Here is a 111,293-nt window from a genome sequence, read left to right as displayed (position 1 = left end):
TTCAAACCACGACATACTATTGTCCTTTTTGGCTATAAATCCATCAAGGCTCGAAACCATATGAATTGTTAGTTTAAAGTTTGAAGTCATTCTTTAAAGTTTAGTTTTTTCAACATTGCCTGTAACGGTTTGCCGCCACGCGACGTTGCGGAAAAGCGAACCGAGTATTCTCCGCTAAGATAGAATTTCTACGTGAAAAATAGAGTAGAGGCTGAGAAAAAACCAGCAATGATCGCGTGGCGGCTGTTATGAGCTGGGCTTTTTAATTTCGATTGTGCAGTACAGGAATAAATTGCAAACCTTTTAATTTATTCTTTTCTACAAGATTTTTAATTTTTTTGGAAACTATTTGCAGTCTATTTGCGCTTGATCCAGAACCAAAGTATTCGCCAGTTAAAGCAATATCAATCTCAGGATTAAACACATCTTTATTGAAAACATAACCACCAACTAATGGATGATGATATTTTATTCTTCCGCAGCATATCACATTCTTATCTTTATTACAATCTTCTTCATTGTTAATTTTGCAAGTAATTGTTTTCGCATTGTGATTGTCAAAGCCATTTTCTAGAATTGTATTTATATGCATTTGATGCAACGATTCAACCTCGATATTTTTTCTATGTAGAAATGGTTTAGAAAAACTGATTTCTTTAATATTCTCTTTTTCAAAAATATTTTTTGCTGCTTGCCTAACAAAAATTGGTTCATATTCCCAATACAAACCCCAAAACTGATTATTTAATTGTTTCGGTTCAGTTTTTAATCGATACGGAGCGTCTTGTACTTTACCTATGCCACAATGCTTGCAATAATTGTTTGTGTTAAAAGTTGTTTCTAAATATCCATCTTCTGGTTGTGGATATTGATATGAGCCAGTATTTACAATAAACCATTCTGCATTTTCAAAATCTCTTTTTTCATAAATTGAGCCTACAACTTGCTCCTTTAATCCTATATTATTTAATGCTTCTTTTACGAAAAGAAAATTTTTGTCATCTTCATATAAATAAAACTCAAGTTGATAGTTAAATGTTGAAATTGCAGAACCAATATTCTCTTTATAATTATATTTTATCTCGAATTTTTCGAGAATATTTTTGATGATTTTAATAATTTCAGAATTACTTCCCCAATTTAAATATCGATGTACATTTCTCATCTATTGTGGTTTTTTGTAGCCTTGCTCATAACGGTCCGCGGCCTCGCGCAGTGGCGGTTTCGCGAACCGAGTTATATCCGCTAAGATAGAATTTCTTCGTGAAAAATAGAGTAGAGGCTAAGAAATTCTAGACATTGCGACGAGACCGCTGTTACCAGCAGTACTTTAAAAGTCTACGCCACAATTGCATTCAACTATATATTCCGGCTGATAGAAATTAATAAAACTTGCCACTGCTTCCATTGTCTTATCATAATCGAATTTCAATAGCCGTTTCATCAGAACTTCTTGAGAAGCTAAGTTTTTTTCTGCTTTCGGATGAATAATTTCATCTCTTAGTTCTTTTAGGTTATAAATGTGTTGCGTATTTGCTGTAGGTTTCTTGAAATAATCTTTTTCGAAAAAATATGGAAGGACTTTTCTAGTTTTTTCTTCAAAAGTTAGACCTTTCTGAACTTGAGATTTTGTATAAATTTCAGTTTTGTGACCACAATCTTTTTCATAATTTCTATCTTCAGGTAAAATATGATTAATAAAACTTTCAATTGCTGTGAAAAGTGAAATTAGACAACTACTCGAATAACCATAGTATCTGTATATTTCATTGATTGCATTTTCGCTAAGTTCTTTTTTGCCAACACTTTTAATTTTTTCGTTGAGCTTTTTCTGTTGTTCTAGTCTTAGTCTGTTGAGATTATATGCACTGTCGAAATAAACTAAAGAAAGATCGGGTATCGGAATAACTATGTTTTCTCCGTTATTCTGATAAAGAAAACACTTAATTACATATCCTTTATCTGTCGTTGCATAAATATCACTTTTCTTAGCAGCTCTAAGAGATTTTTTATCCGTAATTTCAAATTTTGTACTTACTGCAGATACTTTATCAGCAGCATCTGCTAATTGAAATCCGTATTTTTTTTGAATATGTTTCATTATTTATTAATGAGTGGCTTAGTATTGCTGGTAACGGTTTGCGGCCTTGTATAGTGGCGGATTTGCGAACCGAGTATTCTCCGCTAAGATAGAATTTCTACGTGAAAACCAAGCGTGATGTCAAGAAAAACCAGCCATTATACAAGACCGCGGTTACCAGCCGTTTTTTTCTTAGGCGTTGCATCGCTTTCTCTATTATTGTTTGTTTTATGTTGTCAAAATTTTGCTTTGAGTTTTTCAGCTTTGTAATTAATATAGACTTGTTTATTATCTAAAACACTTTTTATGTTGTAGAATAGATTTGGTATAACAAATTAAAATAAAGTTTTTTTTTTACAACTCTCTACTTAACACATGTAATCGTTTTACAGATTTATCAATCTTTATTTCGATTTCTAAATTCCCGGATTAAAAAAAATATTGAAGCTAAAAATGCAACTAGATAAATAGTATCAATTGCCGGCTTTTGGAAACTAAAATTTTGGAAGTCAAAATGGTGAACTAGTTTACTACCAGTAATAATTGCTATAATTAAGAAGAAAAAGTTTAATCCTTTTTTATTTTCCATTTTTATTTATTTTGGTTTTAGTATTATTTTAAATTTTAATCATTTGTTGCATTAGGTTATTGAATTTGCGCCGTCACTTCTAAAATGGCTGGTAACGGTTTGCGGCCTTGCGTCAGTGGCGGATTCGCGAACCGAGATTTCTCCACTAAGGTAAAAAGTTCTTCGTGAAAACCAAGCTTCCGGCTAGGAAATTCGAGACATTTCGCAAGACCGCGGTTAGAGGCTGGCATTATTTATTCCTTTGTATTTTCTTTGGATTTTGCCTTGTATCAAATACGTCGAAAATTTCAATTATGTTTTTCGCGGTATTTATCCAGTAGATAATTTTGTAGCTTTTGTAAACCAAATAACGAAAATCTCTAGAATCACTTTCCAATAATTCTTCCTCTTGTCCAATCGTTGGTTGCTTTTTAAGTTTGACTGCTTCTTTGGTAATTCCAAGAACAAGATTTTTTGCAACGTTCAAACTCGCTTTCTCTTTATAATAATTGAAAATTTTCTTTAGTTCTTTTTTAGAAAAATCGGTCCAGTAAATTTTTAACTCCATTTTTCTATTTCCGAAATTAATTCATCATTTTCTGTTAATCTATTGTTTTTTGAATCTTCAGTAGATTGGTCAATTCTTTTTTGAAACTCTTTCATAGTCATTGGCTTCAATTCAGAAACTGATTTTGTTTCTTTAATCAATAACTTTTCTAAATGAGAAATGGCTTTCTCACTTTCAAGTTTAAGAAAGTCTTGGATGAAGTTTAATTTTCGAGTTTGCAAATCCATTTTTTTATCTTTTTTCAAAATTAAAAATTAACTTGAGACAACAATCTTAAATTATCATAATTTTTGGTCGCTTGCCTCTAACGGTTTGCGGCCTTGCGATAGTGGCGGATTCGCGAACCGAGTTTTCTCCACTAAGGTAAAAAGTTCTACGTGAAAACCAAGCTTGAGGCTAAGAAATTCGAGACATTTCGCAAGACCGCGGTTAGCAGCTGTAATTGTTATTTAATTTGACTTGGATTTTATTTTTTCTTCTAAATAATCATGGAAATATATTATTAATCCAATTCCAACATGATAAGCAAAAAGAATTTTGGTCAACACACTTGAATTTATATAAGCTAAATTTACTAAGCCGCTAAAAATATGATAACCAGCTAAACCCAAAAGTGCTGAATTAGATTTTTTTGTAAAAATAAATGCAATCAAAATAAGCTGAATAGTTAGTCGTGTAATTTGTGCCGGTAATCTTAAAGCACCAACCGAAGTATAAACTACGATTATTAAAAGGAATTCGACTAGTATACTTAGAATTATTGCGTAAAATAATATTGGTCTATCTTTCATTATTTCTATTTTATTTCAGTGTTCAGTATTATTGCTGCTAACGGTTTCTTGCTACGCGACTACGCGGAAAAAGCGAACCGAGTTTTCTCCACTAAGATAGAAAGTTCAACGTGAAAACCAAGCGTGTTGTTAAGATAAACCAGCGTTGCTCGCGTAGCAAGTGTTAGCCGTTCGGTTTTTTAATAAGTACTGATTTTCACAATTCCTTTTTTTCCTGCACTTCCAAATAATGGAACGCTTTTTTCAATTGTCATTATTTCTATTTTTATTATCTGTTCTTTTTTCAATTTCATAGTTTGTTTATTTTCTCTGTCACAAAAAATAATAAAGCTTCCATCTATCATTACGGCTGGCAATTTCCCCAATTTATCCTGATTGTCATTAATATAGTTTAGTAGATAATATTTTTCTTTATCATTATTATCTAATAAATAAACTTTTTCTTCAGTTGATATTTTTATCGAATTGCAACTTATTAATACGATGAAACTTAAATTATGTAAATTATATTTCTGAACTTTTTCATTTAGTTTTTAATCTTTTAATTATTTCTAATTCGATTATTATAAAACCATTTGTTTGAAAGTAGAAAATAAGATTTGAAATCGTATTAGACTGTTTCATTTCATAATCAAAACCATAAAAGATTTCTAAAATTCTTTCAGTAATTAATAAACTTGCGAATAATGAAAAAAATGACAGTAATAAAGAGTATAATATTTTTTCAATTACTACAAATCTTTCTATTGTAGAAAGATAGATAAAAGTTATAATTATGAATGTTGAGAAAATTATATAATGAAATAGATGGTCAACTCCACCTTTCTGATATGGTGAATCAAAAACCAGTGACCAAACAATTAAAAACAATGAAATTACTATAATTCTGTATTTCAATTTTTCTTTTTTAAGTTGATTTTTCTGCGTTTCGCCAAACTGACGGCTAACGTTTCGCAGCTACCCGTAGTGGCGGAAAAGCGAGCAGCGTACGCTCCGCTAAGATAAAGTTTTTACGTGAAATCCAAGCGCTAAGCCAAGAAAATCAAGCCATTGCGGGTAGGTGCTGTTAGCGATTGTCGTATTATCTATTAACAACAGCTATTGCCATTCCATCATATTCTTTAACTCCGACACTATGCAAAATTGTTGCAGTAACATTATTATTTCTACTCAGCATTTCATTGAATCTTTGCACTCCCAAAACTTTTTCATCTCGACTATTTTCGTCTAGTACTTTACCTTCTCTTATGACATTATCACAAACGATTAATGTTCCTGGTCGCGAAAGCTCTAATGCATATTCAAAGTACTCTGTATATGGCGGTTTATCTGCATCAATAAAAATCATATCAAATACTTCATTCTTCGCTATCAAAGTTGGCAAAATATCTAATGCTTTACCTACTTTCATTTCTACTTTATTTTCAAGTCCAGCTTTGACAATATTTTCTCTTGCGACTTCTGCGTGATTTTTGTCCACTTCTAAGGTTACTACTCTTCCGTTTTCAGGCAAACCTCTAGCAAGCCAAATTGTGCTATAGCCGCCTAAAGTTCCTATCTCAAGAATATTCTTTGCGTTACACAAGGCAATCATTACTTGTAAAAACTTTCCTTGATTCGGAGAAATACTATGTTGCGGTAAATTGTGTCGATCAAGAGAATTTATGGTTTGTTTTAGTATTTCATCCTCGGTCGCAAGAAGATTGCTAATGTAATTATCAACTTTTGTAAATATTTCTTGATTCATTTGTAATGCTTAATTTACCGGTTTCTCAAACGATTATCGCTAACGGTTTGCGGCCTTGTATAGTGGCGGAAAAGCGAACCGAGTTTTCTCCACTAAGGTAAAAAGTTCTACGTGAAAATCAAGCTTCCGGCTGAGAAAAACCAGCCATTATACAAGACCGCGGTTATATGCCGTTTCTCTTCAGTCCATTTTTCTTCACGCCTCTAAATTTCTTTTTCAATTCTTCTTTAGTTAAGTATTTAGTTGAGCCAGTTTCAAGATACTCTTTCCAATGAACAAAATTATCAATTGTCAGATCAAAACCTAATTCTGGATTACTCCAATCAAATACAATTTCACCGATCAATTTTCCATCATCACTATTTCCATTCCAAGTAAAAAAATCTGAAAAAGATAAAGCTAAAGCAATTGTAGTTATATCAAAAGCGCTAAACTTTCTATTGATAAAATCTTCACAAATTTTAATCAAGTGAAACCTATAAATTTCAAATTCTCCATTTTCAATATTGCTGCTTTCCAAATCATTTGAAAGCTCTTGAGCAGTGAGCAAATTCTCGAAATATTTTTTAAGGTTTTCTTCTTTCATGGCTGTTGCTCATTGAAATGGCATATAACGGTCCGCGGCCTCGCGCAGTGGCGGTTTTGCGAACCGAGTTTTCTCCGCTAAAGATAGAATTTCTTCGTGAAAAATAGAGTAGAGGCTAAGAAATTCGAGACATTGCGACGAGACCGCTGTTATAGGCTGGGCGTTATGGTTCTATTCCAAGAATTAATAGAGGAACTGGTGGACTATTTCTTCCTTGGCGCATTACGTTATAGACTTCACCTTCATAATATGCAACTCCGCTGCTCATTTGAGATTGCATTTTTTTAGTTGGTAGAATTTCGATTCCAAGATTTATTTTTCCTCCAGAATAGAATAGCATATGCTTTACAAATAAATCGAATGCAACAAAAGCATATTTACCAAATTGAATTTCTACGGCAATTTTATCTTTGACAAAATCGGTTTGATTATAACTATAAATCGGTTCTTGTTCTCCGTTTTCAATAAAGAATTCTTTTTGTTCTTTAGCAGTCATTGGAATACTCTGTTCCATTAACTCGCGATCAAGAGTTATATAGTAATTATATCGACTCTCATTCCAACCGAGCTTGTTAAAGGCATCGTTAAAAGCTTTATTTAATTCAATTGGAGATAATAATGCGTTTCCAACTTTCTTTTTTTCTTTGCTAATTTTTGTGCGAAACTTATCAGAGTCAATGCTCTCAATCACCTTTTTTATTTCTTCATATAAATCATTATGATGAACAATCAAATATTCTTCTCCATTTAAATGCGAATACTTTTGTGCTATTTTCATTCTTAGTTTTTGTTTGAATCTGTAGAATTTATATTGTCATCACTTTGCTCATCACCTATTTTCCAGTCATTCGGGATTTGAACGATTTTGTCATTAGGCTTAGGTTTATGGATTGGTTTGTTTATTGGTCGGAATTTCAATTTTCCATCGTTAAAACTTTGAATTCTTTCCTTAGCAATTTTACAATATTCTTCCTCTTTTTCAATTCCCATTGCATTACGATTATTTTTAATTGCTCCAAGAACTGTTGATCCTACACCAGAAAATGGGTCAAGAACCCAACTTTTTTCATTTGTCAAAGCAAGCACGCATCTCTCAACTAATTCAACTGGAAATTGGCATGGATGATCAGTTTTTTCTGGATGATTAGATTTTACATTTGGAATGTCCCACATGCATGTTTCCCAATCTTGTTGAATAATTTCCCATATATCACTAGGATTTTTACCAAGCGGATTACCGGAAGGTAATCCTTTTTTTGGTCCTTTAAAATGTAGTTTTCCAGGATATTTTGACGGAACTCTAACAGCATCTAAATTGAAAATATATTTATCAGTTTTACTAAACCAAAGTATAGTTTCATAACGACCACTAAATCTATTTGATGCATGTAGACCGTGACCAAAATACCAAATAATTCTATTTCGTAATTTTAGTCCAAGCTTTTTGAAAATTTGATAGTAATAAATATCAAGTGGAAATATCTCGCCTTTGTCAACATAGTTTCCAACCTGCCAGCATATACTTCCTTGATCGGAAAGCGTTCTGACAAGTTCTGTAATAATTTCTTCTTGAGTTTCTAAGTACTTTTCAATACTCGTTTTTGTCTCGTAGGATTTTCCGATATTGTAAGGAGGAGAAGTTAATATAAGATCAAATTTTCCATCCTCTACTTTTTTGAGTACAGATAAACTATCACCTTCGGTGATGTTATACGTAATTTCGGGACTTATATAATCAAACAACGGTTCTTTTACTTTCATTTCAATAGGCTTATAGGCAAATTTAATTAATTGCATTTTAGTTTGTGTTAAATCAATGCGGAAGTTATACACGACATTTTACACAAATTTCTGTGCGTGAAAATCGCCTTGCCTATAACGGTCCGCGGCCTCGCGCAGTGGCGGATTTGCAAAACGAGTTTTCTCCGCTAAAGATAGAATTTCTTCGTGAAAAATAGAGTAGAGGCTAAGAAATTAGAGACATTGCGACGAGACCGCTGTTGTGTGCAGCTTTTCTTTTATATTTCAAGTTTCAAAGTTTGTCCTTCTACAAAAAGTCCTTTTGACTTGGTGATTTTTATTTTCTGTTCTGCTGTATAACCTAATGTTTCACCACTTTTAAACGTAACATCACTGTTTATTACATAAGCACAAATGTTGCTTAAAAAACTGTGCATTTCTTCTAAATCAAGATTGGCGTTGATAAATTCCATTTCTAGTTTGTCAAATGCAGTTAAACCATAACTGTAAGCATTATTCCCATTTTCTCCTTTTCGTAATCCAATATATATCCATAGGTCAAGTGGAATTTGGTCAGTTTTTAATGCTTCTGCACTGTCAAGATATTGTTGTCTTGGAATAAGTAAAGATTGAGAACCTTGATAAACACCTATACAATTTGTAGTTGCCACAATAGAAGACAATACTTTTGTCAAAATTTTGAAACGTTCTACTTCATTGTTTTTACTTGACATTACTGTTACAATAATGTGGGAATTATGATTTTCCAAATCTTTGTTTGCAGTCATCCAATTGTAAGAATATTGAGCAGTACTTTCAATGTCGCCCCAAGGAATTTGAACTGGCATTGTCGCAAGTGCAATAGTTTCTCCTTGAATTGAAAATGTAACAGTTCCACTTTCTCCATTTACATCTGAAATAGTAGTATTCCAATTGTTTTTTAGATATTCCAAAACTTTGTTAAGTTCAAAAGTTTCGCCACTGTTAAACATTGGCATAGCAAGCAGAATGTTACTCTTTTTAGTTTCTTCTGGTTGTTCTTTCTTTTTAAAGAAGTCAAATAGTCCCATATTTTTTTTAGTTATTTATTTACGTTTCGGTCTGTTAAAGTTGCACACAACGGTCCGCGGCCTCGCGCAGTGGCGGATTTGCGAACTGAGTTTTCTCCGCTAAAGATAGAATTTCTTCGTGAAAAATAGAGTAGAGGCTAAGAAATTCCAGACATTGCGACGAGACCGCTGTTACCGGCTGGTGTTCTTATTTATAAATACGATGCAACTGACATTTGTATTTCTTCAATTAATTCTTTGTCCATGTATTTATAGTTGTCAGCTATTTCTAGAATAATTATTTCTACATTTTTTGTTTCGCTTGGAAAATTCAAAATCAGTTTTTCTTTATGATGCTTTTCCATTACAAAAATTACATCTGCCCAAATCAACAATTTTGAATTTATTTTTACACGCGCGGAATTTTCCGTTCCAGCTGATTTCACTATAAATTCAGGATGGTTTTTATAAATGGTTTCGGCGGTTAAACTTCTCCATTTATTTCTGCTGCAAACAAATAATATGTTCTTCAAATTTCTAGTTTTATTTCAAGGCTATTGCTTCACACTTGCCGGTAACTCCTTTATACCTCTCAAAAAATCAAACCAAGCATCCAACCTAAGGCAGCTTTGTATGAAAAAAGAGGTTTTTATATTTGGCTAATATACAAATTATAGGTCATCGAAAGGGCTTTTGATTCGCTGCAAGTTGTGTGTACTGACATGTGTATAAATCTCGGTAGTTTTGCTGCTATTGTGGCCAAGTAATTCTTGAATGTAACGCAGGTCTGTACCAGTTTCAAGTAGGTGTGTGGCATAACTATGACGTAACCAGTGAAGGGTTACTGGCTTTTGGATTCCTGTTTTTTCTAACGCAAATTTTAACACGCTTTGAAGGCTCTTTTCTGAGTATTTTTCTCCTTTAATTTGACCTTCGAATAACCATACCTTGGGTTTGTAGCCTTTATAATAGTCTCTTAACATTTCGAGAATTTTAGGTGACAATGGGGCTATTCTGTCTTTTCTTCCTTTTGCTTGATGGATAAAAATTAAGTTTCTATTAGAGTCAATGTCGGCAGGTTTTAAATTGAGCAATTCACTACGGCGAAGCCCGCAACTGTATATTAATGAAAGCATTACGCGATGCTTTAGATTCACGTGGGCCGTTAATATCTGTTTTACTTCTTGTTTACTGAGTACGTTGGGCAGGAGCTTGGCGCGTTTTGGTCTGTGAATACTGTCCATTTCGATTTTCTTGTTCTGGATAGTCGAGTAGAATAGCTTAATAGCATTCACTATTTGATTTTGATAGGAAGCGGATAAGTTATTTTTAAGTATATATTCGTTATTAAATACAATTAAGTCGTCATTGGTAATTTCTTCAACTTTTTTATTTTTAAAGAAATACAAAAAACAAGTTAAAGCTTCGGTGTAAGTTTTTATAGTGTTAGGGCTGTATCTTTTTGATTGTAACCAATTCCTGAATTTCCGGACTTGCTCTAAATTTTCAATAGTATGGATTTTTTTTGGTTCGGCCTCAATTTTGAAACGGAGGCGATTTTCTTCTGTGTCGGGAACGTGCCACGTTTTTAGGGTATAGCTCCAGCGAGCATCGGGAAAAGTTTTCATTCTTTGGTTGAAAACTTGACTTTTTTCAAAATAGATTGCAATTCTTTTTTCGGCTTTATGGGTAATCAATGTGGCTTTCCAATTCATGGCGTATAAAATATAAATAGGCATTTACTTAAGAATAAAGATAAAAAAAATAATCAATGTGCAAGTCTTCTTTGGTATCAGAATGTTATTTTTGCGGAACAACAACACAACTATGTATAAATTACTGATTCGTCCGGTACTTTTTTGGTTCGATCCAGAAAAAGTGCACCATTTTACTTTTGCCGCTATCCGATTTTTATCCAGAATTCCCGGCTTCCCGGTGCTTTTTAAGTGGCTTTATGTGACCGATGATGTCCGATTGGAACGGGAAGTTTTTGGTCTGAAATTCAAGAATCCGGTGGGTTTGGCAGCGGGTTTTGATAAAGATGCCCGATTGTTTCAAGAGTTGGATAACTTCGGATTTGGTTTTATCGAAATCGGAACGCTTACTCCGAAGCCGCAAGAAGGCAATCCTAAAAAGCGATTGTTCCGATTAAAATCAGACCAAGCCATCATCAATCGAATGGGTTTTAACAATGGCGGAGTCAATGCTGCTGTGGAGCGCCTTAAAAAAAATAAAAATGTATTGGTCGGAGGAAACATAGGCAAAAACAAAAATACGCCTAATGAAGACGCCGTTTCTGATTATCTAATTTGTTTTGAAGCTTTATACAACGTTGTTGACTATTTTGTGGTCAATGTCAGTTCGCCCAATACGCCGAATTTACGAGCCCTGCAAGATAAAGAACCCTTAATGGAATTATTGCAAACGCTAGAAAATGAGAACCAACAAAAAGCCAAGCAAGCTTCCATAAAATCCAGGCCTATTTTACTTAAAATTGCTCCCGACCTTACCGATGAGCAACTTTTAGATATCATCGACATTGTCAAAACGACTAAAATTGCGGGTGTAATTGCAACCAATACCACTATTTCGAGAGAAAATCTCCAATCAGAAAACCAAACAGAAACAGGAGGGCTTTCGGGTAAACCGCTAACTCAAAGAGCGACAGAAGTGATTCGATTTTTATCCGAAAAAAGTAACAAAGCCTTTCCAATTATTGGAGTCGGTGGAATTCACTCGGCTGAAGATGCGCTCGAAAAACTCGATGCCGGAGCTAGTCTTGTTCAATTGTATACTGGTTTTATTTATGAAGGTCCGGCACTAATTAAAGCCATTAACCAGAAAATTCTAGAGCGATTGCAGTAAGATAAATTCGGTCAAGAAGCCTGTCAACATGGCGATGCCAAAACTCAATAAAGTGCCAATCAAAACGTATTCGGTGAGTTTTCGGTCTTTGGCTTCTTTTAAATCTCCGAAACGGAAAATTGACTTTGCGGCCAGTAAAAATCCGATGGCTTCAAAATGTCCGGTAATCATAAAGAAGAACACAAATAATCGTTCGAGAATACCGATATAATTTCCAGCATTTTCCAATGAATCATCTTTGTTTTCAGGTTCTTCGGGTGTCCAAATTGAAATACTATTTTTGATTATTACAGAAGTTGGCTTGGTCAGCAAAAGAACACCGGTAGCTATAATCCAAAACCTTTGATCTAATTCATATTGATTGAGATTTTGGTACTGATAGCAGTAAGCCACGACCAACAGAACCAATACATGCAAAGCTTGATCTACCAGAAACCAAAGTCTTTTTGTTTTATTTTTTTGAAAGTGGAGTTTTATAAAATCGATGATACCATGCGTGATGGCAATGAGGAAAGCCCAAATTCCAAACGATTTTTCACCAACAATTATCCAAGCCAAAACCCCGTGAAGCAGTGTGTGATAATACAAATAAAGGCTTTTGTGTTTCAGTTTTTCCTTGGCATAGACCCATTTTGTGGGCTGCAACAGAAAATCGCCGAGCAAATGTGCCAGCAGCAGTTTAACCAAAACCATCATAGCGATTTGATTTTTTCTTGGTAGTACTGTTCTAGTTCTAGTATCAAATCAAACTGTGCGCGTTTACGTCTTTTACTCACTGCGGCTTGATTGATTTTGAGTTTATTGCCCATTTCTTCCTGTGACCAAGTAGGGTTTTCTATTGCCAGAAGCACCAACTCAGCCGATTGTGCGAGCCAATGGTTCATGAAAGTTTGTGCGAGCCGGAGCATCAGGTTAATTTCCTGATTTAAAATGGCATTACCGGTATTGATTGTCAAGTTGTTCTTGAGTTTTTTCAACTGCTCAAAATACTCACCCGAACGAACAAAAGCGCTGCCATTGCTTTCTGAAATTTTTGTTGCTTGATAAGTTTTCTCGCCCAGACCGATACTCATACGCGCATCTAGTTTCAAGGTTTTCAGATAGGCTTTAATGTGAATGGCAGCACGAAAGGCGAGTTGCGGGTCGATTTCTAATTGAAAAGCATCACCACGGTAAATTTCCCAACTCCCGGGCTGGCTTCCGTATTGGCTTAATGTGTGTTTTAAACCTTCCATCCAAACTGAGGTAGCCAGTTTTCGGGAGTTGATAATATCTCCGGTGATAATACTAGTCATGTTTCAAAAGTACTAAAAAGTTCTATAAATAGTAAAAAACATTCATTCCTAAATAATAGAATATTTATTATTATTCCCAAATTAAGTAATATCTCTACTTATTCCAAAATAATGGCATGTTTTTTTTTACTCAAACGATATCGGTAAACGATTTTCCTTTGTATATTTGGCCTTCATGAATCCGATTAAAATCATAGAATGCCCGCGCGACGCCATGCAAGGAATCAAGCCTTTCATTCCAACGGAGCGCAAAATTACTTACATCCAATCGCTGTTGCGTGTGGGTTTTGACACTATTGATTTTGGCAGTTTCGTTTCCCCGAAAGCCATTCCGCAAATGCAAGATACTGCTGAGGTGTTGGCCGGGCTAGATTTGTCACAAACCAGCAGTAAATTGCTGGCTATTATTGCCAATACCCAAGGCGCTATTTCGGCTTCGCAGCACCAAGAAATTCAGTATTTGGGCTTTCCGTTTTCCATTTCAGAGAATTTCCAAATGCGCAATACACACAAGACCATCGCCGAATCATTGGTTACTTTGCAGGAAATTCTCAACATCGCCGAACAAAACAATAAGGAAGTGGTCGCTTACCTTTCGATGGGTTTTGGCAATCCGTATGGCGATCCATGGAATGTAGAAATCGTAGGCGAGTGGACCGAGAAACTCTCGAACATGGGCGTGAAGATCTTGTCGCTTTCAGACACTATCGGCAGTTCGACTCCTGACGTGATTACTTATCTGTTCTCCAACTTGATTCCGCAATATCCACAGATTGAGTTCGGGGCGCATTTGCATACCACACCAGATAAATGGTTCGAGAAAATCGATGCGGCCTACCAAGCCGGTTGTCGCCGTTACGATGGAGCGATTCAGGGTTTTGGCGGCTGTCCGATGGCCAAAGACGACCTTACGGGCAACATGCCGACTGAGAAATTGTTGTCTTATTTTACTGCGCAAAAGGAAAATACACGCACCAGTCCGATGAGTTTCGAGAGCAGTTATAACGAGGCTTCGAAGTTATTTGGTGAGTTCCATTAGAAGCTTTTTCCGGCTGTTCATTCCAAGTGGGTTGGTGCTACCTTTTTTTTAAACGCCCCGAAATGCGCTTCCGCTGGTCGCGATTGCAGGGCAATAAAAAATAAGGCTTCCCTGCACTCAGCTTTCCATTGCCATCCGGGCTAGGTTCAATTAATAATTAATAATTAATAATTAACAATGAGTGATTAACAATGAAGTAAATCCGCCCAATTATTAATTATTCATTATTAATTATTAATTAACTACATTTGCTCGCAATTTAACTACAACACACAAATTGCAATGAACGCACACCACTCCAAGATCGTCGGGGAAGGTTTAACCTATGACGATGTACTGCTGGTTCCCAATTACTCCAATGTTTTACCGCGCGAAGTCAGCATTCGTTCCAGATTTTCTAGAAATATTACGCTCAATGTGCCAGTGGTTTCAGCTGCGATGGACACGGTAACGGAAAGCTCGATGGCGATTGCGATGGCCCAAGAAGGCGGTATTGGCGTGCTGCACAAAAACATGACTATCGAGCAACAAGCCGCTAAAGTTCGTAAAGTCAAACGCGCCGAATCGGGAATGATTATCGATCCGGTAACTTTACCATTGACCGCGAGTGTTGCTGATGCCAAGAACGCCATGAAAGAATTCGGCATTGGCGGTATTCCCATTGTTGATGAAAACAAAACTCTGAAAGGCATTGTGACCAATCGCGATTTGCGTTTTGAGAAGAACAACACGCGTCCGATTGTAGAAGTAATGACTAGTGGAAATTTAATTACCGTTGCCGAAGGCACTTCACTAGAACAAGCAGAAGTGGTTTTGCAAGGAAACAAAATTGAAAAACTTCCGGTGGTCAATTCAGAAAATAAACTTGTCGGGTTGATTACCTTCCGCGACATTACAAAACTCACCCAGAAACCAATTGCCAATAAAGATACTTTTGGGCGTTTGCGCGTAGCTGCGGCTGTTGGCGTTACGGCAGATGCAGTTCAACGAGCAGAAGCCCTAGTTAATGCTGGTGTTGATGCGATTATTATTGATACGGCGCATGGTCATACCGAAGGCGTGGTTACAGTGCTTAAGTCGGTGAAGAAACAATTTCCAAATCTTGATGTAATTGTAGGCAATATTGCTACAGCTGAAGCCGCAAAATATTTAGTAGAGAATGGAGCAGACGGTGTAAAAGTTGGCATTGGCCCAGGCTCTATTTGTACTACACGTGTTGTGGCTGGAGTTGGGTTTCCACAATTTTCTGCCGTGCTTGAAGTCGCAGCTGCGATTAAGGGAAGCGGTGTTCCGGTCATTGCCGATGGCGGTATTCGTTATACTGGCGATATTCCTAAAGCGATTGCTGCTGGAGCCGATTGTGTAATGCTTGGTTCGCTGCTGGCCGGAACCAAAGAATCTCCGGGTGAGACGATTATTTTCGAAGGCCGCAAGTTCAAGTCTTATCGCGGAATGGGATCTGTAGAGGCGATGCAAGAAGGTTCCAAAGACCGTTATTTCCAAGATGTGGAAGACGATGTAAAGAAACTCGTTCCCGAAGGAATTGTAGGCCGCGTGCCATATAAAGGCGAACTCAACGAAAGCATGCAACAATTCATTGGTGGTTTGCGTGCCGGAATGGGTTATTGTGGAGCGAAAGATATCCCGACGTTGCAGGAAACCGGAAGGTTTGTGAGAATCACTTCAAGCGGAATTACCGAAAGCCATCCGCACAATGTGACCATTACCAAAGAAGCACCGAATTATTCGAGGTGAGAAGTGCCTGAGTCGCTTAGTGCCTGAGTGCCTTAGTTTCTCTTGCGCTCGCTAGCATTTTTCGCCTTTCCCAGTAACTTCAGCAGATAATTACCCGACTATTTGTTGGTTTCTGGAAACGACCAAGTTGAATCAAAACGAGCTCAGGCACTAAGGCACTCAGCGACTGGTCTTTGCTTTTATCAGTACTTCAAAAGTTATGATTACCGAACTATTTCTTGGTTTCAGGAATCGACGAGTCTATTCAAATCAAACTCAGGCACTCAGCGACTGGTCTTTGCTTTTATCAGTACTTCAAAAAGTTATGATTACCGAACTATTTGTTGGTTTCTGGAATCGACGAGTCTATTCAAATCAAGCTCAGGCACTAAGGCACTCAGCTACTCAGGCACTTTCTAGCCCTGATGGCAGCGGCATCCTTTTTTGAGAGGAACGAACAAAAAAGATATAGCGTACAGCAGGTTCCCGGCTCCTGAAAAAAATAAAACACGAATTTGCTTCGCCAGTTCGGCTAAAGCCTCGGGTCACGAATTTCGATAAAGCAATTAGTGATAATTAGTGGAATTTGTGTTAGCTTTTATAGAAATGCTTTCAACTCATTTTTCAAATAACCCATTGCGGCATTGCTCGGGATGGGTTTTTCCATTAAATCGCTGAGGATGACCTCGCGCAATTTGTCGGCGCTGTCTACACGTTCGCTCATAGCGGCTTTGCGAATCATTTGAATCGTCGCGTTTTTGGCGGTCACGATGATGGTCCAGCAGTCGTCGCTCATGTAAATTTGTTGGGTCAAGTTGTGCTCGAATTCCTGCTCTATTTGCGCAATGACGTAGTTTTCGTAATCGTTTTTATCTTGCGAAATAGGAGCAATACGGATTAGCAATTTGGTCGGATTGATGCGCTCTAAAAACAAAGCCATGCGTTCGTAGGCTTGAAGCCTTAAAGGCAAAGCGTCTTTCTGATTTTCCTTTTGCAAAAGCCAACGACGGGTTTTTTGTTGGTCTTTGAAATAAGCCGTGAATAGGTAATAGGCCACACCGCCGGTAATGAGAGATGGTAAAGTATAGCTGAGGATTTCGAGGAGTTTGGTTTCCATAGTTTGTTTTTTATCGACGCAAAAATAGAAAATACTAAGCCCGGAAAAATGAAATTAAAATTTTGTTTAGAAAATTTATTAAAGTTTTAAAATCTGGGCGGTTTGGATTATATTCGCTTACGACTTAAACTCCTTTTTATATGAAAAAATTCTCTGCCTTATTGTTACTTATTAGCACGCTTTCTTTTGCTCAAAACACAGTTATTCGCGGTTTGATTAAAGATGCCGTTTCAAGTGAACCCGTGATTGCGGCTTCTATTGGTGTTCAGAATTTAGGTTTGGGCACTATCAGTAATGAAGAAGGGAATTTTCAGCTCACCGCGCCTGAATCAGCTAAGATTATTGTGAGTTGTTTAGGCTATAAAACCTTGGCAATTCCGGTCAGTGAGTTTCAAAACAACATTAAGTTGATCGCACTAGAACCAGCCGAAGAACAACTCGAAGAAGTCATGGTCACCAAAGTGCCGTTGCATGAATACTTGATGGAAGTGTTTCAAACATCTAAGGCCCGATTCAATAAGCCGATTCTGCTGCATACTTATTATCGCGAATTTGTTAAATCCAATGGGAAGCACGTCAAATTTTCTGACGGAATGCTTGATTACCATATCAGCGGAACCACCAAGAAAACCAAGTCTGCTTTGGTCATCAAACAAAATCGTTCTTTCTTTTTGAGCAATAATGAAGAGGATGAAGACTCAAGAGCATTGGTCAATATTCAAACGGCCATTTCCAGAAGTTACGATTTTGGTTATTTCATAGAAACCTTATTGGATGAAAAACACTATGAAGACTACGAGTTCATGCTCAAATCCAAGAAAGACAAATCCGGTGGCGAGTTGTATGTAATTAGTTTCGAACCCAAGACCAGCATAGAAAAACCGCTATTCAAAGGCTGGGTCACTTTTGACCCGAAGTCTAAGTTGATTTATGAAATTGAAACTTACACCGCGCCGACGCACGAGCAATATGCCAAGACCATTAATTTTTTAGTGGCCAAAGCAGCTATCCTTAACATGAAATACAAAGTGGCTTTTAAACTGGTCAACAACAATTATCTGATGTATTACAGCAATCGTTACGGTAAGGTCAGGATATGGAATAAGAAACACAATTACCTTGAAGAATGGAGAAGCGACTTAATTGTGACCGACTTCGAGAAAGACCAAGGCTATGATAAAAAATTGGTTTCCAAGCAGAAACGCTTATATGACAAACCTACACAATACACTGAAAAATTCTGGCAAAAAAACAACGCCATCGTACTGACTGACGAGGAAGAAAAAGTGATTTCGTCACTCGAGAAAGATGCGATTGTGGTGCCACCAACCGAATAAAAATTGGCTTTATTCTTAAGGGTGAAATATTTACTTTTGCGAACTGTTTAATCGTGCTCAGGCACTAAGGCACTCCATAACTCAGGCACTTTAAAAAATGCAACAACACATTAGTCAGCTCAATCAAGCGCAGCAATTGCCAGTTTTGCAAAAAGACGGGCCGATGATTATTATTGCCGGTGCCGGTTCTGGCAAAACGCGCGTACTTACCATCAGGATTGCGTATTTGATGAGTCAAGGTGTTGATGCTTTCAGTATTTTGGCGCTTACTTTTACCAACAAGGCGGCCCGTGAAATGAAAAGCCGTATTGCCCAAATTGTAGGCGCGAGTGAAGCCAAAAACCTTTGGATGGGAACATTCCACTCGGTGTTCGCCAGGATTCTTCGCGCCGAAGCAGACAAACTGGGCTATCCGTCGAACTTTACTATTTACGATACCCAAGATAGTGTGCGGCTCATTTCTGCAATTATCAAAGAAATGCAGTTAGATAAAGACATTTACAAGCCGAAGCAAGTTTTGGGTAGGATTTCTTCTTACAAGAACAGCTTGATTACGGTCAAAGCTTATTTCAACAATCCGGAATTGCAAGAAGCCGATGCGATGAGCAAAAAGCCGCGATTAGGCGAAATTTACCAGAACTATGTAGACCGTTGTTTCAAAGCGGGTGCGATGGATTTCGATGATTTGCTGCTCAAGACCAACGAACTGCTAAACCGTTTTCCGGATGTATTGGCGAAGTACCAAGACCGTTTTCGCTACATTTTGGTCGATGAGTACCAAGATACCAACCATTCCCAATACCTGATCGTGCGCGCGTTGTCTGACCGTTTTCAGAACATTTGCGTTGTGGGCGATGATGCGCAAAGTATTTATGCTTTCCGTGGCGCGAATATCAACAATATCTTGAATTTCCAGAAGGATTACGACAATGTGCAGACTTATCGGTTGGAACAGAATTACCGTTCTACGAAGAACATTGTTGAGGCCGCGAATTCCATCATCGAAAAGAACAAAACCAAACTCGATAAAGTGGTCTGGACGGCTAATGATTACGGCAACCGCATCAAAGTGCACCGCAGCATTACCGATAGCGAGGAAGGTCGTTATGTAGCCAGTACTATTTGGGAAGAAAAGATGCGCCAACAACTGAGCAATAATCAGTTCGCCATTTTATACCGCACTAACGCGCAATCGCGGGCGATGGAAGATGCGCTCAGAAAACGCGATATTCCTTATCGGATTTACGGCGGCTTGTCGTTCTATCAGAGGAAAGAAATCAAGGATGTACTTTGTTATTTGCGACTAGTCATCAACCCGAAAGACGAAGAGGCGTTGATTCGTGTGATCAATTACCCTGCGCGCGGTATTGGTGATACGACGATTGAAAAACTTGTGGTAGCGGCCAATCACTATAAGCGCTCGGTTTTCGAAGTCATGCAGCACATCGACAAGATTGATTTGAAGCTGAATTCCGGAACCAAAGCCAAGTTGCATGATTTCGTGACGATGATCCAAAGTTTTCAAGTGATTAACGAAAGCCAAGATGCCTTTTATTTGGCCGATCACGTGACCAAGAAAACCGGTTTGGTGCAAGAACTCAAGAAAGACGGAACGCCCGAAGGCATTGCAAGAATTGAAAACATCGAAGAGTTACTCAACGGTATCAAGGATTTTACCGAAGGCCAGAAAGAAGTCGATGGTGCACGCGGTGCTTTATCTGAGTTTCTTGAAGATGTAGCTTTGGCCACCGATTTAGACAAAGATACCGGCGACGACGATCGGGTAGCTTTAATGACAATCCACTTGGCCAAAGGCTTAGAGTTTCCGTACGTTTTTATCGTGGGCATGGAAGAAGATTTGTTCCCAAGCGCGATGAGTATCAGCACCCGAAGCGAGCTTGAAGAAGAACGCCGTTTGTTTTATGTGGCTTTAACCCGAGCAGAAAAACAAGCCTATTTAACTTATGCGCAATCGCGTTACCGTTGGGGCAAACTCACTGATTGCGAACCGTCGCGGTTTATCGAGGAAATCGATCCGCAGTACCTGGAATACCTTACTATTGAAGAAAGCAATTATCGCTACAAACCGATGATTGATACTGATATTTTTGGCGATATCGACAAATCGAAGTTGCGTTTGACCAAACCTGTAAGTGGCACGCCCCCAAAAAAATACGGCGAAGAACCTACAGCGATCATTCGGAAATTAAAACCGGTTTCCGGCAAAGCGCCGTCAAATAATTCTAACCTGTTCGACTCGAATTTAACCGTAGGAAATGTTGTCATGCACGAACGCTTCGGCAAAGGCCAAGTCATGAACCTCGAAGGTGTCGGGGCCGACAAAAAAGCCGAAATTAAATTTGAGGTTGGCGGGATTAAAAAATTGTTGTTGCGGTTCGCCAAACTCGATATCATCGGGCTCACATTATTAATTATTAACTATTAATTATTCATTAAAAAAGTGAGTCAATTCATCAAAATATATGAAGACAAGCCCAGCGAAGCCGCGATCAAAAAAGTAGTCGATGTGCTCAAAAGCGGCGGTTTGGTGATTTATCCGACCGACACAGTTTATGGTTTGGGCTGCGATATCACTAACAGTAAAGCTTTGGAACGCATTGCCAAAATCAAAGGCATCAAGTTGGAGAAAGCCAATTTCTCTTTCGTTTGTCACGATTTGAGCAACTTGTCTGATTACGTAAAGCAGATCGACACTTCGACTTTCAAATTGCTCAAACGCGCTTTGCCCGGGCCATACACTTTCATTTTGCCCGGAAACAACAATTTACCCAAAGAGTTCAAGAAAAAAACGACCGTCGGAATCCGCGTTCCCGACAACAACATTGCGCTCGAAATCGTGAAAATGCTGGGCAATCCGATTGTTTCTACTTCTATCCATGACGACGATGAGGTTTTAGAATATTCCACCGATCCCGAACTCATTTTCGAGAAGTGGCAAAACCTAGTCGATTTAGTAATCGATGGCGGTTACGGCGATAACGTAGGTTCTACGATTATCGATCTTTCTGGTTACGAACCTGTCGTGGTGCGCGAAGGCAAAGGCGATCCGGATATTTTTTAGTTGACAGTTGTAGGTTTTGGGTTGTTTGGGCGTGACCACAAGGGTCGTGCTGTAGGCACTCGCTTTTTTTGCTACGACGTATTGGCTTTTCAAGGCTTGACTCCAAAAGTATCTTGACTATTCACGCGCTGTTACATGCAAAAAAGAGCTCAGACAATGCCAACATCCCTCACGCGGGTTTGCGGTGAGTTGTGCTTTTTTTGCTGGAAACAAAAGTTATAATGGACACTGGGCTCTAGCCCTGATTACCTCACGGTGTTAATTATTTTTTTTATAGGTGTTAGGTGAATGCTACGCATTTGCAGTGGCAGCCCGCAGCAAAGCGAGGACTATAGCGAAGAGCAGGTTCCCGGCTCCTGAACATAAAAAACGCCCGTTTTCCACCAAGTACTGTTTCTAAAAATTATTTCTTACCAAGAAGATATAACCGACGACTGACGACCGACAACCAAACGCACAACCCACAAAAAAAACGCCCGGTTTTCACCAAGCGTTATTTCTTAAAAGTTACTTCTTACCAAGAAGATATAACCGACGACTGACAACCGACAGCTATTTCTGTTTCTTCATTTCCTTTTCGATCATATCATAGAACTCATCGATTTTCGGCATGACGACGATTCTGGTTCTTCTGTTTTTAGAGCGGTTTTCTGCGGTATTGTTATCCACTAAAGGAATGAATTCGCTTCTACCGGCGGCGATGAGTTGCGCTGGATTTACTTTTAATTCTTTGGTCAACACTCTAACAATTGCTGTGGCACGTTTCACGCTCAAATCCCAGTTGTCGATTAGGATTGCGTTTCCGGTAAACGGAACATTATCGGTGTGGCCTTCGACCATGCATTCGAAAGTAGGTTTGTCGTTGATGACTTTGGCTACTTTACCCAAGATTTCTTTGGCACGGTCGCTTACCATATAGCTGCCGCTTTTGAATAACATTTTATCGGCAATCGAAATGAAAACGACACCTTTCTCAACATTGACTTCGATATCTGGATCTGAAATCCCGACAGAACTTTTTAGGCTCGTTACCAATGCTAAAGTTACGCTGTCTTTTTTGGTGAGAGCGTCTTGCATTCTAGAAATTTTCAAGTCTTTTTCCTTGATGGTTTCAAGGGCTTTCTCAATATTTTGGGCACCTTGTGCGGTAAGTGTGGTCATGTTGCCCATGTTATTGATGAGCTCCGAGTTGTTTTTCTTTAGAAAATCTATTTGGCTGGCCATTGCTTCTTTTTCGCTGAGGCAAAGGTTGAGTTTCACGGTGGTTGAATTCAATAAATCCTGACATTCCTTATTTTGCTTTTCCAAAGCTGCGATTTTCTTCTTGCTTCCGCATGAAGTTGAAACGAGCGCCAATACTGATAAGGCAACGATGATTCTCTTGTTCATGATCTTAAATTTAGAATTTGGTAATTATGATTGTTTGATTGTAGTGCAATTTGATTTTTCAAAAATAGAACTTAAAACAATTTATGTTAATGAAAAATGGCTAAACTAATGTTAAAACTGCTCGCCAAAGATAGTTCGCTTCTGAATAAAATACCGCCAGACGATGCTTTTTGTCAAGAAATAACGCGCGAGTTGTTGGTTGCTTCTCTTTTTGTAAGTTTTTGAAAACAAACTATAAAAAGCAAAATGCGCTTTGATGATGGCCTGCGTATGTTTGGGTTTTCCTTGTAGCAAAAATTGAATTCCGGCCAAACCGTCGAGGCACAACCGAATGAATATCGTTTGGTAGAGGTTGCGTTTCGGCAGATTTTTTAAAAGCATCAACAGCGAATTTCTGAAATTCAAGTAAGTCTTTTTGGGATTGCCTTGTTGTAGAGTAGCGCCACCAACGTGATAAACCACCGACAGATAAGTGTATTTGATTTGATGTCCGGCATTGAAAGCGCGCCAACACAAATCAATTTCTTCCTGATGTGCGAAAAAATCGGTGTCAAAACCTCCAAGATTTTCATAAACGCTTTTCCGGATAAAAAAACACGCGCCTGAAGCCCAGAAAATTTCGTTTTCGTCGTTGTATTGGCCTTGGTCTTTTTCGATGGTTTCGAAAATTCGGCCGCGACAAAACGGGTAACCATACTGATCTATAAAGCCACCAGCAGCACCTGCATATTCAAAGTACTGTTTGTTTTTATAATCAAGGATTTTGGGTTGGATGATGGCCGTTTGTGGTTCGTTTTTGAATTTTTCCAGAATTGGTTGGAGCCAGTTTTCAGTCACTTCAATATCAGAATTGACCAGCGCATAAATCTCGGCATCTACAAATTTTAAGGCTTCGTTATAGCCGCCTGCATAGCCTGAATTCGCAGCGTTTTGGATGATTTTAACCGAGGGAAAATAGTTTCTCACAAAAGCCACAGAATCATCACTGGAAGCGTTGTCGGCTACATAAATATCGGCTTGGGGCGAATATTGCACAACCGAAGGCAAGAATTTATCGAGCAAATCCCGGCCGTTCCAGTTCAAAATGACCACTGCGATTTTCATATAACGTTTATTCTGGTGGGTAATTCCTTTAAGAACTTATATTTCTCTTGCTCAAAATCCATTTGGCAAAAGTAGTGATTCTGGCCATTGGTCACCATTAAGTAGTCGGCTTGGAGCGTGAGGTTGTAGCGCGCAATTTGGTCGAAGGTATTTTGGGTGATTTTCACTTCGGGCGCTTTGCATTCTACCAACAATCGAATTGAGCCGTCAGCATTGAAAACCACAACATCATAGCGTTTGGATAGGCCATTGATTTTAAGGATTTTCTCGACGTTGATATACGATTTTGGGTAGTTTTTTTCGAGCAAAAGGTACTGTATTACGTGTTGGCGCACCCATTCTTCGGGTGTGAGCACCACAAATTTTTTGCGAATCTCGTCGAAGATAGCGACTTTATTTTCACTATTTTTGAAACGGAAGTTGTAGGCCGGAAAATTGAGCTTTTGCATGGCGCTAAAGTAATGGTTTTGCGGTAAAGAGCCAAGGGTGCTTTTGTGAGAAAATAACCGCTTCGCTGTAAGATACTGTATAAGCTTTCAGCAGCCCTAGCCCCGATAGCAGTGAAAAGCCCGCAGCTTGCGAGGACTTGCAACGAATAGCGGGAAACTGCTCCTAATCAATAATCAAAAGTCAGAAATCTGAAATCAGAAATCATCTATGGACGAAGTACTCAAGATTGTCAACGATATCAAAGCGGGCCAAATTCGGCCCATGTATTTCCTAATGGGTGAAGAGCCTTATTATATTGATAAACTGTCTGATTTTATTGAGCAGAATGTGCTTTCGGAAGAAGAAAAAGGCTTCAACCAAACGGTGCTTTATGGTCGTGATGTTTCGGTGGAAGATATTATCTCGACCTGCAAACGTTACCCGATGATGGCCGAGCGTCAAGTCGTGATTGTGAAAGAAGCCCAAGATTTATCAAGAACCATTGACAAAATTGAAAGTTACGCCGAAAACCCGATGCCGACTACTGTTTTGGTGATTTGCTATAAATACAGAACGCTCGACAAACGCAAGAAAGTAACCAAGCAACTCGAAAAAAACGGTTTGGTGTACGAAAGCAAAAAGCTCTACGAAAACCAAATAGGCGAGTGGATCAAACGGGTTTTGCAGGGAAAGAATTACGCGATTGAACCCAAAGCGGCGGCGATGCTCGTAGAATTTCTCGGAACCGATTTAAGCAAGATTAATAACGAACTGGAGAAACTGCAGATTATTATTCCGAAAGGCAGCACAATAACGGCTAAGCATATCGAGGACAATATTGGTTTTAGTAAAGATTATAATGTGTTTGAATTGCGCAAGGCCATTGGCGATAAGAACCAACTCAAGGCTTATCAGATTGCGCAGTATTTTGCCGATAACCCGAAAGACAATCCGATGGTGGTCACTACCAGTATGGTGTTTGCATTTTTTGTGAACCTTTTGCAATACCATGGTATCAAGGAAAAAGATAGAAATCCTAAGAATGTGGCGACCGTTTTAAAAGTCAGTCCTTATTTTCTTAAAGATTATGACGTGGCGCTCAAAAATTACCCGATGCGCAAAGTGAGCGCGATTGTGGCCAAACTCCGCGATATTGACGTGAAAAGCAAAGGCGTCGGTGCCAATGCGTTGCCAAACCACGACTTACTCAAAGAAATGTTGGTCGAAATATTCAACTGATTTTAAACTTTTAGGCCAGCAAAACTTGAGAAAAGGTTTTTTTAAAATACTGATTTGCATTTCGATTTCAGGTTATGCCCAAGTGAAGACCGATTCGATTCAAAGCATCAAACTCGATGAAATTATATTGAATCCGCTGCGCCATGAACAACCCAAACGAAAGCTTGCCCAGCAAATCGAGAGCATTTCAAAGACTTCGATTGAATTTCAGAATGTGCCGACTATTGCTGATGTGTTGGCCAATTCAGGAAAATTAACCGTTCAGAAATCTCAGCAAGGTGGTGGCAGCCCTGTGATTCGAGGCTTTGAAGCCAGTAGGGTTTTACTCGTCGTGGATGGCGTTCGGATGAACAACCTGATTTATCGTTCGGGGCATTTGCAAAACAGTATCACGGTCGATAGAAATATGCTAGAAAAAGTGGATGTTTTGTTCGGGCCTTCTTCTACTTTGTATGGCAGCGATGCTTTGGGTGGCGCGGTATATTTTCAGACCAAAGCCGCCCGATTGCTTTCTCAAACCGACCATAAGAAAATTTCCGGAAGCGCCATTTCTAATTACAGTTCAGTCAATGAAAGCAAATCGGTGCATGTGGATGTGAATGTTGCCGGGAAGAAATGGGCAGGATTGTCTTCGGCCTCGATGAATGATTGGGGCGATTTGAAAATGGGAAGACAGCGCAACGGATCGAATGCTTATTTTGGCGAGCGTCTATTTTATGTAGTAACGAACAATGGTCTGGACCAGCAAGTGGCCAACAACGACAAGTACTTGCAAAAATTCTCGGGTTACAAACAATACGATTTTATGCAAAAAGTGCTTTTTCAGGCAAGCAGCTCGTTATCGCATGGTTTAAATTTACAATATTCCACGACTTCGGATATTCCTCGATATGACCGCTTGACCGATGTTTCAGCCAATGGAGATTTGCGCTCTGCAGAATGGAACTACGGGCCGCAAAAGCGTTTCTTAGCAGTTTATAAAATGGCGAAAGATCAGTTGTTCAGGCAGACGAAAATGAATATTCACTTGAGTTATCAGAACATTGAAGAAAGTAGGATCAACCGGAATTTCGGTAGTCAGAATCGCAATTCCCGAACAGAAAAAGTCTCTGTGTTGGGTTTCAGTGCCGATTTTAATTCGAAAATCAACCGAGGAATATTGACTTACGGTGTCGACGTTTATCGAGACGATTTGAATTCGTCGGCTTTTCAGGAAAACATCATCACCGGCGCTACCTCTGATTTAGATACCCGATATCCCGATGGTCAGAACAGTTCGCTTAGAGCAGAAGGTTTTGTTTCTTATGCCGCTAGTTTTAACCCTGAACTTTCCTATAGTTTAAGTGCCAGAGCGGGCTATTCGATTTTAAAAAGCGAGATGGATACCAATTTTTTGAATTTGCCTTTTACTGCCATCGAGCAGCGCAATACTACTTACAGCGGTGCCTTCGGATTAGTCAATAATGCGACCAAGAACATTAAGTTGTCTTTCAATTTGGCTTCCGCCTATCGCGTGCCTAATATTGATGATTTGTCTAAAATTTTTGAATCGACGCCGGGCATTCTTATCGTTCCCAATGAACAGATTAAGCCAGAGAAGTCGGTTACGGCTGATTTAGGAATCACCATTTGGAACCAACGCCGATTTCAATTTGAGAATGTTTTTTACATCACTAAATTGTATGATCCGATTCGGTTGGATACTTTCGGTTTTAACGGGCAAAACACCATTGAATATGAAGGGCAAACCAGTGTGGTGTATGCCAATCAAAATCAAGGGAAAGGTCATATCACTGGTTTTATGTCGGTTATCAAAGCTGAAATTTTTAAAAGCGTACTCTTTGAAGGAACTTTTAATTTTACTCAAGGCAGTATTCGCAACGCAGACGGTAGAGCACCGCTAGATCATATTGCTCCGCTATACGGAAAAGTGTCGCTGACCTATCAGTCTAAAAAAGTAATGGTGGAAGGTTATCTGTTGTACAATGGAAAGAAAGACCTGAAAGATTATTCACCAAGCGGAGAAGATAATTTGCAATACGCACCAGCAAACGGCGCACCTTCATGGCAAACGTACAATCTGAAGACAGCACTTTCAATCATCAAGAATACTACAATTTTTAGTGGTGTGGAGAATATACTGGATATCCAATACCGCACTTTTTCCTCCGGAATCAACGCCCCAGGAAGAAATTTTTACGTTGGTGCTAAATACGTTTTCTAGAGTTTCTAGATGCTATTTAAATTCGATTAAAATTGGGTTTTGGAATGACATTGACCCAAACGAAGTAGTTAATTTTTATATATTTACGCGCGAAAATCAAACTCAGCATCCCAAAATCAGAATTTGTTTTTAGGACAACGGCTCTGAGACTACATCGTCAATTTATGAAAAAAACTACTTATTTTCTGCTATTTTTCCTTGTTTTTTCGTTTGTTCAAGCCCAAAAAAAGCCATTGTCGAATCCGGCCTACAAGCGGATGATGTACGACATGAAAATCAACTTTTACACGGTTTGCGATTCTGCGGAAGCCTACTTTAAAGACCGTGATAAAGGAAAAGGTTCCGGCTACAAGCCTTATTTGCGTTGGCGATTTGAAAACGAATCCAAGTATGCGCCTTCGGGAAATAGAATGGTTGACCATTACATGCCGTACAACGAGTACCTTCGTATCAAGAAAGAAAATAAAACCGAAAAGCAACAACGCCTTTTTGAAACCGGTGGATGGAAACCTCTCGGGCCCAATAATATTACTAATGTCACCGGGCATTATTCTACAGGATTGGGTAGGGTTGAATTCGTTGAAGTAGACCGAAACAACGACCAACAAATTTACCTTGGTTCTCGAAGCGGTGGTTTGTGGCGCACTAGCGATGGAGGTGCCACTTGGTCGCACAACACCGATTTTTTACCGGCTTCTGGTGTGAATGCCATTGCAGCCGATCCGACGAATTTCAACAAAGTACTCATCAACGTGAGAAATGCCGGAAACGGAACTTCTTTCGGGGTTTACAAATCCACTGATGGTGGAACTACTTTCTCGGCTACCAATTTTATACCTGCGAATGTGGGTTTTGGTGGTTTGGGCTCTAATTTTAAAGTTTATACGATTCAGTATCATCCGAATGTAGCCAATTTAGTTTTCGTTGGCACCAGTCAAGGTTTGTATCGTTCAACAGACAATTTGCAAACCTGGACCCGACAAATCATTGGAGGCGATGTTTACGATGTTGATTTTCACCCAATCAATAACAACATCATTTACATCTACGACGGATTTAATGCGGCCAATAAAAACAAAGTTTTAAAATCTACTGACATGGGTGTGACCTATAGCGGCTTTATAGATTTACCGGGTAATGCCGATGCCAAACTTAAAATTTCGGTTTCGCCTACTTGCCCAGATTGTGTTTTTGCTTCTTCAGATAATGGGATTTGGAAATCTTCTGATGCGGGCGTTACCTATACAACAGTGCAGAATCCGCCGCCTTCAGGTGTGGCTTTATGGCAAGCCATGCCCAATGATTTAGATACTTCTAAGTTCGTTAGTGGTTATGTCGATTTGTTCCGAAGTGAAGATTCTGGTACTACGTTCACTCAATGTACTTGGTGGAGTTTGGGAAGCACTCAAAACGGAACCGGATCGAACCAACAAAATTATAACTCATCGAACCGTTATATTCATGCCGATACGAATTACCTGGATTGTGTGAATGGCGTATTTTACACCTGCACGGATGGGTTTTTATCGAAATCTTCCGACAATGGAATTACATGGCAAAAACTCAGTTTGTCGGTTGGCATCAGAGAAAATTATTGTGTAGGTACATCGCAGTCGGATCAGTTTGTTTCTATTTGCGGTTCACAAGACAACGGCACTAGTATAAAAAATGAATCCGGTTGGATTGAAGCCTATGGCGCGGATGGCATGGAAGGAATTGTTCTGCCCCTCAATCCGAACTATATGATCGGAAGTACGCAAAATGGTGGGCGAGGGCGATACATCGACGGCACAGGTGCTGCCAGAGTTGGAATTACTCCGCCAGGACAAACTGCCTCTTGGGTTGCGCCGTTGTTTTTCGATCCGAACAATCAAATGACTGTTTATTCCTTGGGAACAAAAGTGCATAAAAGCACCGATTTCGGAACCACTTGGACAGATATGGGAACTCCTGCCACTTTAGCGGGTACTATAGAAACAGCCGCCATTGCTGAAAATAATAGCAATATCATGGTCGTTACCAAAGGCAGTGCGATTGAACTCTCAGTGGATGGAGGCGTTACTTTTTCCAACATCAAAAACGGGCTGCCATCCAGTAGTATTACTGATGTGGCCTTCGATCCCAATGACGATGCTACGATGATAGTTACATACGACAGCTATCAAAACAACGGTCAAAAAATCTATATGACGCACAACTCAGGTCAGACATGGCAGAACATTACTTATAACTTAGGGAATATGCCGATTTATTCAGTCGTAATCGATCATACAAACGATTCGACTATTTATGTCGGTGCCGCAGTAGGGCTTTATAAGAAAACGATGGACGCCACCACTTGGAGTTTATACAATACCGATTTGCCTAACGTAGCTATCGAAGATTTAGAAATCCATTACGGCTCCAATACTATTAAAGCGGCGACTTGGGGTAGGGGTTTGTGGGAATATTCACTCGCCAACAGAAATAGTTTTCCATCTATCGTGAAAACTTACATTACCAATCCACCTACTTTTACGATGCCTAAAACCGGCTCGGCACAGTTTGTTACTTCAGAAATACAATACTCGGGCACTTTGACTGATGTGCATGTGAGCTGGGCAGTCGGAACACCTTCATTTAATGCTGTGAATGTCATTCCGATGTCGTTGCTATCCGGAACTACTTGGAGGTCGAATTCACCGCTTCCTGATTTTCTGTCGGGAACCAAAGTGTTTTTTAAAGTAGTGGCTACAGGCTCCAACAACGATACTTCTGAAACTTATAAGTTGATGTACGAACTCAGACTCAACGAATTTTGCGTGGCCAGCGGAGAAAATACTTCCGGTGCACTTTCCATGACCAGTTTTTCTTGTGCCAATTTGACCAATGGCCCAACTACTTATAACGGATATTCCTATTACAACACCACACCGATTGTGATGCACCAAGGCTCGACCTATACTGCGACCGGTAATTTTAATCAAAGTTGGAGTTCAAATGATTTTATTGTTTGGATTGACTACAACAACAATTTGGAATTTGAACCGTCAGAAAGAGTCGTCCTAGATGCAGATACCGGCAGTTCAGGAACCGGAACTTTTACTATTCCCAACGATGCTTTTCAGGGCAATGTGCGCATGCGCGTGCGTTTGGGTTATTGGGGCGATTACTCTGAAGCCTGCGGTACTACTTTAGGCGAAGTCGAAGATTATCTGGTGACTATTTATCCACCAAAGCCTACGATTAGTTTTGTCGGAAACAGCACGGTTTGTCAAGCGGTTTCAAATGAATTCAATTATACCGGAACAGCGGTAGAATCGGTGAGTTGGGTGATAAGCAATGGAGTCAACACCTACAATTTTACAGGAAATAACGCGAATACGATGGCTTTACCCGCAGGTAATTATTCCGTAACTCTGAACGTGGTCAAATACGGTTTGCCTTTTTCTCAAGTGTTTGCTAATTATCTGACGATTGCCAATTCGCCAACAAATGTTGATATTATCAATGCCAATGAAAGTTTGGCTTGCGGCACCATTAAAGCAATTCAAGCCACTGGAGGCAACGTAAGCGGAAACAGTATTACCCTAAATTCAGGCGTTTTAAATCTTGCGATTCCCGACAATTCAGCTACTGGAGTTTCAAAAATACTGACAGTTTCGGGTTTGCCTACTTCGGCCACAATTACTAAGGTGAATGTTGGGATCAACATCAATCATGCTTGGCTGAAAGACGTTGAAGTGGTTTTAAAAGCACCTAACGGAAATTATATCGCTTTAGCAGCAGACCAAGGCCCAAATGCAGTAGGTGCTTATGTTAATACTGTAATTACTTCTGATGCATCAGCTCCGGTTTTATCGACTTCATCTACACCAATTACCGGAACTTATCGGGCAAATGCTACTGCAGCCTCAGGTTTGAAAGCTAGTTTTGGAACCAATCTCACTACTGCATTTTCAGATTTGTTCTCGATGGCTAATGGCGATTGGACGGTTTTGGTATACGACGACGGAGCCAATGATTTAGGCACGTTTGTAGACTGCTCCATTACGCTCACGTACACCATTGCGAATGCTATCGTCTGGACTTCTGATAACGCAAGTCTTTACACAGATGCCTCAGCTTTGGTAGCCTACAATCCGCCGGGAAATTATCCGACAACTATATATGCAAGACCATTGGCTCCGAATGCAACAATTACTGCTACAGCCTCTTTTGGCGATTGTACTAAAACAGACTCTGTGGTTTATACCGTTGCAAATTGCAATACTCTGGTGAACCTTAAACTACACATTCAGGATTATTATGATACCACGACCAATTCTATGCGTCCTGTGAAAAACAATCAGGATGGATTTTCTCCATTTGATGAAGTCGAAGATTTAACCATTGCTCTGCATCAAGCCACTTCGCCCTATACCATGATGAGTTCGGCGATGGCAACGCTGCATACCGACGGCACTTTACAAGCTACATTTACTTCTTTGCCAGATGGCAATTATTATATTGTGGTGAAAGGCCGCAATGTCGTACAAACCTGGAGTGCGTTGCCACAAGCGATAGGGAATACACCGTTAACCTATGATTTTACTACTGCGGCATCCAAAGCTTATGGCAGTAATATGGTATTGGTGAAGCCTTCAGTTTGGGCATTTTATTCTGGCGATACCAATCAGGATGAAGCCATTGATAACTCCGATTTAGACACGATGTTCATTGATATTGAAAACTCCAACTTTGGGGTTTTGGCTACAGATGTCAACGGTGATGGAGCGGTAGATAACTCCGATTTAGATTCGCTTTTCATCAATATTGAAAATTCGGTGTATTCGAATCGACCATAATTAATTATTTCGCGATATTTGCGCCTCAAAATTTGACTACAATGATGAATAAAAATACCGTTCTGGGTTGGGCAACTTTGATTATGATTATCATGGGGCTAATCTTAATTGCTTTAGGTGCTTTTCGTTACGATGATATCGCCGGTTGGGGGTTTGCAGCTGTCGGCGTGGGTTTTCTAGCAAATGCTTGGGTATTCAATGCGTTGAAGGGCAGGGTATAGTGTGCCGATTTGCAAGTGAATCATTATATGTTTCAGTTCTGATGAAATAATTTTTTCTCTACTTTCGACACCACTTATTATTTCGGATTTAGAGCAATTTTTTGACTTTGCTCAAGCCTTCTAGAGTGTCAGTCCAAGTAGAACCGAATCAATTGTAAACAGATAAAAGTAGAACTTTTCAAGGTATTAATGTAATTCATTCGAAAGGGTAACTTTACCAATAAGTAGCTCTTTTCTTTTTTAGATAATAGCTATATTTGCGCCCAGGAATTCAATCATTCAACAACTTATAAACCCTGTAAAATGTCAGACGATAAGAAAGTTATATTCTCGATGCAGAAAGTCTCTAAGACTTACCAAAGCAGCGACAAGCAAGTTTTAAAAAATATTTACCTGAGCTTTTTTTACGGAGCGAAAATCGGAATTCTTGGGCTTAACGGCTCCGGTAAATCTTCATTGTTGAAAATCATCGCCGGTGTCGATAAGAATTACCAAGGCGATGTTGTGTTTCAGCCCGGTTATACTGTGGGTTATTTAGAGCAAGATCCGCAATTAGATGATACCAAAACCGTGATTGAGATTGTTCGCGAAGGTGTGGCAGAAACGATGGCTGTACTGGATGAATTCAACAAAATCAACGATATGTTTGGTTTGCCTGAAGTTTATGAAGATGCCGACAAGATGCAAAAACTCATGGATCGTCAAGCGGAATTGCAAGATAAAATAGATGCTTTGGGCGCATGGGAAATCGACAACAAACTCGAAGTGGCTATGGATGCGTTGCGCACTCCGGAAGGCGACACGCCTATCAAGAACCTTTCAGGTGGAGAACGTCGCCGTGTAGCTTTGTGTCGTTTGCTTTTACAACAACCCGATGTTCTTTTGCTGGATGAGCCCACCAACCACCTCGATGCGGAAAGCGTTTTATGGTTAGAACAGCACTTGGCACAATATTCAGGAACCGTAATTGCCGTAACGCACGATCGTTATTTCCTTGATAATGTCGCCGGTTGGATTTTAGAGCTTGACAGAGGAGAAGGCATTCCGTGGAAAGGCAACTATTCGTCTTGGCTCGACCAAAAATCCAAACGAATGGAACAGGAAGAGAAAGTCGCGTCTAAACGTCGCAAAACTTTAGAGCGAGAGTTAGAGTGGGTTCGTCAAGGAGCGAAAGGCCGTCAAACCAAGCAAAAAGCGCGTTTGCAGAACTACGACAAATTGCTCAACGAAGACCAAAAACAACTCGACGAGAAGCTCGAAATCTACATTCCGAATGGCCCGCGTTTGGGAACTAACGTGATCGAGGCAAAAAATGTAGCAAAAGCCTTTGGAGAAAAGTTACTTTATGACAACCTGAATTTCACTTTACCACAAGCCGGAATCGTCGGAATTATTGGGCCGAATGGTGCCGGAAAATCAACGATTTTCAAAATGATTATGGGCGAACAACAGCCCGATGCCGGTGAGTTTACTATAGGCGATACGGTCAAGATTGCTTACGTCGATCAATCGCATTCGAACATCGACCCAAACAAAACCATTTGGGAAAACTTCTGTGATGGTCAAGAACTGATTATGATGGGCGGCCGTCAAGTGAATTCAAGAGCCTACTTGTCAAGATTTAATTTTGGAGGTAGCGACCAGAATAAGAAAGTAGGTTTGCTTTCCGGTGGGGAACGAAACCGTCTGCATTTGGCGATGACTTTAAAAGAGGAAGGCAACGTTTTGTTACTTGATGAGCCGACCAACGATTTGGATATCAACACGCTTCGTGCCCTCGAAGAAGGTTTGGAGAATTTCGCCGGTTGTGCCGTAGTGATTTCCCACGACCGTTGGTTTTTAGATAGAATTTGTACACATATCTTAGCTTTTGAAGGCAATTCAGAAGTGTATTATTTTGAAGGTGGTTTCTCTGACTACGAAGAGAATAAAAAGAAGCGACTCGGTGGTGATTTAACTCCGAAACGTTTGAAATATAGAAAATTGATTAGAAATTAAGTTTTTAATCGGTAATTTTGAAACACAAATCCCGACTGCATGGTTGGGATTTTATTTTTATCCACCAATTCAACTTTTTTTGTGAAAAAATATATCCTGATCTCGTTCTTTTTTTGCGCAGGTTTTGCCTTGGCTCAAAATGAAAAAGCGAATATTGAAAACCAGATCAATACCGCCGGAAAATATTTCAACAAAGGCCAATACGAAAAAGCACTCGAACTTTCCAAATCGGCTTTGGTGCGTTCCTTTAAAATTAATGATGATTATCTGATTGCCCATTCTTACAATGCCATTGGCGTTATTTACGACGAATTTTCACAATCCAAGCACGCCATTTCGTTTTATAAAAAGGCGCTGGCCTATGCTTCAAAAACCGAGAACGATTCACTCAACGACTGGATTTATAGCAACCTCGGCAGCGTGTATTACTTCAGCAAAATAGATGTAGAGAAAGGCATTCAGTTTTACAAGAAATCTTTAAAGTTTGCCACTAAAATCAACGACAGCGTTCAGATTACCTATACCAAACTCAACATCGCAAGCGCTTATTTCTCGGTGAACGATTTCAAAAACGGAATCAATTATGTTCGCCAGTCGCAGGATTACGTGAAAAGAAAGGGTACCCACGAAATGCAATTCACGCTCGCTTCGTTACTCGGGATTTATCATACGCATGACAACCAACCGGAAATGGCTATGCAGTATTATAATTCAGCCATTGCAATTGCCGATAAGTACCAGTTTCAGAGTTATTTACTCAATATTTATGAAACCCTTGTTACGCATTACAAATACTATCGTCAACCGGAATTGGCCCAAGAATATCAAGAGAAGTTCAATTTGCTGAACAAAACTTTGTATTCCCAAGACAAGAAAGATTTGCTTAAAGAATCTGCCATGCAAATAGAACTTGATGAGTACCGCATTCAACTAGAGCGCATCGAACTTGAAAATGAAAAGCAGTTTCAAAAGCTTCAGGAATCCAATCGCGTGACTGCTTTGTTTTCAGTGCTTTTGGTGGTTTTTTTGGTGTTGCTTCTGACTTTGTATCGTTCAAATAAGTTCCGAAAAAAGATCAACGCTGAGTTGAGCCAAGCCAATACTGAACTTCAATTGGCCAAAGAGCAAGCCGAAGAAGCTTCCAAAATGAAGTCACAATTTGTTTCCACTATTACCCACGAATTGCGCACACCGCTGTATGGCGTGGTTGGGATTACTGATATCATCACTGACGAACACAAAGAACTCGCGAATAGCCCACATTTGAACTCGTTGAAGTTTTCCGCGCGTTATCTTTTGTCTTTGGTAAACGACATTCTGCAACTCAATAAAATGGACGAAAAGCATATCGTTTTGGAAACAGCCGTTTTCAGTATGCAAGAAGAACTCGATGCAATTGTCAATTCAGTGCAATACATCGCCGATAACAATGCGAATGAACTTATCGTTGCCATTGATCCGAAGATTCCAACTTTTCTAATTGGTGACCGTTTGCGTTTGTCGCAGATTTTGATGAACCTCACTAGCAATGCGCTTAAATTCACTCGCAACGGGAAAGTAAAAATATCCATGTTACATACCGGTATTCAAAACGATACTCATCAAATTGAATTTAAAGTTTCAGATACTGGCGTAGGAATTGCCCCGGCTGATCAACAGAAAATCTTCGAGATGTTCGTTCAGGTTGGCCGAACCGATGAAGACTACCAAGGAACTGGTCTGGGATTGTCGATTGTCAAGAAACTCATTGCGCTTTTCGGTAGCAGCATTCATCTGGAAAGCGAACTCAAGAAAGGCACTACTTTTCGATTTACCATTGGTTTTAAAGCCGCACAAGATGTTCAAAATCTGACTATGGCTACCGAGAAAGTACTTCAAACACCGTCATCGTTGAAAGTGTTGGTAGTAGAAGACAACAAAATCAACCAGCTCGTGACGCAGAAAATCATGGACAAACACCAAATCAAATGCGATATGGTTGAAGACGGATTTTCGGCTTTGCATTTACTTGAAACCAATCAATACGACGTTATCTTGATGGATATCAACATGCCAATCATGAACGGATTCGATACGACACGCCGTATTAGAAATCTAGGGATTCAAACTCCAGTAATTGCCCTGACTGCTTTTGACAAAGAAGAAGTCAAAGAACAAGCGATGGCTTGCGGTATGAACGACATCATCATCAAGCCTTTTGAGCCAGAGAAACTATTTGAGATGATTTATCAATTGGTAGGTGAAAGTCAATAAAAAATAAATCCCTCAATTCAGCGAGGGATTTTTTATTTAATACCAACGTTTTTTATTCTTTTTCGAATTGTTGGATTTGCGGGAATTTTTCTTTTCGCCACTTCGATTGGAATGTTTGGGTGGAGCAGCAATGGTTTCTGTTTCCGGATTGCCCTGATGCCATGGCCACGGATGGTCTTCGATTATCGTTACATCTACTTTGATAAGTTTCTGAATGTCTTTCCAGTAAGGCGCTTCATCTCGGCTACAAAATGAAATTGCAATTCCGCCATTTCCGGCGCGACCTGTTCTTCCGATTCGGTGCACATAGGTTTCAGGAATATTAGGCAGGTCGAAATTAATCACAAAAGGAAGTTGGTCAATATCGATACCGCGAGCGGCTATGTCAGTAGCTACTAAAACGCCGACTTCTTTGTTCTTGAACGCGTCCAAAACCCGTTGTCGCGCAGTTTGCGATTTGTCACCGTGGATGGCTTCTGCTGGGACGCCTTTTTTGCGAAGCGAACGCACCACATTGTCGGCGCCGTGTTTGGTTCGTGAAAATACCAATACATCGGATAGTTTCTCGTTGCGAATTAAGTGGTACAACAAGTTTCTTTTTTCAGTTTTGTCTACAAAATAAATACGCTGTTCTACTTTTTCTGCAGTAGAGGAAACAGGAGAAACCGTTACTGAGGCCGGATCGGTCAGAAACATTTCGGCCAATTCGCGAATGGCAATTGGCATGGTCGCTGAAAAAAGCAAAGTCTGGCGGTTAGAAGGTGTTAGCTTGACAATTTTCTTGACATCGTTCACAAAGCCCATATCGAGCATTTGGTCGGCTTCGTCTAAAACCAACGTATGCAAATGGTCTAAATCGATAAAGCCTTGTTTGTGCAAATCAAGCAAACGGCCGGGTGTAGCAATAAGGATGTCGATGCCTTTTCTAAGCACATCTACTTGCGGAACTTGCGAAACACCACCGAAAATGGTAAGTTGCGTCAGGTTAGTGTATTTGCCGTAATTGTCAAAATTCTGCCCGATTTGAACTGCGAGTTCACGGGTCGGGGTGACAATCAGAGCCCGGATTAATTTTTTCTTGTTGGACGAACCGACAATTCTGTGTAGTTGGTGGATAATTGGAATGGCGAATGCGGCTGTTTTTCCGGTACCGGTTTGCGCGCAACCTACCAAGTCTCTACCGTCTAAAACTATTGGAATGGCTTGTTCTTGTATTGGCGTGGGCTGGGTATAACCTTCTTCAGCCACTGCTCTTTGGATGCTCTTAGAGAGCGATAAATCTTCAAATAACATAAAATAAGTGCATTAGTATCCAGAGTGGATTCTCTGGAAATCGGGGCAAAGATAACTTATTTCGGCGTTCCAGACTTTACCACCGAAAAATCAACCGGCATATTGCTGATTATCCCAATCATCGGATCGTTCGCTTTCATGAAATCAGTAACCAGGTAGCCAATGAGTTTTCCGATCAAGTGGTTGTTTTTTTCTTCGCCCAAATCTGGTGCACCTTCGCAAATATGCAGGTAACTCACTTTCTGGTTTTTTCCGAAATGATGAATGAACTGACGCAATTGTTCTACCGAAAAACCGCTAATAGTCATAGCACTACTGGCAATATTAGGAATGGCATCTAAATCAATCTCAATCCCGTAATCTTGGTCTTGGATGAACTTTTGAGCAGTTTCGAGTTCGTTTTCAAACGATTTGAATTTTCGGATTGCAATTTCATCATAAGTATTATAGCGAACCCTTGCGTGGATTTTCTTGATTTTAGAAAGCACTTTCTTAGACGTGTAATTCTCATGTAAACCAAAGATGAAGTAGCGGTTCAAAAAGCCTTCTTCATAAGCATAAGAAAAACCGTTCCCGCTGTGACGTCCTTCGAGAATTCTGAAGTCTGAATGGGCGTCGAAGTTAATGGCGTTAATGGGTTTCCCTTTGGCTAGTGCTGTGCCTTTGATGTTACCATAGGCATTGTTGTGTCCGCCACCGATAATGATTGGGATTTTTCCCGCTTTAACAATAACGGAAATGATATGGCAAACTTCTTTATCAATACGAACCACAAGGTCATTGAATTTCTGTCGGTCTGCGATGCTATGGTAATTTAACGGTTCGGCTTCTGCCATTTCTTCTGAAACATCCAGTTGCCCGAGAACAAGCAATTCGTTGCCTTTACAGAATTTATTATATTGGATATTGGCGATACTGCGAATAGCGCTTTCCCAAGCAGAACTCGCACCAGGACGACCAAAATTAGCGCGAACCCCAATGTCTTCAGGAATTCCAAAGAGCACGTAACGCACAGGTGATTGCCTTAAAAAATCTTCAATCGATGTGGCCGTTTTAGGAACCACCGCCATTTTTTCGCCGAATTTGATTTCGCCGCTTCGGTGGTTGGTAATCCTCGCTAAGTCAATGCTGGTAAAGGGTATCAGCTTATCCATAAAAATATTTTAACAAAAACAGTAATATCTCCGAGCAAACATACGTTATTACTCCAAATATTGTTATTTTTGTTAAAATAAAATTTAAAACTATGGAGAACCAAAAAAGTAATTCAAATTTAAAGGCTGTCATTGCAATATTGGCCGTGCTACTTGTGGGTAGTTTGGTCTATATTTTCAAGATGACTTCGGATGCCAAAGCACTCGAAACGGAAATTTCAACAACCAAATCTGATAAAGAATCGGTGATGAAAGACTTAGAAGAACTAAAGGCGCGTTATGACGCAGCGATTGCCGAGAATACTTCAATGTCAGACGAACTAATCGCTGAAAGAGAAAAAGTTGTGAATTTGATGGCTGAACTAAAAAAGTCTAAAGGAGATGCAGCTTCTATGTCTAAATATAAAAGCCAGTACTTTGCTTTAGAGGGCAAAATGAAAGCATTGATAGCTGAAAATGATGCCTTGAAAAAAGACAATGCTAAATTGACAACAGAGCGTGATAGTACTATTACTGTGTTGGGTGAATCTAGAAAATACAACGAAGTATTGGTTGGTCAAAATCAAGAATTATCCAAAACAGTTGAAATCGCACAGAAGCTTACCGTGTCGAACTTGCAAACTGCTGCCTACAAACTAAGAAGCTCAGGAAAGCAAATTGCGACTGAAAAAGCCAGAAAAGCCGATATCCTAAAAATTAGCTTTACCATTGCCGAGAACAAAGTAGCCAAACAAGGCGATAAAACTTATTATGTTCAGGTTATTGATAGCAAAAATAATGTATTGGGCGACAAGAAAACACAAGCTTTTGGCGAAAATTCACTCACTTACAGTTTTGAAACTACTGTGAAATACGAGAACAAATCAGTTAATGTTTCTCAGGATTTGCCCGGACAGAATTTTGAAAAAGGAGATTATTTCGTCAATGTGTTTGACAATGGCGAATTGGTTTCAAAATCAAGCTTCAGTCTGAAATAAGAAACTTCAAGATACAAAAGAAGGAACTCAAAACGGGTTCCTTTTTTTATGTGATTACTTTTCCATCAATAATTACTTGATCAATCAGATGGCTGCCAAATGCATAAGGTAATTGGTAAAAAGAAGGAATTTCTTTGGTAATAATGATGTTGGCTTTTTTGCCTACTGTGATGCTACCGTGGGTTTGAGCAATTCCCATGGCATAGGCACCGTTGATAGTCGCTGCATTGATGGCTTCTTCAGGAGTCATTTTCATTTTGATGCAAGCAGTTGCCACCACAAAATTCATATTGCCTGAAGGCGTTGAACCCGGATTGAAATCTGTTGCCAAAGCCAATGGTAAACCCGCTTTAATCATTTCGCGGGCCGGTGTGTATGGAATACTAAGAAAATAAGAGCACGAAGGCAAAGCGACCGGCATTGTTTTAGTGTTTTTCAAAACTTCAATATCTTCAGGATTCATTACTTCGAGATGATCTACTGAAAGCGCGTTATATTTGACTCCTAAGCCCACACCGCCAATCGCATTGAATTGGTTCACATGGATTTTAGGTAACAAACCATGAGCAAGCCCGGCTTTTAATATAGCTTCAGTTTCTTCAACAGAGAAGTAGCCGCTTTCGCAAAACACGTCTATATATTCTGCGAGTTTTTCTTGAGCCACCTTTGGAATCATTTCGTTGATGATAGAATCGATGTAAGGTTGGTGGTTGTTTCTAAATTCTTCAGGAAAAGCATGAGCTCCGAGAAAAGTGGCTTTGATGGTAATCGGGTAATCTGCACGAAGTTTTTTGATTACGCGAAGCATTTTGAGTTCATCCGCCACCGTCAAACCGTAACCTGATTTGATTTCTACTGCGCCGGTGCCGAGTTGCATGACTTCCTCAAGTCTTGACTTGGATTGATTGTAAAGTTCCTCTTCCGAGGTGGCTTGTAATTTTTTAGCCGAATTCAAAATTCCACCGCCGCGACGGGCGATTTCCTCATAGGTCAAACCGTTGATCCTGTCTACAAATTCTTGCTCGCGATTGCCTGCATAAACGATATGCGTATGACTATCGCACCAAGTAGGAAGTACAATTTTTCCACTAGCATCGATGGTGTTATCGATCTCGAAGTTAGGGCAAGTTTCCATCGCGCCAAACGATTTTATCTTATCGTCTTCGAGCAACAAATAAGCATTTTTAATACTGGGTAACTCGGCCATTGCTGTACCGGAAACCTTGTCGATATTCGACTCGCGAACCTGCAATAGTTCTTTGATGTTGAGTATGAGCGTGCGCATTTGCGTTTTTTTGGTAAATGTAAACTGGAAAATCAAAAACTCCTATCTTTAGGACAAAATAATCTAAAGCACCATCAATGAAAAGGGTGAAATATAAAAAAGTCCGAAAGGTTCAACCCAATTATTATGAATACACCGGAATTCATACCACCGATCAAGTAGAAATGCAACTCTTCGTATACGACGATGCCGGTTATGAAGAATACAAGAAAGTATCGTTAGAGCGCATCGAGAGAGAAATCAACGACCCGCAACAGGAAGACGATGTCAAATGGCTCAATGTTCACGGCTTGCACGATGAGACATTGATCCAGAAAATAGGTGAGATGCTCCAAATAGAATCTTTCATCGTGAGCGATATCCTGAATGTATCGCGTCGAAGTAAAATGGAAGAACTCGATCAGGTTTTGTTTTTCAGCATTAAGTCAATTCTGCCTGGCGAGAATAAAGAACAACTAAAGGTCGAACAAATCAGTTTCTTGTTGAAAGACAATTTGCTGGTTTCGTTTCAAGAAAAAAGGAGCGATTTCTTCACGCACATTCGCGAGCGCATTAAAACCCACAGTGGTATTGTTCGCAAAAAACGCAATGATTATTTGCTTTACCTTCTGCTGGATGCCGTGATGGAAAACTTCTACATCTCCATCGAGTATTATGAAGATGCTATAGATGCTCTTTTGGTTGAGGCCAAATCAAGTGATAAACCTGATGTATTGGAATGTATCGAGAAAACACGAGAAGACATGAACTTTTTAAAACGTTCGATTTTGCCGCTTCGCGATGCGTTGTTCAATCTCAAAAGCGAACACGATGAAACTCAGTACGACGGAATCGAAGCGTCTAATTACGGTTTTTTCGCTCGACTGCACCAAAAATCACTTGAGATTTTAGAACAAATTGAATATGATATGAACACACTCGATAGCGCTTCGAATTTCTATTTTTCTTCGCAAAGCCATCGGATGAACCAAATCATGAAAATCCTGACAGCAGTTTCGGTGATTTTTATGCCGCTGACTTTTATTGTTGGCGTGTATGGAATGAACTTCGATTTTATGCCAGAGCTTCGATACCGTTATGGTTATTGGGCAGTTATGGCGCTGATGTTTGTGCTGGTGCTGATCATGGTAGCGTATTTTAAAAAGAAAAAGTGGTTTTAAAATTTCCCGATGTCTTACAGTTCATCCTCAAATTACAACAATTCGGTGATAAATAGTTTCACACTTGTACATGTCGATCTAGATTTGCGGCATAAAACCAAAAAGATGAGAACGATTATTTTTTTACTGACACTGTTATTTTTTACCATTGTCACTTCTGCCCAAAACCTGATTTCTGGAAAAGTCGTTGACAACAAAGGCAAAGTAGTTCAAGGCGCAAATGTTTATCTCGACGGAACCTATGACGGAGCTTCGAGTAACGAGCAAGGCGATTTTTCTTTTACCACAACCACTACAGGAAACCAAACACTTGTAGTGAGCTCTTTGGTGTATGAAACCATTACAATGCCTATCGACGTAACTGATTTTAAAAATAGAACCGTAAAATTGCGGGAAAGTGTAACGGCACTCGACGCAGTGATTATTAATGCCGGAACGATGGAGTCAGGTGACAAAGCCCGAGTTTCAGTTTTGAAGCCGCTGGATATTGTTACCACAGCCGGTTCGTTGGGCGATATTGTTTCAGCACTTCAAACTTTGCCTGGAACTAATAATGTCGCGGAAGATGGACGCCTTTTCGTTCGAGGTGGTGAAGCAGAAGAAACACAAACCTTTGTAGACGGTATCCGAGTTGCCCAACCCTATGGAGCCACAACGAACAACTTGCCAACACGCGGGCGTTTTTCACCTTTTTTGTTTAGCGGAATTTCGTTTTCTACTGGCGGCTATTCTGCTGAGTACGGTGAAGCGCTATCGAGTGTATTGTTGCTTAATACTCAAGATGAGGCCGATCAGAACAAAACCGACATTTCGCTAATGACCGTTGGGCTTGGTATTGGTAATACGCAAAAATGGAAAAAGAGTTCACTCAGTGTCAACACAACTTACATTGATTTAGCGCCTTACCAAGTGGCAATTCCTCAAAATGTCGATTGGAATAAACCCTTTCAGTCATTGTCGGGTGAATCGGTTTATCGCTATAGTTTTAATAATGGGCTTTTTAAATTGTATGCTGCTTTTGATGCCTCGCGTTTTGATTTGAATCAGGAAAGCATCAATACTATCGAGAAAACTAGAGTGAATTTAAACAACCGGAATTTCTACCTCAATACCTCTTACAAAGGAAATTTCGGAGCAAAATGGCAACTCACCACTGGTTTGGGTTTCGGATATAGTCACAACAATATTAAGCTGGATTTGAATACAGTGCGCAATACCGAGAACGCAGCCCATTTGAAAGTTAAACTTCGCAAAGGTTTCTCAGACCGGTTCAAGTTGTCGTTCGGAGCTGATTATTTTATCACCCAATTCGATGAAAACTATAACGAGTTTGAAGCCGGATATTACAACGCCAATATTGGAGCGCTTTATACTGAAGCCGATATTTTTCTCTCGAAGAAATTAGCTGCAAAACTAGGAATGCGCTGGTCGAACAATGATTTAATAAAGGAAAGTAGCTTGTCTCCGCGAGTTTCTTTAGCCTATAAAGTCGCAAAAGCGTCGCAGTTTTCGTTAGCTTATGGTACATTTTCACAGGCGCCGAACGTGAATTATATCAAGTACAACAAAGGAAATTCTTTTGAAAATGAAAACGCGGCACATTATATTCTGAACTTTCAATACAGCAAGAACAAGAAGACATTCCGTGCGGAAGCTTATTTCAAGGATTACGACAACTTGGTTAAATACGATACGAAATCGCCGCAATTCGATTCGAATTATTCTAATGATGGTAATGGTTATGCCAAAGGTTTAGATTTCTTCTGGCGCGATGGCTACAGCATCAAGAATTTAGAATACTGGATTTCTTATTCGTTAATTGATTCAGAGCGCGACTACAAGAATTTTACTAAGTCAGCAACTCCTGGTTTTATTTCTGAGCATACCTTATCATTAGTCACCAAATACTGGATTGAGAAATGGAAATCTCAAGTTGGTTTCACCCATTCCTTTAGCTCTGGTCGTCCATATAACGATCCTAACAAAACAGCTATTGACCCCAATGCTTTTATGAAACAAAAAACCAAAGCCTACAACAGCTTGAGCTTTAATTGGGCTTATTTGTTGACGCAACAGAAAATCCTGTATTTTTCGGTTTCCAATGTGCTAGGTACTCAGAATATTTTCGGATATGAGTATGCGGATAATGCTGTAAATGGTGTCTATAACAGAAGGGAAATCACGCCCACGGCAGACCGTTTTTTCTTTGTAGGTTTCTTCTGGACCATCAGCGATAATAAGAAAGACAATCAACTTAATAATCTTTAATTACAATTCATCCTCAAAAATTGACGGTTCGGTCAACTACAATTTTAAAAATGAGATCGGCACCATAAGTTTGTCAGGAATTTAATAACCAATAAAAATTAAACATCATGAAAAAATTATTTTTAGCAGTAGCGCTTTTAACTTTCGGTTTCACACAAGCACAAAGCAAATTTGAAGAAGGAATGGGTAAAGCCATGCAACTCTGGAAAGAAGGCAAAAGCCAAGAAGCTTCAGATTTATTGGAACGTATTGCAGGTGCAGAAAAAAACAGTTGGCTGCCCAATTATTACATCGCATTCATTAATACGGTTTCCTCTTTTGGGATGAAAGATAAAACGATGGTCAGTGCTGTGCTGAACAAAGCCCAAAATGCGCTTGATATAGAAATGGCAAAAGATTCGAATAACTCAGAAATTCTGGTGATGCAAGCAATGATTTACACTGGCTGGGTAGCTTCAGACCCGATGACATACGGAATGAAGTATTCGCAAAAAGTGATTGAACTTTACAATAAAGCCCAAGCCTTAGCGCCTGAAAACCCGCGAGCTGTGTTTGGAAAAGCGGAATATGAAATCGGCGGCGCAAAGTACTTCGGAACCGATACCAAGCCGATGTGTGCCGAGATCAATCGTTCTATTGAACTGTTCAATAAATTCAAACCATCTATGCCTTTTGCGCCGCAATGGGGTTTAGACCGCGCGCTTGAAGCTCAGAAAGAATGTAATAAGTAACGGTAAAGTTAACCATCATGGTCCGTAAATTATTAAGAGATTTTCCGAGAGCCTTCGTTATTGCAATCACTGTTTTTGTGGTGTTGCAGCTCATCAGTCTGATGGTCGGAAGAACAATCAACTTCGACTTGGGTTTACTGATTAATTTTGGTTATACAATGTTGTACGGTTTTTCGCTCTATTTTTCTAATGCGGCACTGTTCATTTATCTCGATCAAGTTTTTGAAGCCGACCGATTCAACAAAAAACGCATTATTGTTGGCTTTACTTGTTCGTTTTTGATTTCGATTTTAGTGATTTTTATCTTGCGTATTTTTGAAGACGTACTCATCGAAGGCAGAACAATTGCAGATTTCTGGGCGCAAGAGCAATTGGCCAATTACTTGGTCGCGATTATCGTAACCTTTATTGTGACCTTGGGTTTACACGCTTTTTACTTCTATAAAGCCTACAACGAAAGCAAGGTCAAAGAGCAGAAAATCATTGCCAATACCGCCAGTGCCAAGTTCGAGAGTTTAAAAAATCAGATTGATCCGCATTTTTTGTTCAATAGTTTGAATGTACTGAGTTCTCTCATTGAGGAAAATCAGGAGAATGCGCAAAAGTTCACGACTTCGTTATCAAAAATCTACCGCTATGTGTTGGAGCAGAAAGACAAAGAGCTTGTGACCGTACAAGAAGAACTGTCGTTTGCCAAAACCTACATGAATTTGCTCAAAATGCGCTTTGAGAACAGCATCAACTACGAACTGCCTGAACATTACCAAAACGAGCAGGCTAGAGTAGTGCCACTGTCATTGCAATTATTGCTCGAGAATACCATTAAGCACAATGTAGTTAGTCAGCAAAAGCCGCTCAATATCAGAATTTATATCGACGACAATTATCTTATCGTCGAGAACAACTTGCAACGCAAAGAAGTCTTGCAAGACCGTCAAGGCGTCGGATTGCAAAATATTGTGAACCGATATGCTTTAATTTCCCAACGCGAAGTTCGGATTGAGCAAACGCCGGAGTTATTCAAAATCAAAATACCTATTTTAACCAAACAAATAGTCGCTATGGACACACAACATATTTTTAATGAGAATAGCGCTTATCTAAAAGCAAAAGCGCGTGTAGAGAATCTAAAGGAATTCTACGGTAACCTGATTTCGTATTGTTGCGTTATACCGATATTGATATTGATCAACCTTCAAAGCGGTGGCTTTCAATGGTTCTGGTTTCCAATGGCTGGTTGGGGTATGGGCGTGACGTTTCATGCACTGAGTACTTTTGGTTATGCGCGAAATTGGGAAGAAAAGAAAATACGTCAGTTATTGAAAGAGGAAAATCAAAACGATAAATGGAATTAATCATGGAAAAATTCAACACCGATTACGAAAAATACCAAAGAGCCAAAAAGCAAGTCAACGAAATCAAAGGATTTTACACACATTTTGCGATTTATATTCTTGTGATGGGTTTCTTGATATTCATTAACCTCAAGTACAGTCCCGAATATCTTTGGTTCCTCTGGACCATGCTAGGCTGGGGAATAGGCGTTGCCAGTCATGCGATGAAGGTTTTCAACTGGTTTCCGTTTTTAGGCAAAGATTGGGAACAGCGCAAAATCAAGCAATTCATGGACGAAGAAAAAAACAAACCTAAATACGAATAAGATGGAGAATATAGACGAAATCCGGTACCGCGAAGCCCAAAATAGGGTTAAGAAAATCAAAGGTTTTTATACGCACTTGATTGTTTATGTGGTCATCAACACGATTATTATTGTTGCAAACTACCAAGAATTGCCTGCCGGAGAAAGCCTTCGTTTGCAACATTTTTCACTGTTTTTTTTCTGGGGAATTGGTTTGGTAGCACACGGATTGACAGTCTTTTTACCGACTTTTATACTGGGCAAAGATTGGGAAGAGCGCAAAATTAAGCAGCTCATGGAACGCGAGAAAAACAACCGATGGGAATAAAGCCAATACCAACACAGCATGAAAGTTATTATCATTGAAGACGAAAAACCCGCTGCTAGATTGTTGCAACGTAAGGTGGAAAAGCTCGGGCTGAGTGTAACTGTTTTACTGCATTCAGTAGAAGAATCCATCGCTTGGTTTCAAGAAAATCCACATCCGGATTTGATTTTTCTCGACATCCAGCTCTCTGATGGGCTTTCGTTTGAGATATTCGAAAAGGTTTCCATTCAAAGTGCTGTCATTTTTACAACAGCCTATGACGAATATGCTTTGCGAGCATTCAAGCTCAACAGTATTGATTATCTTTTAAAACCGATTGACGAAGACGATTTAGCCACCGCCATCGAAAAATTCAAAGCCCGCAACCAGCAAACTTCAAATATGGCGCTTGATTTTGAAGCCATTCGCAAGATGTTGGTCAATCCTGTCGATCGAGTTTATAAAAAGCGTTTCACAATCAAAATGGGGCAACAGCTCAAAATGGTCAATATCGAAGAAGTAGAATGTTTCTACAGCGAAAACAAAGGTACTTATCTGCACACTTTTGAAAACCGGAACTATTTGCTTGACACTACTTTGGAACAACTCGAAACCGAACTTGATCCGAACGATTTTTTTCGCGTGAGTCGCAAGTTTATCGTGCCTATGAAAGGCATCAAAGAAATACAACTTTACAGCAATTCTAGGCTCAAAGTAATCTTGCCCACATACAAAGAAGATGAGGTCATTGTGAGCCGTGAAAAAGTAGCGGAATTTAAAACTTGGCTAGGGTAGTAGTGCGTTACTTCGGGCAAGGAAGTACTTAGTGAAAAGACAATCTAGAATTTAAAATATTACTTTACTATATTTTTGTTAAATATATAGAAATTAATATTTTAAAAACCATCATAGATTATTTCTATTTCTTTTTTTGTAGTCTAAAACTGCCTTATTTGCTCAATCTGTGCAAGGTGTAAGTGGTTGCGGTTAGTAAAAAGAAAGCCGTGATTTGATGCAATAACCCTAATGCTAATGGCACCGAATATAACAAGGTAATAACGCCTAGAGCAAATTGCACGAACACCAACAACACCATCATTTGAGTTCCTTTTTGTTGTTGCGAATCGGTGCCAATTTTGCTGCTTTTTGCATACAAATACAATATTACGCCAACTACCAAATAAGCCATAGTTCGATGTACAAATTGAACGCCGCTTTTGCCTTCGGTCAATCTGAGTAGCCAAGAATCTTTTTCCAGCACTACGCTTTCATGCATGAACTGTCCGTCGCTCATCATGGGCCAATGATTGTGAATCAAGCCTGCGTTTAAACCGGCTACAAAACCGCCGTATACAATCTGAATAAGCAGTAAAATCAAGGCGATTCGAGCAATTTTACGCAATTCTAAAACCGGAAGTTTTCTCTCCGGATAAATCAAATCTAGTGCTACCCAAAGCGTGTAAGCAAAGGTCAGAAACGCAAAAGTCAGGTGCAAAGCCAGCCTGAAATGGCTCACATCTGGGTTATCAACCAAGCCACTTTTCACCATAAACCAGCCGAAGAATCCTTGCAAAGCACCCATTCCGAGCAAAACATAGCATTTACCTAAAGTAGCTTTGTCTAATTTTTTCTTAATCAGGAAATACGCAAACGGCAGAATAAACACCAAGCCAATTACGCGTCCGATGAATCGGTGGAACCATTCCCAGAAGTAAATAAACTTGTAATCATCCAGCGTAAAATTGTTGTGGATATTGATTTTTTGATATTCTGGAAATTGCTTGTATTGCTCAAAAGCATGTTCCCATTTCTGCTCGGTAAGCGGTGGAAAAGTATCAGTAATTAAATGCCAATCAGTCATTGAAAGGCCTGAATTAGTAAGTCGGGTAATGCCGCCCACGACTACCATAATAAACACCAAAATGCAGCCCGAGAGCAACCAAATAATCACCGATTTGTTTTTGTTTTTCATGTTTTTTAGAAGCTTAATCCCGCTTTCCACGATATCTTTTGCGCTTACAACTTAAGTGTAATTATGAACTACAGCGCGCAAAAGGATGCTGTTTCAATCGGGGCTATGGTTTTCTTTTTCAGTAGGTTTATCGTTTAAAATTTCAAGTTTTGCTTCCGGCAAAATTAACCCAATGGTTTTGGCTTTTTTAAGCATGAACTCATAAGCCGCGACATGTTCATTAGGAATTTCACCTTCAAGAATTGCTTCTTTAATGGCTTCTTTCAAAATTCCTATTTCACGTGAAGGCTTTAAGTTAAAAAGCGCCATGATTTCTTCGCCGGTAATTGGCGGTTGAAAATTCCTAATCTGATCGCGCTGTTCTACTTCAATGATTTTCTGCCGTACAATTTCAAAATTACTGTGGTATTTCCTGAACTTTGCTGGGTTTTTGGTCGTAATATCGGCAGCGCACAAAGTCATCAAATCATCTACATCTTCGCCGGCGTCAAACACTAGTCTTCGCACCGCAGAATCGGTCACCAAGTCTTGTGAAAGCACTATCGGGCGCGAACTCATCATCACCATTTTCTGAACAAACTTCATTTTATGATTCAAAGGCATGTGCAAACGTTCAAATATTTTTTTGACCATTTTTCCACCCAAAAATTCGTGTCCGTGAAAAGTCCAACCTTGTTTTTTGTTGAAACGTTTGGTTGGTGCTTTTCCGATATCATGCAGCAAAGCCGCCCATCGCAACCACAAATCTTCTGTGTTTTGGGCAATGTTGTCTACCACTTCCAGCGTATGATAAAAGTTGTTTTTGTGGGTTTGGCCTTCAATTTCTTCTACTTGGTTCAAATTGGTGAGTTCGGGTAATATCCGGGCAAGCAAGCCGGTTTCATGCAAGAGCAAAAATCCTGAAGATGGTTTCTGGGTTAGCAAAATCTTATGGATTTCTTCCACAATTCGTTCGCCGGAAATGATCTCAATGCGCTGCTGATTGCGAGTAATAGACTCTATAGCTTTCGCGTCAATTTCAAACCCCAATTGGCTCGCAAACCGAATTGCACGCAACATTCTGAGCGGATCATCTGAAAAAGTTACATCTGGATCCAAAGGTGTTTTAATGACTTGATTGTCTAAATCTTCCAGGCCATTGAATGGGTCAAGTAAGTCTCCGTAAGTTTCTGTATTTAAAGACAATGCCAGTGCATTAATTGTAAAATCGCGACGGTTCTGATCGTCCTCTAATGTGCCATTTTCCACTGTAGGATTTCGGCTTTCGAATTGATAGCTTTCCTTGCGCGCGCCTACAAATTCAATTTCAGTATCGTTGAAGCGCAACATTGCGGTACCGTAATTTTTGAACACCTGAACTTTGGGTTTATTCGGGAGCAATTCTGAAACTTTCTGCGCCAATTCTATTCCGCTGCCTACCGCCACAATGTCAATGTCTTTTTTGAAATCACGTTTAAGTAAAAAATCACGTACATAGCCTCCAATTACATAACTTTCGAGATGCAATTCGCTGGCTGCTTGACTCACCACCGAGAATATTTCTTTATTTAATGCTGACTTAAAATTCATTTGTTTGTAACCACAAATTGACGATTGTATGTACGCTTTTGCGGCAATTTACTTTCTAATGATTGTTACTTGTGAATCGTTTGTGAGTTTGATAATCGTAGATGGTTTTCCGCCTACTTTTTCACGATGCAAATTTACAACATAGTCAACACCGCTTAGAATTTCCGGACTGATTTCTTTAAACGAGTTTGGTGTCGGTTCTCCGGAGATATTGGCGGAAGTCGATACTAATGGTTTTTTCATACGCTCCATGAGTTTGTAGCAGAATGGTTCTTTCACCAAGCGAACTCCAAGAGTTTGGTCTGACGCAATAATGTTAGCTGCCACATTTCTGGGATTGTCTAGAATTAAAGTGGTAGGTTTTTCCGACAGATCGATGATTTGCCATGCAACTTCAGGAATTTCTTTGAAAACGTTGTACATCATCCGCTCGCCATTCATCAAACAAATCATGCTTTTGGTTTCTTCACGTTGCTTGAGTTTGTATATTTTGGCCACGGCATCCGCGTTAGTTGCATCGCAGCCAATGCCCCAAACAGTATCGGTCGGGTAAAGGATAATGCCGCCGTTTTTGATTACTTCGAAGGCTTGGTGCACTTCAGCGTTAAGATCCATAGTTAATTTTTGCTGCAAAGATATTCATTTGGAACCAAAAAAGCTTCAAAATTAGCCACTCAAAAGAATTATGTTTTAAGTATATTTGTTTCCGATTTCTATCAGAATATTAGCGAAAAAGTCTTATCGATACAGTGCATTTAGCTGTTTCATTTACAGACAAAAGTTGCCAAATTTCAAGGAAATCTTTAAACCACTTTTTAGTTGATGACGCATTTAGATACGATTAAGAATCAAACCATACTGCTGCAAACTTCGAATCATCCTACACCACATTTGGAAACGGAGTTAGAGATAATGGAGCGCTTGCTGCAACAAGGCAATACGATTTACTGGATAATTTGCAAGGGCGACTTTCAAGCTTGTTTTCACAACCCAGAACACCGACTGATGCACTGCAAAGTATGTCATTCGCGAGTAGAGAATGGTTTAAAACTGCTTCAGACTACTGTTGAAAATCATCGGAATTTGTACAAGCTTCAGTACAATGATTTCCTTTCTTTGACTGATTTTAAGCAACAAGGATATTCACCACAGCTTAATTTTAAATCCAAAGACGAACTTAAAGCACACCAATACAAAACTTACGACAACGGCATGGCCACGATGTCTTCACTAGTTTCTTATACCCGCGATCATGAACCAGATTTGTTTAAATACCAAGATTTCATTCGTAGAGGTTTGCTTACCGGTGCCTATTTGTATGAAGTTTTTCAGTTGGTTATCGAGAAAATCAAACCCGATTTAGTGATTATCTTCAACGGCAGATTTATTGAAAACCGTCCTTTATTAAGGGTTTGCGAGCATCGGAAAATCACTTATGCCACACATGAACGCGGCGGAAAAATGAAAAATTTCTTGTTCCGTTTCAATTCGATTCCACATTCTTTTGAAGCTATTGCTGAAGAGATTCAAACTTTGTGGCAAAATGCAGGTGCCGATCGAGAGCAAATCGGTGCGAAGTTTTTTGCCAAAAGGGTTAAACGCATCGAAGACGCTTGGTATTCGTTTACTAAAAATCAAAACTACGGACAGTTGCCGGAAAGTTTCAAAGCCAACCAAGACAAGAAAATCATCACCATTTTCAATTCTTCTCTAGACGAATACGAAGGTTTATCAGGTTTCGGACCGAAGTTTTACACCAATGATAACGATGGAATCTTGCAAATCTGTGAAAGTTTGAAAGCTTATCCGAATATTAAGTTGTATTTGCGTGTGCATCCGAATTTAAAAGGGCTCAATAATACGCAAAACCGCTTCATCGATGAAAAAATCAAAGCTTCCAACATTGAAGTTATAGCGCCTCAAGACAGCGTAGACAGTTATGAACTTGTACAGAAAAGCGACATTATCATCGTTTTTACTTCAACAGTTGGTGTTGAAGCGGCGTTTGCAGGGAAAAAAGTTGTGCTTTTAGGCCGAGCTGCCTATGAAAGTTTACAGTGTGCCGTGATTCCGAAAAGTCATGATGAACTGATGCGCGTACTGACTGATGATGCTTTTGAATTTCCTTCTGTAAACCCTGAAAACCCAATAAAATTTGGTTATTGGTTTGAGAATTTTGGCATTGATTACCAATATTATCAAGCCAGCGGAATCAGCAAAGGCAAATACAAAGGCCAAACAATCAAAGCCAATTTTTTCCTACGCAGGCTAAAACGTATGGCAAAGTGGTTTTCTTAAATCTATAATTCATCACAAAATGAAAAAAATACACGTTGGTTTCTTATTATCGTATGATTACGAGCTTTTGAAATACTCTTTGCCGCCGGTATATCAAGCTGCCGACCGAATTTTTTTGGCTCGCGACAAAGAACTCAGAACTTGGAAAGGCCAGAATTTTACAATTGATCCGGCATTTTACGATTGGTTAAAGGCATTCGATGTTGACCATAAAATCGAAATTTACGAAGACGATTTTTACATACCCGAACTCACCACGATTGAAAACGACACGCGCGAGCGAACAATGCTTTCGCACAAAATGGGCATCGGCAATTGGTTAATTCAGGTTGATTCTGACGAGTATTTCATCGACTTTGAGAAGTTTATCACCGATTTGAGAAAGTACGATTCTTATCTGGATGAGCCCGAAAAACACAAAATCCAAATCTTTGCGTTTTGGCTCATCATTTATAAATACACCGAAAACGGCATTCTCTACATCGACAAACCACAGAAATCAGTTTTTGCTACCAATTATCCAAACTACAAAATCGCGCGTCGTACTAATGAACGTGTGATTTACCTCGACAGCATGGTGTTGCATGAATCGGTCGCGAGATCAGAATCGGAACTGCGTTTCAAACTTGAGAATTGGTCGCACAATATCGATGTCAATAAAGATTTCTTAAACAAATGGATTTCGGTCAATGAAAACAACTACCAATCGATGACTGATTTCTATTATATCGAACCCGAGCGCTGGAAAAAGCTGAGTTATTTCCCAACCAAAAAAATAGAAGAAATCAAACACTATGTGGCTACTTCTGAAAATTTAAAGATTACCAAGTTTTACCTTTGGAAGAAAAACTTCGGGCAATGGTTTAAATTTCTGTTTAAATAAGCCCGTTACTTTTTCAGTTTATAAAAGCGATTCATGTGCTTCATTTCCTTGGCGACCAAATCGTAGTTGATGTGCGCATCATCGAGCGGATTGAGTTTTTGGTCAGTAACATCGAACAAACCTGAAGGGTAGATGTTGGTAATTTGGTTCTTTTCGATAATCGCAAAACGTTGGTTGTAACCGCAAATAAAGCTTTCTCTAGGCACTGGTTGGAACAAATCATTTCCGAAACTATAGTCATTCATGTTGTTTTTTACTCCAAGATAATGTTGTAGAATCGTCGGTGCAATGTCGTAATGTAGGGTTTTCTCGCTGTAAGTTTTAGCCGGTTTAGAAGCATCGAAAATCATCAGCGGTACATGAATCTGATAATCGGTGAAATTTCCGCCGTGTTGCCAATAGCCTTTCTTATTTTCGTTAAATTCCTGTCCGTGATCGGCAGTAATCACGATAATGGTGTTTTCCAGTACGCCTTTTTCTTCAAGCTGATTTAGCACTTTTCCAATTAAACTATCAACATAATGCAACGAATTTCGGTAGCGATTCATTAGTAAAGTGGGCTCGTAATCGCCATCGAGCAGCAAATAATTCATTTCGGCCAATTCGGGTTTAATTGGGTTATAATCTTTCGGATGGTCGAAACCGTGCGCAGAATCGTAGAATAAAAATCCGAAAAAGGGTTGTTTGGATTGGAGCTTGTCAAAACCGTTGAGCCATAATTCATTAATTTCCGCATCGCGCGCTGAAGCTGTTTGCGCTTTTGATTGGAGTCTGAGATTCGGAATATTAGTAAATACATTTCGGTTGAACGGCGGATTTTCAACAGTCGAACTACTTAAAATCTGTATCTGATATTGCTGTTTTTGTAATTCAGTTGTCAATACCGGCTGGATCTCTTTTCCCGTAAAAGTGTCAAAATAAGTGGCCGGAATACCATAAATCAGAGAAAAAATTCCTCCGGTGGTCATGTTTGAGCCGCTCAAATGATTGGTGTATACTTGGCATTTTTTTGAGAATTGATAAATGTTTGGTGTGACTTGCTCGTTCATAAAATCGTTGCGCCATGTATCAATAATTAAATACAGTATATTTTTTTTAGGCGATAGATTTTTCGATACAATTTCTTTAAGCGGATAATTCACCAAATCAGAACTGGCAACCATTTCCATTTGTTTGTTTTTCTCGGCTTTCTCTAAATCGACAAGTCCGAGTTTCATCATCAAACCATCGGCAGTCAGCGGATAAAACACCGGAAAAACGTTCTTGAGTTGCGTCACCGATCGTACATAATTGGCATCCGACCAAGCGTAAACTAAATGTGAAGTTAGCAGACCGATAAATAAAATCACCAACGTTGGTTTTATTTTTAAGCTAATATTTCGTTGCAAGATTTTCCTCGAAAAGTAGTGGAAAAGAAATTCCAAACCCAGCAAGGCAACAATAAAAGCCGCAGCCATGGCAATATTGCTGGTTGAGAATTGGAAAATATCTGAAGCGCGCTTGCCGAAAACCAACTTAAACACAATAGGCGAGAGGTGGTACCGAAACTGCTCGAAAATTGTGGCGTCGAGTTTAATGATTACCAATACTAAAGTAGAAAGGAAAATATTTACCGCACGTGTGATGGCTACTGATTTGGTCAAGAAATTTACCAACAAACTCAACAACAAAGGCAAGGCGGCAATAACAAAAAAATGGCATACCGTAGTGATGCCGAGATAAAGATTGAGCCAAAAGCCGTTGGCGTTTTCAAGAAAATTAAGATAAGCAGTTGCAATAATCAGCACTAAGGCCAAATTGAATAAAAAAACCAAGTAAAGTTGTTGGCTAATCGGCGATGCGGAATGCGGCATAGGTATTTTCGTTATTAGAAAACAGATGACAATAATGATTTAATTTTCAAACCGATAAAATAATTCAGTTGTTAAATCGTTATCAACCTGCGGTAAAAGTAGCGATTAAATTGGAAAAATATAATGCAATACCTACTTTTGTCGGCCTAAAACCTATTGATGCATTCAGAGATACATTCCCAGTTCCGAAGCTATACGCCTCAACTTATCGAGTACGTTGAACATTTCGATACCTCGGGAACGCTCTTTGTGGATGGGCAACGCAACAAGATTAAACTGTTCGAACTAGACGGGAAAACCCTGAACATCAAGTCGTTTAAGGTGCCAAACCTGATCAATCGAATCGCCTATCGTTACTTGAGAAAATCCAAAGCCAGACGTTCCTACGAATTTGCGAATCGGCTTTTGCAAAACGGTATTGGCACGCCGCAACCGATTGCTTATTTTGAAAAACGGGTGTTTTTCGGTTTCGGAAATAGTTATTATGTGAGTGAGCAATTGACTGTTGATTTGACTTTTCGCGAATTGGTTGAAAATCCGGATTTTCCAGATTGGGATAACATTTTGTGTCAGTTCATGGCATTCTGTTTCGAACTGCATGAGAAAGGCATTGAATTTTTAGATCATTCGCCAGGAAATACGTTGATTAAAAAGGCGCAAAATGGCAAGTATGATTTTTATTTGGTGGATTTGAACCGAATGAATTTCCACCAGAGTATGAACTTCGAATCGCGCATGAAAAACCTGTCTCATTTAACACCGAAGAAAGAGATGGTAAAAGTAATGAGTGCTTTCTATGCGGCACATTACAGACAGAAATCTGAAGCCGAAATCGCTGAAAGATTGTGGTTTTATACCGATGATTTCCAAAAGAAGTTTCAGAAAAAGATTGAGCTAAAAAAGCGCTTCTTGCTGCGTAAATAGTTTATTTCTTTCGTTGCATCTTAAGTAATTCCTGGTAACGCACATACACACTCAGCGCATTGAGGTAGCAAACAATGACACCTTTCTTTCCGTCTAAAAAACCAAGTCTGACAATAAATTGATACAAAAATTTGTAGGCCGGATGCAGATAGAAATGGTAGAAATTTGGTCGGATGCCTTTGGCAAGTTCTTCCTTGGCTTTAAGTTTTCCGTAGTTGACCATTTTACTCTTATAGGTATCAAAATCAGTATAAGAGAAATGAATTAACTTGTGTTTCAACTTTGCGATTTTTCCTTTTACGGTCAGTTTTTCGTGTACCAATCTTTCGGTGACATAATGTGCTTTGTCTTTCTGGAAAAGTCGGAAAATCTTATCTGTTTGCCAGCCACTGAAATTTAGTTTTCGGTCTTCGAACATGAAAATACGATAGAAAAGATAAGCGCTGGCAGCATTCGGCTTTTGAATGGTTTCAATGACTTCTTCTTTGAGTTCGTCAGTGAATCGCTCGTCGGCATCAATGAAAAGAATCCAAGGATTTTTGGCGCATTCGATGGCAAAATTCCGCTGTGAACTATAATCTACAAATTTGTGCTGAATGAGTTGTGCCTTTTTGAAATCGTTGACCAGTTCGACTGTTTTATCAGAACTGAACGAATCAATCACAATAATTTCGTCGGCAAAGTCAATGTCATGCAGTACTTCGCTGATGTGATTTTCTTCGTTATAGGTTATAATCAAAGCGCTAAGCGGCAATCGTACAGGAGCAATGGTCAGTGCTGATTCGGAATAACCTGCTGCTAAGTTGGTATCGAGAAATTCATCGAGAAACCCACTAAATAATTCAGGAATGAAATAGCGATAAAGCTCGGGGGTGTTTTCCTTGAGCTCTTTCTCGGTGTAGGAAGAAAGCAGTTCGGGTTGATAATCTTTGAGATGAACTGAAGCTTGATGAATGCCGTCTTCGAATGTGGCCCAAACTTTCTTTTCGATCCAAGGCGAGAAAATGATAAAAGCCGGTTTTTGCAATGATTTTGCAATGTTTATCGCTCCACCATCATTGCCTATAATCATATCGCATTGGTTCATAATGGCGATGAATGACCGCAAATCATCACCTAAAAGATCAAAATAAATTTTCTCTTTGGCTGCTTCGGTGCACAACGAGTATACTTTTTTTGCCTGATCGATTTGCTTCGGAAAATAGTTGAAAAGAATATTCACCTTGCGTTGGGCAATCTGATTGACTACTTCGGCCATGAATTCTAATGGATAAGTTTTCGATGGCTCGCTACCGATTAAGCTAATCATTATTGTTCTGCGACTTGAATCCAAACCATGCTGGGCGAACAAGTCTTGGGCTTGCTGGTTTTCTGATTCAGTGACAAAAAGTTTTGGATACGGATCGATTTCAATCTTTAAATCCAAAGGTTTTAATAGAGACAAACGCCTTTCAATAGCCAGCCCTAAATTGGTTTTCGGAAACGAAGAAAACGGTAGGTTGTCGGTGTAAAGAAAACTGCGCCAGGGCTTTTTGTAGGAAATCCTGCGTTTGGCGCCACTCAGAAATACAAAAACCCAACTTTCGAGTTTAGAATAGGCGTCAATCACCAAATCGTATTTTTCTTTGCGGATTTGCCAAGCCAATTTCAAAAAGGCTATATTGCTCTTGCGGTGGATTTTCTTGAATAAAATCAAGTGATCAATGTTCGGGTTGCCTTCCAGAACAGGAGTTGTCGATTCGTAAACCAGATAATCAATCCGGGCATTCGGATAAGCTTTCTTAAGGTTGTTACAGATAATGCTGCTCACCAAGACATCACCAATCATTTTTTGCTGGATTACGAGAATTTTCATGCGGTGTTAGGGTTTTACAGTCAGTTGGTTATTGCTCACTCTTTCGTTGAACGACTGAATGTAAGCCTTGATAAAAGTTTCCATTTTCTTGCGAATCTCTGGAGATTTGGTTAGCAAATTATCCTTAAGCAACGGATCGGTTTTGAATTGATACAACCCAATGGATTTATTGCCGTCGAAAGCCAAATAATAATCACCATCGATGTAATTGTAAACATTATCTACATAAGAAACCACAAAATCTTTTGGCGAAAGATATGATTTTCCGTAAGAAACCACCTTAGACTCGATGTTTAAATAATCCAAAACACTGGGTAAAATGTCAATTTGTTGGAAATTTTTCTCAGAAACACCTTGAAATTCAGACTTTGAAGGATCAAAAAAGAAAATTGGAATCCTGAACTTGCCGACGTTGGTGGTATACTTTCCACGGCCTGACGATGAAGTATGGTCTGCAGTGAATACGAACAGTGTATTGTTGTACCATGGTTGGGTTTTGGCTTTCTTGAAAAATTGCCGTAGTGAATAATCTGTGTAGCCAACACTTTCGTGAATCACTTCTGTACCTTTTGGAAACTTTCCTTTATATTTTTCTGGAATCGTATAAGGTATATGGGAAGAAATTGTAAAGACAGATGCAAAAAACGGCGATGGGAAAGTGCTTATTTTATCACAGAAAAACTGCAGGAATTCTTCGTCGAAAACACCCCAACTGCCATCGAAAGCGTCGTCATTTGGATATTCATTTTTACCGTAATACTGATCAAAACCGGCTACTTTACAATATTGGTCGAAGTTCTGACTGCCGTTGAAAGCACCGTGAAAAAACGAAGTGGCGTATCCTTGCTTCTTAAGAATCTTTGGCAAACCATAGACATCATTGAGCGAGTATGCAGACGAAATCATAGGCGTATTCATCAAACTCGGAATACTAGACATGGTCGAGGGAACGGCATCAATGGAAACTTTCCCATTAGCAAAACCATTTTTGAAATAATAGGATTTTGTGATAAGCGAATCTAAGAAAGGTGTGTTTCCGATGTGGATGTTCTCGTCACCAAAACTTTCGAGAATAACAATCACTAAATTCTTCTTAGTTGGCGGGCCTGATGGTTTTGTGGTAATTACAGGATTAAATATCGCGTCGAGTTGTGCTTGACTGTAAAACTTCGGATCGGTTAGCGTTTCTTTACTGCCGAGTGTTTTCATAATGCTGTATGGAGTGTTTAGCACAACAGCCGTATTTCCGATAGAAGCATAATTCACTGCGTCTACAATTCTAATTGGTTTTTCGCCAATACCACCTCGGGCAGCCAGAAATCCGAAGGCCATGGCAAGCAATAAAATTCCCGTTTGTTTTAGGATTATTTTACCCGATAATTTCTCAAGTGGAAAGCTAATTTTCGGAGCCGACAAAAGCCGCCAAAGTAAAAAACAAATCAGAATAAATCCTATAGGTAGATACCAATAACGAATTAAAAATAAAGGTATTAAACCTGAAATTTCGTTTTCCATTCCTTTAGCAGTAATGAGCCCGAAAGAGCTTCTTCTTCCGGTAAATTTGAAGTACTCGAAATCAACAAAATTGGTAGCAATAAAAATTAAGTTAATTGTAAAAAAGCCAATTTTCAATCCGCTTTGGTAGCCTTTATTGTATTTGAAATTCCCTGGAAGCAAATGCAGTAATATGAAAAGAAGGTTGATGTAGCCAATCGCGGACCAATCATAAATAGCGCCACCGAGTAACATACGAAAAGTAATTTCGGGAAAGTGACTGCGGTTAAAAATGACAAATAACAACCTGCAAGCCTGATAGCTTAGAAAAATTATGGCTAGCCTTCGGGTAAGGTTTTTTAAGACGCTCAGGTAGTTATTCATTGAGGAAAATAAGGTTAAACCGCTACGTCGTATTCTCTTAAAGCGTCGTTGAGTGAAGTTTTTAAATCGGTAGATGGTTTTCTTTGACCTATAATTAAAGCACACGGCACTTGGTATTCGCCTGCGTTAAATTTTTTGGTATAGCTACCGGGAATTACGACCGATCGAGGCGGAACAGCACCTTTGGTTTCCACAGGTTCACCTCCCGTTACGTCAATAATCTTTGTCGAGGCAGTCAAGCATACGTTGGCGCCCAAAACCGCTTCTGCACCAACACGAACGCCTTCCACTACAATGCAACGAGAACCGATAAAAGCGCCGTCTTCGATGATCACAGGTGCGGCTTGAAGTGGTTCTAAAACGCCACCAATTCCGACACCTCCGCTAAGATGAACATTTTTACCAATTTGCGCGCAACTGCCAACCGTTGCCCATGTATCGACCATGGTTCCTTCGTCTACGTAGGCGCCAATATTAACGTAACTCGGCATCAAGATTACTCCTTTTGAAATATATGCACCATGACGAGCTACTGCATGTGGCACTACGCGAATACCTTTTTCAGCATAACCTTTTTTTAGCGGCATCTTATCGTGGTATTCGAAAATGCCTACTTCGAAAGTTTCCATTTTTTGGATCGGGAAGTAGAGCACGACAGCTTTTTTAACCCATTCATTGACTTGCCAACCCTCGGCAGCTGGTTCTGCTACACGCAAAGTTCCTGAGTCAATTAATTCTATTACTTCGCGGATTGCGTTAATGGTTGAGGATTGTTGGAGTAAACTGCGGTCAACCCAAGCAGCTTCAATGATTGAGCGTAGCTGGTTCATATTTTAAGAATTTGCACAAATATAGTGGCATTTTTTAAAATAGGAAAAAGCGAAAATAGAATAATTAGGAAGTTTTAGTCTGAATCGGCGAGTTGCCCTAGGCTAGAACTGCGCTCGAAGTTGATCAGAAAACGCTTGGTTTTGGCGTACAAATACATTTTGATATTGTCAAAAAGCATTATAGTAATTGGGTCTGATTTTTCGTCTTTGCAGAGATAGATAGTGCCTTTGTTAGGTAAATCTGTCTTAGAAACTATGGTTAAGTGATAATCTTTGTCGATTTTTAGGTTGATTTCATTGGCGCCAAATTCTGCTTTCTCAGGGCTGATGGTTTGTGTATTTCCCCATTCCTGAATCTCGTTTCTAGACTGAATCTGGTTATAAGAGAATACTTTGTATTGCGCCTGAACGCTCAACGTAATCAGAGTCGTCAATAAGAAGTACAGGTTTTTAAGCTTCATCAAACTTGATTTGGTAGCGCAATTAAGCTATTTTTTCTGAGTTAACGTTGGTTTTTCTGACCTTTGAAACATTATTTTTTAACAGTTAAATGTTAATAACTATTTCAGGCTGTAGTAGCCCATCGGTTTATCTTTGTTGAAATAACCAAATATTTTGTTTCTAATGCCCAGAATTATAGCCATCGATTACGGCCAAAAACGCACCGGAATTGCCGTTACTGATGAGTTGCAAATCATCGCTTCGGGTCTGACAACAGTCGAATCGTCGTTGGTTTTCAATTTTTTGGAGGAATATTTTAGTGCCGAATCGGTATCGAAGATTTTAGTTGGCGATCCAAAGCAAATGAACGGAACGCCATCGGAAAGTGCGGTTTTGATTGATAAGTTTGTTGAGGAATTGATCCGGCGTTTTCCTAATATTCCGGTGATTAGGGTTGACGAGCGTTTTACTTCTAAAATGGCTTTTCAGTCGATGGTCGACGGAGGACTCTCAAAAAAGCAACGAAAGAACAAGGCTTTGATCGACGAGATATCAGCCGCAATCATGCTCCGTGATTACCTCACGCGAAAAATGATTTGAATTGGTCGGTTTATAAAAATATGGTAATTCTTTTCGGGCTACTTTTCTGTCTGTAATTTTTGTTTACTTTTGCCGACTAACGCAGCGCATCGCTCCGCAAGAAAAAACAAATACACCATGATTTTACCTATTATAGGATATGGCGATCCGGTACTGAGAAAGGTTTGCGAAGATATTACTCCAAATTACCCCGATTTGAAACAGACCATTGCCAATATGTACGAAACCATGTATAATGCTTACGGTGTTGGTTTAGCCGCGCCTCAAGTAGGGTTGCCTATTCGTTTGTTCGTTATTGATACCGCGCCTTTTGGGGAAGATGAAGATCTTTCAGCAGAGAAACAAACTGCCTTAAAACAATTCAAACGCACTTTCATCAATGCAAGAATGCTCAAGGAAGAAGGCGATGAGTGGGGTTTTAACGAAGGTTGTTTGAGTATTCCTGAAGTACGTGAAGACGTTTATCGCCACGAACGAATTACGATGGAATACTGCGATGAAGATTTCAACAAAAAAACGGAAGTGTTCGACGGTTTGATTGCCCGCGTAATTCAACACGAGTACGATCATATCGAAGGCATCCTGTTTACAGATAGAATTTCCAGCCTAAAAAAACAACTGATTAAAAAGAAATTACAGAACATTATGGAAGGCAAAACCCATCCGGACTACAAGATGAAATACGCCGCCAAAAAAGGAAGATAATACGTTAACCAATACCAAATCAAGTTTTTTAAAATGAATTTAGAGAAAATATTAGCCATTTCCGGAATGCCCGGAATTTATGCCTTAAAAATGCAAACACGCACCGGATTCGTTGCAGAATCACTACTAGACGGGAAAAAGGTAACTGTCGGGTTGAGAAGCAACGTGAGTTTGCTCACAGAAATTTCTATTTATACACATAATGCCGAGAAGCCGTTGGCGGAAGTAATGCGTGCCATCGCGGCCATGGAGAACAACGGCCCGGCCATTTCTCATAAAGAAGACAACGCCAAATTGGTTGCTTATTTTGAACAAGTGCTTCCAGATTATGACCAAGACCGCGTTTATCCTTCAGATATCAAAAAGGTTTTGAATTGGTACAATATTTTGCAGTCGAAAGGTTTGGTATCTAAAGACGAACCGAATGCTGCCGAAGAAGCCCGTATTGAAGAAGTGGTGAAGGAGAAAGTAGCCCAAGCCAAAGAAAAGAAAGCCACAGCGAGCAAGGAAAAAGAGGCGCCGAAAAAACCTAAATCTAAAAAAGAGTAAATTCACTGCAACTGATAAATTGGTCCTGTCAAGATAAGATTTCCTGACAGGATTTGTTATTTTTACGCTGCATCTAATACCAAAGAACATGAATTCCAGAACTTTGCAATTGCAATCTTTCGAGCGACTTTTGAACATTATGGACGACTTGCGCGAGAAATGCCCTTGGGATAAAAAGCAAACTTTTGAATCGCTACGCCACTTGACCATAGAGGAAACCTACGAACTCGGCGATGCCATTTTAAATAATGATTTGCACGAAATAAAAAAGGAACTTGGCGACCTGCTCTTGCATATTGTGTTTTACGCAAAAATCGGTAGTGAAACTGATAGTTTTGACATCGCTGATGTTTGTAACGGTATCTGTGAAAAACTGATTCATCGGCATCCGCATATATACGGAGATGTGGAAGTCAAAGACGAAGAAGAGGTCAAGCAAAACTGGGAAAAGCTCAAACTCAAAGAAGGAAAAAAATCAGTATTAGAAGGTGTGCCTGCCAGTTTGCCCGCTTTGGTGAAAGCCAGTCGCATTCAAGATAAAGTAAAGGGTGTCGGTTTCGATTGGGAAGAACCGCATCAGGTTTGGGACAAGGTTCAGGAAGAACTTCAAGAATTCCAAGACGAGGTGGCCGCCGGAGATCAAGCTAGAATTGAAGCAGAGTTCGGCGATGTATTGTTTTCGATGATTAACTACGCACGTTTTTTGAATGTCAATCCGGAAGATGCCTTGGAGCGCACCAATAAGAAGTTTATTAAACGTTTTCAATATCTGGAAAGCAAGGCCGAGGAACTCAACAAATCATTAGCCGATATGACTTTGGCCGAAATGGATGTGTTTTGGAATGAGGCTAAAAAGTTGTAAAAAATCCCGTTGAACGACCGGGTCGGTTTTAAATAACGATTTTTTTAACAGTTTGTCGGAAATATATTTGGGTGTTTGTTATTCCCTATACTTTAGCGGTGTATTAATTATTAACCCCTTATCATTAACCTATGACAACAAACATTACTACACTAGCACTTAACTTGTTAGTTTCAGAGAGAATCGGACAACGTTATGTATTTGCAGACAAAATCATTGCCTTAGTTCAAGATGCTAAAGACGATGCTGGACAGAAAAAAGACTTTATCAACGTAATCCACACATGTATCGAAAACCCGAGCAGTGATGCACGCAATACATTGTTTGAACTGGCGCAATACTACAACGAAAAAATAAACGCTGCTTAAAACCAACGATTGTATACTGTATAAAAAAGCCCCAATATTTACTGGGGCTTTTTTATTTGAATTATTATACTATTCTTGTTTAATACTCCGAAGTTGCTTTAGTTTCTCTTTCCAAGTTTCTAAACTTTCCTTGTGACGAGCAATGTTTTTACGCACTTCAGTCACAATTGCATTCTCCTTTTTCTCGTTTTTGCTGTTGCTGGTAAAAAACTGAATGTTGTTCTCTAACTGGAAAATCTCGTGCTGCAATTCTTCAATCTTGCGAATGATGAAGATTTTTTCGTTCTCTAGTTTGCGGTTGTCGTTGTTCTCAGACATTGCACCTACACGGTTAGAAAAACGTACCATGTCTGTTTCTTTTTTGCTCAGGCTGAGTTTTTCGAACAAAGCATCAAGAATTTTATTGAATTTTCCTTCGATGTGGCGTCTGCCGAAAGGCACTTTGCCATAGCTTTTCCAGCTTTCGATATGGGCTTTAATCGCATCCAAATCGGTTTTATGGTTTCCGGTCATCTCGAAAGTTTTTAAAGTTTCCAGATGGGCTTTCTTCTTCTCAAAAGCTTCTACTTCTTCAGGGTTTTCCTCGTTTTTATGCGCTTTCATTTTTTCGAAATACGCATTGCATGCTGCGCGGAATTCAGTCCAGAGTTGGTCTGAGTATTTTCTGGGAACGTGACCAATGGTCTTCCATTCCTCCTGAATTTGTTTCATCAGTGGAGTAGTAGCGGCATAATCAGTACTTTCTGCTAATTCTTTGGCTTTGGCCACTAAAGCTTGTTTTAAACTTAAGTTGTGGTTCTGGTCTTTTTTAATGTCTTTGTAGAAATTGTTTTTTTGAAGGTTGAACTGACGCACCACATTTTTGAAACTTGCCCAAATTTCTTCATTGAGTTCAGCAGGTACTTTACCGGCTGAGAAAAATTCGTTTCGAGCTGCTTCCACTTGATTTACTAACGCCGACCAGCCAGAATGATTGGTTGGGTTTTCTTGAGCAAGCGCTTCGATTCTAACAATGATTTCTTTCTTGCGATTAAGATTTTCTTGCTCTTTAGCTCGTATGCCTTCAAACAACAATTCTCTTTTGTCGTGCATTTGTTTGGTCAAATCGCTGAATCGGTTCCAGACTTCTTCACGGTGTTCGCGGGAAACAGGCCCAATATTTTCTTTCCATAAACGATGTAAATCTTGTAATTCGCGGAACGCTTTGTTAATGTCTTCCTCGTGCAACAGCTCTTCAGCACGGGCAATGATTTTTTGCTTCTGCTCGAGGTTGTGCTTGAAATCTACATCGCGGGCTTCACGATCTAAATGTAAATAATCATAGAAATTCTCTACGTGGAAATGGTAATTGTTCCAAACGTGGTTGTATTTGTCTTTTGGAATCGGCCCAGCATTTTTCCAGCGTTCTCTTAAATCATTGAAATGCTTGAGCGTATCTTTAATATTTTCTTGCGGATTGATTAAGTTTTTGAGTTCTTCTACAATCGATAAGCGCTTTTCTAGATTGGCTTTAAGATCTGACTCCAAGCTTTTAAAATGCGAATTTTTGCGATCGCGGTATTGGTTGTATAATTGGTCAAAATTAGTTTTGAGAGGAAAATGATAATGGAAATCTTCAGTTGTATCGGGATTTTCAGCATGGAATTCGTCTTTTTTCTCATCAATGAAATGATGATACTTCGCCAAGAATGATTTGCGGATTTCTTCGATATGATCTTTAACAGCCATCACTTTAGCTGAGCCCACTAAGACTGCTAATTCTGCGACAAGTGTTTCCATTGGCAAAGCTTCGTAGTCTTTCATCGGAAGTTCTTGGCGAATGGTTTCGTCTTCACTTTCTGCGGCGTTGACGTCTTCAATTGCAGCAATCACGTCTTGGTGCGAACTGGAGCTTGTTGGTGTTACATCGTTGACTTCGGCTGTCGGTTCTTCCACTACCGAAGGTTCAGGAACTACTTCTGCTACTTCTTCTACAATTGGGGCTTCATTTTTCACCTCAGTTGCTGTTGTCGCTAGTTCTTCATCGCTAGTCACTTCGGCCTCCAAATCTGTGTTTTCAAAAGTTTCAGCAACTATTTTTGTAGCAGCAGTAGGAAATTCTGCAACTTCAGAAGCTAATGGAGTAGCTTCATTTTCAACAGCTTGTGTTGCTTCGATCACCGATTCTAATTTTCCGTCTGCCTCGTGGGTTGGTTCTGGCAGGTTATCATTCTTTTCTTCTAACATTACTAAAATGTTTAAGGTTTAATATTTGTTTTTTCAACTTTTAGGATGCGAAAGATAGTAAAGCCAATATAATATTCAAAGAAAAACCTTTATTTATCGACTACTTGGATAGATTTTGTTGGTCAATTGTCTTTGCAGCTTGTTTAAAAGATGTTAAAAGCAGCATCAAAATTTGTCGAAAAAAATTAACTTGCACCATCAAAAAAATACTTAAAAATGAGAAACTACTATTTAACAGTATTGTTTGTTTTTTCGTTAGGGACTGTTTCTGTTAAATCACAAGAGAAAATACAAGATGCTAAAGCGAAGCAATCTACGGTTGCATCAATGACTAATGCTAAAGAGCAAATGAACCTAACCACAGAACAGGAAGCACGTTTTAACGAAATTGTAAAAAAGTACAATATTGCTACTCGCGACATTCAGAAAAGACGCTATTCTCGCGAGAACAAAGAAATCATGTTAGAGCAACTCAATGAGCAAACTGAAGCAGAAATGAAAACGCTACTCCAGCCGGAGCAATACCAAACTTATTTGAAGCTCAACGTAAAACGAAAATCTGAAAAGGTAGACATGAGAAAAAAACCTGTTTTGGGTAGCGTTAAAGCAAAGTAATTATTGATTCCAAATACGCCAAGCTTTCTCGGCTTGCAGTATTAACATTTCAAGGCCGTTTTTAGTAAGCGAGCCTTTTTTTTTGGCTTTCTTCAAGAATTGGGTTTCTTCGGGATTATAGATTAAATCGTAAGCCAAGTGTTTTTCAGTAAAAAAATCGTAAGGAATTGGAGGGAATTCTTCAGTATTGGGGCTGGTTCCCAGTGGAGTAGTGTTGATGATAATTTGGTAGTTATCAAAAGTAGTTGAATTCACTCGTTCATACGGAATGGCATTCGGATGGCTTTCTCTGGAAGCAAAAACATAGGGGATTTCAAGTTCCGATAAAGCAAAGGCTACCGCTTTTGATGCGCCACCGGTTCCCAGAATCAAGGCTTTTTGGTGGTGTGGCTGCAACAGTGGCTGAATCGATTTTTTAAATCCGTAATAATCAGAATTGTAGCCTTTTAGTTTCCGTTTTTTTGTGAATCGGATGACATTAACGGCCCCGATTTTTTGTGCTTTTTTTGAAAGTTTATCTAGATACGGAATAACGGCTTCTTTGTAAGGAATTGTGACATTCAGGCCGACTATGTCTTTTCTCGTTTGGATAAGTTCAGGGAAATCTTCAATCGATAACAGATTGAAATTTTCGTAAATGCAATCTTCGGCATTGGTATTGGCAAACCTTTCCGTGAAGTATTTTTTAGAAAAAGAATACTCGATATTCTTGCCAATCAAGCCGTAAACTTTCATGCGAGTTATTTTTTCGAATGTTTTTCGATGGCTTTCTGAACGAGTTTCATTTCCCAAACCACTGGGAACAAATGCTCCAGCAACAAATGATTTTTGAAATTCAGCCTCAAAGCATTGCTCAAATGGAACTTGCCTTTTTCTATTTCTTGCAACATTAAGTACAAACCGGCCAAACGGTATTCTACTTCGTATTCTTCGGGAAAGTATTCTGATGCCTGTAGTAATGTTTGGACGGCTGTATCAAATTCTCCTAAAAATTGCAAAATGTCTACCCAAAATAACCAAGTATCCAGCATATAATCTCCAAATTCTACTGCTTTTCGGTAACCGTGTTCGGCTTCTTCAAAAAAGTTGAGTTCTTTGTTGATGGTAGCATAGCGCTTCCAGTAGTAGCGATTTTCATTGTCAATATGCAGCGCTTTGTTGACATAGTATAAGGCTTTCTGAAAGTTCTTTTGACGCACATAGAAATCCGTAATTGCAATCCAGCCTTTGTCTAAGAGCGGATCTTCGTGTACGGTTCTGTTGAAGAATTTCAGTGCCATGCTTTTGTTGCCGAGCTTCTCATAACATTTTCCGATGCGCAATAAAGCATAAGAAGTCGGGTCGTCGAGTTCGATGGTTCGGTTGTAGCTTTCGATAGCTTCCTCGTATCTTTTTAGGCGTTCGAGGGTTTTGGCTTTTTCCATGAAAGCACCGAGGAATTCATCGTCGATATAAGTTGCGAATTCAAAAGCACGCAAAGCTTCTTCATAGCGTTTCAAGCCATAATTCAAACGGCCTTGTTGGTGCCAAGCAATTTCACTGTATGGATTTCTTTCGATGTATTGTGATAAATATTCGATGGCTTCTTCGTTCTGGTCTAAGAATTCAAAGCAATAAACCACATTGTACAAAGCGGCTTGGTCTTCGATGTCTTCTTCAAGGCATTTAATGAAATTCTCTTTGGCGAGTTCCAGATTGTCCATGAACAAGTATTCCATACCGATTAGATTGTAAACATCGGCGAAATCATCGGTGTATTTTAAAGCCGTTTTTAAAAGTTCTACGGCTTTCTCGTGATTGTCGCGTTTAGAATAGATGCTGGCTTTCTGAATGTAGATTTCTTCGTTGTGAGGCTCAATGGCGTAAAGTTCGTTCAGCAACTTTTCGGCGGTGTCGAGTTTGTCTTCGTAGATGAGCATTTCAACCTGAACCAGTTTTAAACCGGTCGATTTCGGGTGTTGTTCGAGCGCGAGTTTCAAGGCTTTTTTGGCCAGATTGGCTTTGCCCATATCAAGATAGTGCAGAATGATTTCCTCGAATTCCTCGGAATCAAAAAACAGCACCTTATTGGTCTTGAGCATCGACTCGAACTTGGATAAGGATAAGTTGTAATCGTCTTCTTCGTCGCTGAGTTGCATAGCTTATAGGTTTAAAATTTATCCTAATCTAAAATTAGGAAAGTTCTACTAGATGTGGGAAAAGCCGTGATTTGTTGTGAACAATTTAATTAACACTATCAAAACTGAGTTCAACCGGATTTATTGCCCTAGCCCTGATCGCAGCGGCATCCTTTTTAAACCTAGTAGGTTTAAAAAGATATAGCGAAGAGCAGGAACCAGCTTCTAAGAGAGTTTATTTTCGTGAGCCACTTCATCGAGTGCTTCCAGAATGATTGCACAACCTTCGCGAATTTCTTCTTCAGAAATCGTTAGTGGTGGTGTAATCCGAATCGCGCAACCTTCAAAAAGCAGCCAGAACAGAATGAGCCCTTTTGCCTGACATTTAAAAATGACCTGATTGGTAACTTCCGAATCGCGTGTCATGGCCGCCAGCATCAAGCCTTTCCCACGAATTTCGGCCAGCAAAGGATGTACCAGCAACGAGCGGAAGAGTTTTTCCTTTTCTAAAGTGTCAGAAATTAGATTGGTTTCAGTAATTTCTTGCAAAGTAGCCAAACAAGCTGCCGCAATGACAGGATGTCCGCCGAAAGTAGTAATGTGTCCGAGCTTCGGATTCTCGCTCAGCAAATCCATGTGTGCAGCCGAAGCCGTAAAAGCCCCGACAGGCATACCGCCGCCCATTCCTTTGCCCAGAATGACAATATCGGGAACCACATTGTAGTTTTCAAAACCGAAGAGTTTTCCGGTACGACCAAAACCGGGTTGGATTTCGTCTATAATCATCAGTGCACCAACGGCTTCACAACGCTTCTTGACCTTGAGTAAAAAGTCATTTTTGGGTTGAATAAAACCTGCGCCGCCTTGAATACTTTCGAGAATAATTCCTGCGGTTCTGGTGGTGATTTTTTCTAAATCAGCTTCGTTGTTGAACGTGATGAAATCGACATCGGGAAGCAAAGGCCTGAAAGCTTGCTTGCGCTCTTCAAATCCCATGACACTCATCGAGCCCATAGTGTTGCCGTGATAGGCGTTGTGGCACGAAATCAGTTGGGTGCGGCCGGTGGCTCTTTTGGCTAATTTTAAAGCGCCTTCAGTGGCTTCGGTTCCTGAATTGACCAAATAAGTTTTTTCTAAAGGTTTGGGTAGGAGTGAAGCCAACAATTTACAGTATTGCACGGCCGGGCTTTGCGAATATTCTCCGTAAACCATTACGTGTGAGTATTTGTCAAGTTGGTCTTTGATAGCCAGATTCACTCGCGGATGCTGATGGCCTAAGCTACAAGCCGAAACGCCTGCAACAAAATCGAGGTATTTTTTATTATTGGTGTCGTAAATATAAGAGCCAATGGCGTGCGAGACTTCCATACCTAATGGGTAAGGCGAAGTTTGGGCTTGGTATTTTAGAAAATCAGGGTTCACAATTAAATTAATTAACCTACCTATCCATTTTATGACAAAAGCGATTTTTAAAATTTATGTTTCAAATACCGATATTCTACCCCGAAAACAATTAATCTAAGGATAGGAAACGCATATGTAATAAGAGCAAACCACCCAAAGCCTAAATCTAAAAAATAACATACACAAAGCGATATTGAAGCATATAGTAAAAACGAAAGGCTTGCCACTGTTAGTTTGTAGCTTAAGGTGTTTGGTCTTTCGTCAAATTCCACTGTATTATTAGATGCTTTGGGCTTATTTGAAAGAGATATAGCTAGAAAAGTAACGGACAGCCAAATCATAAAAGGAATCATTGACAATATAACTGCCATGCCAATAATGCCTAAAATCCCAAGTATTAAAACCCTATGAAAGTCAAATAGAAAAAATGATGCTCCATAAGGTATCACAAGCGAAATAAACAGCATTATAGAAGTAAAAGGATGTTTCATTACTAGCTGAATTGTTTTTAAATAAAGTTTCTCCATATCGCTTGTTTTTACATTCAATCAAAGATAGATATTAAACTTTGATTTTGTCATAAAATGGATATGTACGTTAATTAATAATGAATAATTAATATTTAATAATTGGGCGTTGCCTTCGGCCGGGCTTTTCGCACTCGCTGTCCGGCTTCATTGCATTGCGCCGCACGAGCTCAGACAATTGCTGCAATCCCTAACGCGGTTGGCAACATCCGGGCGGTTCGATCAAGTTTGGGCTAAGGTTTGGTTTCCACTTTCCCTTCGTTGAGATAACCGCCGTCATAAGGGCCGAACTGCATGGTTTTGTAGTCCCAAAGCACTTTGTTGATCAATACTTCCGACTGAAATTCGGGGTTGTTTTTCTTATAATTGGCGAATGATTCTCCGTTGGTCGGAAAACGGAATTTGTTGTCTTTAATCAAAAGTGTTTCACCGTTTTTGTCAATGATGATGCGGTTGTTATATTGGGCAAAAATCTGCTCATAAGTCAAATTTTTATCAGCGATTTCAGTTTCCACAACTTTTCCTTCGTCGAAGTAACCGCCGTCATATTTGCCGAACTGCATGGTTTTATAGTCCCAAAGCACCTTGTTGATGCGGATTTCTTTTCTGTATTTAGGATTGTTCTTTTTATAGTTTGCAAACGATTTGGCATTGGTCGGAAAACGGAGCTTGAAATTCCTGATCAACAATTGTTGTCCGTTCTTATCCATGATAATTCTATTGTTGTAGCGTTCAAAGATATCATCATAAGTAAGCTTCGGGCTGATATTTTCTGTTTCCTCTACTTTTCCTTCGTTGAAATAACCGCCATCATATGGACCGAATTGCATGGTACCGTAATCCCAAAGTACTTTGTCTATTTTAATTTCATTGCGAAACTTCGGATTGTTCTTTTTGTAGTTATCAATTGATTTGGCGTTCGCTGGGAATCGGAACTTACGGTCTTTGACCAGCAATGCCTGGCTGTTTTTATCGATCAGGATCCTATTGTCGTATTTTTCGAATAGGCTTTCATAAAATGATTTCGTTTGTGGTAAGGCTTTCTGCGGATTGAGTTGCTTTTTGGCTTCTTGGTCTGCCGCGAGCATATCTTCAATTTGTTTCTGATTCAGGATGTCTTGAATACTGTCTTTGGCCAATCTGATTTTTTTAGCTTCCTGAATCTGTGCATCAAGTTCATTGTCTTCTTTTGTGAATAAATCGTCTTTGGTTTTGATGCGCTCGTCATCGCGCCATACAAAGCCACGCAGTTTACGGGCATTTTCAGGTAGGTCTTTCTCTGGATAAATATCGCCGTCAACATTAGTAAAAAAAGTCATGCTATCTATGGTATTGCCATCCATTGTCATGTTGATTTTACTGCTCACATTTTTGTTGATACCAATGAGTTCGTGAGCGTCGTTTCGCATGAAATAAATGACTTCGGTATTTTTGACGATATCGGCTTCGTAGAGTTTGTTGTCGCGGAACTTGCCGTAGAGGTTTTGCCCTTTGACCTGATTATAGCCGGTGCCCAGTGAATCTTTGGAAATAATAAACGCGTTGTTGAGCACCTTGAGCGAGTCGAGTTTCTGAGTGTTATCGTTACCTACCAAATGCATCACATCGCCGGTCATTTGGTTCTCGAAGTTCCATAGAATAGGTTTTCCGATAAGTTTGGTCAGGTTCGTGATTTGACTCGAATGGATAGAATCACACTTGCCGCTTAAATCTTTTTTGAAAATTCTCGCATTGTTGTAGGCACGAACGATTCGCTCATTGGGTTTACCGGTCACCATCAGAATTTTTCCGTGTATGTAGATAGAATCTTTATCGATTAAACTAATGGCAACGGCACGCTTGGTGACAAACAGTGAGTCTTTCTTTTTGTATACTTCGGCATAATGGCCTTTGATAATCCCTTTGTTAATGGTGTCGGTAATCTTGACATTATTTGTGGCTGAGGCGAATTCGTTGTTTCGATTATAATACAAGCTATCTCCACGAATCAGACGGTCTTTGTATTTAATGTAAGATTTGTTCAAGAAATGGCCTATATTTTTTTTGCTGTCGTAAAAGCCTTTTTCGGTGTAAATGAAATTCTCTTTGCTGGTAATCGTTGATGGCCCCATCAAATGAGAATGCCCTGGACCACTGTAATAATCTAAACGATTAGACTTCACTACATACTTCGGATTTGTAATTGTTACCGCGCTTAAAAATTGAAACTTTTTTTCATTGGCATAGTACCGCCCGGATTTGCTTTTCAGTACATTGTCTTTATTGATGATAGTACCGTTGGTGTTGTAATAAGCTTGCTGCGATACGCGGTCGAAGTTCAAAGTATCTGTGGCAAGACTCATTTCAGGCGAACGCATTTGCACATCTCCGGTCGCGTACGCACGTTTGACATTACCACTGTATTCGGCATACTTACTATTCAGAAAAAGCGTGTCGCCTTGAATAATTCTTACATCGCCGAAAGCCTTAACATAATTCTCAGATTGAAAATAGTAAGCTTTATTGCAGAACATGATAGCTCCGTCGTGGCTGATGTTGACATTACCTTGTAACAATAGGGCATCAGGAATTTCGGTTTGGTTCACATCGAGAAAATCAGCATGCTCTACGATAATCTTCTTCGGGCTTTGCGCCAAAAGTGTTCCTGTTCCAAAAAGAAGCAGGCCTATGAGGTAGAAGAAACACGTGTTTTTCAATGCTTAAACTTTTGTTTAAATGGTCAATCTTGGGTGCCAAATTTATGAAAATCCGCCCAATGAAAACGGCAATTAAGAATTATTTATTAGACAATTGCGAGTGCAGTTCAAATTTCTATATTTGTAACTGTTCCTATAAAAAAACAACCATACATGAAAAGAATCATTTTACTTGTACTGATGGGCTTGACACTTTCAGTGAATGCTCAGACCAAGACGAAAAAACCTACAACCAATTCTAAAAACCCTACTGTGATGCCAAACAAAGAACCCAGAAAGGAAGTAGTTTATCAAGTATTCACCCGATTGTTTGGGAACAAGAACACTACCAACAAGCCTTGGGGAACCATCGAAGAAAACGGAGTTGGGAAGTTCAATGATTTCACCGACAAAGCACTACAAGAAATCAAGAAATTGGGCGTTACCCACATTTGGTATACAGGCGTGCCACACCATGCGTTAGTGCGCGATTACACAAAATATGGTATTTCCAATGATGATCCGGATATTGTTAAAGGAAGAGCCGGTTCGCCTTATGCTGTTAAAGATTATTACAATGTGAACCCTGATTTGGCGGAAAATCCGGCCAATCGCTTGCAAGAATTTGAAGCTTTAATTGCACGTACACACAAAAATGGACTGAAAGCAATTATTGATATAGTACCCAATCATATTGCCAGAAAATACGAAGGCAAAACCAATCCGAAAGGCGTTCGCGATTTCGGTGCCGATGACGACAAAACCGTAGAGTACAAGCGCGACAACAACTTTTATTACATTCCCGGACAAGCATTTGAAGTCCCGACCTCTAGTAATTATCAACCTTTAGGAGGCGACAAGCACCCGCTTGCTGATTCCAAGTTTTCAGAGAATCCAGCCAAATGGACCGGTAACGGCTCACGGATGGCCAAACCCGACATCAATGATTGGTATGAAACCGTTAAAATCAATTATGGTGTAAAACCCGACGGAACCAAAGATTTCCCTGAATTGCCAGAAGGTTACGACAAGAAATCTTATGCCGATCACTACGCGTTTTGGGTCAATAAAAATGTACCAAATTCATGGAAGAAATTCCGCGATATAGCACTATACTGGACCGCTAAAGGCATTGACGGTTTCCGTTACGATATGGCCGAAATGGTGCCTTATGAGTTTTGGAGTTATATGAATTCAGCCATTAAAATGAAGAATCCGAACGCTTTCTTGTTGGCGGAAGTATACAACCCAAACGAATACAGAAATTACATCTACTTAGGTAAAATGGATTACCTCTACGACAAGGTGGATATGTACGACCATTTGAAAAATGTCATTATTGGTAAATCGTTGCCTGATCCAATTACGCAAATCCAGGAGAAATATGCCGATATCGATCGCCACATGTTACATTTCTTAGACAATCACGATGAACAACGATTGGCTAGTCAGGATTTTGCAGGCACACCGGAAAAGGGAAAACCTTTGATGGTAGTTTCTACGACCATTGGTACTTCTCCCACAATGATTTACTTCGGTCAAGAAGTAGGTGAGCCGGGCAACGAAAAGGCCGGTTTTGGGCAGCCTACGAGAACATCGATTTTTGATTATGTAGGCGTTCCGAATCACCAACGTTGGATGAATAACGGAGCCTTCGATGGCGGACAACTTACAGAGTCTGAAGCAGAACTTCGCGATTTTTATTCCCGATTGTTGAATTTTTCTACTAAAAGTGCTGCCTTAATGGGGAGTTTTCAGGAGTTGCAAACTTATAACCGTACGCACGTATATGCCGGAGACGGTGTTGTAGAAGGTGCAAACAACCAGAATAAAGACTACAAAGAAGGCATTTATTCGTTCGCTCGTTGGTCTGAAAATGAGAAGTTGATTATCGTGAATAATTTTTCTTGGGTTTCTAGCGCTGAATTTAATTTGCTAATTCCCGGCGAACTGATTTCTGCCTGGAAGCTCAAAGATGGCAGTTATAATTTGAAAGAAGAACTATATGGAAAATCCGGCGCTCAGTTAATCGTTAAAAACGGACTTGGAAGTGTCAAAATTGATATTGGTGTTTCGCAATCATTGATTTTAAGCGTCCAATAAAATAATATTGAAATGATGAAAAAAGCCGTACCACTCGTACGGCTTTTTTTATGGATTAAAATGGCTTTCTAACGCATGATGGTTTGCTTTCTGTCTGGCCCGACTGAAACAATCTTAATCGGCACTTCGACTTCTTTTTCAATGAACTCGATATATGATTTAAGTTCTGAGGGTAATTCGTCGTAAGAATGCATTCCGGTCAAATCGGCTTTCCAACCTTTGAATTCTTTATAAACCGGGGAAACATTTTCCGGCTCAATATTATATGGAAGATGGTCAATTTCTTTTCCTTGATATTGGTAAGCTGTGGCTACCTTCAGCGTATCGAAACCCGAAAGCACGTCGCCTTTCATCATCATGAGTTGGGTGACGCCATTGATTTGAACGGCATATTTTAAAGCTACTAAATCGAGCCAGCCACAACGCCTTTTTCTGCCGGTGACCGAACCGAATTCGTTGCCTACTTTCGCCATAATATCGCCGGCCTCGCCAAAATCTTCAGTAGGAAATGGGCCGCTGCCGACACGTGTGGTATAAGCTTTAAAAATCCCGTACACTTCTTTGATTTTATTCGGTGCGATGCCCAATCCGGTACAAGCTCCGGCGGCTGTAGTATTCGAAGAAGTCACGAACGGATAAGTCCCAAAATCTACATCGAGCAACGAACCTTGAGCACCTTCACAAAGAATGGTTTTTCCGGCTTTCTGAGCATCGTGTAAATAGGCTTCTGAATCGATGAATGTGAATTGCTTCAGTGCTTCAACCGCTTCGAAAAATTCCTTTTCAAGTTCTGCTAGATTATATTGGATATTGACGTCGTAAAACTTGATCATCGCCTGGTGTTTCTCGGCTAAAGCACGATAACGTTCTTTGAAATCTGAAAGTTCGATATCGCCGATGCGCAAACCGTTGCGTCCGGTTTTGTCCATATAAGTCGGGCCGATGCCTTTGAGTGTGGAACCAATTTTAGCTTTGCCTTTGGCGGTTTCTGAAGCCGCGTCGAGTAGGCGATGAGTAGGCAAGATTAAATGGGCTTTACGCGAGAGAATCAAACGGCTTTTGAGGTCGATGTTGAATTTCGACAAACCATCGATTTCACTTTTGAAAACCACCGGGTCAATCACCACGCCGTTGCCGATGATGTTGATCGAATTCGAGTGAAAAATCCCAGACGGAATGGTTCTTAAAACGTGTTTGATGCCATCGAATTCGAGTGTGTGCCCGGCGTTTGGTCCGCCTTGAAAGCGTGCGATGATGTCGTAATTGGAAGTAAGCACGTCGACGATTTTGCCTTTGCCTTCGTCGCCCCATTGTAATCCGAGTAGTAAGTCTGCCATTCTTTTTAATTAATAGTTAATAATTAATAATGAATAATGAATAATTCATTAGCAATTATTGGCGGTTAGTAGTTATTTGATGTTTAGTTGTTGTGTTGTCGGATGTGCGTTAGGGATGGGAGCGAAGTGCCATGCACTGCGGACAGTCCGGCCGAAGGCAACGCCCTAAAATTATTTATGTTGAATGTTAAATGCTTAATGTTGAATGAACTATTCATCGACTTTCTTTTTATTGGCGTAAAAATACAGCGAATGATTGTGGATGTCGATACCGAAAATCTCCTCGATGGTTTGCTTGATCGTCTGGATACGTGGGTCGCAGAACTCGATGACTTCGCCCGAATCGGTCATGATGATGTGGTCGTGCTGCTTGTCGAAATACGACTTCTCGTAATGTGCCTGATTTTGACCAAACTGATGCTTGCGAACCAAGGCGCAGTCGAGCAAAAGTTCAATGGTGTTGTACAAAGTGGCGCGGCTCACGCGGTAATTCTTGTTCTTCATCTTGATATACAGGTTCTCGATGTCGAAATGTTCCTCGCTATCGTAAATTTCCTGCAAGATGGCAAAGCGCTCCGGGGTTTTGCGGTGGCCGTTGTTCTCAAGATACTTGGTAAAGACGCTCTTTACAATTTCCTGATTTTTACTGTTGTCGGTAGCAATTTGTGTCATGTGGCAAAGTTAATCGATAATTGGCAAATGGCAATCGGTATGGCTTAAAAGTGGGTTAAAGTTTTGAAGAAGTAATTAACAGGAGTGGCTTAGCGCCTTAGTGCCTGAGTTCCTTAGTGCCTGAGTTTGTGGCGTTGCCTGCGGCCCGGGCTTTTGTTACGCTATCGCTCCACACAATTCGGTCTATTAGCCTCGGGTCGGCACTCGCTTTTTGCTCCGCGCGCTCCGCAAAAGAGCTCAGATAATGCCTTAATCCCTAACGCAATCGGTCCGCTTGGAGGTCGTTCTCTAGATTCTCGAGCGTTTTCCCGATTCGGCTTATTTTGTCGTCTTCGGTGGCGGCTGCGAATATCCAACTCGTGATTTCGTTTTTCTTTTTCTCGGGATAACTTTCAAACAGCTTGAGCAATTTTGGTTCTTCGCGCAAACAAACCATGAAATCTTCGGGAATCACCATTTGCGGTTCATCGAGCCAGAGCGTGAGTTTGACCTTGTCGCCGGCTTCCTTTTTAATGGCTTTGCGAATTTCTGATTTCACCGCCAAGAACGTGCCTTTTTTCATGGCCCAAATATGAATGTCTTTTAATTCGTACGCATCAATAAAACCCCGAACGCGAACGGTGCTGTTTTTCTTCTTAGGCAAATGACTCATGACTGGCATCGTGATAAACGTCCAGCCGCCTTTGGCCGCTTGTTTCTCCATTCGGATTTCGTCGTCGAAAATTGGGTTTTTCATAACGGCTGATTTTTTCTTTTTTTGCGTCTTTGCGCCTTTGCGAGAAAATGAACAATCTCACGCAAAGCCGCAAAGTCGCAAAGTGTATTGTTAATTAGCTCTTATTCACCCGAATCACTTTATCCACGCCGTCGATTTTCTTGATGTTGTCGATGAGTTTCTTCAAGATGATGTTGTTCTGTACGATCACCGTCACTTGCCCGTTAAAAATACCGGCGTCACCACTAAGTGAAATGCTTTGGATGTTCACGTGCATCTGGTTCGAAATGACTTTGGTGAGTTCGTTGGTGAGCCCGAGCGTGTCCATTCCGGTGATTTGCAATTGCGCTTTAAATTCCTGTTGGGTAGAGTCAATCCATCGGGCTTGAATAATCCGGTAAGCATAATTCGATTGCAAACTGATGGCGTTCGGGCAATCTTTCTTGTGTACTTTGATGCCTTCGTTGATGGTTACGAAACCGAACACTTCATCGCCGGGAATCGGGTTGCAGCAAGTGGAAAGTTTATAATCGAGGCGGTCTTGTTCGGGTCCGAAAACCAGCATGTCGTAATTGCTACTGATAACAGGCTTGTGAATGTCTTCGTCTGCGGTATTGGGTGAACGCTTGATTTTGTTCTTGAAGAAGTTGATCAGCGTATTGCTTTTCTGGGCAGCGAAGTCTTTGAGTTGTTGGTTCTCGATAGAACCGATGCCCACACGGTAGAACAAATCCAAACTGGTTTTTAACTTAAAGAAATTCACCAACTCGTTAATTACCTGTTCGTTGATGGTAATCTTGAGTTGTTTCAATTTCCGCGTGAGCAATTCCTTGCCTTCTTCGGCTATTTTCTTGGTGTCTTCGTTCAGAACGCTCTTGATTTTGTTCTTGGCGCGCGAAGTGGTTACGTAATCGAGCCAGTTCGAACTCGGTTTTTGGTTGGCCGAGGTGATCACTTCTACCTGATCGCCACTTTTGAGTTCCGTGTTCAGCGGAACGAGCTTGCCATTGACTCGGGTGCCGCGGGTTTTAATTCCAATTTCAGAGTGAATACTGAACGCAAAATCCAGCGATGTGGCACCTTTCGGAAGCGATTTGATTTCTCCTTTGGGCGTGAAGACGAAAATTTCTTTCGCGTAAAGGTTCATCTTGAAATCTTCTACAAAATCGACCGCGTTGGTTTCGGCGTTTTCGAGCGCTTCTTTTAGCAAGTTCAGCCACAAATCCAGACCGCTTTCTTCGTTGCCCACGCCGCCTTGTTTGTATTTGTAGTGTGCGGCGTAACCTTTCTCGGCAATTTCGTCCATGCGTTCGCTGCGCACTTGTATCTCAACCCAACGGCCTTTCGGGCCCATCACGGTAATGTGCAAAGCTTCGTAACCCGTTGATTTGGGCGAGGAAATCCAGTCACGTAATCGGCTTGGGCTCGGGCGATAATGATCTGTTACAATCGAATAGATTTTCCAAGCAATGAACTTCTCATCGTGCGGATTTGATTTGTAAACAATTCGAAGGGCGAATTTGTCGTAAACTTCATCAAAACTCACATTCTGGGCTTTCATTTTACGGCGAATCGAATAAATAGATTTCGGCCGGCCTTTAATAATATAATCTACGCCTTCCTCATCGAGCGATTTCTTGAGTACTTCCGAAATAGAACTGATATAAGCATCCTGTTCTTCCTTGGTTTCCTTGATTTTGCTTACGATGTCATTGTAAACAGCGGGTTCGGTGTATTTCAAACCCAAATCTTCAAGTTTGCTTTTGATGTTGTACAAACCCAAACGGTGGGCGAGAGGTGCGTAGATATACAAAGTCTCTGAAGCGATTTTGACCTGCTTGTGTTCGGGCATCGAATCCATGGTCTGCATGTTGTGCAAACGGTCGGCGAGTTTGATCAAAATTACCCGAACATCGTCATTGAGCGTGAGCAACATTTTACGGAAATTCTCGGCCTGCATCGACACGTTCAAGTCTTTCTGCACTTGCGAGATTTTCGTTAAACCTTCAACGAGTTGTGCGACTTTCGGGTTGAACATTTTCTCAATGTCAGCTACGGTGACATCGGTATCTTCGACCACGTCGTGCATTAAGGCTGCTGCGATTCCGGTGGCGCCCAAACCAATTTCAGAAGCCACAATCTTCGCCACAGCAATCGGATGAAAAATATAGGCCTCGCCCGATTTGCGCCTTTGGTCCTGATGCGCGTCTACAGCTACATCAAATGCCTTGCGAATCAGTTTCTTATCGTCGGGCGTTAAAGTCTGATAACTGATACGAAGTAGTTCCTTATACTCCTTGGCAATCGCCTTGTTTTCTTTTTCAATATCAATCTCAACCATGGTCAATGTAGCTTTTGGTACTGCCCCTAAAATAAGAAATAAATTATTAACTATTCATTATTCATTATTCATTATTCATTATTCATTATTAATTGTATCAGGGCGTGCCCACAAGGGTCAGGCTGTTCACTATAGCCTTCGCTGCGCTGCGGGCTGCCGCTGCCATCCTTCACGCAAAAAAGTGCCCCGTATTAATTACTGTTTTGTATTGTGACTTTCGAGAAATCCAAATCGTGAAAATCATAGCTGAAATCGGTGAGTGGCGAAATTGCTTTCATTTTAATGTTGGTGTTGTCGGCAGAAAAAGTCAAAAAAGCATCTGCCAGAAAACTGCGGTTGTACCATTTTACCGCGAACGTATTCTCTTTATAAAAAAACACTTCTCCACTGAGTTGCGGCGAACGCACCGAGCGGAAGTAAAGTTTGCCTTTTCTCTCCGAAAGCACTATTTCACCAAGCCAATTGTCTTTAAAAGTGCCAGTATATTTCGGCAAATCAACCTTGATTTTGTTTTTGCTATTCTGCGCCACAGCAGCCCAAACTTCATCAGAAATCTTGTCGGCGTTGTCTTCTTTTTCTTTGCGTTGCTGGCTGTAAAGAGCCAAATAATCTTCAGATTTAATTCCGATGTAGCTGTCTTTGATGGTGTTCGAAATCGCGTTGAACGCCGCGCCATTTTGTTGGTTAGTCAGCACGATAATCCCGAGATTCAGTTCCGGAAGCATCAGAACTTGGGTGACGATTCCGTCGAGACCGCCGGTGTGCGATACCTGAAAGTTACCTTTTACTTCTGTGAGTTGCCAACCTAAACCATAAGATTTGAAATGGGAAAAGTAAGGTGCAACCGGTTTATTGGGCATTATGGTTTGCGCAGTCCACATTTCGCTGTGTTGTTTCTCGGAAAAGAGTTGTTTGTTATCGGCACCGTATTTTCCTTTTTGCAATTGCATGATCACCCATTTACTCAAATCATTCACAGACGAGTAAATTCCGGCGGCGGCATCAAAAACAGTATTCTTGTAGCGCTTGATGGCTTTGAGTTTTCCGTCGGTCGGAACGTGAGGCATAATTACATTCGAAGTATCTTTTAACCGGACAAATGACCCCGCGCTTTGGTTCATTTCGAGCGGTTTCATTATTCGGGTTTCTATAAACTCACCCCAAGTTTGCCCGCTGATTCTCTGGATTACCTCGCCGGCAACAATATAAAGCAAGTTATCATAATCGTATTTTGTGCGGAAAGCCGAAACCGGTTTTAGATATTGCAAGTTGTTGATAATGTCTTGGGTGGTGAAATTGTTCCCATCGGGCCATATCATTAAATCACCGGCACCTAAACCAAGGCCACTGCGGTGGGTGAGTAAGTCGCGAATAGTAAATTCTTGGGTCACATAATCATTATACATCTTAAATTCAGGAAGATATTGTGTGACTTTGTCGTCCCATTTGAGTTTGCCTTCATCCACCAGTATCGCTAAGGCTGCCGAAGTGAAAGCTTTGCTGTTGGAAGCGATACCAAAAAGTGTATTGGCATCTACCGGCTGGTGGGTTAAAATCGATCTTTCACCATAACCTTTAGCATGAATTATTTTTCCGTCTTTTACCACGCCGACCGCAATACCGGGAACCTCAAAAGTTTTTAAAGTCCTGCCCACCAAATCATCAATTTCGCTGGTGGTCATTTGAGCGTGAATAGTGGCACTAAAAGCAACGGAAAGGCATAGAAATACAATTTTCTTCATAAGGGACTATTTAAAATTACGTTGTCGTTTGGCTTCAAAAATAAGGATGGCTGCCGCTACGGAAACATTCATCGAGTCAATGACACCTTGCATCGGAATGATAATGTTGGCAGTAGCTTGGTCGCGCCATTCTTGGGTTAACCCTGTTGCTTCGGTTCCAACAACTAGGGCGGTCGGGGCGGTATAATCTTGCTTATGATATGGGATGGAATCTTGTAAAGTAGCACAATAAAAGCAGATTTTCTTGAGCTTTAGAAAATCAATGATTTCGGATGTGCTTCCCGTGGCGATTTGATTGGTAAACAAACAGCCCACACTAGACCGAACAATATTCGGATTGTACAAATCGCTTTTTGGGTTGGCAATAATTACGGCATCGAGGTTTGCGGCATCGGCTGTGCGCAACAAAGCGCCAATATTGCCGGGTTTCTCTGGCGCCTCGGCGACTAAAATCAGCGGGTTCTCAGACAGTTTTATGTCAGCCAGCGAATTTGATTTGGTTTCGGCAATCGCCAGTACTCCTTCAGTAGTGTCGCGATAAGCCAGCTTTTGGTAAACTTCTTTACTAATGCTAATCAGTTCGTAGTTTGAAATTTTATCAGTGGCTGTTTTGATTACTTGATCACTAATGATTTCCGGAACAAATAGGATGGTTTGAATGACATAGTTTCCTTTGATAGCCAATTCGAGTTCGCGCAGACCTTCGATAAGAAATGTACCGGACTGCTTGCGGGCTTTAGCTTTTTCCTGCAAAAGCACCAACGATTTAATAAAAGGATTCTGGATGGAGGTGATGAATTTCAATAGATGGGCATTTATATTAAAAATTGGCCCTGGAATGAAACAAGGCTAATTACCTATCAGTTTTTGAGGATTTTTACAGTCGATAAGGAAGTAGTTGTTTCAACTTTGAACAAATACTGCCCGTTACTAAGTGTTGCAATATCGAATACAAAACGGTTCGTATTTGGTGTCTCTGTTTTAATCAATTGTCCTAACATCGTATAAACGGAGATCGATTTAATATGCTCTGGGCATCTAAAATTCACTACCGATTTCGCCGGATTAGGGTAGCACTGTAATTGGTTTTTTTCAAAATCCGAAACACTTAACGCGGCACAACTCACATTGGCTGTCCATCCGGAAGCAGTTGTTGCACCATCAGAATAGAATCGGAAGGTCAGCTTTCCAGAAGGGTCGGTGGAAGTAACAGTTCCCGGGCTATTGGTTCCGGTAAATCCATATTCTTCGCCGATGAAAGGGTAGGTGGTATCTGGTCCGTTAAAAATCGTCAAACGATCTATTTGGTCTTCTAGTTCAAATGATGTAAAGACTACGGTAGCCTTTTCTCCCGGATGTGTCGGTGTAATGGTTGTGATGGTATATTCGCTATTACCGTAATTACTATCTAACCCTCCTGAATCAAAGAATACTCCGTCGATACAATGATTGATCAAAGTTGAAAACTCAGTAGAAGCCAATGCTGAAAATGTGTTATTACTGCAACTCGCACGAACATACACATCGTAACTGCTATAAGAATTCAACCCCGTAATGGTGTAGGAATTCGTATCCACGGTTAGGAAAGCACCTGTAGGCAAATTTCCGTGAGGCACCACGGCCACTTCAAAGCTTGAAGAACCGTTAGGATTACTCCAAGTCGCCAGTGCGCCGTTGATAGTAATGTTCGACAAGGAGATAAGAGTAGCATTGCTGCAAAGTGTTGTAAACTTGTAGGTGTCCGAATAGTTAGACAGGCCGCAAACATTATTTGATCTTACGCGCCAAAAATAGTCTGAGCCGAAATCCAAATCGCTTAGGTCTATTTCGTTGGTTACAACAGTAAACGTTTCAAAATCAGCTGTAAAATTTTCGTTTTTAGCAATTTCAACAGTGTAGCTTGCAGCATTCACTCCGATATTTTGCCAGGTTAATGTTGGATTGGTATAGTCAATGCTGATATTGTTCGCCGGCTGGTTCAAAGTTGGTCCGTTGACTAAATCATTTTGCACGACTAAAGTAAGCGTGAGGCTTGAATTGTATGATGATGACGTGGCGGTTAATGTCATCGTGTAGTTTCCTGGAGCGGTATTGCTTAATCCAGAAATAGTCACGGAGCCCGTTCCTCCGTTGGTAATATTGTCTGCATCGAAATTCGCCGAAGCGCCCGCCGGTAGTCCGATTAATCCAAATGAAACAGACTCAGAGAAAGCTGCAGGAGTTTTCAATTGATAAGTAAACACGGTTTGATCGGTCCCTTGACAATTTCTATTTAACAAACTACTATCAGAAGTCAATAGCATCGGTTTGGCTGAAACACCACTAATAATTAAAGAATAGTTCTGCAAGGTGTTGGTCAGGTTTCCTTTGTGGCTGACCGTTACCGTATAATTCCCGACAGCATTGGGGAGATCGATTTTCTCTACGTTATCTACCTTGTTGTCTGCTTGAGTAGCCGCTGCTTCAACGTCAGATGGGTCTAATTTCCAAGGATAAAAAGTTTGGTTGTTTTTTGTGATGCGGATATCTAGATCGTTCACCAAATTAGGTGTTGCCAAATCAATCGCACCTGAAATTATTTGTCCTGCAGGGTCGGTCCAGCAAATAGTTGCCATGATTGACTGGTTAGGGTTTAAAGGTTGGATGTCAAATGAGTACGATTTACCTTGCAACAGAGTGTTTTCTTGAATATAGGCTTGACTTCCCTCGTTCGTAATCAGGTTGGCTGCTCTTTCTGCGTTTAGTAAACCCCATCCGAATCGGTAATCTGGGCCATTGTCTGTTCCGGCTTCGTCTGCTGTATGAATCGCTAGACCGCGCAGGGTAGCTGCTCTCATGAAGCCGCCTCTCACATTTTTGTGGTGCTGTTGTAAAAGCAGTAAAGTACCAGCAACGTTAGGCGACGCCATCGACGTGCCGCTCATGGTTCCGTATGAATTGTTTGAATTAGAAGTGGACGATCTCACGTTGACTCCTTTTCCGCAAATATCTGGTTTAATTCGGCCATCATCAGTAGGCCCCCAGCTGCTAAAACCAGACATTGAAACACTTGAGGGAGAAATATAATTATTCACTTGACTTACTGCTGCCACAATTATGGCGTTCTTTGAGACGCTTTTTCCTGCTAATAAATCGTAACCTTGTTTGTCTTGGTTGTAACCACCATTGCGAGAATTACCTGCTGAATTGACGAACTGATAATAAGGTGCATTGAACATGACATTGTCAAAAGCTCTGGCGTCGCTATCATAACGTCCCCAATTGGCTAAAGATACATTGTCTGGATCATAACCATACGAGTGATTTGAAATCAAGAGTCCATTCGCGGCGGCATTAGTCACTTCATAGACATCATTGTCCCAATCATAAGCTCGTAAAGAAGCTTCGGATGCCATTCCTTTTGCGGCGGCATTGGCTGTGGCATTACCCATCATAGTTCCTGAAACATGGGTGGCATGGGCCGAAAGCACATTGGCTCCGTCGCCAAATGTTACACGACCAACCAACAAGTTATGAGTATCTCTTACTTTGCCGCCATCCCATATCCCAATGGTCATATTTTGGCCGTCTAGGCTCAAACCCAAACTTCCTCCGGAATTTAATTTGTTGGCACGCGTTGTTATGGCTGCACCTGCATTATCTGTAGTGAAATAGATAGGATTGTTGGCCTCATCCAAACGGATAAGTTCTGTCAGGCCTCCGTTAGGAGTTGTCCATTTGGTTTTCCAGTTTTTTTCGGCAGCCATCTTCCAAGCAGCAGCTTTTTGTGCTTTGAAAATAGAGTCGTAAATCGGAGCTAATTTATTAAGTTCTTTAACATTGGTTGCAGCGATGATACTTTGCTTTTCGGCTGCTGTTTGAGCAAGAGTAATGCTCGTAAAGAAAATAAATACCCAAAGGAATTTAGTTGACTTCATTATCATGAATAGGTTAAATTTTTCGGCTAAAGTAATTCAAAAAATGTTAACTTTCATTAAATCAATTGTTTTAGAAGAAGAAAAGATGTTAATTTCTTAAAGCCTTAGTAATCATGCGGTAAACTTTCAAAAAAAAATCCCATAGCTTTTTTACTACAGGATTTTTTGTGAATTTTTTTTGAATTTTAATGCGAACTCAAATACTCTGCGGTTCCTTTTCTATCAGCAGTCATCGCATCTTTACCTGCTTGCCAATTTGCTGGACAAACTTCTCCGTAAGTCTGAACATGTGTGTAAGCGTCAATCATTCTTAAGAATTCGTCGATGTTGCGCCCTAATGGCATATCGTTCACACTTTCGTGGAAGATTTTCCCTGTTTCATCAATTAAATAGGTGGCGCGGTAAGTCACGTTGGAGCCTTCAATCATCACCGAATCCGTATCTTCATTGTAAATAGTAGATTCGATATCCAGAATGCCTAAAATATTAGAGAGATTTCTATTGGTGTCAGCTAAAATAGGATACTTTACACCTTCGATTCCTCCGGCATTCTTTGGAGTATTCAACCATGCAAAATGGACTTCGTTTGTATCGCAAGAAGCACCGATGACCATCGTATTTCTTTTTTCAAATTCTTGCAAAGCCGATTGAAAGGCATGTAATTCAGTTGGGCAAACGAAAGTAAAGTCTTTTGGATACCAAAATAGGATTACTTTTTTCTTGTTTTGTACCGCTTCTTCATAAACGTTAATTTTGAGATCTTCGCCCATAAAAGAGATAGCATCTACGCTAAGGCTAGGGAATTTTTTTCCGACTAATGACATAGTATTAATATTTAAGATGGTAATAATTTGACGCTGCGAAGGTAATGATTAACTTCTGTATTCTTGTATGATTAATATCAGTTTTATTTGAAATAAAGCCAATAAAAAAGCACCTCTTTTCGAAGTGCTTTTATATAGAGGTATAATTTAAAACCTATAAATCAAAACGATCCAAATGCATCACTTTACTCCAAGCTTTCACAAAATCATCGACAAATTTTTGTTCGTTGCCACTTTCTGCATATACTTCGGCAAGTGCTCTGAGTTCTGAATGCGAACCAAAAATCAAATCAGCCCGAGTGGCCGTGAATTTTTTAGTTTGTGTTTTGCGGTCTTTACCTTCAAAGAAATCTCCTTTGTCATCGATGGCAGTCCATTTTATAGACAAATCCAACAGGTTTTTAAAGAAATCGTCACTCAGTGTGCCGGGTTTTTCAGTAAATACGCCGTGACTAGAACTGTCGTAATTGGTGTTCAGTACTCTTAATCCGCCGACAAGCACAGTCATTTCGGGCGCGGTCAATTCGAGTAATTGTGCCTTATCAACCAAAAGTGCTTCTGTGGTTGAATAGCAAGATGCAGCTTTGTAGTTTCTAAAACCATCTGCTTTAGGTTCCAGCACTTTAAACGAATCGATATCGGTTTGCTCTTGTGTAGCATCGGTTCTTCCGGCATGAAAAGGAACTTGAACCTCGTAACCTGCGGCATTTGCAGCTTTTTCAACGGCGGCATTTCCGGCCAGAACAATCAAATCGGCCATCGAGACTTTTTTGTTCGAAGTTTGGCGGTCGTTAAATGCTTTTTGAATCGATTCTAAAACTGATAAAACCCTTTTAAGTTGTTTTGGGTTATTGGCTTCCCAGCTAATTTGCGGTTCTAATCTGATGCGAGCTCCATTGGCACCTCCGCGTTTGTCTGAACCTCTGAAAGTAGAAGCAGAAGCCCAGGCTGTTGCGACCAATTCGGAGACGGTTAAGCCACTGTTCAAAACTTCAGATTTTAATCCAGAAATATCATTTGCATCAATCAGTTCGTGATTTAATGCCGGAATTGGGTCTTGCCAAATGAGTTCTTCGTCTGGCACCTCGCTTCCCAAGTATCTTGAACGCGGCCCCATATCGCGATGGGTGAGTTTGAACCATGCTCTGGCAAAAGCATCTTCAAAAGCTTCAAAGTTTTCTAAGAAATGTCGTGCGATTTTCTCATAAGCCGGATCCATTTTTAAAGACAAATCAGCAGTAGTCATCACCGGCGCATGTGTTTTGGATTTGTCATGCGCATCTTCAACCAATTTAGCCGCCGACTCATCAGTGGGAATCCATTGAAAAGCACCTGCCGGACTTTTAACTAGTTTCCAATCATATTTAAAAAGAGTGGTCAGATAGCCGTTGTCCCAAGTCGTAGGATTGGGTTTCCACGCGCCTTCAATTCCACTGGTGATGGTGTCGCCTGCCTTGCCGCTACCGTGTTTACTAATCCAGCCCATGCCCATTTGCTCGATTTCTGCACCTTCAGGTTCGCGCCCGACCAGAGCAGCATCGCCGGCTCCGTGTGACTTTCCAAAAGTGTGGCCGCCGGCAATCAAAGCTACTGTTTCTTCATCGTTCATGGCCATACGGGCAAAAGTTTCCCGAACGTCTTTTCCTGATGCAATCGGGTCGGGAACACCGTTTGGTCCTTCCGGATTCACATAAATAAGTCCCATTTGAACCGCGGCCAGTGGATCTTCAAGTTCTCGGTTGCCACTATAGCGTTTGTCACCCAGCCACTCAGTTTCGCTTCCCCAATAAATATCTTGTTCAGGTTCCCAGATATCTTCGCGCCCTCCGGCAAATCCGAAAGTTTTGAACCCCATCGATTCTAAGGCACAGTTTCCGGCGAGTATCATTAAATCTGCCCATGATAATTTCTTTCCGTATTTCTGTTTTATCGGCCAGAGCAACATTCTAGCTTTGTCTAGGTTGCCGTTATCTGGCCAACTGTTGATTGGGGCAAAACGTTGGTTTCCGGTTCCTGCGCCACCGCGTCCATCGTAAATTCTGTAGGTTCCGGCGCTGTGCCATGCCATTCTAATAAACAACGGACCGTAATGGCCATAATCTGCCGGCCACCAATCTTGTGAATCGGTCATGAGTTCGAAAATGTCTTTTTTAACAGCAGCTAAATCAAGAGATTTGAATGCCTCGGCATAATTAAAATCTGCATCCATCGGGTTGGATAAATTACTGTGTTGCCTGAGGATATTTAAGTTCAATCGGTTAGGCCACCAATCTTGGTTGCTGGTTCCGGAGGTTGAAGGTTTGTGGTGAAAAGGGCATTTGGCTTCATTTGAATGTTCCATCTTTAAGTTGTTTTGGTTTTATTGAATCAGTAACTAGTCAGTTCAAAAGTAGTTTCATTTTAGTTTGAATAAATTGTTTCTGATTATTAGTTTTTATTTTATAATAGCTTGTGGTTATTCTTTTACCTATCATCAAATCGTAATTGAATAATGTTATATTTGTTAGCTGTCAACGAAAAACAAAACTTATGGCCAACAATAAACTGTTTCGAAAAAAAACCGTTCAAGACATTTTAAAACAAGTAGAGAAAAATGAAACTGACGGGCATGCCGCTTTAGGAAAACACTTAACAACCAGAGATTTAACAGCTTTTGGAATTGCCGCTATCGTTGGGGCCGGAATTTTTAGTACTATCGGAAAGGCTAGCGCAGATGGTGGGCCAGCGGTCATTTTTCTTTTTCTTTTTACTGCCATAGCTTGTGGTTTTGCGGCTTTTGCTTATGCTGAATTTGCTTCTATGGTACCAGTTTCAGGTAGTGCCTATACTTATTCTTATGTAGCTTTTGGTGAAATCATCGCTTGGATTATTGGTTGGGCTTTGATTATGGAATACGCCATCGGAAACATCACCGTCGCCATTTCTTGGAGTGATTATTTCACGGGTTTGCTCGGCAGTATGAACATCCATTTGCCCGAATACATTCAGATGGATTATCTCACGGCATCTAACGGTTTTAAAGATGCTACAGCACTGATGCAAGGAGGAAAAAGTTTTGAAAATCTCAGTGCTGGTTTGCAAAGTGCCTATACAGCTTGGACAACAGCGCCGACTATTGGTTCGTTTCATTTTGTTGCTGATTTGCCGGCTTTGTTCATCATTATACTTATTACTGCGTTAGTTTATCGCGGAATGAAAGAATCGCGCAACGCTAGTAACTTGATGGTTGTAGTGAAATTATGCATCATCTTGTTAGTAATTGCTGTTGGTGTTTTTTACGTCGATACAGAGAATTGGAGCCCTTTTGCACCCAACGGAATCAGTGGCGTGCTGAAAGGAGTTTCTGCGGTTTTCTTTGCTTATATTGGTTTCGACGCCATTTCTACGACCGCCGAAGAATGTAAAAATCCGCAACGCGACTTGCCTCGCGGCATGATGTGGGCCATTATTATTTGTACGATTCTTTATATTGTGATTGCACTGGTTTTAACCGGTATGGTCAATTATACCGATCTGAATGTGGGCGATCCATTGGCTTTCGTTTTCGAGAAACTGAATTTAAAATGGATGTCGGGCATCATTGCGATAAGTGCCGTTGTAGCCATGGCAAGTGTATTGCTGGTTTTTCAAATGGGGCAACCTCGAATTTGGATGAGTATGAGCCGTGACGGTTTGTTGCCTAAAAGATATTCGCGAGTGCATCCGAAGTTCAAAACGCCTTCCTATGCCACTATTGTGACCGGTTTTGTGGTTGCGGTTCCGGCTTTATTCCTCAATTTAACGATGGTGACCGATTTGTGTAGTATCGGAACCTTGTTTGCTTTTGTGTTGGTTTGCGCCGGCGTGTTGGTTTTACAGAACAAGCCCGATATTCCTAGAGGTAAGTTCAAAACACCTTATGTGAATTCGAAGTTTATTTTTCCGGCCCTACTTTTAGTAGGTTTGATTTATGCATTTACTTATAACAAGCAAGCTACGATGGATTTCATCACTAATGAAAAGCAGGTCAATTCGCCAGAAGATATCGTGACTTCACTCGATCAAGCGCAAACCAAAATCGTTTATGAATTTTTGGTTTTTAAAAATGAAAGCGATGCTGTAAATAGCGATCTTGAGGCTTTGTTGAGTAAGTATAATAAGGATGAAGTTACCTATGAAAATCTGGTAGATTCATTACCAATAGACAATTCTTTAAAGTACCAAAGTGGGTTTAACCTATTCAAACACAAAATTCCAATGTGGATTTTCTTGATTGTTTTAATTGGTCTTGTCGTTTGGGCTTACCGACAAAATCTGTCTTTAATTCCGCTGCTCGGCTTGGTTTGTTGCTTATATATGATGGCCGAGCTCAGCGTATGGAACTGGATTTATTTTACCTGTTGGCTCCTGATTGGTTTGCTGATTTACTTTGGGTTTAGTTATAAAAACAGTAAACTCAATAGGAGCGAAGTTGAATAAAAATTAAAACCTTCAAGAATTTCAAGACGGTTTTTTTATAAAATTTGGTTTACGATTTTATCAATCTCCGGGTTGTCTTTCCAAGTTTGGAATTGATTTCAACTAAGTAAGTTCCTTTTTCTAATCCGCTGACATCCATTTTAATTGAAGTTGTAGCGGTTGCCGGTACATGCTTTTGTACCAGTTGCCCCAAAGCATTATACACCAATACCGATGAAGTATTGCTTGTGCTATCAATTTCTATAAATGAAACTGCTGGATTTGGGGCCAAGGTAATAACGGAATTCAGTTCAGGGTTTTCAACCGCCAAAACAGAACATACAGTTTCGCAATCTGTAATTAAATTCACAGTTGGTGGTACAAACGATACTGAATCCAATTCACCAGCATCGTAACACAAGGTTTGCAGCGATGAAGGAAACATAAATGAAGGTAACGCCGGCGGTGTATTTTCAGAGCTGCTTCTAGATGCATAGTATGTGGAAATGGTGTTGTTTTTAATAGAAATGTAAGTCAGGTTCGGATTGCCTTCAGCCCACAAACTCGTTGCCGGTGTGCCGCAAAGGCTGATTTCTGTTAGTAGGTTATTATTGCATTGTATATGTTGTAGTTGGTTCAAGGCATGCAAATCTACAGTAGCAACTTGATTGTCATTGAACCGCAACCTGATCAAGTTTGTGAAATATTCCACACCAACCAAACTGGAAATATTGAGCCCGTTGACGTACAACTCGTTAATTAAAAGTGCTTCATTCTGCTCAATTTCACCATTGTTGTTGGTGTCGATGGTGCTGTCACCTACCATATTGTTGTCGGTGTCGAGTAGGAGTGCAGTCAATAAGTAGTTTTTAAAATTCGTATCCGGAATATTCACAATTTGCCCGTAGAATGTAGCAGTTGAAAATAACATGAGCGAAAAGTATAGTTGCTTCATACCGAAGAATTTAATTACTGGATAGTTTTATCTAGATAAAGGTATAGGATTTCGTCCAAACATTAGCCCTTCAACTAGAATTCGGGGACTTTCAATTAGAATTCGCAAAAAAAAAATCCGTTGCAGCGATAAACTCAACGGATTATTCATTCTTTGAAAAATAGCTTGTCTAACTCAAAACGCCCAATTCGACCATGCAGGCGCGCATCATTTGGTAGGTTCTTTCGATGTCGTTGTCTAGACCAATCGAGAATCGGATTAGCCCATCAGTCAAGCCCATTTCGAGTTGTTCCTCTAGCGGAATTTCGCTTGAGGTGGAAGTTCCCGGCGCGCTGAACAGTGTTTTATAAAAGCCTAAACTCACTGCCAGATAACCCAAGTTGCGTTCTTGCATCAATTCCATTAAGGCGTTGGCTTTCTGTAAAGTTCCTACATCAATAGTCATCATACCGCCAAAACCGTATTCTGGGTTGATCATTTTTTTATAAACTTCGTGGCTCGGGTGGCTTTTCAAACCCGGATAAACCGTTTTCAAACCGTCGTGTTCAAATCGTTGCGCTAAATACAAAGCATTGGCACTGTGCTGTTTCATTCGGATATGGAGCGTTCTTAGATTTTTCATTACTGAGGCCGAACGCAGACTGTCCATGGTGGGCCCTAAAAGCATACTGGCTCCGTGGTTCACATCTTTCAAACTGTTGATGAATTCGCGCGAGGCACAAGTGACGCCCGCTACGGTATCACTACTGCCGTTGATATACTTAGTCAAACTGTGAATGACGATATCTGCACCCAGTTTTGCCGGCGCTACAGATAAGGGCGAAAAGGTATTGTCAACAACCAATTTAATATTGTGACGCTTTGCAATGGCCGCCAAACCCGCAATATCAGCTACTTCTAAAAGTGGGTTGCTAACGGTTTCGCAATAAAGTACTTTGGTGTTTTTGGTAATTGCAGCCTCGACCAAATCGAGTTTTGTAATATCCACAAATGTTGTCTGGATACCGAATCTCGGGACGAAATTTTTCAGGAAAGCGTAAGTTCCGCCGTAAATCGTCCGGCTCGAAACAATATGGTCGCCGTGGCTGCACAACTGTAACAGTGTCGGGGTAATGGCTCCCATTCCGGAGGCTGAAACGTTGGCCGCCTCTGTGCCTTCCATAGCAGCTAATGCTTGGTCTAGATATAAGTTACTTGGCGAGGAATGTCTGGAATACAAATAACACCCTTCGGCATTTCCTTCGAAGGTATCAAACATGGTTTTCGCCGATAAGAAAGTGTACGTGGAACTGTCTGAAATTGAAGGGTTCACGCCGCCAAATTCTCCAAAATATTGCAAGTCTTGAATGCGGTCGGCAGGATTAAAGTTTTCCATACTTTATCAATTTAGGTTAATTTATAAATGTAAAAATCATTAATATTAGTTTAATGTTCAATCAATAATTTGAAATATAGATTATAAAACTATCATAAGTTTATTTTGTAGATTTTTTTTCTAAATTTGAATTCGATTCAGCTATTTAATAGATTATCTATAATCCACTAATAGCTTATAAACATTACCATGGACACTACTGACAAAAAACTTCTAGGTTTACTACAAACTAATGCTAGCTTAACAACCAAAGCGCTTTCGCTGAAATTGAATCTTTCTGTCACTGCGGTATATGAACGAATCAAGAAACTAGAGCGTGAAGGCACTATTGAAAAGTATGTAGCACTGCTAAATCGTTCTAAAATTGAGATGGGGTTTGTGGTATTTTGTCATTTGAAGCTCGTTCAACACACCAAAGAGTTCGTCACTAAGTTTGAAAACGAGGTGGTGAAACTAAAAGAAGTACTGGAATGTTATCACGTAAGCGGCGATTACGATTACATTTTAAAAATAGCCGTGAAAGACATGGAAGCCTATCGCGAATTTCTGGTAACGAAACTCACTACCTTAGATCATATTGGCAGCACCCACAGCACGTTCATGATTTCTGAAGTAAAATATACGACCAAAATAGAACTTTAAAAACGTCGTTGTTCTGCACTTAAATTTATTTTAAAAATAAAACCGCAACCCTAAAGCTGCGGCTTCCCCAAAAAATCGTAAACAGAATGTTGTGGGTACAATTCCATTCGGTTGGCTTGTAAATATTGCGCAAACCTAAAAAGCACGGTAACTTTTAACAATACCCAATGAGAATTCGCAGGGTTTGAATTAGAATTCGCCAACATTTATTACGCTAATTGGGTTTACCGCTAGTGCAACCCACCGAATAAAATCTACAAAAACATTACTTCTTGATTACTTTATAGACTTTTGAAGTATTCTCAGCCAATATTTTAACGAAATAAGTTCCGGCAGCAATAGCGGATAAGTTGGCTGTGTATTCCTTGGATTGAATAGGTTCGGATTTGATGATTTGCCCCAATGGATTGGTTATCTCAATTTTGTCTATTGATTGTCGACTGACTAAGTGTATAAAATCTGTGGTTGGATTTGGAAACAGCTTTACGTCAACCATTTCATTGTTATCAACATTCAAGGTTGTGTAGCATTTTACGTATTTACCAATTCCTTCTTGCCTGAAATTACATAAAGCGTTTCGATGTAAATAGAATCTTATTATTCCTGAATTATTTCCAGAAAACCATTCTAGGTCACCAATTCCGCCTGCATGATTTACACTAGCATCTTCATTGGTAATGGTCACGTATCCAGGCGTATAAACACCATTTATTTCTAAATAATCAATTCCAAAAATATAATTTGTATTGGGCTGGACTACTACGTTGCAATACTCGCCAAAATAGGAATTGTCACTTATTTCTTCCCACGAACCAGTGCAAGCCGGTGTGAATGTAGCTTGAGGTCTGAGCCCGTATACTGCATTGGTGCAATAGACAGTATCGGTGGTGAAACTTCCGCTCACCCAACTACTTTGATTATCTGCATCACAATTTGACCGCAACCAATAATAATAGACCGTACCACTGAGCAAACCAGTGAAATTGACAGTATTAGTTGTAGTACTTGACCAAGTTGTAGGCGTTGCATTTATCGTACTCATAGCGTATTGATAGCCGTAATAAGGATCTGGATCGGGAGTTTGCCAATTTAGCTTTGCCGAAAACGGCCCGATGTTACTGATGTTAGTCATTTGTGGCGGCGTGCAAATCGAAAACGATCCTGCCTTGGTCCAAGTGCTGCGAATATTGCCGCAATTAGAACGAACCCACCAAGTATACCCCAGTGAATTATCTAGATTTGTCAGCAACGCATAGGTGTTAGCGGTTGCTCCAGTTACAACCTGAGAGGCGGTATTGGATGGATAGGCCGATGAACTACTTACGTAATATTCGTAGCCGTCGGATGGAGTAGATACCGAACTGTTCCATGACAAACTCACGCTTGAACTATCCAAAGTACTCGATGTGTACGAAGTTGGTGGAAGACATAACGATTCGGAACTCAACAGCATCTTTGTTCGATTGTTGGGCACAGTGAGGCAATTAGAGCTTAAATGATTGTAATAACGGATTATACCTGTATTTGTACCAGATGACCATCTTAGTATACCAAAACCTGAGGCATAAACTACCGTTCCAGTTTCGTTAGTGATGGTTATAAAATCTTGATAACCAGCTTCAGGTTGACTTGATATCATTACAATAAAAGTATAATATCTATTGGGCAGGATGTTTACTTTCGTGTAAAACCCATTAGCCGTATTAGCTGAAATTACTTCTGCGTCACCGGAATAGTTGGGTGTAAATACAGTTCCTGCTTCGGAGCCGGTGGTGCACTGTGCATTGGTTGTCGCGTATATAAAAAGCAGCAGGAGACTACAAACAATAGCAAAGTCATTCAAGTGTAACTTTCTATTTGAAAATTTCCTTTTACTAAAGATAATATTTGAAATCTTCATAATGATTTGTTTAAGATAATACTATTTTAAATTGAATTGCTAAAGTATATTTGTTGAGATTGAGTAAGTTACTTTTTCTGATAAGTGCGGCAAACCACTTAGTAACTGCAAAAAAAAACCGCGAATCCAAAAGAACTCGCGGCCTGTATAAAAAATAAATTGGGTTTAGTTGTTCAGCATCACAGGCATCACAAGCATAGTGACCGTTTCGCCATCTTCGAGACCGTCTACCGGGGTTAAGATTCCCGCGCGGTTCGGCAATGACATTTCGAGCATAATCATATCCGATTGTAAATTGGTCAACATTTCGGTCAAAAAGCGCGAATTGAAACCGATTTGCATATCGTCACCTTGGTAATCACAAGTTAGTCTTTCTTCTGCTTTGTTAGAGTAATCGATATCTTCAGCAGAAATATTGAGTTCGGCACCGGCAATCTTCAATCGGATTTGGTGTGTAGTTTTGTTTGAGAAAATAGCTACGCGACGTACAGAACTTAAAAACTGCGTGCGGTCTATCATTAATTTGTTCGGGTTTTCTTTTGGGATAACCGCTTCGTAATTTGGATATTTTCCGTCAATCAAGCGACACATTAGTACGTAATTATCGAACGAAAAAGTGGCGTTTGAATCGTTGTATTCGATTTTTATCTCAGCATCAGAAGTTCCTAGAATACTTTTCAAAATATTCAACGGCTTTTTGGGCATGATGAAATCGGCTACTTGAGAAGCTTTTACATCGGTTCTGGCATATTTTACCAACTTGTGCGCATCGGTAGCCACGAAAGTTAAACCTTCTGGCGAAAACTGAAAAAACACTCCAGACATTACAGGTCTTAAATCGTCGTTACCGGCTGCGAAAATAGTTTTACTGATAGCAGTAGCCAAAACATCGGCAGGTACTAAAGTAGTCGAAGGATTATCCAAACTCACTGATTTAGGGAATTCATCACCAGGAGCATAAGCCAAAGCATATTTACCCGAATTTGAACTAATTTCAATTGTGTTGTTCTCTTCCACAGTGAACGTTAAAGGTTGTTCTGGGAACGTCTTTAAAATTTCGAGCAATAATTTGGCGGGTACTGCCACGCTGCCTTTGCTGGTAGAATCAATTTCTAAAGTGGCCGACATGGTGGTTTCTAAATCTGAAGCGGAAACAGTTAAGGTTTTGCTGTTCAGTTCGAAAAGAAAATTGTCTAAAATAGGCAAGGTGTTGCTGCTGTTAATTACGCTACCCAATACCTGTAGTTGTTTTAATAGATAAGAACTCGATACAATAAATTTCATTTGCTCTAAATTTTATGGGATGCTTTTAAAGACTAGATGACATCCATTTTACAAATATATCCTAAACTGCCTAATAACAAAAAGAATTTTATTAACATTAGCGGGCATAGCGTTTCCTTCGCAAATAAGTGAACAGTGCACCAAAAATCAGTAGTACAATGATTGGTATTCCGACAGTTATCCATTGCGTTTTAGTGTATTCGGCGTATACTTTTTCCTTATCGAGTAACGGCAAGTTGACTTCTTTGCTTCGGATGTTGATAAGTCCGGTATCGTCGAGCAGGTAATTCACACAATTCATCATCAGCTCTTTGTTCCCGTAGAGTTTGTTGGTCCATTTGTCATAACCGAGTTCGAGCGGTTGGAAGTTTTTGTCAAGTTGATTTCTGATCAAATCGCCGTCAGAAATCACAATCATTTTGTTGTTTTTTCCAATGGGTTGAAACGTTTTTTCGGCGAATGGCAACACGCGATTTTCATAAACCGAATGAAATTTTCCTTCAAGTAAAACCGCCATCGGAATATTACCGGAATTGATGAACTCTTTTTGTTCCGGTCTTTCAGAAACCATATTCAAATTTACTTCTACCGGAGTTCCAACGCGTTTTGAATAAGGCGATGATTGCAAAAGCACGGTTTTTTTAATTCCGTTTTTGAGCGTGTCCATGCCATTGGCGAACTCAAATTTCAAAGCATCTACATTGGTTACTATTGGATTTTTTGAACTCGGATATATCAACGGTGAATAAAACCATGGATATTGCGTGTATTGTGTAGCGCTGCCTTGCTCACCAGTTGCAAGAGCGATTGGTGTAGCCATCACATCTTTTACTAAAGTTGGGTTGATGCGAACACCATACTTGAAAAACAAATCGTTCAGGTTCAAATCGAACGGATAGGCAAGACTAGAGCCTGCGTCATTGTATAAACTGTCCATTTCAATATTGACTTGATCCACGAGCCATAGCGTTTTTCCGCCATTGATAATGAATTGATCCAATACTTGTTTTTCTTCATCGGTAAATTTCTCAGTTGGTTTAGCGATGATGGCCAAATCGTAGCGTTTGAGATATTTTAAGGTTTCGTTGGGCTGTTTGGCTACAGAATCTAGTGTGAAAGTCCCGATGAAATAGTTCTCGCGTACCTGACGGATGAAATCGGCCATCAGTAAATCGTGTAATTCTCCGTTTCCTTTGATGACAGCCACTTTCTTCTCTTTGGCTTTCGCAACTGTATTGAAGGCGTTGGCAAAAGCGTATTCCAGATGTTGCACCGAACCTACTACTTTTTCGGCTGTGGAGGCGCCCATGATGTTTTTCAGTAACGGAACTTTGGTGCTTCGACCGCGATAAGTTGCAATGGCCCAAGGGAAAACCACTTCTTCGGTTTGTTTGCCTTTGTCTTGAACTGTAACATTCACTGGTGTTAAGCCGCGTTCAAGAAAAGATTGGATGATGGTGTCGCGTTCTTCTTCGTTTTCAATTGGGTTCACAAATTGGAAAGTGACGTTCTTATTGTAGGCTTTGAATTCTTCAAGGATTTGCTGGGTTTCGGTCTGCAACTTTTTGAATTCCCCGGGAAATTGTCCATTAAGAAATACGTCTACAATGAGTGGTTCTTTTACTTCCTTTAGAATTTTCAACGAAGTTTCGGAAAGCGTATAACGGTGGTCCTGCGTTAAATCAAAGCGATAAAAAAATCGGCTAGAAACGATATTCAGAGCTAACAATAAAGCCAACAGCAACCACAATGGTTTGTAATATTTAAAGTGTGCCATCAGTTCTTTATTGATTTTAATTTGAACACAGTAAACGATAGAAAAACAACGGTTAAGCTTGTGAAATAAACCACATCACGAGTGTCAATGACTCCGCGCCCCATGCTTTTGAAATGGCTGTCCATACCGATGGTAGCAATCAGGTTTTCGGCACTAGGAAAATTAACTGCCAAACCATCAAACGCAAAATAGAAAAAGAAGCACAAAAAAACTGAAAGAATAAAAGCTACAATCTGGTTTTCAGTCAAAGCCGAAGTAAAAATTCCAATCGAACAGTAAGCAGCAATTAAAAACAAAAGCCCAAAATAAGAACCCATGGTGCTGCCCAAATCGATATTTCCGGCTGGCATTCCTAGAGAAGAAATGACGTAAACGTAAACTAGAGTTGGCAAAATTGCGATTGTAATCAATAGCATCGATCCGAAAAATTTACCATTCACTATTTGCCATTGGCTCAATGGTTTGGTTAAAAGCAACTCAAGTGTTCCTTGTTTTTTTTCGTCAGAGAAACTACGCATTGTTACCGCTGGAATTAAGAAGATCAGAATCCATGGCGCGATGGTGAAAAAAGGGCTCATATCTGCGAAACCGCTATTGAGAATGTTGTAATCGCCTTCAAACACCCAAAGGAATAAACCGTTGAGCAGTAAAAAAATCGCAATCACGAGATAACCTACAGGCGATCCGAAAAACGATTTGATTTCACGAAGTAATATTGCTTTCATATTTTGTTATCAGTTGTTGCTTGCCAGTCAACGGTTGACAAAAAACCGAAAACTGAGAGCCAAAAACGTTATGTTAAACTCATTAATTTATCTACACTCCAAGCTTCAGGTTTGTCGTTGAACAGTTTTTTTGTAAAATTCCAAACATCATAAAACAATTCCGAACGGCGGTAATTCTCCAAGTCATCTTCAGTTTCCCAATAGCTGTAAGTAAAGAAAATACTCGGGTTGTGCTTGTCTTGATACAGTTCCAATAAACGGTTTCCTGGCGCGTTTCGTATCTTGGATTTCATCAATTCAAAATTCTCTAGGAAAGCAGTAATATTTTCAGGATGAAAACTCATTTTGACGATTCTTACAAACATAATGATGCGGTTATCTATTGATTTTGTTATTTGGTTAATCTATTTGAAATTGATGGTTATTGTATCGCGGTAGCTCAATCCGAGCAGGCTTTCGGCAGTTCCAACACTTTTTGGATTGCTTCTGAAAATTGCGATTTCAAGATAACCGGCTTCGTTGAAAATTGCCAGTTTATCGCCTTCGTAATTTTTTATCGGATAATTCCCGGCGCCAGAAATATCAGAATATTTCGCCCAGATATTCTTGATTGGCACCGAGCGACGTTGACTTTGGCCTTGCATGACTGGTATTTCATATGGTCGTCCTTTGGCTATTTCCAGAAACAGTTTTTTAGAGATATTCGTCACTACGTTTCCAAAATGATCAACATAAATCACGTGGCCTTTAATTGAATTTTTATCTGAAGCCACCACGGGTTGCAGTTCTGTGATTTGTTTGATTTCAAAGATTTCCTTGCCAATAACATTTAATAATCCGCCTTTAGCTATATGACAAGCGACTTTTACGAAAACGTCTAAATCAGTGGCTTCTACAGGCAATCGGTCGTGAATATTTATGGAAACGATCTTTTGTGGTTTGATGTATTGTGTAAGCATGCTCAGGATTCCGTTGTCGGCGCAAATGAAATAGTGGTCGTTCCATTGCATGGCCAAGTGCTGGTTTTCATTGTTGCGTTCTAAATCGACCCCAATCAAATGTATACTGCCTTTGGGAAAATTAGAATAACTCGCGCCGATGATATAACTCGCTTGGGTAGTATTAAACAAATCAATGTCGTGCGAAATATCGACAATCACGGCTTGGGCAAAGTCTGAAAGGATTTTTCCCTTCAAAGCACCAACAAAATGATCCCGCAAGCCATAATCGGTAGTAAGCGTAATTATTGACATAAAATTGTTTATAAATAAAAAAGCAACCGAACTGAAAAACTTATTAAATTTGGTTGCAAAGCTAGTAATTCTAGCCACAAATTTTTAATTTAAAACGACTTCCTTTTGAACGAAAGAATTATCGAACTCGACGACATTGCACCAAAAGAATTCTGGGGCGCACAAGATGCTCATCTTGAAACCATTAAAAAATACTATCCCAAACTCAAAATCGTCGCTCGCGGCACTACACTTAAGGCTTTCGGCGAGAAGGAAGTGCTCGACGAATTCGAAGTTCGTTTCAATCGGCTCATGCAACATTTCTCACGTTATAATCGCATTGACGACAATGTGATTGAGCGCGTTATCCAAAGCAATTCGCAAGACGAACAACGCATGCCTGACCATGAAAAAATCTTAGTACACGGTATTGGCGGAAAAATCATCAAAGCGATGACTCCCAACCAACAATTGCTTGTGGATACGATCAACAAAAACGATATGGTTTTCGCAGTTGGTCCAGCAGGAACAGGAAAAACCTACACAGGAGTTGCACTGGCAGTTAAGGCGCTTAAAGATAAAGAAGTAAAGCGGATTATTTTAACCCGTCCGGCAGTTGAAGCAGGCGAGAACTTGGGCTTTCTACCGGGCGATATGAAAGAGAAACTCGATCCGTATATGCAGCCTTTGTATGATGCGCTTCGGGATATGATTCCGCCACAATCTTTGGAGGATTACATTCTGAAAGGTATCATTCAGATTGCACCGTTGGCTTTCATGCGCGGACGAACACTAGACAACGCTTTCGTAATTCTCGATGAAGCCCAAAACACGACGCATTCGCAGATGAAAATGTTCCTGACCCGAATGGGAAAAAATGCCAAGTTCATGATTACCGGCGATCCGGGCCAAGTCGATTTACCAAGAAGAACCATCTCAGGTTTGAAAGAAGCTTTATTGGTCTTGAAAGACATAGAAGGCATCGGCATCATTTACCTTGATGACAAAGACATTGTTCGCCACCGATTGGTGAAGAAAGTCATCGATGCCTACAAACAAATCGAAAACCAAGATTAAACTTGAATAAACAAAAGCAGCCCATTGCGGAATTGAACTTTACTTTATCAATTGCCTAGCTACTGATGCCAAAACCAATTTGATTGTTATTTTTTTTCAATGAATATAACAACGAAGTACCAAATAAATAAGAGTAATTTTCTTTAATCTGTGTATGAATAACTCTTGATCTAATTCAAGTTTATTTTTCTATCCAGACATTTCGCATATGGTTTTAATTCTATTTATTGTTTTGCACAACCAATAGAACTGTATACTTTTGTGGCACTCCAACAACAACACAATTAAAATGAATACGATTACCACTACAAATTTTAATTTTCCCAATCAACGTTCGGTTTATCGCGGAAAAGTACGCGAAGTTTATAATATTGACGAGCATTATTTGGTGATGATTGCCACCGATAGGCTCTCGGCGTTTGATGTAGTTTTGCCCAAAGGCATTCCATACAAAGGGCAAATTCTAAATCAGATTGCTACCAAATTCATGGAACTTACTCAAGATATTGTTCCAAATTGGTTGATAGCTACACCAGATCCGAATGTGGCGGTGGGCCATTTGTGCGAACCTTTTAAAGTTGAGATGGTGATTCGGGGTTATTTGTCAGGACATGCAGCTAGAGAATATGCCGCCGGAATAAGATCACTTTGTGGTGTCTCGCTGCCAGAAGGTTTGAAAGAAAACGACCGTTTGCCCGAGCCAATTATTACTCCAACTACTAAAGCGGATAATGGCGAGCATGATGAAGACATTTCACGTGAAGCTATCTTAGCCAAGGGCATCGTTGCTGAAGCTGACTATTTGGTTTTGGAGCATTACACTCGGGCCTTATTCGAAAGAGGAACTCAGATTGCCGCCGAAAGAGGATTGATTTTGGTGGATACTAAATATGAGTTCGGCAAAACCAAGGAAGGTAAAATTGTCTTGATTGATGAAATTCACACGCCAGATTCTTCGCGCTATTTTTACTCGGAAGGATACCAGCAACGACAGGGAAGAGGTGAGGAGCAGAAACAACTGTCGAAAGAATTTGTTCGTCGGTGGCTAATTGAGAATGGTTTTCAAGGCAAAGAAGGGCAAGTGGTTCCAGAAATGACCGACGATTATATTGATTCGGTTTCAGAGCGATACATCGAGCTGTATGAAAATATTATCGGGGAAAAATTTGTTAAGGCAGACATTAGCGAAATTCACAGGCGGATTGAAAACAATGTGAACGCGTATTTAGAAACGATATAGTTCTTCGTGAAATAAAGATCTAGGCCTGCATTTGTTGTGGGCTTTCTTTTTTTAAATAAATGTTAAATAGAAAAGATTCCAGTAACGATTTTTTGCGATGAAAGTCTATTGGCGATAATCATCAATTAAATCAAAGAATCATGAAAAAATCAATCATTTATTTAGGTTTGGTGTTGGCAAGTTTTACTACACCAATGACAGCCACCACAGTTTTGGCTCAACAAAGTAGTTCGGTTCCTTACGGTAAGAGTACACCGTTATGCGTTGCCATTCAAAAAGGAGAATTCGATTTAGTAAAAAAAATGGTCGAATATGGCGCAGATGTTAATGAAAAGTCATACGGAATGACTCCGCTCATGGTTGCTGCGCGATATAATAAAACAGAAATCATTAAATACTTATTGGCTCACGGTGCCGATGCTAGGGTAAAAGACGAGAAAGGATTTACGGCTTTGAAATATGCCGAGCTATCGATAGCCACAGACGCGGCAGCCATTTTGAAGCAAGCCTAATATATAGAAAGCCAGTGAAACCAACCGCTGGCTTTCTTTTTTGATGTTTTTCTAGATACTTTTAAATGTTAATATTTAGTTAAAATTAAGTACTATGCAAAACAAGGTATTTGTTTTTGACCTTATCTTTGTATAGGAAATTAATAGAAACATCATCATCAATAAAAAATCAAATCATGAAAACAACTATTCTTTTAATCGCAACGCTTTTAGTTTTAAATCAAACTGAAGCCAAAACTTTTACTACTACTGAAAATGTAGCTTCTTTTACAGCAGATATCGAGCAAAATGATCTTTTTGTTACCAATGAATTTGGTTTGGATAAAAGGAACTTTGCGCCTGTAGAAGACCAAATGATATTCAATCCAGCGGTAGTCATCAATAACTCTTACAGTAAAAGTATTGAAGAAGTAATCGCTCAAGACAACCAAATTATTGAAAGTAATATTGTAGACGAAGGCGTTCGTTTTTATCAAGGTGAAACTACTGAAAGTCAGATTATTGAAAACAACCAAATCATTGATAGTGCACCTGAAAACGAAATCCGTCCGTTGTATTTAGACAGAACTATCGAAGATCAAATTGCCGAAGGAAATGCAATTATCGATAACAATCAAACTAGCGTATACCAACCTCTAGATTTTGAGGTTATCAACGCCAAAAACAATAAACAAACCCAAGTGAATTTGTAATAAAGCAACAATTCTTTCACAAAAAAAGCATCATGATAACCGTGATGCTTTTTTGTTGCACTAATTTTCATAGCCCTGATGGCAGCGGCATCCTTTTTAAACCTTCTAGGTTGCCAAAACCTCGAAGGTTTGAAAAGATATAGCGGACAGCAGGAAAAAGCTTCTAAAAATTCTTATTTGAAATACGAAAAATCGTCTTCGTTCTTAATATTCAATAAGGTTTCGTAAATCAGTTTGATCACGTTCTCGACATCTTCTTTATGCACCATTTCAACCGTCGTGTGCATGTAGCGCAATGGTAAAGAAATCAGCGCCGAAGCTACGCCACCATTACTATAAGCAAACGCATCAGTATCGGTTCCGGTAGCTCTTGAAGTCGCGTGACGCTGGAAAGGGATTTTGTTTTTCTCGGCCGTATCGACAATGAGTTCGCGCAATTTATTTTGAACAGCTGGCGCATAGGCAATCACCGGGCCTTTGCCCATTTGCAGGTCGCCTTCGATTTTCTTTTCGATCATTGGGGTAGTAGTGTCGTGGCAAACATCGGTCACAATCGCCACGTTAGGTTTGATGGTATTGGTGATCATTTCGGCACCGCGCAACCCGATTTCTTCCTGAACCGAATTGGTGATGTATAATCCGAAAGGCAGTTTCTTTTTGTTCTCGTGCAGCAGGCGCGCTACTTCGGCAATCATGAATCCGCCCATGCGATTGTCTATGGCGCGGCAAACAAATTTATTTTCGTTCAAAATCATGAATTCGTCTGGGTAAGTGATGACACAGCCAACGTGAACACCGAGTTTTTCGACTTCGGCTTTGGTACTGCAACCGCAATCGATAAAAATGTTGTGCAAGCTGGCAGATTCTTCCTTACCGCGGTTTCTGGTATGAATGGCCGGCCAACCGAAAACGCCTTTGACGATGCCGTTTTTGGTGTGAATGTTCACGCGTTTGGAAGGTGCAATTTGATGATCGGAACCACCATTTCTGATTACATAGATTAGTCCATTATCAGTAATATAATTAACGTACCACGAAATTTCGTCAGCATGGCCTTCGATAACGACACGGTATTTTGCATTTGGGTTAATGACTGCCACTGCGCTTCCGTAGGTATCGGTGATGAAAGTGTCTACGTAGGGTTTGAGATAGTTCATCCAGATTTTCTGGCCTTCTACTTCGTGTCCGGTAGGTGAGGCGTTATTGAGGTATTGTTCTAAAAACGTGATTGATGATTTCTTTAAGATCGATTTTGTACTCATGTTGATGGTTTTCAAATTTTGGCTAATTTATAAATTTGGCACTATAGTTGGCAATTAATGATTAATTTTGAATCGTAAATTTTCTGCTATGAAGTTTAGTTTTTTCACCCTTAGCTTTTTTTTATTTTTATTGCCACTACAAGCTCAGATTATAGAGCAAGATACCACCAAAATGGGTTACGTATTAAAAGACACCGATACGATTTCCGAACCCATCCAATTAGAAGAAATTACTGTTTACCGCAATTATACCGATGCCGAAAGCCGCAAGCAATTTTTACTGTTGCGCAATCGGGTTTATAAAGTTTATCCGTACGCTAAAGTAGCAGCAGATAGGTTGACGGTACTCAATAAAAATATGAATGCGCTGAAAACCAACCGCGAGAAAAGAAAGTATTTCAAGATTGTTGAAGATTATATGCAGAACGAGTTTGAACCGAAACTCAAAAAGCTTTCCAGAAAACAAGGTCAGATTTTAGTAAAATTAATCAATCGCCAAACCGGCTTTACAACTTATGAACTTATTAAAGATTACAAAAGCGGTTGGAAAGCTTTCTGGTCTAATGCCACTGCCAACGCTTTTGATATTAGCCTTAAACGAAAGTACAATCCATACGAAGACAACGAAGATTTCCTGATTGAAACCATTTTAGTCCGCGCGTTTGACCACGGCAGATTAGTAAAACAGGAAGCTGCAATTCCAATTGATTACGATAAGCTATCAGATTATTGGGAAGAAAAAGCCAAACAAGTCAACAAGTAATCTGAATTTTATTCTGAAATAGAGTTTGTTACCAAATAAAAATATATATTTTTACGCGGTATCAAACTTTTTTATGAGAAAACTTTGCCTAACAATCGTTCTTGTTTTTACTTGTTTCAACCTAGCGCAAGCCATCAACCCAAACGGAATCACAGGTAATTTCAGCATTTGTCTGCCGGGTCCATTAACCACACAATTAACCGGTAGCGGCACACCAGCTTCAGTCAATCCATGGACATCATCAAATACGGCGATAGCAACAGTAAATAACTCGGGTTTGGTTACTGCAACAGGGGCACTCGGCGCAACCACTATTACCTATAACGATAATTTGGGAAATAGTTATGCGCAAAACGTTTATGTTTCCACTTATCCCACTATTAGTAGCCCTTCTGGAAATTATTCAACTTGTGCCGGAGGAGTCTTTCAATTAAACGGTTCGTTATTTCCTCACCCAAATACTCCTTGGCAATCATCCAATACAGCTATTGCGACGGTTGACAACACAGGATTAGTTACAGGTGTATCTGCGGGCACTTGCACAATTACTTATATGAATTTAGGAGGTTGTACGGCCACACGAACAATTACAATTAATCCGTTGCTTTCCCCGACAATTGATTGTGGTAGCTGGGCAAATAATAGCAGAACGTTTAGCTGGAATGCGGTTTCTGGAGCTACTACTTATGCCATCGTATATACTATCAACGGTGGTTCATTCGTTTTTGGTGCGACAGGTAATGTATTAGCTTTTACGGTCAACAATGTACTTGAAACTGATTTAGTGAATCTATACGTAACTCCATCAGGTCCAGTGGGAAGTTGTTTTACTACGGGAGTCAGTTGCCAGTCGGTAGTGCCATGTCCGGAAGCTGGTATTCTAACCGGAAATCAAAATATTTGTGTCGGCAGCACTACCTCATTTACTTCGACTGAGATAGGTGGAACTTGGTCTAGTTCAAATAATGCCATAGCTACCGTGAATCCTACAACTGGTGTAATAACAGGTGTTTCGGCTGGTACAGCTATCATGACATACACAGTTGTTGGAATTGCGCCCTGCCCTGATGCAATAGCTACGAGAATGGTGACGGTGAATGCGCAGCCAGAACAACCAAGTCTTCAAGGTTTTCAAGGTATTTGTGTAGGATCATGGACAATATTTACAGCCGATCCGCCGGGAGGAACTTGGAGTTCTTCTAATAATGCTGTAGCCATGGTTGATTCTACTGGATTTATTCTCGGTAATTCAGCTGGAGTGTGTACAATTTCATATACTATATCTGGCTCCGGAGGTTGCTCAGACAGGATTGCAACTAGAAATGTCGCGGTATCCACAACCCCAACAATAGTATTAGCTTCAGCACCTAATACAGCCAACCAAACAGTTTGCGAAAACACTCCCATAACGCCTATAGTTTATAATATAGGTGCTTTTAATGCCCAAGACGCCATGGTAATAAATTTGCCTGCAGGCGTTTCGGGAGCTTATAGTGCGGGAGTTCTGACCATTTCTGGAACGCCAGCCGTGTCAGGAACCTTTCCCTATTCAGCGGTAGCAGTCGGGCCTTGTGGAAGCGATTCTTTGTCTGGTACTATTACCGTAAATCCGTCCGTAAGCACCACCATGTTTTGTGATCCAAGTGGGGTTATCTTCCCAAATTCGGTTCGAATTGATTGGGCCAATATTGTGGGTGTTACAAGCTATGAGTATGCATATTCCATCGATAACGGGCCTGTCGTGACGGGTACAACCAACATTTCTAGCTATGAAATTTTAGAGGTGCAACCCGGACAAAGTGTCAACTTTACGCTGACCAATGCATTAGGCGTTTCTTGTTTCCAATCCGTTTCTGTTACTTGCAGTAATTTGGCTAACGAATCGTTCGAAATCGATACTTTTCAATCTTTTCCGAATCCGGTAACAGACATTTTGAAAATCATTAGTGCCGCCGAAATCAGCCAACTAGAGATTACCAACGCTTTAGGTGAACGAATCCTTCAAAAAAACTTTGCTTCAAAAACGGTCGAAGTCGATATGTCAGGCATGGCCGCGGGAATTTATTTGGTAAAATTGTCTGCAAATCATGCTGTAAAAACGTTCAAAGTTATTAAGCAGTAATGTATTACTTTTTATAGCGTGCCCCTTTGGGTCGGGCTATTCGCTGCAAGTCCTCGCTTTGGCTGCGGGCTTTCCGCTGCTATCCCTCACGCGGCCTTGAGTAAACCACCACTTTTTCGCACAGATAAGACATACTTTCTCAACAACAAATTCTGCTGCAGGGAGTTATCAACTTTATGAAAAAAAGATTGTAAAAGATTTGCTATAAAGTAAAAAGAGTTTTTATCTTTGCAGCCCGGTTTGCGGGGAAGGTTCTTGTAAAATACTGATAAAGAGGTTAGAGAAAATAAAATAAAAAATATTTTCAAAAAACCCTTGCAGAAGAAAAAAGAATCTTTACTTTTGCACCCGCTTTGAGAATGAAAGCGAAGAAAGAAGAAGAAACGTTCATAGACATATTG

The 111,293-nt window shown here is 40.0% G+C and carries 93 protein-coding genes and 1 pseudogene; 38 read left to right on the top strand and 56 right to left on the bottom strand.

Annotated features, from left to right (window positions below):
• Positions 1–262: 262 nt before the first annotated feature.
• From G4D82_RS12230 to xerA, 15 genes are all read right to left on the bottom strand, one after another.
• Positions 263–1,165 (bottom strand): hypothetical protein, encoded by a 903-nt coding sequence (locus tag G4D82_RS12230; RefSeq protein WP_166337488.1) that lies wholly within the window; start codon positions 1,163–1,165, stop codon positions 263–265.
• Positions 1,166–1,330: 165 nt separating this feature from the next.
• Positions 1,331–2,101: a hypothetical protein gene (locus tag G4D82_RS12225; protein WP_166337572.1), complete on the bottom strand. Its 771-nt coding sequence runs from the start codon at positions 2,099–2,101 to the stop codon at positions 1,331–1,333.
• 376 nt (positions 2,102–2,477) lie between these two features.
• Positions 2,478–2,669 carry a hypothetical protein gene (locus tag G4D82_RS12220; RefSeq protein WP_166337571.1) on the bottom strand — a complete coding sequence of 64 codons (192 nt, stop codon included), beginning with the start codon at positions 2,667–2,669 and terminating at the stop codon, positions 2,478–2,480.
• A gap of 56 nt (positions 2,670–2,725) precedes the next feature.
• Positions 2,726–2,899, bottom strand: coding sequence for a hypothetical protein (locus G4D82_RS12215; protein WP_166337570.1), 174 nt, complete (start codon positions 2,897–2,899; stop codon positions 2,726–2,728).
• On the bottom strand, positions 2,899–3,216 hold the full coding sequence (locus G4D82_RS12210) for a type II toxin-antitoxin system RelE/ParE family toxin (RefSeq protein WP_166337569.1): 318 nt from the start codon (positions 3,214–3,216) through the stop codon (positions 2,899–2,901). The genes G4D82_RS12215 and G4D82_RS12210 overlap by 1 nt, the downstream gene beginning before the upstream one ends.
• Entirely contained in the window at positions 3,207–3,461 is a 255-nt protein-coding gene (locus G4D82_RS12205) for a hypothetical protein (protein ID WP_235924350.1), read from the bottom strand. The genes G4D82_RS12210 and G4D82_RS12205 overlap by 10 nt, the downstream gene beginning before the upstream one ends.
• A 204-nt stretch (positions 3,462–3,665) precedes the next feature.
• The gene (locus G4D82_RS12200; RefSeq protein ID WP_166337568.1) at positions 3,666–4,007 is read right to left on the bottom strand and encodes a hypothetical protein; all 342 of its coding nucleotides are present in this window, start codon (positions 4,005–4,007) and stop codon (positions 3,666–3,668) included.
• 179 nt (positions 4,008–4,186) lie between these two features.
• Positions 4,187–4,372, bottom strand: coding sequence for a hypothetical protein (locus G4D82_RS12195; RefSeq protein ID WP_166337567.1), 186 nt, complete (start codon positions 4,370–4,372; stop codon positions 4,187–4,189).
• 716 nt (positions 4,373–5,088) lie between these two features.
• On the bottom strand, positions 5,089–5,754 hold the full coding sequence (locus tag G4D82_RS12190; protein WP_166337566.1) for an O-methyltransferase: 666 nt from the start codon (positions 5,752–5,754) through the stop codon (positions 5,089–5,091).
• Between the two features lie 163 nt (positions 5,755–5,917).
• Positions 5,918–6,340 (bottom strand): hypothetical protein, encoded by a 423-nt coding sequence (locus G4D82_RS12185; protein ID WP_166337565.1) that lies wholly within the window; start codon positions 6,338–6,340, stop codon positions 5,918–5,920.
• Between the two features lie 163 nt (positions 6,341–6,503).
• Positions 6,504–7,118 carry a BglII/BstYI family type II restriction endonuclease gene (locus G4D82_RS12180; RefSeq protein ID WP_166337564.1) on the bottom strand — a complete coding sequence of 205 codons (615 nt, stop codon included), beginning with the start codon at positions 7,116–7,118 and terminating at the stop codon, positions 6,504–6,506.
• Positions 7,119–7,120: 2 nt separating this feature from the next.
• Positions 7,121–8,137, bottom strand: a complete 1,017-nt coding sequence (locus G4D82_RS12175) for a DNA-methyltransferase (protein WP_207788170.1) — start codon at positions 8,135–8,137, stop codon at positions 7,121–7,123.
• A gap of 221 nt (positions 8,138–8,358) precedes the next feature.
• On the bottom strand, positions 8,359–9,150 hold the full coding sequence (locus G4D82_RS12170; RefSeq protein ID WP_166337563.1) for a DUF4261 domain-containing protein: 792 nt from the start codon (positions 9,148–9,150) through the stop codon (positions 8,359–8,361).
• A 191-nt stretch (positions 9,151–9,341) separates the two neighbouring features.
• On the bottom strand, positions 9,342–9,662 hold the full coding sequence (locus tag G4D82_RS12165) for a low molecular weight protein tyrosine phosphatase family protein (protein ID WP_166337562.1): 321 nt from the start codon (positions 9,660–9,662) through the stop codon (positions 9,342–9,344).
• A gap of 138 nt (positions 9,663–9,800) precedes the next feature.
• Positions 9,801–10,868, bottom strand: coding sequence for a site-specific tyrosine recombinase/integron integrase (gene xerA / locus G4D82_RS12160; protein ID WP_235924349.1), 1,068 nt, complete (start codon positions 10,866–10,868; stop codon positions 9,801–9,803).
• An 88-nt stretch (positions 10,869–10,956) separates the two neighbouring features.
• On the opposite strand from xerA, the gene G4D82_RS12155 reads away from it, so the two are divergent.
• Positions 10,957–11,994: a quinone-dependent dihydroorotate dehydrogenase gene (locus G4D82_RS12155; protein WP_166337561.1), complete on the top strand. Its 1,038-nt coding sequence runs from the start codon at positions 10,957–10,959 to the stop codon at positions 11,992–11,994.
• Here the strand turns inward: G4D82_RS12155 and G4D82_RS12150 are convergent.
• Positions 11,977–12,690 (bottom strand): DUF3307 domain-containing protein, encoded by a 714-nt coding sequence (locus G4D82_RS12150; RefSeq protein WP_166337560.1) that lies wholly within the window; start codon positions 12,688–12,690, stop codon positions 11,977–11,979. The genes G4D82_RS12155 and G4D82_RS12150 overlap by 18 nt on opposite strands.
• Positions 12,687–13,289 carry a hypothetical protein gene (locus G4D82_RS12145; RefSeq protein WP_166337559.1) on the bottom strand — a complete coding sequence of 201 codons (603 nt, stop codon included), beginning with the start codon at positions 13,287–13,289 and terminating at the stop codon, positions 12,687–12,689. Before G4D82_RS12145 ends, G4D82_RS12150 begins: the two co-directional genes overlap by 4 nt.
• A 175-nt stretch (positions 13,290–13,464) precedes the next feature.
• Here G4D82_RS12145 and G4D82_RS12140 point away from each other — a divergent pair, with 175 nt between their 5' ends.
• Positions 13,465–14,328, top strand: coding sequence for a hydroxymethylglutaryl-CoA lyase (locus tag G4D82_RS12140; RefSeq protein WP_166337558.1), 864 nt, complete (start codon positions 13,465–13,467; stop codon positions 14,326–14,328).
• Between the two features lie 282 nt (positions 14,329–14,610).
• A complete protein-coding gene (guaB, locus tag G4D82_RS12135; protein WP_166337557.1) occupies positions 14,611–16,083 on the top strand; it encodes an IMP dehydrogenase in 1,473 nt (490 codons plus the stop codon).
• 577 nt (positions 16,084–16,660) lie between these two features.
• On the opposite strand, the gene G4D82_RS12130 is transcribed toward guaB, so the two are convergent.
• Entirely contained in the window at positions 16,661–17,179 is a 519-nt protein-coding gene (locus G4D82_RS12130; RefSeq protein WP_166337556.1) for a DUF7935 family protein, read from the bottom strand.
• Between the two features lie 140 nt (positions 17,180–17,319).
• On the opposite strand from G4D82_RS12130, the gene G4D82_RS12125 reads away from it, so the two are divergent.
• The 3 genes from G4D82_RS12125 to G4D82_RS12115 all read left to right on the top strand — a co-directional run bounded on the left by G4D82_RS12125 (position 17,320) and on the right by G4D82_RS12115 (position 21,598).
• Positions 17,320–18,516, top strand: a complete 1,197-nt coding sequence (locus tag G4D82_RS12125) for a carboxypeptidase-like regulatory domain-containing protein (protein WP_166337555.1) — start codon at positions 17,320–17,322, stop codon at positions 18,514–18,516.
• A 97-nt stretch (positions 18,517–18,613) separates the two neighbouring features.
• Positions 18,614–20,962 (top strand): ATP-dependent helicase, encoded by a 2,349-nt coding sequence (locus G4D82_RS12120; protein WP_166337554.1) that lies wholly within the window; start codon positions 18,614–18,616, stop codon positions 20,960–20,962.
• Positions 20,963–20,977: 15 nt separating this feature from the next.
• Positions 20,978–21,598, top strand: a complete 621-nt coding sequence (locus tag G4D82_RS12115; RefSeq protein ID WP_166337553.1) for an L-threonylcarbamoyladenylate synthase — start codon at positions 20,978–20,980, stop codon at positions 21,596–21,598.
• 552 nt (positions 21,599–22,150) lie between these two features.
• On the opposite strand, the gene G4D82_RS12110 is transcribed toward G4D82_RS12115, so the two are convergent.
• The 3 genes from G4D82_RS12110 to G4D82_RS12100 form a co-directional block, all read right to left on the bottom strand.
• Positions 22,151–22,987 carry an OmpA/MotB family protein gene (locus tag G4D82_RS12110; RefSeq protein WP_166337552.1) on the bottom strand — a complete coding sequence of 279 codons (837 nt, stop codon included), beginning with the start codon at positions 22,985–22,987 and terminating at the stop codon, positions 22,151–22,153.
• A 111-nt stretch (positions 22,988–23,098) separates the two neighbouring features.
• On the bottom strand, positions 23,099–24,091 hold the full coding sequence (locus tag G4D82_RS12105; protein ID WP_166337551.1) for a glycosyltransferase family 2 protein: 993 nt from the start codon (positions 24,089–24,091) through the stop codon (positions 23,099–23,101).
• On the bottom strand, positions 24,088–24,540 hold the full coding sequence (locus G4D82_RS12100; protein ID WP_166337550.1) for a type I restriction enzyme HsdR N-terminal domain-containing protein: 453 nt from the start codon (positions 24,538–24,540) through the stop codon (positions 24,088–24,090). The genes G4D82_RS12105 and G4D82_RS12100 overlap by 4 nt, the downstream gene beginning before the upstream one ends.
• 208 nt (positions 24,541–24,748) lie before the next feature.
• Between G4D82_RS12100 and holA the strand changes: the two genes are divergently transcribed.
• The 6 genes from holA to G4D82_RS12070 all read left to right on the top strand — a co-directional run bounded on the left by holA (position 24,749) and on the right by G4D82_RS12070 (position 37,281).
• The gene (gene holA / locus G4D82_RS12095; RefSeq protein ID WP_166337549.1) at positions 24,749–25,759 is read left to right on the top strand and encodes a DNA polymerase III subunit delta; all 1,011 of its coding nucleotides are present in this window, start codon (positions 24,749–24,751) and stop codon (positions 25,757–25,759) included.
• 25 nt (positions 25,760–25,784) lie between these two features.
• The gene (locus G4D82_RS12090) at positions 25,785–27,983 is read left to right on the top strand and encodes a TonB-dependent receptor plug domain-containing protein (RefSeq protein ID WP_166337548.1); all 2,199 of its coding nucleotides are present in this window, start codon (positions 25,785–25,787) and stop codon (positions 27,981–27,983) included.
• Between the two features lie 164 nt (positions 27,984–28,147).
• Complete coding sequence (locus tag G4D82_RS12085; RefSeq protein ID WP_166337547.1) at positions 28,148–32,809, top strand: VPS10 domain-containing protein; 4,662 nt, start codon at positions 28,148–28,150, stop codon at positions 32,807–32,809.
• 44 nt (positions 32,810–32,853) lie between these two features.
• Entirely contained in the window at positions 32,854–33,030 is a 177-nt protein-coding gene (locus tag G4D82_RS12080) for a CAL67264 family membrane protein (RefSeq protein ID WP_235924351.1), read from the top strand.
• A gap of 303 nt (positions 33,031–33,333) precedes the next feature.
• Positions 33,334–35,028 (top strand): energy-dependent translational throttle protein EttA, encoded by a 1,695-nt coding sequence (ettA, locus tag G4D82_RS12075; protein WP_166337546.1) that lies wholly within the window; start codon positions 33,334–33,336, stop codon positions 35,026–35,028.
• A gap of 81 nt (positions 35,029–35,109) precedes the next feature.
• On the top strand, positions 35,110–37,281 hold the full coding sequence (locus tag G4D82_RS12070; RefSeq protein ID WP_166337545.1) for a response regulator: 2,172 nt from the start codon (positions 35,110–35,112) through the stop codon (positions 37,279–37,281).
• A gap of 36 nt (positions 37,282–37,317) precedes the next feature.
• Here G4D82_RS12070 and G4D82_RS12065 read toward each other — a convergent pair whose 3' ends face one another.
• Together G4D82_RS12065 and G4D82_RS12060 are read right to left on the bottom strand one after the other, a co-directional pair.
• A complete protein-coding gene (locus G4D82_RS12065) occupies positions 37,318–38,574 on the bottom strand; it encodes a DEAD/DEAH box helicase (RefSeq protein WP_166337544.1) in 1,257 nt (418 codons plus the stop codon).
• Positions 38,575–38,630: 56 nt separating this feature from the next.
• A complete protein-coding gene (locus G4D82_RS12060) occupies positions 38,631–39,728 on the bottom strand; it encodes a formimidoylglutamase (RefSeq protein ID WP_166337543.1) in 1,098 nt (365 codons plus the stop codon).
• Between the two features lie 92 nt (positions 39,729–39,820).
• On the opposite strand from G4D82_RS12060, the gene G4D82_RS12055 reads away from it, so the two are divergent.
• Positions 39,821–40,705: a hypothetical protein gene (locus G4D82_RS12055; RefSeq protein ID WP_166337542.1), complete on the top strand. Its 885-nt coding sequence runs from the start codon at positions 39,821–39,823 to the stop codon at positions 40,703–40,705.
• Positions 40,706–40,751: 46 nt separating this feature from the next.
• On the opposite strand, the gene hutI is transcribed toward G4D82_RS12055, so the two are convergent.
• Positions 40,752–41,990, bottom strand: coding sequence for an imidazolonepropionase (gene hutI / locus G4D82_RS12050; RefSeq protein WP_166337541.1), 1,239 nt, complete (start codon positions 41,988–41,990; stop codon positions 40,752–40,754).
• Between the two features lie 77 nt (positions 41,991–42,067).
• Here hutI and corA point away from each other — a divergent pair, with 77 nt between their 5' ends.
• The 7 genes from corA to G4D82_RS12015 all read left to right on the top strand — a co-directional run bounded on the left by corA (position 42,068) and on the right by G4D82_RS12015 (position 48,890).
• Complete coding sequence (corA, locus tag G4D82_RS12045) at positions 42,068–43,150, top strand: magnesium/cobalt transporter CorA (RefSeq protein ID WP_166337540.1); 1,083 nt, start codon at positions 42,068–42,070, stop codon at positions 43,148–43,150.
• Between the two features lie 105 nt (positions 43,151–43,255).
• Positions 43,256–45,418 carry a TonB-dependent receptor gene (locus tag G4D82_RS12040; RefSeq protein ID WP_166337539.1) on the top strand — a complete coding sequence of 721 codons (2,163 nt, stop codon included), beginning with the start codon at positions 43,256–43,258 and terminating at the stop codon, positions 45,416–45,418.
• A 107-nt stretch (positions 45,419–45,525) separates the two neighbouring features.
• Entirely contained in the window at positions 45,526–46,149 is a 624-nt protein-coding gene (locus G4D82_RS12035) for a hypothetical protein (protein ID WP_166337538.1), read from the top strand.
• A 17-nt stretch (positions 46,150–46,166) separates the two neighbouring features.
• A complete protein-coding gene (locus G4D82_RS12030) occupies positions 46,167–47,504 on the top strand; it encodes a histidine kinase (RefSeq protein ID WP_235924347.1) in 1,338 nt (445 codons plus the stop codon).
• Complete coding sequence (locus tag G4D82_RS12025) at positions 47,495–47,809, top strand: 2TM domain-containing protein (protein ID WP_235924346.1); 315 nt, start codon at positions 47,495–47,497, stop codon at positions 47,807–47,809. Before G4D82_RS12030 ends, G4D82_RS12025 begins: the two co-directional genes overlap by 10 nt.
• A 1-nt stretch (position 47,810) precedes the next feature.
• The gene (locus G4D82_RS12020; RefSeq protein ID WP_166337537.1) at positions 47,811–48,116 is read left to right on the top strand and encodes a 2TM domain-containing protein; all 306 of its coding nucleotides are present in this window, start codon (positions 47,811–47,813) and stop codon (positions 48,114–48,116) included.
• An 18-nt stretch (positions 48,117–48,134) separates the two neighbouring features.
• Positions 48,135–48,890 carry a LytR/AlgR family response regulator transcription factor gene (locus G4D82_RS12015; protein WP_166337536.1) on the top strand — a complete coding sequence of 252 codons (756 nt, stop codon included), beginning with the start codon at positions 48,135–48,137 and terminating at the stop codon, positions 48,888–48,890.
• Between the two features lie 154 nt (positions 48,891–49,044).
• Here the strand turns inward: G4D82_RS12015 and G4D82_RS12010 are convergent, their stop codons facing one another.
• The 3 genes from G4D82_RS12010 to G4D82_RS12000 form a co-directional block, all read right to left on the bottom strand.
• Complete coding sequence (locus G4D82_RS12010; RefSeq protein WP_166337535.1) at positions 49,045–50,067, bottom strand: COX15/CtaA family protein; 1,023 nt, start codon at positions 50,065–50,067, stop codon at positions 49,045–49,047.
• A gap of 93 nt (positions 50,068–50,160) precedes the next feature.
• The gene (locus G4D82_RS12005) at positions 50,161–51,636 is read right to left on the bottom strand and encodes a CCA tRNA nucleotidyltransferase (protein WP_166337534.1); all 1,476 of its coding nucleotides are present in this window, start codon (positions 51,634–51,636) and stop codon (positions 50,161–50,163) included.
• A gap of 48 nt (positions 51,637–51,684) precedes the next feature.
• Positions 51,685–52,251 carry an L-threonylcarbamoyladenylate synthase gene (locus G4D82_RS12000; protein ID WP_166337533.1) on the bottom strand — a complete coding sequence of 189 codons (567 nt, stop codon included), beginning with the start codon at positions 52,249–52,251 and terminating at the stop codon, positions 51,685–51,687.
• 207 nt (positions 52,252–52,458) lie between these two features.
• Here G4D82_RS12000 and G4D82_RS11995 point away from each other — a divergent pair, with 207 nt between their 5' ends.
• Positions 52,459–53,934, top strand: coding sequence for a capsular polysaccharide export protein, LipB/KpsS family (locus G4D82_RS11995; protein ID WP_166337532.1), 1,476 nt, complete (start codon positions 52,459–52,461; stop codon positions 53,932–53,934).
• A gap of 19 nt (positions 53,935–53,953) precedes the next feature.
• On the top strand, positions 53,954–54,817 hold the full coding sequence (locus tag G4D82_RS11990; RefSeq protein WP_166337531.1) for a hypothetical protein: 864 nt from the start codon (positions 53,954–53,956) through the stop codon (positions 54,815–54,817).
• 5 nt (positions 54,818–54,822) lie between these two features.
• Here G4D82_RS11990 and G4D82_RS11985 read toward each other — a convergent pair whose 3' ends face one another.
• Positions 54,823–56,670: a DUF3413 domain-containing protein gene (locus G4D82_RS11985; RefSeq protein WP_166337530.1), complete on the bottom strand. Its 1,848-nt coding sequence runs from the start codon at positions 56,668–56,670 to the stop codon at positions 54,823–54,825.
• A gap of 159 nt (positions 56,671–56,829) precedes the next feature.
• On the opposite strand from G4D82_RS11985, the gene G4D82_RS11980 reads away from it, so the two are divergent.
• A complete protein-coding gene (locus G4D82_RS11980) occupies positions 56,830–57,594 on the top strand; it encodes a lipopolysaccharide kinase InaA family protein (RefSeq protein WP_166337529.1) in 765 nt (254 codons plus the stop codon).
• Position 57,595: 1 nt separating this feature from the next.
• Here the strand turns inward: G4D82_RS11980 and G4D82_RS14510 are convergent, their stop codons facing one another.
• The 4 genes from G4D82_RS14510 to G4D82_RS11955 form a co-directional block, all read right to left on the bottom strand.
• A complete protein-coding gene (locus tag G4D82_RS14510; RefSeq protein WP_317167570.1) occupies positions 57,596–59,449 on the bottom strand; it encodes a glycosyltransferase in 1,854 nt (617 codons plus the stop codon).
• A 6-nt stretch (positions 59,450–59,455) separates the two neighbouring features.
• On the bottom strand, positions 59,456–61,198 hold the full coding sequence (locus G4D82_RS11965; RefSeq protein ID WP_235924345.1) for an LTA synthase family protein: 1,743 nt from the start codon (positions 61,196–61,198) through the stop codon (positions 59,456–59,458).
• A 143-nt stretch (positions 61,199–61,341) separates the two neighbouring features.
• The gene (locus G4D82_RS11960; RefSeq protein WP_166337527.1) at positions 61,342–62,157 is read right to left on the bottom strand and encodes a 2,3,4,5-tetrahydropyridine-2,6-dicarboxylate N-succinyltransferase; all 816 of its coding nucleotides are present in this window, start codon (positions 62,155–62,157) and stop codon (positions 61,342–61,344) included.
• Between the two features lie 74 nt (positions 62,158–62,231).
• A complete protein-coding gene (locus G4D82_RS11955; RefSeq protein ID WP_166337526.1) occupies positions 62,232–62,618 on the bottom strand; it encodes a hypothetical protein in 387 nt (128 codons plus the stop codon).
• Between the two features lie 163 nt (positions 62,619–62,781).
• On the opposite strand from G4D82_RS11955, the gene ruvX reads away from it, so the two are divergent.
• From ruvX to G4D82_RS11930, 5 genes are all read left to right on the top strand, one after another.
• Entirely contained in the window at positions 62,782–63,198 is a 417-nt protein-coding gene (ruvX, locus tag G4D82_RS11950; RefSeq protein ID WP_166337525.1) for a Holliday junction resolvase RuvX, read from the top strand.
• A gap of 117 nt (positions 63,199–63,315) precedes the next feature.
• Positions 63,316–63,903 carry a peptide deformylase gene (gene def / locus G4D82_RS11945; protein WP_166337524.1) on the top strand — a complete coding sequence of 196 codons (588 nt, stop codon included), beginning with the start codon at positions 63,316–63,318 and terminating at the stop codon, positions 63,901–63,903.
• Between the two features lie 33 nt (positions 63,904–63,936).
• Positions 63,937–64,452, top strand: a complete 516-nt coding sequence (locus G4D82_RS11940) for a DUF5606 family protein (RefSeq protein WP_166337523.1) — start codon at positions 63,937–63,939, stop codon at positions 64,450–64,452.
• Positions 64,453–64,540: 88 nt separating this feature from the next.
• Entirely contained in the window at positions 64,541–65,314 is a 774-nt protein-coding gene (gene mazG, locus G4D82_RS11935; RefSeq protein WP_166337522.1) for a nucleoside triphosphate pyrophosphohydrolase, read from the top strand.
• Between the two features lie 131 nt (positions 65,315–65,445).
• Complete coding sequence (locus G4D82_RS11930) at positions 65,446–65,682, top strand: hypothetical protein (protein ID WP_166337521.1); 237 nt, start codon at positions 65,446–65,448, stop codon at positions 65,680–65,682.
• A 69-nt stretch (positions 65,683–65,751) separates the two neighbouring features.
• On the opposite strand, the gene G4D82_RS11925 is transcribed toward G4D82_RS11930, so the two are convergent.
• Positions 65,752–67,908, bottom strand: coding sequence for a DUF349 domain-containing protein (locus G4D82_RS11925; RefSeq protein ID WP_166337520.1), 2,157 nt, complete (start codon positions 67,906–67,908; stop codon positions 65,752–65,754).
• Between the two features lie 216 nt (positions 67,909–68,124).
• Between G4D82_RS11925 and G4D82_RS11920 the strand changes: the two genes are divergently transcribed.
• Positions 68,125–68,523: a hypothetical protein gene (locus G4D82_RS11920; RefSeq protein ID WP_166337519.1), complete on the top strand. Its 399-nt coding sequence runs from the start codon at positions 68,125–68,127 to the stop codon at positions 68,521–68,523.
• On the opposite strand, the gene G4D82_RS11915 is transcribed toward G4D82_RS11920, so the two are convergent.
• From G4D82_RS11915 to G4D82_RS14575, 5 genes and pseudogenes are all read right to left on the bottom strand, one after another.
• A complete protein-coding gene (locus tag G4D82_RS11915; RefSeq protein WP_166337518.1) occupies positions 68,524–69,258 on the bottom strand; it encodes a shikimate dehydrogenase family protein in 735 nt (244 codons plus the stop codon). It abuts the gene before it with no gap.
• Positions 69,259–69,263: 5 nt separating this feature from the next.
• Entirely contained in the window at positions 69,264–70,661 is a 1,398-nt protein-coding gene (locus G4D82_RS11910; protein WP_166337517.1) for a tetratricopeptide repeat protein, read from the bottom strand.
• A 204-nt stretch (positions 70,662–70,865) separates the two neighbouring features.
• Entirely contained in the window at positions 70,866–72,062 is a 1,197-nt protein-coding gene (locus tag G4D82_RS11905) for an aspartate aminotransferase family protein (protein ID WP_166337516.1), read from the bottom strand.
• A 47-nt stretch (positions 72,063–72,109) separates the two neighbouring features.
• Positions 72,110–72,571: a hypothetical protein gene (locus G4D82_RS11900; RefSeq protein ID WP_166337515.1), complete on the bottom strand. Its 462-nt coding sequence runs from the start codon at positions 72,569–72,571 to the stop codon at positions 72,110–72,112.
• A 1,127-nt stretch (positions 72,572–73,698) separates the two neighbouring features.
• Positions 73,699–75,207 (bottom strand): annotated as a pseudogene (locus G4D82_RS14575) (OstA-like protein); the annotation flags it as partial.
• 213 nt (positions 75,208–75,420) lie between these two features.
• On the opposite strand from G4D82_RS14575, the gene G4D82_RS11890 reads away from it, so the two are divergent.
• On the top strand, positions 75,421–77,349 hold the full coding sequence (locus G4D82_RS11890; protein ID WP_207788169.1) for an alpha-amylase family protein: 1,929 nt from the start codon (positions 75,421–75,423) through the stop codon (positions 77,347–77,349).
• Positions 77,350–77,417: 68 nt separating this feature from the next.
• Here the strand turns inward: G4D82_RS11890 and G4D82_RS11885 are convergent, their stop codons facing one another.
• The 9 genes from G4D82_RS11885 to katG all read right to left on the bottom strand — a co-directional run bounded on the left by G4D82_RS11885 (position 77,418) and on the right by katG (position 91,238).
• Positions 77,418–78,686 (bottom strand): adenylosuccinate synthase, encoded by a 1,269-nt coding sequence (locus G4D82_RS11885; protein WP_166337514.1) that lies wholly within the window; start codon positions 78,684–78,686, stop codon positions 77,418–77,420.
• A 210-nt stretch (positions 78,687–78,896) separates the two neighbouring features.
• Complete coding sequence (locus tag G4D82_RS11880; protein ID WP_166337513.1) at positions 78,897–79,358, bottom strand: Fur family transcriptional regulator; 462 nt, start codon at positions 79,356–79,358, stop codon at positions 78,897–78,899.
• A 256-nt stretch (positions 79,359–79,614) separates the two neighbouring features.
• The gene (locus G4D82_RS11875) at positions 79,615–80,094 is read right to left on the bottom strand and encodes a YdeI/OmpD-associated family protein (RefSeq protein ID WP_166337512.1); all 480 of its coding nucleotides are present in this window, start codon (positions 80,092–80,094) and stop codon (positions 79,615–79,617) included.
• Positions 80,095–80,188: 94 nt separating this feature from the next.
• Positions 80,189–82,414 (bottom strand): RelA/SpoT family protein, encoded by a 2,226-nt coding sequence (locus G4D82_RS11870; protein ID WP_166337511.1) that lies wholly within the window; start codon positions 82,412–82,414, stop codon positions 80,189–80,191.
• A 191-nt stretch (positions 82,415–82,605) separates the two neighbouring features.
• Positions 82,606–84,156 (bottom strand): serine hydrolase, encoded by a 1,551-nt coding sequence (locus G4D82_RS11865; RefSeq protein WP_166337510.1) that lies wholly within the window; start codon positions 84,154–84,156, stop codon positions 82,606–82,608.
• A 6-nt stretch (positions 84,157–84,162) separates the two neighbouring features.
• Entirely contained in the window at positions 84,163–84,960 is a 798-nt protein-coding gene (locus G4D82_RS11860; RefSeq protein ID WP_166337509.1) for a TrmH family RNA methyltransferase, read from the bottom strand.
• Positions 84,961–85,016: 56 nt separating this feature from the next.
• On the bottom strand, positions 85,017–88,073 hold the full coding sequence (locus G4D82_RS11855; RefSeq protein ID WP_166337508.1) for a S8 family serine peptidase: 3,057 nt from the start codon (positions 88,071–88,073) through the stop codon (positions 85,017–85,019).
• 185 nt (positions 88,074–88,258) lie between these two features.
• Positions 88,259–88,897, bottom strand: a complete 639-nt coding sequence (locus G4D82_RS11850; RefSeq protein WP_166337507.1) for a peroxiredoxin — start codon at positions 88,895–88,897, stop codon at positions 88,259–88,261.
• Positions 88,898–89,051: 154 nt separating this feature from the next.
• Positions 89,052–91,238 carry a catalase/peroxidase HPI gene (katG, locus tag G4D82_RS11845; RefSeq protein WP_166337506.1) on the bottom strand — a complete coding sequence of 729 codons (2,187 nt, stop codon included), beginning with the start codon at positions 91,236–91,238 and terminating at the stop codon, positions 89,052–89,054.
• Positions 91,239–91,426: 188 nt separating this feature from the next.
• On the opposite strand from katG, the gene G4D82_RS11840 reads away from it, so the two are divergent.
• Positions 91,427–93,355: an amino acid permease gene (locus G4D82_RS11840; RefSeq protein WP_166337505.1), complete on the top strand. Its 1,929-nt coding sequence runs from the start codon at positions 91,427–91,429 to the stop codon at positions 93,353–93,355.
• A 49-nt stretch (positions 93,356–93,404) separates the two neighbouring features.
• On the opposite strand, the gene G4D82_RS11835 is transcribed toward G4D82_RS11840, so the two are convergent.
• Positions 93,405–94,289: a T9SS type A sorting domain-containing protein gene (locus G4D82_RS11835; protein ID WP_166337504.1), complete on the bottom strand. Its 885-nt coding sequence runs from the start codon at positions 94,287–94,289 to the stop codon at positions 93,405–93,407.
• Between the two features lie 169 nt (positions 94,290–94,458).
• Positions 94,459–95,664: an aminotransferase class V-fold PLP-dependent enzyme gene (locus G4D82_RS11830; protein ID WP_166337503.1), complete on the bottom strand. Its 1,206-nt coding sequence runs from the start codon at positions 95,662–95,664 to the stop codon at positions 94,459–94,461.
• Positions 95,665–95,853: 189 nt separating this feature from the next.
• Here G4D82_RS11830 and G4D82_RS11825 point away from each other — a divergent pair, with 189 nt between their 5' ends.
• Complete coding sequence (locus G4D82_RS11825) at positions 95,854–96,306, top strand: Lrp/AsnC family transcriptional regulator (protein ID WP_166337502.1); 453 nt, start codon at positions 95,854–95,856, stop codon at positions 96,304–96,306.
• A 265-nt stretch (positions 96,307–96,571) separates the two neighbouring features.
• Here G4D82_RS11825 and G4D82_RS11820 read toward each other — a convergent pair whose 3' ends face one another.
• The 6 genes from G4D82_RS11820 to G4D82_RS11795 form a co-directional block, all read right to left on the bottom strand.
• Complete coding sequence (locus G4D82_RS11820) at positions 96,572–98,206, bottom strand: T9SS type A sorting domain-containing protein (protein ID WP_166337501.1); 1,635 nt, start codon at positions 98,204–98,206, stop codon at positions 96,572–96,574.
• A gap of 165 nt (positions 98,207–98,371) precedes the next feature.
• Positions 98,372–99,490, bottom strand: coding sequence for a DNA polymerase III subunit beta (gene dnaN, locus G4D82_RS11815; RefSeq protein ID WP_166337500.1), 1,119 nt, complete (start codon positions 99,488–99,490; stop codon positions 98,372–98,374).
• Positions 99,491–99,587: 97 nt separating this feature from the next.
• The gene (gene gldG / locus G4D82_RS11810) at positions 99,588–101,267 is read right to left on the bottom strand and encodes a gliding motility-associated ABC transporter substrate-binding protein GldG (protein ID WP_166337499.1); all 1,680 of its coding nucleotides are present in this window, start codon (positions 101,265–101,267) and stop codon (positions 99,588–99,590) included.
• Complete coding sequence (gldF, locus tag G4D82_RS11805; protein WP_166337498.1) at positions 101,267–101,992, bottom strand: gliding motility-associated ABC transporter permease subunit GldF; 726 nt, start codon at positions 101,990–101,992, stop codon at positions 101,267–101,269. The genes gldG and gldF overlap by 1 nt, the downstream gene beginning before the upstream one ends.
• 68 nt (positions 101,993–102,060) lie before the next feature.
• The gene (locus tag G4D82_RS11800; RefSeq protein ID WP_166337497.1) at positions 102,061–102,357 is read right to left on the bottom strand and encodes a putative quinol monooxygenase; all 297 of its coding nucleotides are present in this window, start codon (positions 102,355–102,357) and stop codon (positions 102,061–102,063) included.
• A 39-nt stretch (positions 102,358–102,396) separates the two neighbouring features.
• On the bottom strand, positions 102,397–103,245 hold the full coding sequence (locus G4D82_RS11795) for an SAM hydrolase/SAM-dependent halogenase family protein (protein WP_166337496.1): 849 nt from the start codon (positions 103,243–103,245) through the stop codon (positions 102,397–102,399).
• Between the two features lie 105 nt (positions 103,246–103,350).
• On the opposite strand from G4D82_RS11795, the gene G4D82_RS11790 reads away from it, so the two are divergent.
• The 4 genes from G4D82_RS11790 (at position 103,351) to G4D82_RS11775 (ending at position 106,745) form a co-directional block, all read left to right on the top strand.
• Positions 103,351–104,301, top strand: coding sequence for a PhoH family protein (locus G4D82_RS11790; RefSeq protein WP_166337495.1), 951 nt, complete (start codon positions 103,351–103,353; stop codon positions 104,299–104,301).
• Positions 104,302–104,590: 289 nt separating this feature from the next.
• Entirely contained in the window at positions 104,591–105,541 is a 951-nt protein-coding gene (locus tag G4D82_RS11785; RefSeq protein WP_166337494.1) for a phosphoribosylaminoimidazolesuccinocarboxamide synthase, read from the top strand.
• 140 nt (positions 105,542–105,681) lie between these two features.
• Positions 105,682–106,053, top strand: a complete 372-nt coding sequence (locus G4D82_RS11780; RefSeq protein ID WP_166337493.1) for an ankyrin repeat domain-containing protein — start codon at positions 105,682–105,684, stop codon at positions 106,051–106,053.
• A gap of 176 nt (positions 106,054–106,229) precedes the next feature.
• Positions 106,230–106,745 (top strand): hypothetical protein, encoded by a 516-nt coding sequence (locus tag G4D82_RS11775; RefSeq protein ID WP_166337492.1) that lies wholly within the window; start codon positions 106,230–106,232, stop codon positions 106,743–106,745.
• Between the two features lie 173 nt (positions 106,746–106,918).
• Here the strand turns inward: G4D82_RS11775 and G4D82_RS11770 are convergent, their stop codons facing one another.
• On the bottom strand, positions 106,919–108,007 hold the full coding sequence (locus G4D82_RS11770) for a M42 family metallopeptidase (protein WP_166337491.1): 1,089 nt from the start codon (positions 108,005–108,007) through the stop codon (positions 106,919–106,921).
• Between the two features lie 88 nt (positions 108,008–108,095).
• Between G4D82_RS11770 and G4D82_RS11765 the strand changes: the two genes are divergently transcribed.
• On the top strand, positions 108,096–108,770 hold the full coding sequence (locus G4D82_RS11765) for a DUF4294 domain-containing protein (RefSeq protein WP_166337490.1): 675 nt from the start codon (positions 108,096–108,098) through the stop codon (positions 108,768–108,770).
• Between the two features lie 73 nt (positions 108,771–108,843).
• Positions 108,844–110,892, top strand: coding sequence for an Ig-like domain-containing protein (locus tag G4D82_RS11760; RefSeq protein WP_166337489.1), 2,049 nt, complete (start codon positions 108,844–108,846; stop codon positions 110,890–110,892).
• The last annotated feature ends 401 nt before the right edge of the window (positions 110,893–111,293 follow it).

Origin of the sequence: Flavobacterium lotistagni (assembly GCF_011392125.1) — a bacterium.
GTDB lineage: Bacteria > Bacteroidota > Bacteroidia > Flavobacteriales > Flavobacteriaceae > Flavobacterium > Flavobacterium lotistagni.
The sequence above is the reverse complement of the archived record's forward strand: the minus strand, read 5'-3'. Positions and strand labels throughout refer to the sequence as shown.

Coding starts and splice junctions, on each gene's coding strand:
- G4D82_RS12230 (WP_166337488.1), bottom strand. CDS start 1,165: ATGAGAAATGTACATCGATATTTAAATTGGGGAAGTAATTCTGAAATT.
- G4D82_RS12225 (WP_166337572.1), bottom strand. CDS start 2,101: ATGAAACATATTCAAAAAAAATACGGATTTCAATTAGCAGATGCTGCT.
- G4D82_RS12220 (WP_166337571.1), bottom strand. CDS start 2,669: ATGGAAAATAAAAAAGGATTAAACTTTTTCTTCTTAATTATAGCAATT.
- G4D82_RS12215 (WP_166337570.1), bottom strand. CDS start 2,899: ATGCCAGCCTCTAACCGCGGTCTTGCGAAATGTCTCGAATTTCCTAGC.
- G4D82_RS12210 (WP_166337569.1), bottom strand. CDS start 3,216: ATGGAGTTAAAAATTTACTGGACCGATTTTTCTAAAAAAGAACTAAAG.
- G4D82_RS12200 (WP_166337568.1), bottom strand. CDS start 4,007: ATGAAAGATAGACCAATATTATTTTACGCAATAATTCTAAGTATACTA.
- G4D82_RS12190 (WP_166337566.1), bottom strand. CDS start 5,754: ATGAATCAAGAAATATTTACAAAAGTTGATAATTACATTAGCAATCTT.
- G4D82_RS12185 (WP_166337565.1), bottom strand. CDS start 6,340: ATGAAAGAAGAAAACCTTAAAAAATATTTCGAGAATTTGCTCACTGCT.
- G4D82_RS12180 (WP_166337564.1), bottom strand. CDS start 7,118: ATGAAAATAGCACAAAAGTATTCGCATTTAAATGGAGAAGAATATTTG.
- G4D82_RS12175 (WP_207788170.1), bottom strand. CDS start 8,137: ATGCAATTAATTAAATTTGCCTATAAGCCTATTGAAATGAAAGTAAAA.
- G4D82_RS12170 (WP_166337563.1), bottom strand. CDS start 9,150: ATGGGACTATTTGACTTCTTTAAAAAGAAAGAACAACCAGAAGAAACT.
- xerA (WP_235924349.1), bottom strand. CDS start 10,868: ATGCCTATTTATATTTTATACGCCATGAATTGGAAAGCCACATTGATT.
- G4D82_RS12155 (WP_166337561.1), top strand. CDS start 10,957: ATGTATAAATTACTGATTCGTCCGGTACTTTTTTGGTTCGATCCAGAA.
- G4D82_RS12150 (WP_166337560.1), bottom strand. CDS start 12,690: ATGATGGTTTTGGTTAAACTGCTGCTGGCACATTTGCTCGGCGATTTT.
- G4D82_RS12145 (WP_166337559.1), bottom strand. CDS start 13,289: ATGACTAGTATTATCACCGGAGATATTATCAACTCCCGAAAACTGGCT.
- G4D82_RS12140 (WP_166337558.1), top strand. CDS start 13,465: ATGAATCCGATTAAAATCATAGAATGCCCGCGCGACGCCATGCAAGGA.
- guaB (WP_166337557.1), top strand. CDS start 14,611: ATGAACGCACACCACTCCAAGATCGTCGGGGAAGGTTTAACCTATGAC.
- G4D82_RS12130 (WP_166337556.1), bottom strand. CDS start 17,179: ATGGAAACCAAACTCCTCGAAATCCTCAGCTATACTTTACCATCTCTC.
- G4D82_RS12125 (WP_166337555.1), top strand. CDS start 17,320: ATGAAAAAATTCTCTGCCTTATTGTTACTTATTAGCACGCTTTCTTTT.
- G4D82_RS12120 (WP_166337554.1), top strand. CDS start 18,614: ATGCAACAACACATTAGTCAGCTCAATCAAGCGCAGCAATTGCCAGTT.
- G4D82_RS12110 (WP_166337552.1), bottom strand. CDS start 22,987: ATGAACAAGAGAATCATCGTTGCCTTATCAGTATTGGCGCTCGTTTCA.
- G4D82_RS12105 (WP_166337551.1), bottom strand. CDS start 24,091: ATGAAAATCGCAGTGGTCATTTTGAACTGGAACGGCCGGGATTTGCTC.
- G4D82_RS12100 (WP_166337550.1), bottom strand. CDS start 24,540: ATGCAAAAGCTCAATTTTCCGGCCTACAACTTCCGTTTCAAAAATAGT.
- holA (WP_166337549.1), top strand. CDS start 24,749: ATGGACGAAGTACTCAAGATTGTCAACGATATCAAAGCGGGCCAAATT.
- G4D82_RS12085 (WP_166337547.1), top strand. CDS start 28,148: ATGAAAAAAACTACTTATTTTCTGCTATTTTTCCTTGTTTTTTCGTTT.
- G4D82_RS12080 (WP_235924351.1), top strand. CDS start 32,854: ATGAATAAAAATACCGTTCTGGGTTGGGCAACTTTGATTATGATTATC.
- ettA (WP_166337546.1), top strand. CDS start 33,334: ATGTCAGACGATAAGAAAGTTATATTCTCGATGCAGAAAGTCTCTAAG.
- G4D82_RS12065 (WP_166337544.1), bottom strand. CDS start 38,574: ATGTTATTTGAAGATTTATCGCTCTCTAAGAGCATCCAAAGAGCAGTG.
- G4D82_RS12060 (WP_166337543.1), bottom strand. CDS start 39,728: ATGGATAAGCTGATACCCTTTACCAGCATTGACTTAGCGAGGATTACC.
- G4D82_RS12055 (WP_166337542.1), top strand. CDS start 39,821: ATGGAGAACCAAAAAAGTAATTCAAATTTAAAGGCTGTCATTGCAATA.
- hutI (WP_166337541.1), bottom strand. CDS start 41,990: ATGCGCACGCTCATACTCAACATCAAAGAACTATTGCAGGTTCGCGAG.
- corA (WP_166337540.1), top strand. CDS start 42,068: ATGAAAAGGGTGAAATATAAAAAAGTCCGAAAGGTTCAACCCAATTAT.
- G4D82_RS12040 (WP_166337539.1), top strand. CDS start 43,256: ATGAGAACGATTATTTTTTTACTGACACTGTTATTTTTTACCATTGTC.
- G4D82_RS12035 (WP_166337538.1), top strand. CDS start 45,526: ATGAAAAAATTATTTTTAGCAGTAGCGCTTTTAACTTTCGGTTTCACA.
- G4D82_RS12030 (WP_235924347.1), top strand. CDS start 46,167: ATGGTCCGTAAATTATTAAGAGATTTTCCGAGAGCCTTCGTTATTGCA.
- G4D82_RS12025 (WP_235924346.1), top strand. CDS start 47,495: ATGGAATTAATCATGGAAAAATTCAACACCGATTACGAAAAATACCAA.
- G4D82_RS12020 (WP_166337537.1), top strand. CDS start 47,811: ATGGAGAATATAGACGAAATCCGGTACCGCGAAGCCCAAAATAGGGTT.
- G4D82_RS12015 (WP_166337536.1), top strand. CDS start 48,135: ATGAAAGTTATTATCATTGAAGACGAAAAACCCGCTGCTAGATTGTTG.
- G4D82_RS12010 (WP_166337535.1), bottom strand. CDS start 50,067: ATGAAAAACAAAAACAAATCGGTGATTATTTGGTTGCTCTCGGGCTGC.
- G4D82_RS12005 (WP_166337534.1), bottom strand. CDS start 51,636: ATGAATTTTAAGTCAGCATTAAATAAAGAAATATTCTCGGTGGTGAGT.
- G4D82_RS12000 (WP_166337533.1), bottom strand. CDS start 52,251: ATGGATCTTAACGCTGAAGTGCACCAAGCCTTCGAAGTAATCAAAAAC.
- G4D82_RS11995 (WP_166337532.1), top strand. CDS start 52,459: ATGACGCATTTAGATACGATTAAGAATCAAACCATACTGCTGCAAACT.
- G4D82_RS11990 (WP_166337531.1), top strand. CDS start 53,954: ATGAAAAAAATACACGTTGGTTTCTTATTATCGTATGATTACGAGCTT.
- G4D82_RS11985 (WP_166337530.1), bottom strand. CDS start 56,670: ATGCCGCATTCCGCATCGCCGATTAGCCAACAACTTTACTTGGTTTTT.
- G4D82_RS11980 (WP_166337529.1), top strand. CDS start 56,830: ATGCATTCAGAGATACATTCCCAGTTCCGAAGCTATACGCCTCAACTT.
- G4D82_RS14510 (WP_317167570.1), bottom strand. CDS start 59,449: ATGAAAATTCTCGTAATCCAGCAAAAAATGATTGGTGATGTCTTGGTG.
- G4D82_RS11965 (WP_235924345.1), bottom strand. CDS start 61,198: ATGTTACTCGGTGGCGCTATTTATGATTGGTCCGCGATTGGCTACATC.
- G4D82_RS11960 (WP_166337527.1), bottom strand. CDS start 62,157: ATGAACCAGCTACGCTCAATCATTGAAGCTGCTTGGGTTGACCGCAGT.
- G4D82_RS11955 (WP_166337526.1), bottom strand. CDS start 62,618: ATGAAGCTTAAAAACCTGTACTTCTTATTGACGACTCTGATTACGTTG.
- ruvX (WP_166337525.1), top strand. CDS start 62,782: ATGCCCAGAATTATAGCCATCGATTACGGCCAAAAACGCACCGGAATT.
- def (WP_166337524.1), top strand. CDS start 63,316: ATGATTTTACCTATTATAGGATATGGCGATCCGGTACTGAGAAAGGTT.
- G4D82_RS11940 (WP_166337523.1), top strand. CDS start 63,937: ATGAATTTAGAGAAAATATTAGCCATTTCCGGAATGCCCGGAATTTAT.
- mazG (WP_166337522.1), top strand. CDS start 64,541: ATGAATTCCAGAACTTTGCAATTGCAATCTTTCGAGCGACTTTTGAAC.
- G4D82_RS11930 (WP_166337521.1), top strand. CDS start 65,446: ATGACAACAAACATTACTACACTAGCACTTAACTTGTTAGTTTCAGAG.
- G4D82_RS11925 (WP_166337520.1), bottom strand. CDS start 67,908: ATGTTAGAAGAAAAGAATGATAACCTGCCAGAACCAACCCACGAGGCA.
- G4D82_RS11920 (WP_166337519.1), top strand. CDS start 68,125: ATGAGAAACTACTATTTAACAGTATTGTTTGTTTTTTCGTTAGGGACT.
- G4D82_RS11915 (WP_166337518.1), bottom strand. CDS start 69,258: ATGAAAGTTTACGGCTTGATTGGCAAGAATATCGAGTATTCTTTTTCT.
- G4D82_RS11910 (WP_166337517.1), bottom strand. CDS start 70,661: ATGCAACTCAGCGACGAAGAAGACGATTACAACTTATCCTTATCCAAG.
- G4D82_RS11900 (WP_166337515.1), bottom strand. CDS start 72,571: ATGGAGAAACTTTATTTAAAAACAATTCAGCTAGTAATGAAACATCCT.
- G4D82_RS11890 (WP_207788169.1), top strand. CDS start 75,421: ATGAAAAGAATCATTTTACTTGTACTGATGGGCTTGACACTTTCAGTG.
- G4D82_RS11885 (WP_166337514.1), bottom strand. CDS start 78,686: ATGGCAGACTTACTACTCGGATTACAATGGGGCGACGAAGGCAAAGGC.
- G4D82_RS11880 (WP_166337513.1), bottom strand. CDS start 79,358: ATGACACAAATTGCTACCGACAACAGTAAAAATCAGGAAATTGTAAAG.
- G4D82_RS11875 (WP_166337512.1), bottom strand. CDS start 80,094: ATGAAAAACCCAATTTTCGACGACGAAATCCGAATGGAGAAACAAGCG.
- G4D82_RS11870 (WP_166337511.1), bottom strand. CDS start 82,414: ATGGTTGAGATTGATATTGAAAAAGAAAACAAGGCGATTGCCAAGGAG.
- G4D82_RS11865 (WP_166337510.1), bottom strand. CDS start 84,156: ATGAAGAAAATTGTATTTCTATGCCTTTCCGTTGCTTTTAGTGCCACT.
- G4D82_RS11855 (WP_166337508.1), bottom strand. CDS start 88,073: ATGAAGTCAACTAAATTCCTTTGGGTATTTATTTTCTTTACGAGCATT.
- G4D82_RS11850 (WP_166337507.1), bottom strand. CDS start 88,897: ATGTCATTAGTCGGAAAAAAATTCCCTAGCCTTAGCGTAGATGCTATC.
- katG (WP_166337506.1), bottom strand. CDS start 91,238: ATGGAACATTCAAATGAAGCCAAATGCCCTTTTCACCACAAACCTTCA.
- G4D82_RS11840 (WP_166337505.1), top strand. CDS start 91,427: ATGGCCAACAATAAACTGTTTCGAAAAAAAACCGTTCAAGACATTTTA.
- G4D82_RS11835 (WP_166337504.1), bottom strand. CDS start 94,289: ATGAAGCAACTATACTTTTCGCTCATGTTATTTTCAACTGCTACATTC.
- G4D82_RS11830 (WP_166337503.1), bottom strand. CDS start 95,664: ATGGAAAACTTTAATCCTGCCGACCGCATTCAAGACTTGCAATATTTT.
- G4D82_RS11825 (WP_166337502.1), top strand. CDS start 95,854: ATGGACACTACTGACAAAAAACTTCTAGGTTTACTACAAACTAATGCT.
- G4D82_RS11820 (WP_166337501.1), bottom strand. CDS start 98,206: ATGAAGATTTCAAATATTATCTTTAGTAAAAGGAAATTTTCAAATAGA.
- dnaN (WP_166337500.1), bottom strand. CDS start 99,490: ATGAAATTTATTGTATCGAGTTCTTATCTATTAAAACAACTACAGGTA.
- gldG (WP_166337499.1), bottom strand. CDS start 101,267: ATGGCACACTTTAAATATTACAAACCATTGTGGTTGCTGTTGGCTTTA.
- gldF (WP_166337498.1), bottom strand. CDS start 101,992: ATGAAAGCAATATTACTTCGTGAAATCAAATCGTTTTTCGGATCGCCT.
- G4D82_RS11800 (WP_166337497.1), bottom strand. CDS start 102,357: ATGTTTGTAAGAATCGTCAAAATGAGTTTTCATCCTGAAAATATTACT.
- G4D82_RS11795 (WP_166337496.1), bottom strand. CDS start 103,245: ATGTCAATAATTACGCTTACTACCGATTATGGCTTGCGGGATCATTTT.
- G4D82_RS11785 (WP_166337494.1), top strand. CDS start 104,591: ATGAATACGATTACCACTACAAATTTTAATTTTCCCAATCAACGTTCG.
- G4D82_RS11780 (WP_166337493.1), top strand. CDS start 105,682: ATGAAAAAATCAATCATTTATTTAGGTTTGGTGTTGGCAAGTTTTACT.
- G4D82_RS11775 (WP_166337492.1), top strand. CDS start 106,230: ATGAAAACAACTATTCTTTTAATCGCAACGCTTTTAGTTTTAAATCAA.
- G4D82_RS11770 (WP_166337491.1), bottom strand. CDS start 108,007: ATGAGTACAAAATCGATCTTAAAGAAATCATCAATCACGTTTTTAGAA.
- G4D82_RS11765 (WP_166337490.1), top strand. CDS start 108,096: ATGAAGTTTAGTTTTTTCACCCTTAGCTTTTTTTTATTTTTATTGCCA.
- G4D82_RS11760 (WP_166337489.1), top strand. CDS start 108,844: ATGAGAAAACTTTGCCTAACAATCGTTCTTGTTTTTACTTGTTTCAAC.